Below are 113,215 nucleotides of genomic sequence, written 5' to 3' on the forward strand. Positions count from 1 at the left end.
GCCGTGCCAGCGGTGCATGACCACTTCGCCCGGCTCCAATTGCAGCAGTACCGCTCCACGAGCCGGCACCTCAGGCAGCAATGCTCGCCGTAGCGCGAAGCTGTCTACCTCCACGGCCTCAAGCTGCAATCCGGCCCTGGCGAACACCCGCTCCAGCGGATCGAGCTGGCTTTGCCGGCAAGCCACCACCAGTACCTCGAACTGTCCGGGATCGTCAGCGCATGCACCCTGCACCCAGAAGTCCAGGGCGAGATCCTCCAGCGGAAAAGGGAACAGCTGTTCGGCCTGAACCAGCACGGCGGCCTCGACATCAAGGTCGGTCAGCCCGGCAGCTACCCGGCACACCTTGCAGATCACCTGGGAGGCGGGCAATGCCAGGGCGATCCGGAACTGCCTCGTCCGACATTGATCATGGGCCCGCCGCAATCCCATGACCAACCCCTCTGCCTCGTCGGATGCGGCACTGTCAGGCAGCGCAGGCTCGAAGCGCTCCTGCGCCCAGCCCTGCACACGCCAACCGCCGCGCTGGCGATGCAGATGCAGCATTCGTATGGAGTCGGAGGCAATTTCCACCCCCAGCAGTGAACCGGCGTCCCTACCAAAGCGTCCAAGCATGGCTGTTTCTTCCTGGTCATCGGCAGCCCGCGCCGTTGCGGCGCGAGCGCTCGTCCCGCGTCCCGGGCGGTCACCCGGCGGGACGAAAAATGCTTATAATGGCCAGCGTTTTTCTGTCCGCCGGCCCCGCGCGCAATCCACTCCTCAACCTGGACACCCAAAAGCCTTGATACGTCTGCTGAAGTTCTTCTGGTGGTCTCTCGTCGCCGTCATCTGCGCGCTCGTGCTCGGTGTGAGCGGTGCGTTTCTGTATCTTAGCCCCAGCCTGCCCTCGGTCGACTCGCTCAGAAGCGTCCAGTTGCAAATCCCCCTGAGGGTGTACAGCAGCGACGGCAAGCTGATTGCCGAGTTCGGCGAAATGCGGCGCTCGCCGATCAAGTTCCAGGAAATTCCCCCACAGTTCATCCAGGCGCTTCTGTCCGCCGAAGACGACAATTTCCTCAACCATTACGGGGTCGATCCGAGCAGCCTGATGCGCGCGGCATCGCAGTTGCTCAAGTCCGGGCATATCCAGACCGGCGGCAGCACCATCACCATGCAGGTGGCGAAGAACTTCTTCCTCAGCAGCGAGCGCAGCTTCTCGCGCAAGACCAACGAGATCCTGCTGGCCCTGCAGATCGAACGCGAGCTGACCAAGGACGAGATCCTCGAGCTCTACGTCAACAAGATCTACCTCGGCAACCGCGCCTATGGCATCGATGCCGCAGCGCAGGTGTACTACGGCAAGTCGATCCGCGACGTGAGCCTGGCGCAGATGGCGATGATCGCCGGCCTGCCCAAGGCGCCATCGCGCTTCAACCCGCTGGCCAACCCGGTACGCGCCAAGGAGCGCCGCGACTGGATCCTCGGGCGCATGTACAAGCTCGGCAAGATCGACGAAGCCAGCTACCAGGCGGCCCTGGCCGAACCGCTGAACGCCAGCTACCACGTGCCGACTCCGGAGGTGAACGCCCCCTACGTCGCCGAGATGGCCCGCGCCGAGATGGTCGGCCGCTACGGCAGCGACGCCTATACCGAAGGCTTCCGCGTCACCACCACGGTCCCGAGCGACATGCAGCAGATGGCCAACAGCGCGGTGCTCAACGGCCTCAGCGAGTACGACGAGCGCCACGGTTACCGCGGCCCCGAGGCACGCTTCCCGGGCAAGACGCGCGCGGCCTGGTTGCAGGAGCTGGGCAAGCAGCGCACCCTCGGCGGCCTGGAGCCGGCCATCGTCACCCAGGTCGAGAAGACCGGCCTGAAGGTGATGAGTCGCGGCGGCCTGGAAGAGAATGTGGCCTGGGACACCATGAAATGGGCGCGCCCGTACCTCAACAGCAACTCGCAGGGGCGCTCGCCGCAGTCGCCGGCCGACGTGGCTCAGGTCGGCGACCTGGTACGCCTGCAGCGCCTGGAGGATGGCAAGCTCAAGTTCAGCCAGGTGCCCGGCGCCCAGAGTGCCCTGGTCACCCTCGACCCGTACAACGGCGCCATCCGCGCCCTGGTCGGCGGCTTCTCCTTCGAGCAGAGCAACTACAACCGCGCCATGCAGGCCAAGCGCCAGCCGGGTTCGAGCTTCAAGCCCTTCGTCTACAGCGCCGCGCTGGACAACGGCTACACCGCCGCCAGCCTGGTCAACGACGCGCCGATCGTGTTCGTCGACGAGTACCTGGACAAGGTCTGGCGTCCGAAGAACGACACCAACACCTTCCTTGGCCCGATCCGCATGCGCGAGGCGCTGTACAAGTCGCGCAACCTGGTCTCGATCCGCCTGCTGCAGGCCATGGGCGTGGACCGCACCATCGACTACATCGCCAAGTTCGGTTTCAACAAGCAGGACCTGCCGCGCAACCTGTCGCTGGCACTGGGCACCGCGACCCTGACGCCGATGGAGATCGCCACCGGCTGGAGCACCTTCGCCAACGGCGGCTACAAGATCAGCCCCTACCTGATCGAGCGCGTCGAAAGCCGCAACGGCGAAACCCTGTTCACCGCCAACCCGGCACGGGTGCCCCAGGGCAGCCAGGACCAGGCCGGCCTCGCCGCCCCCGAGCAAGCGATCAGCGTCGCGCCAATGCCGGGTGAAGCACCGTCGGCCCTCGGCCAGGCAGCCCCGGCAGCGCAAGTGCCTGCCGTGGCCGAGCAGATCATCGACGGCCGCACCTCGTACATTCTCACCAGCATGCTGCAGGACGTGATCAAGCGCGGCACCGGCCGTCGCGCCCTGGCCCTCGGCCGTGCGGACCTGGCGGGCAAGACCGGTACCACCAACGAGTCCAAGGACGCCTGGTTCTCCGGCTACAACGCCGACTACGTCACCACCGTCTGGGTCGGCTTCGACCAGCCGGAAACCCTGGGCCGACGCGAGTACGGCGGCACCGTGGCGCTGCCGATCTGGATGAGCTTCATGGGTGCGGCGCTGAAGGACAAGCCTGAGCACGCCCCGGCCGAACCTGAAGGCATTCTCAGCCTGCGCGTCGACCCGGTCAGCGGCCGCGCCGCCACGCCGGGCACGCCGAATGCCTACTTCGAACTGTTCAAGGCCGAGGACTCGCCACCGTCCGTGGACGAGCTAGGCAATGGCGCGGCACCTGGCAGCCCGCTGCCGGCAGATGAAGCGGCGCCGATGGACCTGTTCTGACCAGGTAAACGACAAACCTCAAAGGCAACTTCGATCCTGTGGGAGCGGGTTTACCCCGCGAAGGCTTCAGCGAAGCCAACGATGCTTTCGCGGGTAAACCCGCTCCCACAATGGCTTCGGTGAATCCAAAAGCAAACAAAAAGCCCCGACTCTCACGAGCCGGGGCTTTTTCATGACGCTACGACCGGATCAGCCGTTGAACACGTCATCCACGCTTTTCAGCGGGTAGTGCTTCGGATACGGCAGGGTAGCCACGCCGGATTCGATGGCGGCCTTGGCCACGGCATCGGAAACCACGGTGATCAGGCGAGCATCCAGCGGCTTCGGAATGATGTACTCACGACCGAACTCCAGGGCCTGCACGCCGTAGGCGTCGCAGACTTCCTTCGGTACCGGCAGTTTGGCCAGGTCCTTCAGGGCGACGGCGGCGGCAATTTTCATTTCTTCGTTGATGCGCTTGGCGCGAACGTCCAGGGCACCGCGGAAGATGAACGGGAAGCCCAGTACGTTGTTGACCTGGTTCGGGTAGTCGGAACGACCGGTGGCCATGATCACGTCGCTGCGGGTGGCGTGAGCCAGTTCCGGGGCAATTTCCGGGTCCGGGTTCGAGCAGGCGAACACGATCGGGTTGGCGGCCATCGACTTCAGGCCTTCGGCGCTCAGCAGGTTCGGACCGGACAGACCGACGAACACATCAGCGCCATCCAGGGCATCGGCCAGGGTGCGCTTGTCGGTGGCGTGGGCGAACTGGGCCTTGTACTGGTTCAGGTCGTCGCGGCCAGCGTGGATCACGCCGCTGCGGTCGATCATGAAGATGTTCTCGACCTTGGCACCCATGCTCACCAGCAGCTTCATGCAGGAGATGGCGGCGGCGCCGGCGCCCAGGCAGACGATCTTCGCCTCCTCGAGCTTCTTGCCGGCGATTTCCAGGGCGTTGATCATGCCCGCGGCGGTAACGATGGCGGTACCGTGCTGGTCATCGTGGAACACGGGAATGTCGCACTGCTCGATCAGGGTGCGCTCGATCTCGAAGCACTCAGGTGCCTTGATGTCTTCCAGGTTGATGCCGCCGAAGGTGATGGAGATGCGGCGAACGGTGTCGATGAAGGCCTGTGGGCTCTCCGACTCGACTTCGATATCGAACACGTCGATACCGGCGAAACGTTTGAACAGAACACCTTTGCCTTCCATCACCGGCTTGGAGGCCAGCGGGCCGAGGTCGCCCAGACCGAGGATGGCGGTGCCATCGGAGATCACCGCAACCAGGTTGCCCTTGCCGGTGTACTTGTAGGCCAGCTCCGGATCACGGCCGATCTCGCGCACGGGTTCGGCGACGCCTGGGCTGTAGGCCAGGGCGAGGTCACGGGCGGTGGCGGTGGGCTTGGAGAGCTCGACGCTCAGTTTCCCCGGACGGGGCTGGGCGTGGTATTCGAGAGCGGCGGTTTTCAGGTCTGACATGATGGGCATTCCGCTGTTTACTGTTCTGACGGACCGCCGAGGATACGCAAAGAGCCGGGGGGCGACAAGACTGCCCGGTCACTATGTGTCAAGGCCTTTGGCCTACGACTTTACGCTATAACCCACGGGGCTTACGGAAGCCAGTGTGTACAATCCAGCATAAGAATGTCTACAACTATTTAGCCTGGAACAGTCGCCAGCATGCTCGGATCGGTCAATGGCAACAGCCAGCGTCGCTGCCCGGGCTTGAGCCCGCCCTTGCGGGATCGATCCAGCACCCAGCCACGCGCCTCGACCTGGCGTCCCTTGAGGTTAGCGAAGAAGCTGGCGGGAAAGCGCTGCTGCAGACGAGCGGGGATCTGCAGCACTACCGCATCGTCGAGCTCCAGCCAGATACCGCCGCGGTTGCGCTCGATACCCTTGATCTGGCCGCCGATCACGGCAAAACCGGACTGCCTGACATCCCCCGCACGTACAACCGGCGACTGTCGCCACAACCCGGTTCCGGCGTTGCGCGCCTGCTGCTCGGCCTGTTGCTGACAGGCCGACAAGGCCACGTTGGGGGCGATGGCAACCCGGTAGCCAAGGCCTTCGCTGAGCAGTTGTGCTTCGAGATTGTCGCCAGTACGGCTATAAATGTGCGCCAGGGTACGACCGTACTTGTCCTTGGGCTCTTCGCCCGGAACCAGGCCGACGCGGCCATCGCTGGCCTCGACCAGCGCCTGCAGGCGCCGCTTCGCGGCCTCGGCGTAGGGCTCGCTGGTGCGGCCCTTGCGACCGATCTCGGGCGCATTGATGCCGATCAGCCGCACATTGCGTCCGTCACTCAGGCGCAGGGTATCGCCATCGACCACCTGGCGCACCATCACCTGCTGCGGCTGCTCGGGCAACGGACAGAACGCCAGGGCCGGAAAATGCCAGATCGCGCCCACAAAAAAGGCGCCCACAAGGGGCGCCTTCTTTTGCAGCAACGCGAACCTCGAAAGATTCGCCATGCGCATGATTACTTCTTGGCACCGAACATGCCGAAGCGATCGGCGAACTTCTGTACGCGACCACCGGTGTCCAGGACTTTCTGCTTACCGGTGTAGAACGGGTGGCACAGGTTGCAAACGTCGATCGACAGGACGCTGCCCAGGGTCGAACGGGTTTCAAACTTGTTGCCGCAGCTGCAGGTGACTGCAACTACTTCGTAGTTCGGATGAATATCTGCTTTCATGGTCACTTCCTCGAGCTGCGTGCCGCCACCCAACACCAATTGTTGAATACCGCACGTAATTAGGCGGCGAATAATACCAGAGCGCGGCTGCAGCGCAAGTTGTCGCTTGCACCGACCGTCGTCTGCTAGGCTCGTCTGCTTTGTGAAACGCCCTCCAGAGACTTTCCGCGTGTCCGACGTCATCCTGCGCCTTGCCCTGCCCTCGCCCCTGCGTCGCCTGTTCGACTACCGGGCGCCCGCGAGCATGGCCCGCCAGGCGTTGACTCCAGGCATGCGCATCCGCGTGCCGTTCGGTCGCCGCGAGATGATCGGCGTGCTGGTGGAGGTCGCCACGCACAGCGAAGTCCCCGCCGACAAGCTCAAGCCGGCCAGCGCCCTGCTCGACCCGGTTTCGCCCGTGCCGCCTGCGCTGTTCAAGCTGTGCCTGTGGACAGCCCAGTACTACCAGCACAGCCTGGGCGACACCTTGAGCTGGGCCCTGCCGACCCTGCTGCGCCAGGGCGAGCTGGCCGAGGCGCGCCAGGAGCGCTTCTGGCACGTCGCCCCCGGGGCACGCCTGGAGGACCCGCGCATCGCCCGCGCCCCGCGCCAGCGCGATGCCCTCAAGACCCTGTCGCAGCACCCTCACGGCGTGGCCCACAGCCTGTTGAGCAAGCTCGGCCTGAACAAGGACAGCCTCGACCTGCTGCTGGCCAAGGAACTGGTGACCGTCGAGATCCGCCGTCACCTGCCCGCCGCACGCCACGAGCACTGGCTGGCCCAGCCGGAGCTGCCGCTCAACGAGGAGCAGCGCGCGGCGTTCGAGGCGGTGCGCGCAGGCTTCGGCGCCTTCCACGCCTACCTGCTGGCCGGCGTTACCGGCAGCGGCAAGACCGAGGTCTACCTGCAGCTGATCCGCGAAACCCTCGAAGCCGGCAAGCAGGCGCTGATCCTGATCCCCGAGATCAATCTCGGCCCGCAGACCCTGCAACGCTTCGAGCAGCGCTTCAACGCCCGCATCGCCCTGCTGCACTCGGCGGTGGGCGACCGCGAGCGCCTGGACGCCTGGCTGGCGGCCCGCGACGGCGACGCCGACATCATCATCGGCACCCGCTCGGCGCTGTTCACGCCAATGAAGAACCCGGGCCTGATCATCATCGACGAGGAGCACGACGGCTCCTATAAACAGCAGGAAGGCCTGCGCTACCACGCCCGCGACCTGGCCGTGGTCCGCGCCCATCAGGAGAACATCCCGATCCTGCTGGGCTCGGCCACACCGTCACTGGAAAGCCTGCACAACGCCCATAGTGGCCGCTACGGCCTGCTGCGCATGAACCAACGCGCCGGCGGTGCCAAGGCACCACGCTTCCTGCGCCTGGATGTGCGCAGCCTGCCGCTGGACAGCGGCATCAGCGGCCCGCTGCAACAGGCTATCCGCCAGACCCTGGAGGCTGGGCAGCAGGTGCTGGTGTTCCTCAACCGCCGCGGCTTCGCCCCGACGCTGCTCTGCCATGACTGCGGCTGGCTGTCCGAGTGCCCGCGCTGCGATGCGCGCATGACCGTGCACCAACGCTCTGCCGTGCTGCGCTGCCACCATTGCGGCTACGACGAACGCCTGCCGTTGCAGTGCCCACAGTGCGCCCACGTCGACCTGCGCCCGGTGGGGGCCGGTACCGAGCGCGCCGAAGAGCGGCTCAAGGTGCTGTTCCCCGACTACCCGATCCTGCGCGTGGACCGCGACAGCACCTCGCGCAAGGACGCCATGCACAACCTGTTCGCCACCATCCAGCGCGGCCAGCCGAGCATCCTGGTAGGTACCCAGATGCTGGCCAAGGGGCACCACTTCCCCCGCGTCACCCTGGTGGCGATTCTTGATGCCGACGGCGGACTGTTCTCCGGCGACTTCCGCGCCAGCGAGCGCATGGCCCAGCTGATCGTCCAGGTCGCCGGTCGCGCCGGACGCGCCGAGGAACCGGGCAAGGTCATCGTGCAGACCCACCTGGCCGACCATCCGCTGCTGGTGCAACTGACCGAGCAGGGCTACTTCGCCTTCGCCGAGCAGGCCCTGAGCGAACGTCGCGCCGCCGGCCTGCCGCCGTTCGCCCACCTGGCCCTGCTGCGTGCGGATGCGCACAAGCCGGGCCAGGCCGAGAGCTTCCTCGACGAAGCCTGCGCCGCCGCCGAGCGGGTCATGGCCGAACAGGGCCTGCACGGCATCGAGCTGCTGGGGCCGGTCCCGGCGCCCATGGAACGACGGGCGGGCCGCTTCCGCGCGCAACTATTGCTCCAGGCCAATGCCCGGGCTCAGTTGCATCGACTGATCAGTGCCTGGTTGCTAGTGTTGGAGCAGATGCCATCGGGGCGGCAGGTGCGCTGGTCGCTGGATGTCGATCCGGTGGACCTGTACTGAGAGATTGAACGGTCCGTGGGAGCGGGCTTGCCCCGCGATTGCGCCCATCGCGGGGCAAGCCCGCTCCCACGCCTGACCAGCGATACCGGCCAAAAGGTTGGCAACCCGCCCCCGGCAACGGATAATGCCCAGTTTTTCCACCTGCGCATCGAAGCGCTCCACCGCGCTTGCGGTCGAAAAGAGAATCCCATGAAAGACACCATTCGCCAGCTGATCCAGCAAGCCCTCACCCAACTCGCCACCGACGGTGTGCTGCCTGAAGGGCTGACGCCGGCGATCCAGGTGGAAAACGCCCGGGACAAGACCCACGGCGACTTCGCCAGCAACATCGCCATGATGCTGGCCAAGCCGGCCGGCATGAAGCCGCGCGATCTGGCCGAGAAGCTGATCAACGCCCTGCCGAAAAGCGACGACATCAGCAAGGTCGAGATCGCCGGCCCCGGCTTCCTGAACTTCTTCCAGAACACCGAGGCCCTGGCCAATCGCCTCGACGCCGCCCTGGCCGACGAGCACCTGGGCGTGCGCAAGGCCGGCCCGGCCGAGAAGGTGGTGATCGACATGTCGGCGCCGAACCTGGCCAAGGAAATGCACGTCGGCCACCTGCGCTCGACCATCATCGGCGACAGCGTGGCGCGCGTGCTGGAATTCCTGGGTGATAACGTCATCCGCCAGAACCACGTTGGCGACTGGGGTACCCAGTTCGGCATGTTGATGGCCTACCTGCAGGAAAACCCGATCACCAGCGATGAGCTGTCTGACCTGGAAAACTTCTACCGCGCAGCGAAAAAGCGCTTCGACGAGTCTGAAGAATTCGCCACCCGCGCCCGCGGCCTGGTGGTCAAGCTGCAGGCCGGCGATCCGGACTGCCTGGCGCTGTGGACGCGCTTCAAGGACATCTCGCTGTCGCACTGCCAGAAGACCTACGAACTGCTCAACGTCAAGCTGACCATGGCCGACGTGATGGGCGAGAGCGCCTACAACGCCGACCTGGCCAACGTGGTCGCCGACCTCAAGGCCAAGGGCCTGCTGGTCGAGGACCAGGGTGCCCAGTGCGTGTTCCTCGAGGAATTCAAGAACGCCGAGGGCGAGCCACTGCCGGTGATCGTGCAGAAGGCCGACGGCGGCTACCTGTACGCCACCACCGACCTGGCCGCCGTGCGCTATCGCAGCAACAAGCTGCAGGCCGACCGCGCCCTGTACTTCGTCGACCAGCGTCAGGCCCTGCACTTCAACCAGGTGTTCGAAGTGGCCCGTCGCGCCGGCTTCGTCGGCCATCCGATGAAGATGGAGCACATGGGCTTCGGCACCATGAACGGCGCCGATGGCCGCCCGTTCAAGACCCGTGATGGCGGTACCGTCAAGCTGATCGACCTGCTCACCGAAGCCAAGGACCGCGCCTACGCGCTGGTCAAGGAGAAAAACCCGTCGCTGGCCGAGGACGAACTGCGCCACATCGGCGAGGTGGTCGGCATCGGCGCGGTCAAGTACGCCGACCTGTCCAAGCACCGCACCAGCGACTACAGCTTCAACTTCGAACTGATGCTCAATTTCGAAGGCAACACCGCGCCGTATCTGCTGTACGCCTACACCCGCGTGGCCGGCGTGTTCCGCAAGCTCGGCAAGGGCTTCGCCGAAGTCGACGGCAGCATCGTCCTGCAGGCAGCGCACGAGCAGGACCTGGCCGCGCGCCTGGCGCAGTTTGGCGAGATCCTCAACAACGTCGCCGAAAAAGGCACGCCGCACGTGCTGTGCAGCTACCTGTACGACCTCGCCGGCCTGTTCTCCAGCTTCTACGAGAACTGCCCGATCCTCTCTGCCGAAACCACCGAACAGCAGCAGAGCCGCCTGCGCCTGGCCGCCCTGACCGGCCGCACCCTCAAGCAGGGCCTGGAACTGCTCGGCCTGGAAACCCTGGAGCGCATGTAAGTTGGCTGCAAAGAAGAAACCCGCACCCAAGCGCGGCGCCAGCCGTTCCCAGCCGCCTGCCAGCAAGCAGCCGATCCCGGGCTGGGTGTGGCTGGCGGTTGGCCTGACGGTCGGCGCCTTCATCGTTTTCCTGATGAAGCTCGAGCCGGGCGGTGACGACATCAAACGCACCAAGCCCGAGCAGCACAAGCCGGAGAAAGTCGCCGAGGCGAGCAAGACCACCACGCCGACGCCACAGCAACCGGTGAAGCCGAAGTACGACTTCTATACCCTGCTGCCGGAGTCGGAAGTGATCGTGCCGCCCGAGGCCGTGCCGGAGAAAACCCCGCCGGTACCGGCGCAGCCGCCTGTGCCTAGCACGCCGGTCACGCCAGCGGAAGCGGCGAAGATCGACACCGCCCGCGCCCAGGCCGCGCTGCTGGGGCAGACGCCGCCACCGGCACCTCCGGTGATCAAGCCGGCAGCCACCACCCAGTTCTTCCTGCAGGCCGGCTCGTTCCGCAAGCAGGCAGACGCCGACAAGGTTCGCGCGCAGATCATCCTGCTCGGCCAGGCGGTCAAGGTGGAGTCGGGCACGGTCAAGGAAGAAACCTGGTACCGCGTGATGGTCGGCCCGTTCAGCAACCGCGAACAGCTGACCGTGGCGCAGAAGCAACTGGCCGGGGCAGGCTTCAGCAACCTGCTGCTGCAACAGCGGCGCCAGTAACGAAAAAGGCCTTGCCGCACTCCGCGACAAGGCCTTTTTTCATACCCGGCGACGCTCGGCGTTGACCTGAGAGATCTGGCTGTTGAGCGTCCAGAAGTCATACAGCACCCCCAGCAGGAACAGACCACCGGTGAACAGGTAGATCAAGGCACTGATCCACTTGCCCTGGTACAGCCGGTGCACCCCGAAAATTCCCAGGAAAGTCAGCAGGATCCACGCCAGGTTGTAATCCACACCGCCCGACTCGAAGCGCATGTCCGCCTCGCGGTCCATCGACGGGATCAGGAACAGGTCGATCAGCCAGCCGATGCCCAGCAGCCCGAGGGTGAAGAACCAGATCGTCCCGGTGATCGGCTTGCCGTAGTAGAAACGGTGCGAGCCGGTGAAGCCGAAGATCCACAGCAGATAGCCGAGGACCTTGCTGTGGGTGTCGTGCGAAGGGGCACCCTGTTGATAACCATTCATTCGAAGCCCTCGTGGGATAGCCGAAAATTTTCTAACGAAAAATGTGACTTTTTCGTTTTGACCCGACATATGGTACGTGGCTGAGCGACCAACGGATCAGAATTTGATCAAAAAGCTGTTATAAAGTTGCGCGCCAACACTTATAAAGAGCTTCATCTATGCCACCTTTCTTCAAGACATGGCTGACCCTCTGCCTTTTATTTCCCCTGGCCGCCCACGCCACCAACCGTGAGCAACGTCTTCCAAGCGGATTCACCGGTTACACGACCAACGCCGACGCCACGGTGAAACGCGCCCCGATCCAGTACCGCAGCACCACCAGCCTGCGCGCGCGCCCGGCCAATGCCGCCAAGCAGCACGCCGTGGGCATGCAGGCGGTGGCGATGTCGCCGAAGCAGAGCAGCGAAGTGCTCAGCCGTGCGGTGAACGTGCTCGGCACGCCCTATCGCTGGGGCGGCAGCAGCCCGAAGAAGGGCTTCGACTGCAGCGGCCTGGTCAAGTATGCGTTCAACGATGTGGCGGATGTCGACCTGCCGCGCACCTCCAATGCCATGGCCCAGGGTCAGGGCGTCAAGGTGGCCAAGGGCGACCTCAAGCCAGGCGACCTGATCTTTTTCAACATCAAGAGCCGTCGGGTCAACCACGTCGCCATCTACCTGGGCAACGACCGCTTCATCCACGCGCCGCGCACCGGCAAGCGGGTGAGCATCGACAGCCTGGAGAAGCCTTACTGGCAGAAGCACTACGTGGTAGCCAAGCGCGTGCTGCCCAAGCAGCAGCAACAGGCGCTGAGCCTGGCCAAACGCTGAAACGCCCAGCAGTCCCTGTGGGAGATCGAAGGGAACCATGATTCCGCGCCCAGCGCGAACTCTGTGGGAGAGTATTAGCCGCGAAACAAGCGACGCGGAGGATGGCACCGGCTCTGCCGGTGTTCGCGGCTAAAGCCGCTCCCACAGGGACTGCGGTGCACTTTCAGTCTCTGTGGACGTTCCTAACCCACTATCAAACCCCGCGCCTCCAGCGCCTGCAGCGCCCCCTCCATCGTGCACATCCCCGCCGCCGCACCAGCCTGCATCAGCGAATGGATCTGCGCCAGGCGCCCCTCACGTATCAGGTTGCGCACCGCAGGCGTCGCCACCAGCACCTCCCGCGCCGCGACCCGCCCGCCGCCTGATCGCCGCACCAGCACCTGCGCGACCACCAGCCGCAGGGAGTCAGCCAGCATGCTGCGCACCAGCGGCTTTTCCTCCGGCGCGAACACCTCCACCAGCCGGTCGATGCTGTTCACCGCCGATCGCGTATGCACGGTGGCCAGCACCAGGTGCCCGGTCTCCGCGGCGCGCAACGCCAGGCGAATGCTGTGCAGATCGCGCAGCTCGCCGATCATGATCACGTCCGGGTCCTGACGCAGGGCACTGCGCAGGGCCTGGGCAAAGTCACGGCTATGCAGGCCGATCTCACGCTGATTGACCAGGCTGCGCTGACTGCCGTGGATGAACTCGATCGGGTCCTCGAGCGTGACGATATGCAATGCGTATTCGCGGTTGAGCCGATCGATCAGCGCCGCGAGGGTGCTCGACTTGCCGCTGCCGGTGGCACCACCGACCAGGACCAGGCCATCCCGGTACCGGGAGATGATTTGAAACACATGCACCAGATCAAGTGCCTCCAGACAGGGCACGCTCGCGGGGACCAAACGTACGCTGGCACTCGGACCATTGCGCTGGCGGAACAGGTTCAGCCGAAAACGCCCCAGTCCATCCAGGCTCACCGCCAGGTCCAGCTCATCCCCGGCCGCCCACTGCCGCCGCTGCTCGCTATCAAGCAGACCCGCCATCCCGTCTTCCAGCGCCCCTGTCGTCAGCAGCGCAAGGTCCAGGCGCTGCAACACCCCATCCACACGCAGCAGCGGCTGCTCGCCAGCAGCCAGATGCAGGTCGCTGGCACCGGCAGCCAGGGCCCGGCCCAACAGGTCGGTCACATCCATGAGACTCCCCAACGGCGATCAAGCAGGTAGAATGCCGCTGACCCCAAAGCCGTCGGCGACGAACCATGTCCACCCTAGCAGACAAAATTGGCGCCATTGCCACCCGCATCGACAGCGCGGCCATGGCCGCCGGACGCGACCCGGCCAGCATCCAGCTGCTGGCGGTGAGCAAGACCAAGCCCGCCAGCGCCATCCGCGAGGCCTTTGCGGCCGGGCTGCGCGATGTGGGCGAAAACTACCTTCAGGAAGCCCTGACAAAACAACAGGCGCTTTCCGACCTGCCCTTGATCTGGCACTTCATCGGCCCCATCCAGTCGAACAAGACCAAGGCCATCGCCGAACATTTCGACTGGGTACATTCCGTGGACCGCCTGAAGATCGCCCAACGCCTCTCCGAGCAACGCCCTGCCGGCCTGGCGCCGCTGAACGTCTGCCTGCAGGTCAACGTCAGCGGCGAGGACAGCAAGTCCGGCTGCATGCCCGCCGAGCTGCCGGCCCTGGCCCAGGCGGTGAACGCCCTGCCCGGTCTGCGCCTGCGCGGCCTGATGGCGATTCCGGAGCCGACCGAGGACCGTGCCGAGCAGGAGGCCGCCTTTGCCATCCTGCGCCAGCTCCAGGAGCAACTGAGCCTCGGCCTGGACACCCTGTCGATGGGCATGAGCCACGACCTGGAAGCCGCAATCGCCCAAGGTGCGACCTGGGTCCGCATCGGCACCGCCCTGTTCGGTGCCCGCGACTACGGACAGCCCTGAATCCATGCTTAACTCACTCTTTCCTTCAAGGACCTGACATGAGCAAGACTCGTATTGCCTTTATCGGCGCCGGCAACATGGCCGCCAGCCTGATCGGCGGCCTGCGTGCCCAGGGCCTGGACGCCGCGCAGATCCGCGCCAGCGACCCGGGTGCCGAGACCCGCGCGCGGATCCAGGCCGAGCACGGCATCGAAGCCTTCGAAAGCAACGCCCAGGCCATCGAGGGCGTGGACGTGATCGTGCTGGCGGTGAAACCGCAGGTCATGAAGGCGGTCTGCGAAACGCTGAAACCGAACCTCAAGCCCGGCCAGCTGGTGGTTTCCATCGCCGCCGGCATCACCTGCGCCAGCCTGCAGGCCTGGCTGGGCGCGATCCCGGTGGTGCGCTGCATGCCCAACACCCCGGCGCTGCTGCGCCAGGGCGTCAGCGGCCTGTATGCCACCGGGGAAGTGTCCGCCGAGCAGCGCCAGCAGGCCGAACAGCTGCTGTCGTCGGTCGGCACCGCCTTGTGGCTGGATGAAGAACAGCAGCTGGATGCCGTCACCGCCGTCTCCGGCAGCGGCCCGGCCTACTTCTTCCTGCTGATCGAAGCCATGACCGCCGCCGGCGAGAAACTCGGCCTGCCGCGTGAAACTGCCTCGCAACTCACCTTGCAGACCGCCCTGGGCGCCGCCCGCATGGCGGTTGCCAGCGACGTCGACGCCTCCGAGCTGCGCCGCCGCGTGACCTCGCCGGCCGGCACCACGGAAGCGGCGATCAAGTCGTTCCAGGCCAGCGGGTTCGAGGTGATCGTCGAGCAGGCACTTCAGGCCGCGGCGAAACGTTCCGCCGAACTGGCCGAACAACTGGGCAAATAAGGAGCCATTGATGAATGCATTGTCCGGCGCCGCGATCTTCGTGGTGCAAACCCTGGTCAGCCTGTACCTGGTGATCGTCCTGCTGCGCTTCGTGCTGCAGCTGGTCAAGGCCGACTTCTACAACCCGCTGAGCCAGTTCGCCGTGCGCGCCACCCAGCCGCTGCTCAAGCCGCTGCGCCGGGTGGTTCCCAGCATCGCCGGCCTGGACACCTCCTCGCTGCTGCTGTCGATCCTGATCCAGGCACTGCTGATGGCCTTCGTGCTGATGGTCACCTACGGCACCTTCGGCGACATCCTGCACCTGGTGATGTGGTCGATCCTGGGCATCACCTCGCTGTTCCTGAAGATCTTCTGGGTGGCGATGATCGTCATGGTCATCGTCTCGTGGGTCGCGCCGAACAGCCACAACCCCGCCGCCGAGCTGGCCTACCAGATCAGCGAGCCGGTGCTGGCGCCGTTCCGCCGCCTGGTGCCGAACCTCGGCGGCATGGACATTTCGCCGATCTTCGCCTTCATCGCCATCCAGGTGATCCAGTCGTTCCTGATGCCCCAGCTGGCGGCCTACGCCGGCATGCCGCAAGAGCTGTGGCGGATGATCTGATCCGTACTGCATCCAGCGGCAAGCCTTTGCTTGCCGCTGGGGGTAGCGCTCTTTAGACTTACGCCTCCGTCAAGCGTGAGCAGGGTCGATGTCCACTGTCCTTCCCGAAGATTCCGTCGGTCTGGTAACACCGCAGATTGCCCGGTTCGATGAACCGCTGGCCCTGGCTTGTGGCCGCTCCCTGGCCTCGTACGAGCTCATCTACGAAACCTATGGCACCCTCAACAGCACTGCCAGCAATGCCGTGCTGATCTGCCATGCGTTGTCCGGCCATCACCATGCCGCCGGCTACCATGCCGCCACCGACCGCAAGCCGGGCTGGTGGGACAGCTGCATCGGCCCCGGCAAGCCGATCGACACCAACCGCTTCTTCGTTGTCAGCCTGAACAACCTGGGAGGCTGCAACGGCAGCACCGGCCCCAGCAGCATCAACCCGGCCACCGGTAAGCCCTACGGCGCCGACTTCCCGGTGCTGACCGTGGAGGACTGGGTGCACAGCCAGGCGCGCCTGGCCGACCGCTTAGGTGTACAGACCTGGGCCGCCATCGTCGGCGGCAGCCTCGGCGGCATGCAGGCATTGCAGTGGACCATCACCTACCCGGACCGCGTGCGCCACTGCGTGGACATCGCCTCGGCACCCAAGCTGTCGGCGCAGAACATCGCCTTCAACGAAGTGGCGCGCCAGGCCATCCTCACCGACCCCGAGTTCCACGGCGGCTCGTTCCAGGACCAGGGCGTAATCCCCAAGCGCGGCCTGATGCTGGCGCGCATGGTCGGCCACATCACCTACCTGTCCGACGACTCGATGGGCGAGAAATTCGGCCGCGAGCTCAAGAGCGACAAGCTCAACTACGACTTCCACAGCGTCGAGTTCCAGGTCGAAAGCTACCTGCGCTACCAGGGCGAGGAGTTCTCCGGCCGCTTCGACGCCAACACCTACCTGCTGATGACCAAGGCGCTGGACTACTTCGACCCGGCTGCGGCCCATGGCGGTGACCTGGCGGCTACCCTGGCCCACGTCACGGCGGACTATTGCATCATGTCGTTCACCACCGACTGGCGCTTCTCGCCGGCCCGTTCGCGGGAGATCGTCGACGCCCTGATGGCCGCGCGCAAGAACGTCTGCTACCTGGACATCGACTCGCCCTATGGCCACGACGCCTTCCTCATCCCGACGCCCCGCTACATGCAGGGCTTCGCGAACTACATGAACCGCATCGCCCTCTGAGGACCGCATGAGAGCCGACCTGGAAATCATCCAAGACTGGATCCCCGCCGGCAGCCGGGTCCTCGACCTGGGCTGTGGCAACGGCGAACTGCTGGCCTCCTTGCGCGAGCGCAAGAATGTCACCGGCTATGGCCTGGAGATCGACGCCGACAACATCGCCGCCTGCGTGGCCAAGGGAGTCAACGTCATCGAACAGGACCTGGACAAGGGCCTAGGCAACTTCGCCAGCAACAGTTTCGACGTGGTGGTCATGACCCAGGCCCTGCAGGCCGTGGAATACCCCGACCGGATCCTCGACGAGATGCTGCGGGTGGGGCGCCAGTGCATCATCACCTTCCCCAATTTCGGCCACTGGCGCTGCCGTTGGTACCTGGCGACCAAGGGTCGCATGCCGGTTTCGGACTTCATGCCGTATACCTGGTACAACACCCCGAACATCCACTTCTGCACCTTCGAAGACTTCGAGAACCTGTGCCATGAGCGCCACGCCAAGGTTCTCGACCGCCTGGCCGTCGACCGTCTGCACCGTAACGGGTTGGGCGGGCGGCTATGGCCTAATCTTCTAGGTGAGATCGGTATCTATCGGGTCAGCAGCCCGGGCCTGCAGGAGCATCAGCTCGCGGTCTGACCCTCGCGAACGGAGGAATGGGATCATGCGTCGACTAGCACTGTTTCTGATCAGCCTGTGCCTGGCCTTGCCGGTACTGGCTGCCGATGCCGCCAGGCCTGACCGCAAGGAAGTGTTCGGCGATGTGACGGTCCATTACAGCGCCTTCACCTCGAGCATGCTGCAACCGGACATCGCCGCCGCCACGGGCCTGACCCGCAGCAAGAACCAGGGCGTGCTCAACATCGCCGTGCTCAAGGCCGAGAAGCCTGCAACGGCGGTGGTCAGCGGTACGGTGAAGGACCTGACCGGGCGCAGCAACCCGCTGTCGTTCAAGCAGATCACCGACCAGGGCGCGGTCTACTACATCGCCCAGTTCAAGATCGACCAGGCCGAGACCGTCACTTTCGATATCAACGTCGAAACCGGCGGCGTCAGTCATAAACTCAGCTTCAACCAGGAAGTGTTCCCAGGCGAATGATGAATCTTACGCAACTCGTATTGGCCAGCCACAACGCCGGCAAGCTCAAGGAACTGCAGGCCATGCTCGGCGAATCCGTGCACCTGCGCTCGATCGGCGAATTCAGCCAGGTGGAGCCGGAAGAGACCGGCCTGTCGTTCGTCGAGAACGCCATCCTCAAGGCGCGCAACGCCGCACGCATCTCCGGCCTGCCGGCCCTGGCCGACGATTCGGGCCTGGCAGTGGACTTCCTCGGCGGCGCGCCGGGCATCTACTCGGCGCGCTACGCCGACGGCAAGGGCGACGCGGCGAACAACGCCAAGCTGCTCGAAGCGCTCCAGGACGTGCCTGAAGACCAGCGCGGCGCACAGTTCGTCTGCGTCCTGGCCTTGGTGCGGCATGCCGACGATCCGCTGCCGATCCTCTGCGAAGGCCTGTGGCACGGCAGCATCCTGTTCGAGGCCAGCGGTGAGCACGGCTTCGGCTACGACCCGCTGTTCTGGGTCCCGGAGCGCCAGTGCTCCAGCGCCGACCTCGCCCCGGTCGACAAGAACCAGCTCAGCCACCGCGCTCGCGCCATGGCCCTGCTGCGTCAACGTCTGGGCCTGGCATGACCGAAAAGCTGTTCGTGCAACCGGCGGGCCTGATCCTTCCCGAACTCCCGCCGCTGTCGCTGTACATCCATATTCCCTGGTGCGTGCGCAAATGCCCGTACTGCGACTTCAACTCGCACCAGGCCGGCCCGAAGCTGCCTGAAGCCGAATACATCGATGCCCTGCTGGCCGACCTTGACCAGGAACTGCCTGCCGTCCAGGGCCGCTCCATCAGCACGATCTTCTTCGGCGGCGGCACCCCCAGTCTGTTCAGCGCCGATGCACTGGGTCGCCTGCTGCGCGGAGTCGAGCAACGCATCCCGTTCGCCCCGGACATCGAGATCACCCTCGAGGCCAACCCGGGCACCTTCGAGCAGGAGAAGTTCAAGGCCTACCGGCAGACCGGCATCAACCGCCTGTCCATCGGCGTGCAGAGTTTCCAGCCCGCCAAGCTCGAGAAGCTCGGGCGCATCCACAATGGTGCCGAAGCGGTGCGTGCCGCCGACATGGCCCGGGCGGCAGGCTTCGACAACTTCAACATGGACCTGATGCACGGCCTGCCGGACCAGTCGCTCGACGACGCCCTGGGCGACCTGCGTCAGGCCGTCGAACTGGCGCCGACGCACCTGTCCTGGTACCAGCTGACGGTAGAGCCGAACACGGTGTTCTGGAACCAGCCGCCTGAGCTGCCCGAGGACGACATCCTCTGGGATATCCAGGAAGCCGGCCAGGCGCTGATGGCCGATCACGGTTACCGCCAGTACGAAGTCTCGGCCTACGCCCAGGCCGGTCGTGCCGCGCAGCACAACCTGAACTACTGGCGCTTCGGCGACTTCATCGGCATCGGTGCCGGTGCCCACGGCAAACTGTCGTTCCCCGACGGACGCATCCTGCGCACCTGGAAGACCCGCCTGCCCAAGGACTACCTGAACCCGGCCAAGCCGTTCAAGGCCGGCGAGAAGCTGCTGCCGGCCGATGAGCTACCCTTCGAGTTCCTGATGAACGCCCTGCGCCTCACCGACGGGGTAGAGGCCGAACTGTTCAGCCTGCGCACCGGCCTACCCCTGGCACAACTGGCCGAAGCCCGCCGTGAAGCCGAACAAAAAGGCCTTTTGCAGGTCGAACCGGATCGGCTGGCCGCCACGCCACGTGGTCAGCTGTTCCTCAACGACCTGCTGCAGTACTTCTTGAATTAAGGATGACCCATGGACCTGGTACTTGACCTGCTCTCGACCGTTTCCCGCTGGAGCCGCAGCAACCTGTCAGAAATCTCGCTGGCCCTGGTGGGCTGCCTGCTGGTGCTGTTCGGCACCGATATCAAGGGCTGGGTGGAAGGCCGCCTGGGTGGCCTGGCCGGCGCCCTGCGGGTGCCGTTCATGGCGCTGCTGGTGATGATCGGCAGCGGCGCGGCACTGATCTATGCGACGCCGTGGATCGTGAAGGGGCTGGGGCAGTTCAACAACTATGCGCTGGCACCGGTGCTGCTGGTGGTGCTGGTATTGATTGGCGTGGTGGCCGATCGGCGGGGCTGAGGGTTTGCTAAAAGCCGCCCTGGCGAGCCAGGACGGCTTCTCACCCGACTAACCCTTAGCGGGCATCGTCAAAGTGATCGCGCAGGAAGTCCCTGGCGGTCCTGAAAACCATCAGGATCCGAACCAGCTTCCAGACACGGCTCAGCGTATTCAGCAAACGCTTCATATGCCTTGGCCTCCGTGTTGGCTGGGCCAATCTTCCAGCGTCTGACCGGCACTTCGACGCCTTCGGAGATCATGTGGGGTGGTCTCCAGTGAAGTGGCCGGGTAGATGGCCCTTCGAAACTCTGCCGGCGCGGTTCGTAGGCCGCGTCGAAGGGGCCGAGACAGCAGAACGAATTCGCTTCCCGGCCCGCCACTGGAAATTCCCCCATGAGAGCGGGGCAATCTTACGACAGCGAAAGGTTCAAGGCTGTTACCTGCTCAGTCACACTTGATGCCTGATATTTCCGTGATTGACGCACTCCACGAGTACTCCTAGTATCGCGTTTGTGGGTGGTCTCCAGTGACGCTTGAACTGCGCAGGCTGAGGATTCGTAACCCGAAGCCCGCATAAAAAAACCGCCTTTAGCTAGGCGGTTTTTTTTGGCTGCAGGCAGACCTGGCTGACGCCCTGCCGATGTCTTCCAAGGTGCTGGTGTTGATTGGCGGGGCGGCTGATCGGCGGGGCTGAGCGCTGCTAAAAGCCGCCCTGGCGAGCCAGGACGGCTTCTCACCCGACTAACCCTTAGCGGGCATCGTCAAAGTGATCGCGCAGGAAGTCCCTGACAGACCTGAACACAATCAGGATCCGAACCAGTTTCCAGACGCGGCTCAGCGTATTCAGCAAACGCTTCATATGCCTTGGCCTCCGTGTTGGCTGGGCCAATCTTCCAGCGTCTGACCGGCACTTCGACGCCTTCGGAAATCGTGTGAACCATCTCCAGTGAAGCGGCCAGGTGGATGGCCCTTCGAAAACTCCACCGGCGCGGTTCGTGGGCCGCGTCGAAGGGGCCGAGACAACGGATTGAATTCGTTCCCGGCCCGACACTGGAAAGAATCACATGAGAGCGGCGTGATCTTACGCTTTCTGAAAAGGTGAAGCTGTTACTCGCCCAGTCACACGTAATGCTGGATATTTCCACGATTGACGCAACCTCCAGGCAACCCTAGTATTTGAACCGTGAACTGTCTCCAGTGAAACTGAAACACGCAGGTTGAGGATTCGTGACCCGAAGCCCGCATAAAAAAACCGCCCTTCTCAAGGCGGTTTTTTTGTACCTGCAATTTCGCAGGTCTGAAGGGCTGCTCCGAACGAACCCGGCTCAGCTCACCTTCTCGAATTTCAAGTCCCATACCCCATGCCCAAGGCGCTCTCCGCGACGCTCGAACTTGGTGATCGGACGCTCTTGCGGACGCGGCACGTAGGCGCCATCAGCCGCCTGGTTGCGATAGCCGGGCGCTGCGCTCATCACTTCCAGCATGTACTCGGCATAGGGCTCCCAGTCGGTCGCCATGTGGAATACGCCACCGGGCTTGAGCTTGCGGCGCACCAGCTCGGCGAACTCCAGTTGAACGATCCGGCGCTTGTGATGACGCGCCTTGTGCCACGGATCCGGGAAGAACAACATCAGCCGGTCGAGGCTGTTGTCGGCCACACAGCGGTTGAGCACCTCGATGGCATCACAGTCGTACACTCGCAGGTTCTTCAGGCCCTGGGTCAGCACGCCATTTAGCAACGCGCCGACACCCGGACGGTGCACTTCGACACCGATGAAGTCCAGCTCGGGCGAGGCAGCGGCCATCTCCAGCAGCGAATGGCCCATGCCGAAGCCGATCTCCAAGGTGCGCGGCGCCGAACGGCCGAACACCTGATCGTAGTCTACCGGGCTGTCGGTCAACGGCAGGATGAACAGCGGGCCGCCCTGCTCCAGGCCGCGTTGCTGGCCTTCGGTCATGCGCCCGGCACGCATCACGAAACTCTTGATGCGGCGGTGCGGGCGGGCTTCGCCGTCTTCGGTGATCGGCGTTTCTTGCGATTCAGTCATCTGGGGCTCTTACTTGATCAGACCTTCCAGCGGCGAGGACGCGCTGGCATAGAGTTTCTTCGGCATGCGCCCGGCGAGATACGCCATGCGGCCGGCAAGGATGGCGTGCTTCATGGCCTCGGCCATCAGCACCGGGTGCTGGGCGTGGGCGATGGCCGAGTTCATCAGCACCGCCTCGCAGCCCATCTCCATGGCGATGGTGGCGTCGGAGGCGGTCCCCACGCCGGCATCGACCAGCACCGGCACCTTGGATTCCTCGAGGATGATCTGCAGGTTGTAGGGGTTGCAGATACCCAGGCCGGTGCCGATCAGGCCGGCCAGCGGCATGACGGCGATGCAGCCGGCTTCGGCCAGCTGGCGGGCGATGATCGGGTCATCGCTGGTGTAGACCATCACATCGAAGCCGTCCTTGACCAGCACTTCGGCGGCCTTGAGGGTTTCGATCACGTTGGGGAACAGGGTCTTCTGGTCGGCCAGCACTTCCAGCTTCACCAGCGTCCGCTCCTCGTGGGACTTGTGGCCGTCGAGCAGCTCACGGGCCAGGCGGCAGGTACGCACCGCCTCGACCGCATCGAAGCAGCCCGCGGTGTTCGGCAGGATGGTGTACTTGTCGGGCGACAGCACATCGAGCAGGTTCGGCTCGCCCGCGTTCTGGCCGAGGTTGGTGCGACGCACGGCCACGGTGACGATTTCGGCACCCGAGGCCTCGGTGGCCAGGCGGGTTTCCTCCATGTCACGGTACTTGCCGGTGCCGACCAGCAGGCGCGACTGGAAAGTGCGCCCGGCCAGGACGAAAGGCTTGTCGCTGCGAACGTTGCTCATCGATGTTCCTCTGGAAAGGTTACGGGACTTTGGATGAATCGGCCGGATGAATCGGCGGAACGCGCTCAACCACCGCCAATGGCATGAACCACTTCGACCTGGTCGCCTTCGCTCAATCGCGTGTTCTCGTGCTGGCTGCGCGGCACGATGTCCAGGTTCAGTTCCACCGCCACCCGGCGACCGGCCAGCTCCAGCCGGCCCAGCAGCGCCGCGACGCTCTCGCCCTCGGGCAGTTCGTAAGGTTCACCGTTCAATTGAATGCGCATGCGCACGGCCACCATTGTTCTTTGGGGCCCGCATTCTAGCGCCGATCCACCCCTCAACCCAAGGGCGACGCACGCCATTAGTCGCGATTGTGGACCGTTCGGTCAGCCCAGGCGCCAGGCGGCCAGGCCCAGGCACAACCAACCGGCAAGGAAGCACAGGCCACCCAGCGGGGTGATCATGCCGAGCTTGCCCAGGCCGCTCAGGGTCAGTACGTAGAGGCTACCGGAGAACAGCAGGATACCCACGGCGAACAGACCGCCGGCCCAGCCGACCAGGCGCCCCGGCAGGTGTGCCGAGAGCACCGCCACCGCGAGGATCGCCAGGGCGTGCACCAGCTGGTAGGTCACGCCAGTGTGGAAAATCGCCAGGTAGTCGGCGCTGAGACGGCTCTTCAGGCCATGGGCGGCGAAGGCGCCGAGGGCGACGCCGGTAAAGCCGAAGAACGCGGCGAGCATCAGGAAGCTGCGAAGCATGGGACGACTCCTCGGGAGGGGTCTGTATAATGGCCCGTTCCAACGGTCCGGCCAAGCCATCACCATGCTGTCATCTCTTCTGCGCCGCCTTTCCCGCGCCCTGCTCTGGTTCGCCGCCGGCAGCGCCGCCGTGGTCCTGGTGCTGCGCTGGGTTCCACCGCCCGGCACCGCGCTGATGGTCGAGCGCAAGGTGGAGTCGTGGTTCAGCGGCGAGCCCATCGACCTGCAACGCGACTGGACGCCCTGGGAGGACATCTCCGACGAGCTCAAGGTCGCAGTCATTGCCGGCGAGGACCAGAAGTTCGCCAGCCACTGGGGCTTCGACATCCCAGCCATACAGGCGGCGCTGGCCTACAACGAGCGTGGTGGCAAGGTCCGTGGCGCCAGCACCCTGACCCAGCAGGTGGCCAAGAACCTGTTCCTGTGGTCCGGGCGCAGCTGGTTGCGCAAGGGTTTGGAAGCCTGGTTCACCGCGCTGATTGAGCTGTTCTGGTCAAAGGAGCGGATTCTCGAGGTCTACCTGAACAGCGCCGAGTGGGGCAAGGGCGTGTTCGGTGCCCAGGCCGCGGCACGCTACCACTTTGGCGTGGACGCCAGCCGCCTGACGCGACAACAGGCCGCACAGCTCGCAGCGGTGCTGCCGAGTCCGATCAAGTGGAGTGCCAGCCGGCCAAGCGCCTATGTGGCGAGCCGGGCAGGGTGGATTCGCCGGCAGATGAGCCAGCTGGGTGGGCCGAGCTACCTGATGCAGCTGGATACTTCGCGCAGGCTTTGAGGCCTGGCTTTCGTGGGAGCGGGCTTGCCCCGCGATAGACGATTCATCGCCGCATCGCCATCGCGGGGCAAGCCCGCTCCCACGCGCCACAACACACGAAAAAGCCGCTGTCTCTTGCGAGAACAGCGGCTTTTTCACTCCAGCCAGGCGCCGATCAGATCGCGATCAGTGCCTTGACCTTGTTCATCGCGTTCTTCTCCAGCTGGCGAATACGCTCGGCCGAAACGCTGTACTTCTCCGCCAGCTCATGCAGCGTGGCCTTTTCCTCGGCCAACCAGCGCTGGTAGAGGATATCGCGACTGCGATCGTCCAGACCTTGCAGCGCTTCATGCAGGTTGCTGGTGGAGTTGTCGCTCCAATCGGCGTCCTCCAGCTGCACGGCCGGGTCGTAGCGGTGGTCTTCCAGGTAATGCGCGGGCGACTGGAAGGCGCTGTCGTCGTCGGCTTCGGCCGCCGGGTCGAAGGCCATGTCCTGGCCGCTCAGGCGGCTTTCCATCTCGCGCACTTCACGGGGCTCGACGCCGAGGCTTTCGGCCACGCGATGCACTTCGTCGTTGTTCAGCCAGGCCAGGCGCTTCTTCTGGCTGCGCAGGTTGAAGAACAGCTTGCGCTGGGCCTTGGTGGTGGCCACCTTGACGATGCGCCAGTTGCGCAGGATGAACTCGTGGATCTCGGCCTTGATCCAGTGCACCGCGAAGGACACCAGACGCACGCCCATTTCCGGGTTGAAACGCTTTACCGCCTTCATCAGGCCGACGTTGCCTTCCTGGATCAGGTCGGCCTGGGCCAGTCCGTAGCCTGCGTAGCTACGGGCGATGTGTACGACGAAACGCAGGTGGGCCATCACCATTTGACGAGCGGCCTCGAGATCCTGCTCATAGTAGAGACGCTCGCCCAGATCACGCTCCTGCTCCGGCGACAGCAAGGGGATGCTGTTGACCGTGTGCACGTAGGCTTCCAGGTTTGCACCGGGAACCAGGGCATAGGCAGGTTGCAACGATGTGGTCATTCAAGTACCTCCGGCTTACAGACTCGTGCCTTGTGGGCACTGCCAGCATAGACAAGGAACCGTTGTACAAGTTCCAGGATGAAAAATTTGTCAATACTGGCCATGAAACATTTATCGCGGCGCGAGCTCGTTCAGGTGACGAGCAACGGCGATCCATGCACCGATATACCCTAACAGCACCGCCCCGATCAAGAGTGAAAGGCCATCCGAGGCCGGCACGCCACCCAGGGCGAAATCACTGCCATACAGGCCGGATAGCCCGACCACCGCGTCATTCAGCCAGTTCAGGCCGAACGCCAGGATGCCCCAGGCCAGCACGCCCGCACCCAGGCCGTACAGCGCGCCCATGTACAGGAAAGGCCGGCGCACGTAGCTGTCGGTGCCACCGACGAGCTTGATCACTTCGATCTCGACCCGGCGGTTTTCGATATGTAGACGAATTGTGTTACCGATTACTAACAACAGAGCAGAAATCAGCATCACCGCCAGGCCGAAGACGAACCGGTCACCCAGCTTGAGGATTGCCGCCAGGCGCTCGACCCACACCAGGTCCAGCTGCGCCGCTTCCACCCGCGGCAACTCGGACAGGCGCTGACGCAAGGCCTCCAGGGCGGGCTTGTCGACCTCGGTCGGGGTCACCACCACCACGCCCGGCAGCGGGTTGTCCGGCAACTCGCGCAGCGCCTCGCCCAGGCCCGACTGCTGCTGGAACTCTTCCAGTGCCTGCTCGCGGCTGACGTACTGGGCCTCGGCGACGCCGGGCATGCCCTTGATCTCGTCACGCAGCGCCTCGCCGTCGCGGCTGCTGGCGTCGAGCTTGAGGTACAGCGAGATCTGCGCCGCGCGCTGCCAGGAACCGCCGAGTTTCTCGACGTTCTTCAGCAACAGCGACAGGCCCATGGGCATGCTCAGCGCCACGGCCATCACCAGGCAGGTGAAGAAACTGCCGATCGGCTGCTTGCCCAGTCGGCGCAGGCTGTCGGCCAGGCTGGCGCGGTGGCTTTCCAGCCAGGCGTGCAGCAGGGTGCTGAAGTCCGGGCCATCGTCGTCGTGATCGCCACGCTTTTTCTTCGTCGGTTGTGGGTCGGCGGCTTTCGGCGCCACGCGCTCGGAAACCTTTGGTGTACGTGTGGTGCTCATTGCCCGGCCTCCCCATCGCCGATCAAGCGGCCGCGTTGCAGCGTCAGCATGCGGTGGCGCATGCGCGCGATCAGCGCCAGGTCGTGGCTGGCGATCAATACCGTGGTACCCAGGCGATTGATGTCCTCGAACACGCCCATGATCTCGGCGGCCAGGCGCGGGTCGAGGTTACCGGTGGGCTCGTCCGCCAGCAGCAGGGCCGGCTGGTGGACGATGGCGCGGGCAATGCCCACGCGCTGCTGCTGGCCGGTGGACAGGTCGGCCGGGAACAGCTCGCCCTTGTCGCTCAGCGACACGCGCTCCAGCGCCGAATCCACGCGCTTGGCGATTTCGGCCTTGGACAGCCCGAGGATCTGCAGCGGCAGGGCGATGTTGTTGAACACCGTGCGGTCGAACAGCAGCTGGTGGTTCTGGAACACCACGCCGATCTGACGGCGCAGGAACGGGATCTGCGCGTTGCTGATCTGGCCCAGGTCCTGCCCGGCCAAAAGCAGCTTGCCGCTGGTCGGACGCTCCATGGCCAGCAGCAGGCGCAGCAGGGTGCTCTTGCCGGCGCCGGAGTGGCCGGTGACGAACAGGAACTCGCCACGACGCGCCCGGAAGCTCAGTTCGTGCAGGCCGACGTGGCCGTTGGGATAGCGCTTGGCTACCTGTTCGAATCGGATCATGAAGGTTCCCGCTCGGCGAACAGCGCCTTGACGAAGGGTTCGGCCTCGAAGGTGCGCAGGTCGTCGATACCCTCGCCCACACCGATGAAGCGGATCGGGATATTGAACTGCTTGGCCAGGGCGAAGATGACGCCGCCCTTGGCGGTGCCGTCCAGCTTGGTCAGGGCCAGGCCGGTCAGCTCGACGCTCTGGTTGAAGTACTTGGCCTGGCTGATGGCGTTCTGCCCGGTACCGGCATCGAGCACCAGCAGCACCTCGTGGGGCGCATCGGCGTCGAGCTTGCCGATCACCCGACGGACCTTCTTCAGCTCCTCCATCAGGTTGTCCTTGGTGTGCAGGCGGCCGGCGGTGTCGGCGATCAGCACATCGACGCCCCGGGCCTTGGCGGCCTGCACGGCGTCGAAGATCACCGAGGCCGAGTCGGCTCCGGTGTGCTGGGCGATCACCGGGATCTGGTTGCGCTCGCCCCAGACCTGCAGCTGCTCCACCGCCGCGGCGCGGAAGGTGTCGCCGGCGGCGAGCATGACCTTCTTGCCTTCGAGCTGCAGCTTCTTGGCCAGCTTACCGATGGTGGTGGTCTTGCCGGCGCCGTTCACGCCGACCACCAGGATCACATAGGGCTTGTTCTGCGCCTCGATCTTCAGCGGTTGCTCGACCGGGCGCAGCAAAGCGGCCAGTTCGTCCTGCAGCGACTTGTACAGGGCATCGGCGTCGGCCAACTGTTTGCGGGCGACCTTCTGCGTCAGGTTCTGGACGATGGTCGAGGTGGCCTCGACGCCGACGTCGGCGGTCAGCAGGCGGGTCTCGATCTCGTCGAGCAGGTCGTCGTCAATGACCTTCTTGCCCAGGAACAGGCTGGCCATGCCCTCGCCGATGCTGGCGCTGGTCTTCGACAGGCCCTGCTTGAGGCGGGCGAAGAAGCCTGTTTTGGCGGGTTCGGCTGCGACTGGAGCGGGTTCCACGGCAGCCGGAGCGGGGGCGACAGGCGCTTCTGGCTCAGGCTCGACCACAGGGGCAATCACCACCGGTGCTGGCTCGGGCACCACCACCTCAGGGGGCTGGCGCTCAGGGATAGCCGGCGGGACCTTGGGTTCCAGGTCAGGCACCAGCGCCACCGGCTCTTCCGCGACCGGCAGCACCAGGTTGCTTACAGGCGCAGGCGGTGTTGGCTCGGGCACAACCGTTGACAGGTCCGACGCATTCGCGGGCAAGCCCGCTCCCACAGGAGGCTGTGGCGTCTGAGGCACCGCGGCAGGCTCGGCCGGGACTTCTGCCGGCACAGACTGGGGTGCTTCGAGCACTACAGCGGGCTGCGGCGCCTGAGGCGCAGCGGCAGGCTCAGGTTCGGCCGTCTGGACAGGCTCGACCGGGACTTCCACCGGCACAGGCTGAGGTGTTTCGACCACCGGTGCGGTCAGCGGCGCAGCGGCGGGCTCCGGCTCGGCCGGCGCGCTTACCGGCGCAGGCTGGGGTGCCTCGGCCAGCGGAGCGGGCTGCTCGGCGGGAGGCGGCTGTACCACCGGCGCCTCAGCGGGCGGTTGGGGGGCTTGCGGCTGTTCGGCGACAGGTTGCTCCGGCTTCTTGCGGAACCAGCTGAACAGGCCTTTCTTCTCGCCAGCCGCGGCCGGCGCTTTTTTGTCGTCGTTGGAACCAAACATGGAAGACGGCTATCTCAGGGTAGCGATGCGCCAGCAGTGGTGCATCGGGAATTCTTGGGTCACGCAGAACAGACTACTGTGAAGCCAGCGGGTTCATGCGCAACGTTTTGTCGTAAGGGCCTGCGGGCCAGAACGGCGACAGGCATGGTCGCCAGGCAACCGGATCAGTATCCTAGCACCTCCTGGCCCGCCGACGCTAAACCCAAGCGGGCCGCCGAACAGGTTGAACACCGTATGAATGCTCTAGCCCGCCGCGCCGCTGGCCTGTTGCTCGGCACGTTGTGCCTGCCGCTGGCGGCCTTCGCCGCCGATGTGCAACCCACCCACGAATTCATCCTCGACAACGGCCTGAAGGTGGTCGTGCGCGAGGACCACCGTGCGCCGGTGGTGGTTTCGCAGATCTGGTACAAGGTCGGCTCCAGCTACGAGACGCCGGGCCAGACCGGCCTGTCCCACGCCCTGGAGCACATGATGTTCAAGGGCAGCGCCAAGCTCGGCCCCGGCGAGGCCTCGCGCATCCTGCGCGATCTCGGTGCCGAGGAGAACGCCTTCACCAGCGACGACTACACCGCCTACTATCAGGTGCTGGCCCGTGACCGCCTGCCGGTTGCCTTCGAGCTGGAGGCCGACCGCCTGGCCAGCCTGCGCCTGCCGGCCGACGAGTTCAGCCGCGAAATCGAGGTGATCAAGGAAGAACGCCGCCTGCGCACCGACGACCAGCCCAACGCCAAGGCCTTCGAGCTGTTCCGCGCCATGGCCTACCCGGCCAGCGGCTACCACACCCCGACCATCGGCTGGATGGCCGACCTCGAGCGCATGAAGGTCGATGAACTGCGCCACTGGTACGAGTCCTGGTACGCACCGAACAATGCCACCCTGGTGGTGGTCGGCGACGTCAAGCCCGACGAGGTGAAAGCCCTCGCGCAGAAGTACTTCGGCCCCATCCCCAAGCGCGCCGTGCCGCCAAGCAAGTTGCCGCTGGAGCTGGCCGAGCCGGGCCTGCGCCAGCTCACCCTGCACCTGCGCACGCAACTGCCCAGCCTGGTCTACGGCTTCAACGTACCGGCCCTGGCCACGGCCAAGGACCCGCGCAGCGTCAACGCCCTGCGCCTGATCTCGGCCCTGCTCGACGGCGGCTACAGCGCCCGCATGCCGGCGCGCCTGGAGCGCGGCCAGGAACTGGTGGCCGGCGCCTCGTCCAGCTACAACGCCTTCACCCGCGGTGACAGCCTGTTCATGATCTCGGCCACGCCCAACGTGCAGAAGCACAAGACCCTGGCCGAAGTGGAGAAAGGCATCTGGCAGCTGCTCGACGAACTCAAGACCACGCCACCGACCGCGGAAGAACTCGAACGCGTGCGCGCCCAGGTGATCGCCGGCCTGGTCTATGACCGCGACTCCATCAGCAGCCAGGCCACCACCATCGGCCAGCTGGAGACCGTCGGCCTGTCGTGGAAGCTGATAGACAGCGAGCTCGACGACCTCAAGCGCGTGACCCCGGAGGACATCCAGGCCGCCGCCCGCACCTATTTCACCCGCGAACGCCTGAGCGTTGCCCATGTACTGCCCGAGGAGTCCGCTCATGAGTGATCGCAGCGCACCGCGCTACACCCTGTTCGGCCTGGCGATCATCGTGCTGGTGGTGGCCGTCGCCGTGCTGTTGGCGCGCCCGGCCCAGTCCGACAGCCAAGGCAAGGCGGACACCGCGGCCCGCCCATCCAACACCCTGCAATCGCTGGCCGAACTGGACGGCAAGGCCCCCAGCCGGCGTCAGTTGAACATCCAGCACTGGACCACCGCCGAAGGCGCCCGCGTGCTGTTCGTCGAGGCCCGCGAGCTGCCGATGTTCGACCTGCGCGTGACCTTCGCCGCCGGCAGCAGCCAGGACGGCGGCACCCCGGGCCTGGCCACCCTGACCAACGCCATGCTCAACGAAGGCGTGGCCGGCAAGGACGTTACCGCCATCGCCGAGGGCTTCGAAGGCCTGGGCGCCGACTTCGGCAACGGTTCGTACCGCGACATGGCCGTGGCGTCGCTGCGCAGCCTCAGCGCCAGCGACAAGCGCGAGCCGGCGCTGAGGCTGTTCACCGAGGTGGTGGGCCAGCCGACCTTCCCCGAGGATGCCCTCAAGCGCATCAAGAACCAGCTGCTGGCCGGTTTCGAGTACGAGAAGCAGAACCCGGGCAAGATCGCCGGCAAGACCCTGTTCGCCAACCTCTACGGCAAACACCCTTACGCCAGCCCCAGCGACGGCACCGCCGAAACCATCCCGGGCATTACCCTGGAACAGCTGCGCGGCTTCCACGCCAAGGCCTACGCGGCCGGTAACGCGGTGATCGCCCTGGTCGGCGACCTCAGCCGCGGCGAAGCCGAAGCCATTGCCGCCCAGGTCTCCGCCGGGCTGCCAAAAGGCCCGGCCCTGGCCAAGCCCGAGCAACCGGTCGAGCCCAAGCCGGGTGCGACCCACATCGATTTCCCGTCCAAGCAGACCCACCTGATGCTGGCCGAGCTGGGCATCGACCGTAACGATCCGGACTGGCCGGCCCTGTCGCTGGGCAACCAGATCCTCGGTGGCGGCGCCTTCGGTACCCGCCTGATGAGCGAAGTCCGCGAAAAACGCGGCCTGACCTACGGCGTGTACTCGGTGTTCAGCCCGATGCAGGTACGCGGCCCGTTCATGATCAACCTGCAGACCCGCGCCGAACTCAGCGAGGGCACGCTCAAGCTTGTGCAGGACATCCTTGCCGACTACCTCAAGAGCGGCCCGACCCAGCAGGAGCTGGACGATGCCAAGCGCGAACTGGCCGGCAGCTTCCCGCTGTCCAACGCCAGCAATGCCAGCATCGTCGGCCAACTGGGCGCGATCGGCTTCTACAACCTGCCGCTGAGCTGGCTGGAAGATTTCATGCAGCAATCCCAGGCGCTGACCGTCGAGCAGGTCAAGGCCGCCATGAACAAGCATCTGGCGGCGGACAAGCTGGTGATCGTCACCGTCGGCCCGAAGGTGGCCCAGCAGCCCCTGCCGGCCCCCACTGACAAACCCGCCGAGCAACCGCTCGGCGTACCGGAGCACTAATGGCAAGACCCAACACCCCAGCGCGCCCGGCACCGGGCGCCAGCAAGGGCCCCGGCCAGCTGCGCATCATCGCTGGCGAGTGGCGCAGCCGCCGCCTGGCCGTGCCGGAAGGCGAAGGCCTGCGACCGACGCCTGACCGTGTGCGCGAGACCCTGTTCAACTGGCTGGCGCCACATATCGAAGGCGCCCTGGTGCTCGATGCCTTCACCGGCAGCGGCGCGCTGGTGCTCGAGGCGCTGTCCCGCGGCGCCGAAAACGCCGTGGCGCTGGACAGCAACCCAACGGCCATCGCCAATCTCAAGAACAACCTTGAGCTGCTGCGCTGCCCGCGCGGGCAGATCCTGCAGACCGACGCCCTGCGCTACCTTCAAGGCCCGGCCAAGCAACAGTTCGACGTGGTGTTCCTCGACCCGCCGTTCCACCAGGAGCTGCTGGCCAACACCTGCAACCTGCTGGAGCAGGGCCAGTGGCTGCGCGAGCAGGCGTGGATCTACACCGAAAGCGAAGCCGTGCCCTCTTCGCTGCCGATGCCAGGCAACTGGCGCCTGCACCGCGAGAAGAAGACCGGTCAGGTGCACTACGCGTTGTGGCAACGAGCGGGCACAGACCAATAGCGCAGGTACAGCGGCGGTGTTTCATGGCACTCTAGGCAGGCACACCACGAGTCGCCCAGCATGCCCAGCCTCACCGCCACCTTCCGCCCGGCCACCGGCCTGTCCAACCCCCACCTGCAGACACTGTGGGGGCCTCTGTGGCGCAAGCTCCCGGACCTGCCGCGCAACCGCGAGCGCCTGTGGCTGGCCGACGGCGACTTCCTCGACCTCGACTGGCACGGGCCACACCAACCCGACGCGCCGTTGGTGCTGGTGCTCCACGGCCTCACCGGCTCGTCCAACTCGCCCTACGTCAAAGGCCTGCAACTGGCCTTGCAGGGGCGTGGCTGGGCCAGCGTCGCGGTGAACTGGCGCGGCTGCTCGGGCGAGCCCAACCTGCTGGCGCGCAGCTACCACTCCGGGGCCAGCGAAGACCTGGCCGAGATCATCCGTCACCTGCGGGCGCAGCGGCCACTGGCACCGTTGTATGCCGTGGGCTACTCGCTGGGCGGCAATGTGCTGCTCAAATACCTGGGGGAAAGCGGCTCGGCCAGCCAGCTGGAAGCGGCGGTGGCGGTTTCGGTGCCGTTTCGCCTGGACCAGTGCGCCGACCGCATCGGCCTGGGCTTCTCGAAGATCTACCAGGCGCATTTCATGCGCGCGATGCTGGCGTATGTGCAGGACAAGCAACGGCACTTTCGCGACAAGGGCCACCATGAAGGACTGGCGACCCTCGACCGCCTGGGGCCATTGCATGACCTGCGCACCTTCTGGGACTTCGATGGCAAGGTGACCGCGCCACTCAATGGCTTCAGCGATGCCCACGACTACTACCGCCGGGCATCCAGCCGCTATTACCTGGGAGAGAACCGTACGCCGACGCTGATCATCCATGCCAGCGATGATCCGTTCGTATTCGGTCATAGCCTGCCGGCTGCGAATGAACTGGCGCCCCTGACGCAGTTCGAACTGCACAAGCGCGGTGGCCATGTGGGATTCGTCGAGGGCAGCCTGCGCAATCCGGGGTACTACCTGGAACGGCGTATTCCGCAATGGCTGATGGACGGGCGCTAGCCCTCATCCAGGAGCAGGGCTGAGAGAGGACTTCGTGGGAGCGGGCTTGCCCCGCGATGGCATCACCGGCCCATCGCGGGGCAAGCCCGCTCCCACGTTACGAATTACTCGCCAGTCGCCACGCCACGCTGCGGATCGTTGATCCATTCACTCCACGACCCGGCATACAGCCGCCCCAGCGGATACCCCGCGAGCGCCAGGGCAAACAGGTTGTGGCAGGCCGTCACGCCAGAGCCGCAATAGGCCACCAGATCCTCCGGCGAACGACCGGCCAGCTTTTCGGCAAAACGCTGCTTCAGCTTGTCGGTCGGCAGGAAGCGCCCGTCGGCGCCAAGATTGTCGGTGAACGCCGCACATTGGGCGCCCGGAATGTGCCCGGCCACCGGGTCGATCGGTTCCACCTCGCCACGGAAACGCGGCAGCCCGCGGGCATCGATAAGGGTCAGCGCCGGATCGTCCAGGCGCTTGACCAGGTGTGTGGCGTCGATCTGCAGCTTCATGTCCGGCTCGCCGCTGAACGTCCCCTCGCGACGCACGGGCGGGTCCAGGCTCAACGGCAGGTGGGCGGCGTGCCAGGCCTTGAGGCCGCCGTCGAGGATGAACACCGCCTCGCGCTTGCCCAGCCAGGCCAGCAGCCACCAGGCGCGGGCGGCGAAGGCGCCGGGGCCATCGTCGTAGAGCACCACCTGGCTGTCGTTGTCCACACCCCACTCGCGCAGGCGTTCCACCAGCCGCTGCGGATCGGGCAACGGGTGACGCCCCGTGCGGCCCTTGACCACCGGCCCGCTCAGGTCACGCTCAAGGTCGGCGAAATGCGCCCCGGCGATATGCCCCTCGGCATAGCTGCGTTGGCCGTAGTCGACGTCCTCCAGGGCAAAGCGGCAATCGAGGATCACCAGGCCGGGCGCGTCCAGGCATTCGGCCAGCTGTTGCGGGGTGATCAGTTGCGCAAGGGGCATGACAATCTCCTGATGAATGGCTCGAAGACCCCGGTTCACTGCTCCAGGGCCTGGTTGAACGGAACGTGGAACTCATCGCACAACGCCTGCACCGCGGCACGCGAGCCTGGGGTGACATACCCCAGTTCCAGCACCACCACCTGATAGACGCCGCGCATGAACGCTTCTTCACCCAGGTGCGCGCAATGCTCGCGGGTGGTGCTGAGAAAACGCACCCAGGAGGTCAGCACGATCCACGCGTTGATGGTCAGCGACTCGATCTGCGGGCCGTCCATGCTCAGGATGCCAGCCTCGACAAAGCCCCGGTAGATCGCCTGCCCCTGCAGCAGGCAGCGCCGCGAGAAACGCCGGTAACGGGCGGCCAGCTCCGGGTCGCTGTCGAGCAGGTGCTCCAGGTCACGGTGCAGGAAACGGTAGTTCCACATCGCCGCCAGCAGCGCCTTGAGGTAGAAGCGCTTGTCCTCGACGGTGGCGATGCGGCCCTGGGGCGGGCGCAGGAAGCTGTCGACCAGTTCTTCGTACTGGTTGAACAGCACGGCGATGATCGCCTGCTTGTTGGGGAAGTGGTAGTACAGGTTGCCGGGCGAGATTTCCATGTGCGCGGCAATGTGGTTGGTGCTGACGCAACGCTCGCCCTGCTGGTTGAACAGCTCCAGGCTGCTCTGCACGATGCGCTCTCGGGTCTTCATGCGCGGGGCCATGCTCAGCTCCAGTCTCCAGCTTGATTGATCGGACCCATCTTACGGCTTCCCGTAGGTCGGGTGCACCGCCGGCCAGGTGAAAAAGAGTGCACCATCGTACCAATTAGAGTATATGCTCTATTCACTTGTCACCCCCCGGAGCCGCCATGACCTCGCCTGCCGTCCTCCCCCCTGTGCAATCCGACCTCGACCTGCAAGCGACGTTCGACGCCCTGCGTCGGGCCTTCGCCGACAACCCGATGCCCCCGGCCGCGCAACGCCGGCAGTGGCTGAAAAGCCTGCGTGAGGCGCTGCTGGCCGAGCAGGAGACGCTGATCGCGACCATCGACGCCGACTTCAGCGGCCGCAGCCGCGACGAGACCCTGATCGCCGAGCTGATGCCGTCGGTCCTCGGCCTGCGCGATGCGGAAAAACAGCTGGGCCACTGGATGCGCGCCTCGCGGCGCAAGGTCGGCCTGGCCTTCCAGCCCGCCAGCGCGCGGATCGAGTACCAGCCACTGGGGGTGGTGGGGATCATCGTGCCGTGGAACTACCCGCTGTTCCTCGCCATCGGCCCGCTGACCGGCGCCCTGGCCGCCGGCAACCGGGTGATGCTCAAGCTCAGCGAGTCCACGCCTGCCAGTGGGCAGGCCATCAAGGACCTGCTCGGGCGTGTGTTCCCCAGCGATCTGGTCAGTGTAGTACTGGGCGAGGTGGAGGTCGGCCAGGCCTTCGCCCGCCTGCCTTTCGACCACCTGCTGTTCACCGGTGCCACCAGCGTCGGCCGCCATGTGATGCTGGCCGCCGCGCAGAACCTCACCCCGGTGACCCTGGAGCTGGGCGGCAAGTCGCCGGCCATCGTCTCGGCCGATGTGCCGCTGGACACCGCCGCCGAACGCATCGCCTTCGGCAAGACCCTCAATGCCGGGCAGACCTGCGTCGCCCCCGACTACGTGCTGGTGCCCCGCGAACGCCTGGACGCCTTCGCCGATGCCTACCGCCGCGCCGTGCATCGCTTCTATCCGCGCCTGACCGACAACCCCGACTACAGCGCGATCATCAACGAGCGGCAGCTCGGTCGCCTCAATCGCCTGCTCGACGATGCCCTTGAGCAAGGCGCCCAGGTGCTCGACCTCTACCCCGACGAGCCCCGCCAGGGCCGCCATCTGCCGCCACACCTGCTGCTGCAGGTGCACGACGGCATGCAGGTGATGCAGGACGAGATCTTCGGCCCTTTGCTGCCGCTGGTGCCCTACGACCGCCTGGACGACGCCCTGGCCTACATCAACCAGCGCCCCCGGCCCCTGGCGCTCTACTATTTCGGCTATGACAAAGGTGAGCAGGCACGGGTACTGCGCGACACCCACTCAGGCGGCGTCTGCCTCAACGACACCCTGCTGCATGTGGCCCAGGACGACCTGCCGTTCGGCGGCGTCGGCCCGTCCGGCATGGGCCACTACCATGGCCACGAGGGTTTCCTGACCTTCAGCAAGGCCAAGGCCGTGCTGGCCAAGCAGCGCATCAATGCCGCCAAGACGATCTACCCGCCCTATGGCAAAGCCTTGCAGCGCTTGGTCTACAAGCTGTTCATCCGCTGAGCGCAGGCGCCTCATGCATCGTCGCGACCTGCTCAGGTTCAGCTTCGGCGCCAGCCTGTTCCTGGGTGCAACCAGCCTGGTCGGCTGTACGCCGCAGGCGGCCTCGCCCGGTTATCAGGTCCTGCGTGATGACGACCTGCCGCTGCTGCAGGCCCTGATACCCGTCGTGCTGGCGGGTACCCTGGCTTCCACCGAATTGGTGCTGCACAGCCTCGACCACAAGCTGGCGGCGCTGTCGCCCGCCATGCTCAAGCTGACCCGGCAACTGTTCGACGTGCTCACCCTGCCGCTGACTCGAGGGCCGCTGACCGGCATCTGGGGCGGCTGGGCCGGCGCCACGGATACAGAGCTGGACCGCTTTCTCGAACGCTGGCGGGACAGTTCGCTGAACCTGCTGCGCCAGGGCCATGCCTCGCTGCTGCAACTGCTGCTCATGGCCTGGTACGAACGCCCCGAGGCCTGGGCAGCCTGCGGCTATCCAGGGCCGCCGAAGGTCTGACCTGTCACATACTCCTGTAGGAGCGGGCTTGCCCCGCGAACACCGGCAAAGCCGGTGCCAGGCACAACGCTGCCTGCTTCGCGGGGCAAGCCCGCTCCCACGAACCGCCGACTCGCAAAATAAAAAGGGAAGCCAATGCCCGTCCCCGACCCCTTTCGCCAAGGCCTCGCTCGAGGCTGGATCACCCACGATGGCTCGCGCCTGGCGCAGGACCTGAGCCTCGAAGCCGACGTCGCCGTGATCGGCAGCGGTGCGGGCGGCGCCACTACCGCCGAACGGCTGAGCGCGGCCGGCCTCAAGGTACTGCTGATCGAGGAGGGCCCACTGAAGACCAGCAGCGACTTCCACCTGCTGGAACACGAAGCCTATGCCGACCTCTACCAGGAAGGCCTGGGCCGCCTGAGCAAGGACGGCGCCATCACCATCCTGCAGGGCCGGGCGGTGGGCGGCACCACCCTGGTCAACTGGACCTCGAGTTTCCGCACACCGCCACAGACCCTGGAGCACTGGGCCCGCGAACATGGCGTCAAGGGCTTGGACAGCGACAGCCTGAAGCCCTGGTTCGAACGCATGGAGCAGCACCTGGGCATCAGCCCCTGGATGATGCCGCCCAATGCCAACAACGACGTGTTGCGACGCGGCTGCGAGGCGCTCGGCCTGCGCTGGGCGGTGATCCCGCGCAACGTGCGCGGCTGCTGGAACCTGGGCTACTGCGGCATGGGCTGCCCGGTCAACGCCAAGCAGTCGATGCTGGTCACCAGCATTCCGGCCACCCTCGAGCAAGGCGGCGAACTGCTCTACCTGGCCCGCGCCAAACGCTTCAGCCACGACGGCCAACGCATCGACCACCTGCAATGCCAGGCCCTGGACGCCCAGGGGATCCAGCCCACGGGCCGCCAGGTTCGGGTGCGCGCCCGTCACTACGTACTGGCCGGCGGCGGCATCAACAGCCCGGCCCTGCTGCTGCGCTCCGACGCACCCGACCCTCACCAGCGCCTGGGCAAGCGCACCTTCCTGCACCTGGTCAACTTCAGCGCCGCGCAGTTCGAGGAGAAGATCGACCCGTACTACGGCGCGCCGCAGTCGATCTACAGCGACCAGTTCCAGTGGCAGGACGGCGTCACCGGCCCGGTCGGCTACAAGCTCGAAGTCCCGCCGCTGCACCCGGCCCTGGCCAGCACCCTGCTCGGCGGCCATGGCCAGGACAATGCCCTGCGCATGGCCGAGCTGCCCCATACCCATGTGATGCTGGCGCTGCTGCGCGACGGTTTTCACCCGGACAGCCCCGGCGGCCAGGTGGAATTGCGTAGCGATGGGTCGCCGGTGCTCGACTACCCGGTCACCGACTACCTGCGCGACGGGCTGCGCCGGGCCTGGCACAGCATGGCGCAGATCCAGTTCGCCGCCGGTGCTCGCCGGGTGCTGCCGGTGCATGGCGATGCCCGGTATGTCGATAACCCGGAACAGGCCAAGGCGTTGATCGACAGCCTGCCCCTGGAACTCCACTGCATGCGCCTGGGCAGCGCCCACGTCATGGGCGGCTGCGCCCTGGGCGAGGATCCTCGGCAGGCAGTGTGCGACAGCCTGGGCCGGCATCACCAGCTGGAAAACCTGTCGATCCACGACGGTTCGCTGTTCCCCACCAGCATCGGCGCCAACCCGCAGCTGTCGGTCTATGCCCTGACCGCCCTGCTCAGCGAGGCGCTGGTCGGCCGCCTGGCATCCGGCGCATGACAGCCAATAGCCATGCTGTCTATAGTGCCATCGACCAGCCACGCGACTTGGCCGAGCTCAATCGCTGCGCTACCATCCGACTCCCCAACGCACTCCAGCCAGGATGACGCGATGAACCGAGTGTTGTACCCGGGTACTTTCGACCCCATTACCAAAGGCCATGGCGACCTCGTCGAGCGCGCTTCGCGCCTGTTCGACCACGTGATCATCGCCGTGGCGGCCAGCCCCAAGAAAAACCCCCTGTTCCCCCTGGAACAGCGGGTAGCGCTGGCCCGCGAGGTCACCAAGCACCTGCCCAATGTCGAGGTCATCGGCTTCTCCTCGCTACTGGCGCATTTTGCCAAGGAACAGAACGCCAATGTGTTCCTGCGCGGCCTGCGCGCGGTGTCCGACTTCGAATACGAGTTCCAGCTGGCCAACATGAACCGCCAACTGGCGCCGGACGTCGAGAGCCTGTTCCTTACGCCATCCGAGCGCTATTCGTTCATTTCCTCGACGTTGGTCCGGGAAATCGCCGCGTTGGGCGGTGATATCAGCAAGTTCGTCCACCCCGCCGTGGCCGATGCGCTGACTGAGCGCTTTCGCAAGTAAGCCGCGCGGTCACGATGTCGCGCCCGCGTGCACTGCGGGCGCGAATCCGGCACAATTGTGCCCATCGCTTTGAAACATGCCCGGGCCCAACGCCCCGGCCGGAGTCTCCATGTCCCTGATCATCACCGACGATTGCATCAACTGCGACGTCTGCGAACCCGAGTGCCCGAACGCCGCCATCTCGCAAGGCGAGGAGATCTACGTGATCGACCCGAACCTGTGCACCCAGTGCGTCGGCCACTACGACGAGCCCCAGTGCCAGCAGGTCTGCCCGGTGGACTGCATCCCCCTGGATGAAGCCCACCCGGAAACCGAAGACGAGCTGATGGCCAAGTACCGCCGGATCACCGGCAAGGCCTGATGCCGTTCGTCGCCGCACTCCGCCACGCAGCCCTCGGCGCCCTCCTGGCGCTACTGGCCCATGGCGCCCTGGCCGCCGGGCCAGGCCAGGCGGCGATCGCCAGCCCGCACGGTGAAGCCACCGCGGCGGCAAGGCAGATCCTGCAGCAGGGCGGCAACGCCTTCGATGCCGCCGTGGCCATCGGCGCCACGCTGGCCGTTGTCGAGCCCTACGGCTCCGGCCTTGGCGGTGGCGGGTTCTTCCTTCTGCGCGAGAGCGCCGACAGCCCACGCTATGCCTTCCTCGACGCCCGCGAGCGCGCCCCGGCCGCCGCCCGGGCCGACATGTATCTAAAGGACGGCAAGGTACAGCCGGGCCTGTCGGTCAATGGCCCACTGGCCGCGGCGATCCCGGGCCTGCCCCAGGCGCTGGCCGACCTGGCCGCGACCCACGGCAGGCTGCCGCTCAAGGACAGCCTGGCCCCGGCCATTCGCCTGGCCAACCAGGGCTTTGCCGTCGACCGCATCTACCGTGACCGCGCGACCATGCGCCTGAGTGCCCTGCGCGACAATGCCGAAAGCGCCCGGTTGTTCCTTGCCGACAATGACGTACCGGCGCTAGGCACGGTGATTCGCCAGCCGGAACTGGCCGCCACCCTGCAGGCCATGGCCGAACACGGCCGCGACGGTTTCTATCAAGGCCCGACGGCCCACCGCCTGGTCGAAGGCGTGCGCCAGGCCGGCGGTGTCTGGACCCTCGATGACCTCGCCGGCTACCGCACCGCCTGGCGCGAGCCACTGCGTTATCCACTGGCCGACCAGCGCGAGCTGATCAGCAGCCCGCCGCCCTCGGCTGGTGGCGTGGCCCTGGCCCAGAGCCTGGCCATGCTCCAGCGCCTGCCCTGGCAGAGCGCCGAACCGGTGCAGCGCAGCCATTATGTGATCGAAGTACTGCGCCGGGCCTACCGCGACCGCGGGCTGCTGGGTGACCCGGACTACGTGGCGAACCCCATCAACCGCCTGCTGGGGCGCCAGTACCTGACCGGCCTGGCCGACAGCATCGACGTGCACCAAGCCACCCCCAGCAGCGCCCTGCCCCCCTCACCGGCCTGGCGCGAGGGCGACCACACCACCCACTTCACGGTGATCGACGCCGACGGTAATGCGGTTTCCGCCACGCTCTCGGTCAACCTGCCGTTCGGCGCGGCGTTCAGCGTGCCCGGCACCGGCGTGGTGCTGAACAACGAGATGGACGACTTTGCCGCCGATCCCACCGGCAGCAACAGCTATGGACTGGCCGGCAGCCAGGCCAACGCAGTGGCGGCGGGCAAGCGGCCCTTGTCGAGCATGAGCCCGACCTTCATCGAAAGCCCAAGCCAGTTCGCCAGCTTCGGCACGCCCGGCGGCAGCCGGATTCCGAGCATGGTGCTGCTGTCGGTGATGGGGTTCCTCGAAGGGCGGCCGGTGGCCGAGTGGCCGGCGACGCCGCGCTATCACCATCAGTACCTGCCGGATGTGGTGGAGCATGAGCCGGGGACGTTCAGCGCCGCACAAAAAGCAGAGCTGCAGGCGCGCGGGTATAGGTTGAAGGATGTGGGGCGTAACTATGGCAACCAGCAGGTGCTGTATTGGGACAAGGCTGCCGGGACCGTGGAGGCGGCCAGTGACCCCAGGGGTGTAGGGCAGGCGGCGGTAGTCGACTGATCCGGCCCTATCGCGGGGCAAGCCCGCTCCCACGACTGGCTTGGCTCGCTTTCGTGGGAGCGGGCTTGCCCCGCGATAGGGCCTGAGGCATCAGCGCTGGCATTTCGGGCAGAACACGCTCGCCCGCTGCCCCAGCTTCACTTCACGCAGTTCGGTGCCACACACCTTGCACGGCTGCCCACCGCGCCCATAGACGAACAACTCCTGCTGGAAGTACCCCGGCTGACCATCGCCACCAATAAAGTCGCGCAAGGTGGTCCCGCCCTGCTCGATGGCCGCCGCCAGCACCCGCTTGATCTCGATCGCCAGCTTCAGGTAACGCGCCCGGGATATCCCGCCCGCCTCGCGGCGCGGGTCGATTCCGGCGGCGAACAGTGCTTCGGTGGCGTAGATGTTGCCGACCCCCACCACCACCGCGTTATCCATGATAAACGGCTTGACCGCCATCGACCGACCCCGCGACAGCTGGAACAGCCGCTCGCCGTCGAACAGGTCGGTCAGCGGCTCCGGCCCCAGCCGTATCAGCAATTCGTGGTTGAGCGGGTCGAGGCTCCAGAGCATGGCCCCGAAGCGGCGCGGGTCGGTGTAACGCAGCATCAACCCCGACTCGAGCTCGATATCCACATGTTCGTGCTTGGCCGCTGGCAAGCCCAGTTCGACCAGGCGCAGGTTGCCCGACATGCCCAGGTGGCTGATCAAGGTGCCGACCTCGGCGTTGATCAGCAGGTACTTGGCGCGGCGCTCGACGCTGACGATGCGCTGCCCCGACAGACGCACGTCGAGGTCTTCCGGGATCGGCCAGCGCAGGCGCCGGTCGCGCACCACCACGCGGCTGACCCGTTGGCCTTCCAGATGGGGCGCGATGCCGCGCCGCGTCGTCTCGACCTCTGGCAGTTCCGGCATGGCTCAGTGCCCGCCCGATTCGCGGATGTCCTGCTTGAGCTGCTCGAAGTCGTATTCGGTCAGGCCGATGTATTCCAGCACCAGCGGTCCGACCATCTCCCACTCGTGGTCCACGGTCTGGTTGCCCAGCACGCGGTAGGACGCACAGATATGCTCGGACATCTTCAGCACCGCCAGCAGGTTCTTCAGCTGGGTCTGGGTATTGCGCGAGGACTCGTCACGGAACACCGCCAGGGCGTTGTGGTGGTTGGCGATGGCGGCGCTGATGTGCTCCGGCAGGCGCCAGGACTTGGCGGTGAAATAGCCGACCACCGAGTGGTTGGTGTTGAACACGCGGTTCTCGGTGTCCACCACGCGAATCTCGTCATTGGCCTTGGCGTAGGACTCTTCCAGCACTTCCATGTAGTTGGGGAAGCGCTTGTGCATCAGCGGCACGCCGCAGTCGTGGAACAGGCCCAGGGTGTAGGCCTCGTCCACCGCCTGGATACCGGTGCGCTTGGCCAGGGTCAGGCAGGTCATGGCCACGTCCTGGGCGGTGTCCCAGAACGGGTTGAGGGTGACGATGGTCTCGTCGCTCATCTCGCCCCTGATCGACTGGGCGTTGATCAGGTTGATGATCGAGCGGCTGCCCAGCAGGTTCACCGCGCGCTGGATCGAGCCGATCTTGTTCGCCAGGCCGAACTGCGCCGAATTGACCAGTTTCAGCAGGGCGCCAGACAAGCCCGGATCCTGGCTGATCAGCTTGGCGATGGTCTCGAGGTCCGGGTCGGGCATGTACTGCTCGAACTGCAGGTCGACCATGATCTGCGGCTGCGGCGGGATGGTGATGCCCTGCAGGGCTTGCTGGATCTGTTCGGCGGTAAGTTCCTGGGACATTCGTGCATTCTCGCTGGGGACGGGGGATTCTAACCCTGTACGCCGGCAGGGTAACTATCAGTGGATCGTTGGATCCAAGAATTTCTTTAGCCCCGCGATGATGCCAACGTTTGGTCGCGCCCCACAGCGAAGCCTTGGCCAACACGGTATACTCCCGCTCTTTTTTCCCGGAGCGACGTCATGTCCCTGCCCAGCCTTCGCCTCAAAGCCAATGCCGACCGCCGCCTGCGCGCCGGCCATCTGTGGGTCTACAGCAATGAAGTCGACGTCGCCGCGACCCCGCTGCAAGGCCTGAAGGCGGGCCAGCAGGCCATCCTCGAAGCCGCCAACGGCAAGCCCCTGGGTGTGGTGGCGATGAGCCCGAACAACCTGATCTGCGCCCGCCTGCTGTCGCGCGACATCAAGCTGCCGCTGGACAAGTCGCTGCTGGTGCACCGCCTGAACGTCGCCCTGTCGCTGCGCGAGCGTCTGTTCGACAAGCCGTGCTACCGCCTGGTCTACGGCGACTCCGACCTGCTCCCGGGCCTGGTGGTCGACCGCTTCTTCGACATCCTCGTGGTGCAACTGGCCTCGGCCACCATGGACGCGCACAAGGACGACGTCATCGCCGCCCTGGTCCAGGTCCTGAAACCAAGCGGCATCCTGTTCAAGAACGATTCCGCCGCCCGCGACGCCGAAGGCCTCGGCCGCTATGTCGAGACCGTCTACGGCGAAGTGCCAGACTGGGTCGCGCTGGAAGAAAACGGCGTGAAGTTCGAGGCCCCGGTGCGCGAAGGCCAGAAGACCGGCTGGTTCTACGACCACCGCATGAACCGCGCCCGCCTGGCCCCCTACGTCAAGGGCAAGCGCGTGCTGGACCTGTTCAGCTACATCGGTGGCTGGGGCGTGCAGGCCGGCGCATTCGGCGCCAGCGAAGTATTCTGCGTGGATGCCTCCGGCTTCGCTCTCGACGGTGTCGAGCGCAACGCCGCGCTGAACGGCATCAGCGAGAAGCTGACCTGCATCGAAGGCGACGTGTTCGAGGCCCTGCGCGAGCTGAAGGCCGCCGAAGAGCGTTTCGACGTGATCATTGCCGACCCGCCCGCCTTCATCAAGCGCAAGAAGGACCTGAAGAACGGCGAGGCCGCCTACCGCCGCCTCAATGAACAGGCCATGCGCATGCTGAACAAGGACGGCATCCTGGTCAGCGCCTCGTGCTCGATGCACCTGCCCGAGGACGACCTGAACAACATCCTGCTGACCAGCGCCCGCCACCTGGACCGCAACCTGCAGCTGCTCGAGCGCGGCGGCCAGGGCCCGGACCACCCGGTGCACCCGGCGATCGCCGAGACCCGCTACATCAAGAGCATCACCTGCCGGTTGCTGCCCAACAGCTAAGCGGCGTTTGTTTGAGGCTGCCACGCAGCCTTTCGCGGCACGAGGCCGCTCCTACAGTGGTTGATTACCCGGTCACTGTAGGAGCGGCCTTGCCGAGGCGTCGGACCGGCCGGAAAGGGCCGCAGAGCGGCCCCGGCTCCCTCAAACGCTCATGCTCATGCCCGCCAACCACTATCGCCTGAAGTCCGGCACCAGTTCCTGCCCATCAATACTGAGCGTCTTGTAACGCGGAGCCACCAGTTTCACCGCGCCCTCGCGAATCCCCTTGGCCAGGCCCTCGAGGTTTTCCATTCTGCCGCTCAGGCTGCCCACCTCACGCCACTCGCGCTCCTCCCAGGTGAACACGAACACACTCGATGCATAGGTGTGCCGGGGGATCATCAGCACTTCATTGTGCCCATCACCATCCAGATCGACCGCCCACAAATAGCATCCCTTGCCGCCGCACTGGCTTTGCCCAAGGGTCGAGTCGGCCAGTGATTCGCTGGTGGATTGCACGGGCCCCAGCCACTCGAACTTCGGACCATGGGTTTCGACCACCTCCGGCCGACGCACCTGCGCCATCAACCCCAGCAATTGCTCGCGGCGACCCGCATCGAACAGTTCATCGGTTTCCAGCCGCTTCTCCAGTTGCTCGAAGGCTGCACGCCCAGGCTGACCAAGGTCGCGGTACAAGGTCCCGGCATCGAACTCGGTAATCGGCGTGCGTCCACCGAGCAGGCGCTCGACCTGACTCTTCGCACTCAACACCTGCGGGTCGAGCAACGGTGTGTAGAACAGCACTATCAGCACCGCGCTGAGCAAGGCGATCAACGGGTTGCTCAGCCGCAGGCTATTCAGCCAGGCCTGCCGTGAGCTCACCACCGCCCACACCGCCGCCAGGCTGTGCGCCAGCATCACACCCACCAACAGCATGGCCATGATGCGCGATGGGGTCAGGCCGTACTGGTCGATGCGCATCCAGCTGGCATAAGCCGCCAGGCCCACCAGTACCGGCAGGCAGAACAGGCTGGCTTCGACCAAGCGTTTGAGCGGCGCAGGATAGGCATTGCCCTGATGGCCGTCCTGAAACACGCCATTGGCCAGGAACAGATTGATACCTGCCAGCACCAACAGCAGAGCGGTCGAATAACCCGTGTCCCACACCGGCTGCAGGCCGCTGAAGGGCAGTGTCAGGGTGAACACCACGGCGATCAGCGCACTCAACGGCAACAGGAAGCGACAGAGTGTCAACAGAATGCCGCGCAACAACCCGATGACCTTCTCGTTGTCCCGCCCCATGCGCATCCCCAGGGAGAACACCACCGGCAGCACCAGCCAGAGAAACACCGGGGACTCCACTACATCCGTGACCTGCGGTATGCCGAGCATGCCGAACAGCAACGCACACAACCACAGCAACTGCCAGAACAGGCCGGTCAACAGTTGCGCCAGGAAAAGAATGAACACGTTGTTCCAGGCATGCCGGAACAGGTCCTCATAGCGCGGCCGCCCATTTTCTCGGGTCGGCCAGGCAAGAATGAACGCGGTGCCGATATAGCCCAGCACGATGGCGGCCAGGAACCAGGTCTGCTGCAGCCAGCCCATGCGCCCGCTATCCAGGACCCAGGCACTGATCCCGCTGATCAGCAGGGTCAGGCCCAGCACCAGCCAGCCGGTGCCACGCTGGCGCACCGCGCTGCCGAGCAGTTGCAGGTTCACGCCGGCCACCACCACCGCGGCGCACAGGGCGACCGACAGGTTGAAACCGAGCAGCTCGCCCTGCCCCTTCACGGTGGCGAGCAACACCAGGCCCTGGATCAGGCCGATGACGACATAGAACAATAAGGAGCGGCTAGGCGCTGGCATTGCAAATCCTTTTGGCCAGTGGGACAGGAAGCGCGCAAGTCTACCCAAACCCGCCCGAACCACGCCAAGGCCTTTACCTTGCGGGCTGCCGACAGCCAATTATCACAACGCCATTCCCTCGCGGGCGCGGCGGTGTAGAATCGATCCATTCATCGCCAGACATCCCCGGCGGGTTTATGAGCTCTGGTCGAGCCTGCGGCGATCCCGCGCGGTCTTCGGCCCCCATCCTTGCCAGCGGCAACCGGCCTTCGGCGTTTCAGGACAAGAGAAGCTCACTCCCTATTTACGTGACGTGATTTAGCCGCCAGGAGCGCTCCATGCCTGATTATCGTTCCAAGACTTCCACCCAAGGCCGCAACATGGCGGGTGCCCGTGCCCTGTGGCGCGCCACCGGGATGAAGGACGAAGACTTCAAGAAACCGATCATCGCCATCGCCAACTCGTTCACCCAGTTCGTCCCGGGGCATGTGCACCTGAAGGACCTGGGCCAGCTGGTCGCCCGCGAGATCGAACGCGCCGGTGGCGTGGCGAAAGAGTTCAACACCATCGCCGTGGATGACGGCATCGCCATGGGCCACGACGGCATGCTCTACTCGCTGCCCAGCCGCGAGATCATCGCCGACGCCGTCGAGTACATGGTCAACGCCCACTGCGCCGACGCCATCGTCTGCATCTCCAACTGCGACAAGATCACCCCCGGTATGCTGATGGCCGCCCTGCGCCTGAACATCCCGGTGATCTTCGTCTCCGGCGGCCCGATGGAAGCTGGCAAGACCAAGCTGGCCAGCCACGGCCTGGACCTGGTCGACGCCATGGTCATCGCCGCCGACTCCACCGCCAGCGACGAGAAAGTCGCCGAGTACGAGCGCAGCGCCTGCCCGACCTGCGGTTCGTGCTCCGGCATGTTCACCGCCAACTCGATGAACTGCCTGACCGAAGCCCTGGGACTGGCCCTGCCGGGCAACGGCTCGACCCTGGCCACCCACTCCGACCGCGAGCAGCTGTTCCTCACCGCCGGTCGCACCATCGTCGAGCTGTGCAAGCGCTACTACGGCGAGAACGATGAGTCGGTACTGCCGCGCAGCATCGCCAACTTCAAGGCGTTCGAAAACGCCATGATGCTCGACATCGCCATGGGCGGTTCGACCAATACCATCCTGCACCTGCTGGCCGCGGCCCAGGAGGGCGAGGTGGACTTCGACCTGCGCGACATCGATCGCCTGTCGCGCAAGGTGCCGCAGCTGTGCAAGGTGGCGCCGAACATCCAGAAGTACCACATGGAAGACGTGCACCGCGCCGGTGGCATCTTCAGCATCCTCGGCTCGCTGGCCCGTGGCGGCCTGCTGCACACCGACCTGCCGACCGTGCACAGCGCCAGCATGGAAGAGGCCATCGCCAAGTGGGACATCACCCAGACCGATGACGAAGCCGTACACACCTTCTTCAAGGCAGGCCCGGCGGGCATCCCGACGCAGACCGCGTTCAGCCAGTCGACCCGCTGGGAAACCCTCGACGATGACCGCGAGAACGGCTGCATCCGCAGCTTCGAGCACGCCTACTCGCAGGAAGGCGGCCTGGCCGTGCTGTACGGCAACATTGCCCTGGACGGCTGCGTGGTGAAGACCGCAGGTGTCGATGAGTCGATCCACGTGTTCGAAGGCACCGCGAAGATCTTCGAGAGCCAGGACAGCGCCGTGCGCGGCATCCTCGCCGACGAAGTGCAGGCCGGCGACATCGTCATCATCCGCTACGAAGGCCCGAAAGGCGGCCCGGGCATGCAGGAGATGCTGTACCCGACCTCGTACCTGAAGTCCAAAGGCCTGGGCAAGGCCTGCGCCCTGCTCACCGACGGCCGCTTCTCCGGCGGTACCTCGGGCCTGTCGATCGGCCACGCCTCGCCGGAAGCGGCAGCGGGCGGCGCCATCGGCCTGGTGCGCGATGGCGACAAGGTGCTGATCGACATCCCCAACCGTTCGATCAACCTGCTGGTCAGCGACGAAGAGCTGGCTGAGCGTCGCGTCGAGCAGGACAAGAAGGGCTGGAAGCCGGCCGAGGTGCGTCCACGCAAGGTGACCACCGCGCTCAAGGCTTACGCCCTGCTGGCCACCAGCGCCGACAAGGGCGCGGTGCGCAACAAGGCAATGCTCGAAGGGCTGTGAGGCTCTGACGGCATAAAAAAACCGGCGCCTGGTGCGCCGGTTTTTTCATGCCTGTGGCCCCTGCATTGCCCATGCTGGCCCTTTGGGCTGCGTTGCCGCGCTGGGAACTGTCCCCTGTGGGAGCGGGTTCACCCGCGAACACCGGCGCAGCCGGTGCCATACACCGCGCTGGATTCTTCGCGGGTAAACCCGCTCCCACAGGGTCGAGCTAAATCAATAGGTTACGTGTTGTTCCATAGGAGCGGGTTTACCCGCCAATGAGGCCGACGCGTTATTGCTGCGCGACCTTTTCCGACTTGCCGTCATAGCGCTTGCGCCACTCGCTGAGGATCTGGTCGCGGTTCTTCGAGGCCCAGGCGAAGTCGTTCTTGATCAGGCGCTGCTCGTAGTCCGCCGGCAACTCGGTCTGCGGCTTGGCGATGCCGGGCGCGGCGAGCACGGCGAAGTTCTCCTTGTACAGCTCCATGGCCGCGGGGCTGGCGGAGAAGTCGGCCAGGCGCCTGGCGGCATCGGCCTTCGGCGAGCCCTTGATCACTGCGGTGGCTTCGATCTCCCAGCCCAGGCCTTCCTTGGGCAGCACGATATCCAGCGGCGCGCCCTGGCGCTTGAGCTGCACGGCCGGGTATTCGAACGAGATGCCGATCGGGAATTCACCGGCGGCGGCCAGCTTGCACGGCTTGGAGCCGGAATGAACGTACTGGCCGATGTTCTGGTGCAGCGCATCCATGTAGGCCCAGCCCTGCGGCTCGCCGAAGGTCTGCAGCCAGGCGCTCACATCCAGGAAGCCGGTGCCGGACGAGGCCGGGTTGGGCATGACGATCTTGCCCTTGTATTCAGGCTTGGTCAGGTCCTGCCAGCTCACCGGCTTGCTCAGGCCCTGCTTATCGGCCTCGACGGTGTTGAAGCAGAGGGTCGCGGCCCACACGTCCATGCCCACCCAGGCCGGCGGGTTGGCGGCGTCGCGGTAGTTGGGCGAGATCTTGCCCAGGTCCTTGGGCGCATAGGCTTCGAGCATGCCGTTCTGGTCGAGGATGGCCAGGCTGGAAGCGGCCAGGCCCCACACCGCGTCGGCCTGCGGACGTTCCTTCTCGGCCAGCAGTTTGGCAGTGATGATGCCAGTGGAGTCACGCACCCACTTGATCTCGATGTCGGGGTTGGCCTTTTCGAAGGCCTGCTTGTAGCTCTTGAGCTGCTCGGCCTCGAGGGCGGTGTAGACGGTCAGCTGGGTCGCGGCCGAGGCCTGCAGGCTGAAGACGGCGGATACGGCAGCGGCAAGTGCGAGGGGCTTGAACATGATGCGGTTCCTATCAGTGTGGGCAGTCGGTCAATGGCCTGGCGCGCGCTGGCGCCAGGCCTGGGAGCGGCGCAGCAGGCCGCGTGAGGCAGCGGCCAGCAGCAAGGATGCGGCAGCGCTGGTAAGCAGGATCAGGGTCGACATGGCGGCGGCACCGCCAACGTTGCCGGCGTCGTCCATGTTCAGCACGGCGACGGCGGCGAGGATGGTGTCGGGGCTGTACAGGAAGATCGCCGCCGACACGGTGGTCATGGCCGAGACGAACAGGTAGCGGATGATGTCCAGCAGCGCCGGCAGGCAGATCGGCACGGTGACCCGCATGAAGTGCCTGTACAGCGGCGCCTTGAGCGACAGCGCGGCGGCCTCGAACTCGCCGTCGAGCTGGCGCAGGGCGGTGGTGGCGGTCATCTGCGCGGTGGTCAGGTAGTGGGCGATGGTGCACACCACCAGCAGCGCCATGCTGCCGTAGAACACATGCAGTGGGTTGCCATTGAGGTTGAAGAAGAACACGTAGCCCAGGCCCAGCACCAGGCCAGGCACCGCCATCGGGATGAAGCTCAGCAAGCGCAGCAGCTGGTTGAGCAGGCGCTGCCCCTGGGTCTTCTCCATCAGGTAGGCGCCGGTGAAAATCACCACGCTGCCGATCAGCGCGGTGCCGATGGCCATGGTCACGCTGTTGCGGTAGGCCAGCCAGCCGCCACCGGCGGTGTCCTCGAACATGTAGTGCTTGAGCGACAGCGACAGGTTGTATGGCCAGAACTTGACCAGCGACGAGTACACCGCCATGCCGATCACCGCCAGCAGTGCCGCGCACACCAGCAGCACGATGGCCAGGAAGCAGCCATCGCGCAGCCTGGAAGGCTTGGGCTCGAACACCTGGGCGCGACCGCTCATGGCCTCGCCCTGACGGCGACGCAACCAGGCATCGACGGCGAAGCTGAGCAGCGCTGGTACCAGCAGCACCATGCCGATCAGCGCGCCGCGACCGAACTGCTGCTGGCCGACCACGGCCTTGTAGGCTTCCAGGGCCAGCACCTGGTAATCCCCACCCACCACGACCGGCACGCCGAAGTCGGTGATGGTCAGGGTGAACACCAGGCAGAACGCGGCGAACACCGCCTGGCGCGTGGCCGGCCAGGTGATGCTGAAGAACGCCCGCGTCGGCCCCGCCCCCATGCTCGAGGCCGCATCGAACAGCCTTGCGTCGGCCAGCGACAGCGCCGAGAGCAGGATCATCAGGGCGTGGGGGAAGGTGTAGATGACCTCGCCGAGGACGATGCCCCAGAAGCCGTAGATATTGTCGCTGAGCAGCCCGCGCAGCAGGCCCTGGTTGCCGAACAGGTAGACCAGCGCGATGGCCGGCAGCATCGACGGCGCCAGCAGCGGCAGCAGCGAGATGCCGCGCCACAGGCCCTTGGCCGGGATCAGCGTGCGTTGCAGGGCATAGGCGAACAGGTAGGCCAGCGGCACGACGATGGCGGCGACGGTGAAGGCCACCGACAGGCTGTTGCCGAGCAGCCAATGGAAGTTCTCGCTGGCGAACAGTTCACGGGCAGCTGGCAGGCCGCCGCCCTGCCCGGCTTCAGCGCTGAAGCCGCGCCAGAAGATCGCCAGCAACGGCATCAGCACCGCCAGCACCAGCAGGATCAGCAGCAGGCTCTTGCCACCGATCACGAACAGACGGTCCCCCAGGGCAACACCACTGCGAGGTGCGGCATTGGTTGAGGTGAGCGGCAGGGTCATCGGCGCGGCCATCTCAGGCAAACACCTGCAGGCTCTGCGGCGGCAGGGCCACCCAGATGTCCTGCGAACCCAGGCGCGGCATCGCCTCCGGCGCCAGCTCCGCGAGCAACGCATGGCCCGGGAAGGCCTTGAACTCGAAGCTCATGCGGCAGCGGTTGCCGAGGAAGGTGATCTCGCGAACCTTGGCCGGGAACAGGTTTTCCTCGTGTACCACCGGGTTGACGGTGATCGCCTCGGGTCGGCAGAACAGCCGGCCGCTGCTGGCGCCAGCGGCGTTGGCTGCCAGGCGCATGTGCAGGCCGCCGACCTGGGCATGGCTGTCGCCGCTGCGCTGGAACGGCAGCCAGTTGCCCTGACCGACGAATTCGGCGACGAACGGCGTGGCCGGCTGGTCGTAGATTTCCTGGGGCGTGGCGTACTGCTCGACCTGGCCGTTGTTCATCACGGCAATGCGGTCGGCCATCAACATGGCCTCGTCCTGGTTGTGGGTGACCATCAGCGTGGTGATGCCCAGCTGGCGCTGCAGTTGGCGCAGCTCGGTGCACAGGTGCTCGCGCACGCGAGCGTCCAGTGCCGACATCGGCTCGTCGAGCAGCAGCAGCGACGGTGAGGGCGCCAGGGCGCGGGCCAGGGCCACGCGCTGTTGCTGGCCGCCGGATAGCTGGCCGGGGTATTTCTTTTCGCTGCCCGTCAGGCCGACCAGTTCGAGCATTTCACCGACCCGCTGGCGCGAGGCCTCACGATTGCTGCCGGTCAGGCCGTAGGCGATGTTGGCTTCGACGGTGAGGTTGGGGAACAACGCGTAGGACTGGAACAGGATGCCGTAGTCGCGGGCCTGGGGTGGCAGCTCGGAGATATCGCGGTCGCCAATGTACAGCGTGCCACGATCCTGGCGCTCGAGCCCGGCGATGCAGCGCAGCAGGGTGGTCTTGCCACAGCCCGACGGGCCGAGCAGGCACACCAGCTCGCCGGCGGCGATGTCGAGGGAGACGTCGTTGAGTGCGGTGAAGGCGCCGAAGCGCTTGTGGATACCGCGCACTTTCATCTGTGCGCCTGGAGTGGCGTTGTTCATGGCAAGGCCTCATCGAAGAGATGGGGCCATGCTAGGAGGGCTGTGAGACGGTTGTGTGGCGAGGGGGCAAAAACGAGTGATAGTGGTATTGGTGGATTTTTGTAGCGACCATCCGGTTTTCAGGCGTTAGCTGATAAAAAAAGGGAGGCCACCAGGGCCTCCCTTTTTCTTGACGCAGTGAAACTCAGAACAGTACGCGCGAGCGGATGGTGCCCTTCACGTGCTGCAGTTTCTCCTGGGCCAGGTCCGAGTACTCGGCGTCGACGTCGATGACCACGTAACCCACTTTCTCGTTGGTCTGCAGGAACTGACCGGAGATGTTGATGGCGTTCTCGGCGAACACTTTGTTGATCTCGCTGAGCACGCCCGGGATGTTTTCGTGGATGTGCAGCAGGCGGTGCTTGCCTGGGTGGGCCGGCAGGGCCACTTCCGGGAAGTTGACCGACGACACGGAGGTGCCGTTGTCGCTGTACTTGACCAGCTTCTCGGCCACTTCCAGGCCGATGTTGGCCTGGGCCTCGGCGGTGGAACCACCGATGTGCGGGGTCAGGATCACGTTGTCCAGGCCACGCAGCGGGCTTTCGAACTCTTCGTCGTTGGAGCGCGGCTCGACCGGGAACACGTCGATGGCGGCGCCGATCAGGTGCTTGTCCTTGATCGCGGCGGCCAGGTGGTCCAGCTCGACCACGGTGCCACGGGCGGCGTTGATCAGGATCGAGCCCTTCTTCATCGCGCGGATTTCCTTCTCGCCGATCATCCACTGGGTGGACGGCAGCTCAGGCACGTGCAGCGAGACGATGTCGGCCAGGCCCAGCAGCTCGTGCAGGCTGGTGACCTGTACCGCGTTGCCCAGCGGCAGCTTGGTCAGCGGGTCGAAGAAGTACACCTGCATGCCCAGGCTCTCGGCCAGGACCGACAGCTGGGTGCCGATCGAGCCGTAGCCGACGATGCCCAGTTTCTTGCCACGGATCTCGAAGGAGTTGGCCGCGCTCTTGATCCAGCCGCCACGGTGGCAGGAAGCGTTCTTCTCGGGGATGCCGCGCAGCAGCAGGATGGCTTCGGCCAGCACCAGCTCGGCCACCGAACGGGTGTTCGAGTAGGGGGCGTTGAACACGGCGATACCGCGCTCGCGGGCCGCTGCCAGGTCGACCTGGTTGGTGCCGATGCAGAAGCAGCCGACCGCGACCAGTTTCTTCGCGCAGTCGAAGATCTCTTCGGTCAGTTGGGTGCGCGAACGGATGCCGATGAAGTGGGCATCAGCGATCTTTTCCTTCAGCTCGGCTTCCGGCAGCGAACCAGTGAGGTATTCGATGTTGGTGTAGCCGGCGGCCTTGAGGGTATCGACCGCGTTCTGGTGCACACCTTCAAGAAGAAGGAACCTGATCTTGCTCTTGTCGAGAGAAGTCTTGCTCATCTGCGTAAACCTGTATCCCGGAGAAAAATGGCGAGGAGAGTGGAGCGGCGCGGCGTCGGCCTTAGCACGAACGGCGGGAGGGCTATGCTAGCATACGCGACACAACCTGAGCTTATCCCGACAGGTGAAGCGTGCTCAGGGTGACTATGAATAAGTCGAGAGTTCCGGCGATGACCCAGTCCGTGGTAATTGATGAGCTGATGACCCTGGTCGACCCTGGCAAGGTCCTCACCGACCCGGCCTCGCTCGAGGCCTACGGCAAGGACTGGACCAAGCACTACCCGCCGGCGCCGAGCGCCATCGTCTTCCCCAAGTCCGTCGAGCAGGTGCAGGCCATCGTGCGCTGGGCCAACCGGCACAAGGTCGCCCTGGTGCCGTCGGGCGGGCGTACCGGGCTGTCGGGCGCCGCCGTGGCCGCCCATGGCGAGGTGGTGGTGGCCTTCGACTACATGAACCAAATCCTCGCCTTCAACGAATTCGACCGTACCGTGGTCTGCCAGCCGGGGGTCGTCACCCGCCAGTTGCAACAGTTCGCCGAGGACCAGGGCCTCTACTACCCGGTGGACTTCGCCTCGAGCGGCTCCAGCCAGATCGGCGGCAATATCGGTACCAACGCCGGCGGGATCAAGGTGATTCGCTACGGCATGACCCGCAACTGGGTGGCCGGGCTGAAGGTGGTCACCGGCAAGGGTGAGCTGCTCGAGCTGAACAAGGACCTGATCAAGAACGCCACCGGCTACGACCTGCGCCAGCTGTTCATCGGCGCCGAAGGCACCCTGGGCTTCGTAGTCGAGGCGACCATGCGCCTGGACCGCGCGCCGCGCAACCTCACCGCCATGGTGCTGGGCACGCCCGATTTCGACGCGATCATGCCGGTGCTGCACGCCTTCCAGGGCAAGCTTGACCTGACGGCCTTCGAGTTCTTCTCCGACAAGGGCCTGGCCAGGATCCTCGCCCGGGGCGATGTGCCCGCACCGTTCGAGACCGACTGCCCGTTCTATGCGCTGCTGGAGTTCGAAGCCAGCACCGAGGAGGTGGCCAACGAAGCCCTGGCCACCTTCGAGCACTGCGTCGAGCAGGGCTGGGTACTGGACGGGGTGATGAGCCAGAGCGAGACCCAGCTGAAGAACCTGTGGAAGCTGCGCGAGTACCTGTCCGAGACCATCTCCCACTGGACGCCTTACAAGAACGACATCTCGGTCACCGTATCGAAGGTGCCGGCGTTCCTGCGCGATATCGACGCCACCGTCGGCGAGCACTACCCGGACTACGAAGTGGTCTGGTATGGCCACATCGGCGACGGCAACCTGCACCTGAACATCCTCAAGCCCGACCACATGACCAAGGACGACTTCTTCGCCTCCTGCGCCAAGGTCAACAAGTGGGTGTTCGAGATCGTCGAACGCTACAACGGCTCGATCTCCGCCGAGCATGGCGTGGGCATGACCAAGCGCGACTACCTGGGCTACAGCCGCTCGCCGGAGGAAATCGCCTGCATGAGGGCGATCAAGGCAGTGTTCGACCCGAACGGCATCATGAATCCGGGTAAGATCTTCGCTCCCGAATAAAAAGCAGTATTCACAGGAGTCGGCCATGAGTTACCAGCACCAGTACGTAGACGGCACGCGCATCCACTTCCCGCTGGGCAAGGTGGTATGCATCGGCCGCAACTACGCCGAGCATGCCAAGGAACTGGACAACCCCATCCCCAGCGAGCCGCTGCTGTTCATCAAGCCCGGCAGCTGCGTGGTGCCCCTGGAAGGCGGCTTCAAGATTCCGACCGAGCGTGGCTCGGTACATTACGAGGCGGAGATTGCCGTGCTGCTGGGCAAGCCCCTGTCCACCCACCCTTCCGAGGAAGAGGTGCTCGACGCCATCTCCGGCTTTGCCCCGGCGCTGGACCTCACTCTGCGCGATGTGCAGGCGAAGCTGAAGGAAAAGGGCCTGCCCTGGGAACTGGCCAAGTGCTTCGATGGTGCCTGCGTGCTGCCGCCGTTCGTGTCAGCCGATACCTTCGAGGACCTGACCGATATCGGCATTCGCCTGACCATCAACGGCGAGGTGCGCCAGGACGGCAACAGCGCGCTAATGCTCAACCCGATCGTGCCGATGATCCAGCACATCGCGGCGCACTTCTCCCTGCAGGCAGGCGATGTCATCCTCACTGGCACCCCGGCGGGCGTGGGGCCGTTCAATGTCGGCGATGAGCTGGTGCTGGAACTTCCCGGTGCAAGCCGGTTCGAAGGCCGGGTGCTTTGACTCCGGGCGACGACGGTGCAATGCCGTCGTCGCTGCTTGTGCCGGTGGGATTTGTCGTTTTTTTCACAATTGATCCGGATAATTCGTCTATTAACCTTCATTTGCCGACAGTGGCGACCACGCTGCCGCCTACTTTCAGGATCTCCATTCGATGACCAATCCTTCCAGCGCATCCCTTCCGCCAAAGCGACGCCTGATCACCCGCTGGTCGCTGTGGCTGCTTGCGCTGGCGATCATCGCCTATGGCCTGGTGGTAGCCATGCACTGGGATGACCGTGGCCTGCTGTGGATAAAGGAAGGCTTCGAAAGCCAGACCGAGCGCCAGGAAAGCATCTGGCTGCCGGATTACGTGGCCGACATCGATGCCAAACCGTTGCCGGGGATGGAGCGTGACGAGGCGTCGGACCTGGCGTTCAATCCGCACACCCGTACCTTGTTCGCGGTCATGGGCAAGCACCCGTTCCTGGTCGAACTCAACCTCGACGGTGACGTGCTGCGCAAGATCCCGCTGCTGGGCTGGTCCAATCCGGAAGGCGTGGCGGTACTCGAGAACGGCCAGATCGCCATTGTCGACGAGCGCAACCATGACCTGACACTGGTCAAGGTGGATGCCGCCACGACATCGCTGAACCGCGCCGACTACCAGCCCTACGACCTGGGCGATACGGAGGATGGCAACAAGGGCTTCGAGGCCATTGCCTGGGACCTGATCCGGCAGCGACTGATCATTGGTGCCGAGCGGTCACCGAAGATGTTCATCTGGAGCACCGATGGCCACGGCCCGCTCAAGGGCGACAAGCAACCGCTGCCCAGTGACGAACTGGACCTGCGCAACCTGTCCGCGCTGGGCATCGACCCGCGCACCGGGCACCTGCTGGCTTTGTCGGCGGACTCCAACATGCTGCTCGAGCTGGACGAGAAGGGTGAGCAGGTCAGTTTCATGACCTTGCTGGGCGGCTTCAATGGCCTGGCTGACACCATTCCCCGGGCAGAAGGGGTGGCAATGGATGACCAGGGCAACCTGTACATCGTCAGCGAGCCCAACCTGTTCTATCGCTTCAAAAAGCACTGATCGATCAGATATTTCTGATGGTGGCATTAAGCTTTGCTTCAGTTGATAGTGGTTAGATACGTGCTCCTTTCGCCGAGTCCGACCGCATGCGCCGCCACCTTCGCCTGATCTTCGCCTTCATCGTGCTTGTCGCCCTGCTTGTCCTGGGCGCCGCCGGGCATGAGTTCCGCCTGTTCGAGCGCGGCTGGTTCAACCTCAAGACCTGGTGGCAGCCGGCCGAGCAGAGCATCGGCCTGGATCGCTACCAGGTGGCGATCGAAGCGCAGCCCATCGTCGGGCTGGACGATGACATCTCGGCGCTGACCTACGATCCCGACCGCAAGAGCCTGTTCACCGTCACCAATGCCCGCTCGGAGCTGATCGAGCTGTCGCTGGACGGCCGCATCCTGCGCCGTGTTCCACTGACCGGCTTCGGCGACCCCGAGGCGGTGGAGTATGTAGGGCCCAACAGCTACGTGATCACCGACGAGCGCCAGCAGCGGCTGATTCGCGTGCGTCTTGACGATGACACCCTGTTCCTCGACGCCAGCGATGCCGAGCAGCTGTCCCTGGGCATCGGCCTCAATGGCAACAAGGGTTTCGAGGGGCTGGCCTACGACTCGGCGGGCAAGCGCCTGTTCGTGGCCAAGGAACGGGACCCGATGATGATCTACGAGGTGCATGGTTTTCCCCATGACAACCCCGACAAACCCTATGCCGTGCATGTGGTGCAGGATCGCAAGCGTGACCGGCGGCTGTTCGTGAGGGACTTGTCGAGCCTGCAGTTCGATGAGCGCAGCGGGCACCTGCTGGCGCTGTCGGACGAGTCGCGGCTGGTGCTGGAGCTGGATGTGAAGGGCAAACCGCTGAGTACGCTGTCGCTGCGCAAGGGGTCTCAGGGTTTGAAGCAGACAGTGCCGCAGGCGGAGGGGATTGCGATGGATGACGCCGGGACCATCTACCTGGTCAGCGAGCCGAACCTGTTCTATGTGTTCAAGCAGCCGGCTGATTGATTGCCTGGGCTGGCGCTATCGCGGGGCAAGCCCGCTCCCACCGTGGGAGCGGGCTTGCCCCGCGATGAGGCTTACTCGGCCTTGAGGGTCTTCACGCCTTCAGCGGTCCCCAGCAGCAGCACATCCGCCGGACGCGCCGCGAACAGGCCATTGGTGACCACGCCGACGATGGCGTTGATCTGGCTCTCCAGCTCCACCGGGTTGGTGATCTGCAGGTTGTGCACATCCAGGATGACGTTGCCGTTGTCGGTCACCACGCCTTCACGGTAGACCGGGTCGCCGCCCAGCTTGACCAGCTGGCGCGCGACATGGCTGCGGGCCATCGGAATCACCTCGACCGGCAGCGGGAAGGCGCCCAGTACCGGCACCAGCTTGCTGGCGTCGGCGATGCAGATGAAGGTCTTGGCCACCGCCGCGACGATCTTCTCGCGGGTCAGGGCCGCGCCGCCGCCCTTGATCAGGTTGAGGTGGGCGTCGCTCTCGTCGGCGCCGTCGACGTAGAACTCCAGCTCGCTGACGCTGTTCAGCTCGTAGACCGGGATGCCATGGCCCTTCAGGCGCTGGGCGGTGGCCTCGGAGCTGGCGACGGCGCCGTCGAAGGCGGTCTTGTGCTGGGCCAGGGCGTCGATGAAGAAGTTGGCGGTCGAACCGGTACCGACGCCGACGACGCTTTTCTCATCCAGTTTCGGCAGGATGAGATCGACGGCGGCCTGGGCGACGGCCTGTTTGAGTTGGTCCTGGGTCATGCGGGCTCCGGGAGGGGCTGGGCGGATTTCAAAGTTGCCTAGTATAACGGCTCCCACGGCTTTGCTGTGGTCGCCCGACGTGACGCTGCGGTAGACTCCCAGCCCTTGTCCCGCGGCCCAGTGATGCTTTCCGATGCTCGAACAGTACGTCAAGAAGATCCTCACCTCGCGCGTCTACGACGTTGCCGTCGAAACCCCGCTGCACAGCGCCGGGCAGTTGAGCAAGCGCCTGGGCAACACGGTGCTGCTCAAGCGCGAGGACCTGCAGCCGGTGTTCTCGTTCAAGATTCGCGGGGCCTACAACAAGCTGGCGCAACTGAGCGCCGAAGAACTGGCCCGCGGCGTGGTCACCGCCTCCGCCGGCAACCACGCCCAGGGCCTGGCCCTGGCAGCGCGGGAGCTGGGGATCAAGGCGACCATCGTCATGCCCAAGACCACCCCGGAGATCAAGATCGAAGGCGTGCGCTCCCGGGGCGGCAAGGTGGTGCTGCACGGTGACACCTTCCCCGAGGCGCTGGCCTACTCGCTGAAGCTGGTGGAGGAAAAGGGCTTCGTCTACATCCATCCCTACGACGATCCGCACACCATTGCCGGGCAAGGCACGGTGGCCATGGAAATCCTGCGCCAGCACCCGGGCCAGCTGGACGCGATCTTCGTGCCGGTCGGCGGCGGCGGGCTGATCGCTGGCATCGCCGCGTACGTGAAATACCTGCGCCCCGAGATCAAGGTGATCGGCGTCGAGCCGGACGACTCCAACTGCCTGCAGGCGGCCATGGCCGCGGGTGAGCGCGTGGTGCTGCCACAGGTCGGGCTGTTCGCCGATGGCGTGGCGGTGGCGCAGATCGGCCAGCATACCTTCGACATCTGCCGTCACCATGTGGACGAGGTGATCACCGTCAGCACCGACGAAATCTGTGCAGCGATCAAGGATATCTACGACGATACCCGCTCGATCACCGAACCTGCCGGCGCGCTGGGCGTAGCCGGCATCAAGAAGTACGTCGAGCTCAAGGGCGTCGCCGGGCAGACCCTGGTGGCCATCGACTCGGGCGCCAACGTCAATTTCGACCGCCTGCGCCATGTGGCCGAGCGCGCTGAACTGGGCGAGAAGCGCGAGGCGATCATCGCCGTGACCATCCCGGAGCGTCCGGGCAGCTTCAAGGCCTTCTGCGAAGCCATCGGCAAGCGCCAGATCACCGAATTCAACTACCGCAAGCACACCTCGGACGAGGCGCATATCTTCGTCGGCGTGCAGACCCACCCGGAAACCGACCCGCGCGCGGTGTTGGTCCAGCAGTTGATCGAGCAAGGCTTCCCGGTTACCGACCTGACCGACAACGAACTGGCCAAGCTGCACATCCGCCACATGGTCGGCGGCCACTCGGCCGGGGCCAGCGACGAGATGGTGCTGCGCTTCGAGTTCCCCGAGCGGCCGGGTGCGCTGTTCAACTTCCTCAACAAGCTGGGTGGGCGCTGGAACATCTCGATGTTCCACTACCGCAACCACGGCGCCGCCGATGGCCGGGTGGTCGCGGGCCTGCAGGTGCCGGAGGACGAGCGCCACCTGGTGCCGGCGGCGCTGGCCAAGATCGGCTATCCGTACTGGGACGAGACCGAGAACCCGGCTTACCGGCTGTTCTTGGGTTAACTGACTAAGCTGGGCGTATGGTCCTTCGCGGGTAAACCCGCTCCCACAAGGTTGGCGCGTCACCTGTGGGAGCGGGTTTACCCGCGAAGAGACGGGCGCGAATTACCCTGCTGAAGGACGATGAAGACATGGAACACCTGACCACCCTCAAGACCCTGCACATCCTCGCCACTGCCCTGTTGCTGCTGGGCGGCCTGGGCCTGGCGACCTGGACTGTCCGCGCCCGCCGCCAGGGCGATGCCGAGGCCTACGGCAAACTGTTGCGCCGACCGCTGGTGTTCGTCTGGCTGCTGATGGGGCTGTGCCTGGTGAGCATGCCGTTCACCGGCTGGTGGCTGGTGCACCTGGTCGGCTGGCCGCTGGGGCAGACCTGGGTACTGGCGTCCAGCGTCATCTATACGCTTGGCGCGCTTGCCGTGTGGTGGCTGGTGGTACGCCTGAACCGGCTGCGCAAGGCTGAAACCGTGGGTTTGAAGTTCACCTTGGCATTGGCGGTGTTCAGTGGCGTCTGCTTCCTGTCCATCGCGGGCCTGATGGGCGCCAAGCCGGTCTGAAGCATCGCGGGGCAAGCCCGCTCCCACGCCAGATCAAGTTGCACCCAAGATATTGGACATTGATCCAACACCCGGAAGCAATTCAGATCGTGGGAGCGGGCTTGCCCCGCGATCAGGCCTTCAATCGCGCAACGAAACGACCGGCCACCCCCGCCGCTCGGCCTCCGCCCGCAGCCTCGGATCCGGATCCACCGCCACCGGGTTCGCCACCACCTCCAGCAACGGCACATCGTTCAGCGAATCGCTATAGAAGTAGCTGTCCTCCAGGTCAAAGCCGTTCTCCAGCATCCAGCGGTTCAGCCGCGTCACCTTGCCTTCACGGAAACAGGGTATATCGGTACTGCGCCCGGTATAGCGCCCGTCCTGCGCTTCGCATTCGGTCGCCAGCAGCACGCGCACGCCCAGGCGGCGGGCGATCGGCGCGGTGACGAAGCGGTTGGTGGCGGTGATGATCACCAGCTGGTCGCCCGCCTCGCGGTGCTGCTGCAGCAACGCCAGGGCCCTGGGCAGGATGATCGGCTCGATGCAGTCGCGCATGAACTCTCGGTGCCATTGCTCCAGCTGCGCAGGTTCGCTGGACGCGAGGATCTCCATGGAGAAGGCCAGGTAGGCCTGCATGTCCAGGGTGCCGTTGAGGTAGTCCTGGTAGAAGGCGTCGTTGCGTTGCTTGTAGGCGACCGGGTCGAGAATGCCCCGCTCGCACAGGTAGTCACCCCAGGCGTGGTCGCTGTCGCCACCGAGGAGGGTATTGTCCAGGTCGAATAAAGCCAGGCGCATCGCGGTCACTCGCATCAGCCACGGAAGAGCCCCGCAGAATACGGAGTTTTCACCTCGCTGCACATAAGCTTGGCGGGCGCGTTGCTGCGCGCTCAGGCTTTGTGGAACAATGCGGTGACATGCGTTTGCGAGGTTGCTGCCGTGATCGACCCGGATGGTTTTCGCCCCAATGTCGGGATCATTCTCACGAATGATGCCGGGCAGGTGCTATGGGCTCGGCGGATCAACCAGGATGCCTGGCAGTTCCCCCAGGGTGGCATCAACCCTGACGAGACGCCGGAAGATGCCCTGTACCGCGAGCTGAACGAAGAAGTGGGCCTGGAACGCCAGGACGTGGAAATTCTTGCCTGCACCCGTGGCTGGTTGCGTTATCGTTTACCCCAGCGCCTGGTGCGCACCCACAGCCAGCCGCTGTGCATCGGCCAGAAACAGAAGTGGTTCCTGCTGCGCCTGGTGAGCAATGAGCAACGGGTGCGCATGGACCTCACCGGCAAACCGGAATTCGATGGCTGGCGCTGGGTCAGCTACTGGTATCCGCTGGGCCAGGTGGTGACATTCAAGCGCGAGGTATACCGTCGCGCCCTGAAAGAGCTAGCCCCGCGCCTGCTGACGCGCGACTGACGACGGAGTCCGACCCCGAGCCATGCTCAATACGCTGCGCAAGATCGTCCAGGAAGTGAACTCCGCCAAAGATCTCAAGACGGCGTTGGGTATCATTGTCTTGCGCGTCAAGGAGGCGATGGGCAGCCAGGTCTGCTCGGTCTACCTGCTCGACCCGGACAGCAACCGCTTCGTGCTGATGGCCTCCGAGGGCCTGAACAAGCGCTCCATCGGCAAGGTCAGCATGGCCCCCAACGAGGGCCTGGTCGGCCTGGTCGGCACCCGCGAGGAGCCGTTGAACCTCGAGAACGCCGCCGACCACCCCCGCTACCGCTACTTCGCCGAGACCGGCGAAGAGAAATTCGCCTCCTTCCTTGGTGCGCCGATCATCCACCACCGTCGCGTGGTGGGGGTACTGGTCATCCAGCAGAAGGAGCGCCGCCAGTTCGACGAAGGCGAAGAAGCTTTCCTGGTCACCATGAGCGCCCAGCTCGCCGGGGTTATCGCCCACGCCGAGGCCACCGGCTCGATCCGCGGCCTGGGCCGCCAGGGCAAGGGTATCCAGGAAGCCCGCTTCGTCGGCGTGCCGGGCTCCCCGGGCGCTGCCGTCGGCCGCTCGGTGGTGATGCTGCCGCCCGCCGACCTCGAGGTGGTGCCGGATCGCACCGTCGAAGACATAGACACCGAACTCAAGCTGTTCAACAACGCCCTCGAAGGCGTGCGCGAGGACATGCGCAAGCTGTCGGCCAAGCTCGCCACCCAGCTGCGCCCCGAAGAGCGCGCATTGTTCGACGTCTACCTGATGATGCTCGAGGACGCCGCCCTCGGTGGCGAGGTGGTCGAGGTCATCAAGACCGGCCAGTGGGCCCAGGGTGCCCTGCGCCAGGTGGTCGGCGAGCACGTCAACCGCTTCGAGCTGATGGACGACGACTACCTGCGCGAGCGTGCCTCGGACGTCAAGGACCTGGGCCGGCGCCTGCTGGCGTATCTCCAGGAGGCCCGCTCGCAGTCGCTGGTCTATGAGGACAACACCATCCTGGTCAGCGAGGAGCTGACCCCCGCCATGCTCGGCGAGGTGCCGGAAGGCAAGCTGGTGGGCCTGGTCTCGGTACTCGGCTCGGGCAACTCCCACGTGGCGATCCTCGCCCGGGCGATGGGTATCCCCACCGTCATGGGTGTGGTCGACCTGCCGTATTCGAAGGCCGACGGCATCGAGATGATCGTCGACGGCTACAAGGGCGAGGTGTTCACCAACCCGGGTGAAGTGCTGCGCAAGCAATACAGCGATGTGGTCGAGGAGGAGCGCGAACTGGCCAAGGGCCTCGACGCCCTGCGCGAACTGCCGTGCGTCACCCCGGACGGCCACCGCATGCCGCTGTGGGTCAACACCGGCCTGCTCGCCGACGTGGCCCGCGCCCAGCAGCGCGGCGCCGAGGGCGTCGGCCTGTACCGCACCGAAGTGCCGTTCATGATCAACCAGCGCTTCCCCAGCGAGAAGGAACAGCTGGCGATCTACCGCGAGCAGCTGCAGGCGTTCCACCCGCTGCCGGTAACCATGCGCAGCCTCGACATCGGCGGCGACAAGTCGCTGTCGTACTTCCCGATCAAGGAAGAGAACCCGTTCCTCGGTTGGCGCGGCATCCGCGTCACCCTCGATCACCCGGAAATCTTCCTGGTGCAGACCCGCGCCATGCTCAAGGCCAGCGAGGGCCTGAACAACCTGCGCATCCTGCTGCCGATGATTTCCGGCATCCACGAACTGGAAGAAGCCCAGCACCTGATCCACCGCGCCTGGGGCGAGGTGCGCGACGAAGGCACCGACGTGCCGATGCCGCCGGTGGGGGTGATGGTGGAAATTCCCGCCGCCGTGTACCAGACCCGCGAGCTGGCGCGCCAGGTCGACTTCCTCTCGGTCGGCTCCAACGACCTGACCCAGTACCTGCTGGCGGTCGACCGCAACAACCCGCGGGTCGCCGACCTGTACGACTACCTGCACCCGGCGGTGCTGCAGGCGTTGCAGACCGTGGTCAGCGTCGCCCACGAGGAAGGCAAGCCGGTGAGCATCTGCGGTGAGATGGCCGGCGACCCGGCCGCGGCGATCCTGCTGATGGCCATGGGCTTCGACAGCCTGTCGATGAACGCCACCAACCTGCCGAAGGTGAAGTGGATGCTGCGCCAGATCAACCTGAGCAAGGCCAGGGAACTGCTGGCCGACGCCATGAGCCATGACAACCCGCAGGTTATCCACAGCTCGCTGCAACTGGCGCTGAAGAACCTTGGCCTGGCGCGGATGATCGGGCCGAACAAGACCCTCTGAGATCCTGGGCCCGCTTTGCGGGCCTTATGTCGCGAAAGGGGCGCAGAGCGCCCCGGCGATCTCGAATACCTGCTTGGGTTTCCCTGGCAACTACGCTTCAATACGCGCCTTTACCAGTCGTCCAAGGATCCGCCCCCATGGCCACCAACACCAAACAACAGAAACGCGCCAAGCGCGCCGCCACCAAGGCCAAGCAGAACCGCATGGTGCGCAGCGGCCAGGCAGTCAAGGCCAGTGCCGGCGACAGCGCCAGCGTCGAGCAGGTGTTCAACAAGGCCATGGAGTCGGGCAGCTACGACAGCCTGTTCGTGAAAATGAAGGAAGCCCAGGAAGGCGGCCTGGTGCCGATGATCTCGGTATTCCTGGTCGACCCACTGCTGGCGCTGGTGCTCAAGGGCCACAAGGAAGAACACGCCACCGACTACATCGTCCTGGTGTTCACCGCCTACCGCGCGTGGCTCGACGGCATCGACGAGGATGCGACCATGGCCTGGCTGGAGAGCGACGAGTTCCAGGACGCCTATGTCACCGCCTCGGAGGTCGTGGCCAGGCAGCAGCAACAGCAGAAGCAGTTCGGCTGATAGTGACGCTCAACTTGCGCCGGCCTCTTCGCGGGTAAACCCGCCCCCACAGGTTCCCTATCGCCTTTCAGGCTTGTGCGATCCTTGTGGGAGCGGGCCTCACAGGCAAACAAAAAGGCCGCGCCCCTCACAGGACGCGGCCTTTGCATTTCACACCAGCGGATCAGCTATCCAGCGCCACCCGCGCAGCAGCGCCACGCTTGCGGTGCAGCAGCAGGCCAGCCGCCACCACACCAATGCTCAGGATGGCCGTGGCGATGATCTCGGCACGGTGGTCTTCACGCAGCGCCATCACCACCAGGATGGCAATGATGAAGGCGATGGTCGCCCAGGTCAGGCCCGGGAACATCCACATCTTGAACGAGATCTTCTCGCCCTTGGCTTCACGCTGGGCACGCATGCGCAGTTGCGACACGGCGATCACCAGGTACACCAGCAGGGCGATGGCGCCGGAGCTGGCCAGCAGGAACTCGAACACCGCGGCCGGGGCCAGGAAGTTGGCGAACACGCACAGGAAGGCCGCGGCGGTGGAGAGCAGCACGGCCCAGTGCGGGGTGCCCGCCTTGGTGGTGCGCTGGGCGATGGCCGGGGCGTCGCCACGCTTGCTCAGGGAGAACAGCATGCGCGAAGAGGTGTACAGCGCCGAGTTCAGGCAGCTGGTCACGGCGATCAGCACGACGATGTCGACGATCAGCTTGGCATTCGGCACGCCGATCAGGCTGAGGACGGTCTGGTAGGAACCTTTCTCGGCGAGGGTCGGATCGTTCCAAGGCACCATGGCCACGACCAGGAAGATCGACACCAGGTAGAACAGGCAGATACGCCAGATCACCGAGTTGGTGGCCTTGCTGATCTGGCGACCCGGGTCTTTCGACTCGGCGGCGGCGATGGTAACGATCTCGGTACCCATGAACGAGAACATGGTGGTCAGCATCGCGGCCAGCACCGCGCCCAGGCCGTTGGGCATGAAGCCCTGGGTATCGAACAGGTGGCTGATGCCGCTGACCTGGCTGCTCGGCACCATGCCGAACATGGCCGCGCAACCGACGACGATGAAGCCGATGATCGCCAGCACCTTGAGCAGGGCGAACCAGAACTCGAACTCACCGTAGTTCTTCACGCTGAACAGGTTGGTGACGGTCAGCGCCAGGGTAATGATCAGGGAGAACGCCCACAGGTCCACCGACGGGAACCAGGCATGCAGGATAGCGGCGGCGGCGTTGGCCTCCAGCGGGATCACCAGGACCCAGAACCACCAGTACAGCCAACCGATGGTGAAACCGGCCCAGCGCCCGATGGCGCGATCGGCGTAGGTGGAGAAGGAACCGGTGTCAGGCGAGGCGACCGCCATTTCGCCGAGCATGCGCATTACCAGCACCACCAGGGTACCGGCGGCGGCGTAGGCCAACAGCACGGCAGGGCCGGCGGCAGCGATGGCATGGCCGGAGCCGACGAACAGGCCGGCGCCGATCACGCCGGCAATCGACAGCATGGTCACATGCCGTTGCTTGAGCCCCTGAGCGAGGTCATTGGAATTGTTACCGCTCATAAAACTACCTTTGTAAGGAGGTGGACTACACGAATGACTGGCCAGCGCGCCGGGGTGTGAGTGGGCGTCGCTGCATTCAGTGGTTTCGGGATGGCAATAAGCGGGCCAGCTGAGAATGGCTTTCGTCTGAAATGTTTCTGTAACCAAGAACGACGCGGCTTGCAGGGCATTGTGCCAAGCTTTGACCGAAAGGTCGTCAAATCCCCATGCCAGGTTGGGATTACTGAAATACCCACTTACAAACGCACCAAAGGTGCCCCTCGGTAACACCTTGGCACAAATTCAGGACACGGCAAAGCGCAACCTCAAGGCGCAACCTCGAACCCGCATAACCCGCGACACAGTGCCACCCGGCCAAAAACGGCTTCCCAGATAGGAACAAAGCTGGCACCATCGCGCCTTTTTTCATCAAAGCTCCGGTGCTGGGCAGAACGCCAATGCGGATATCCTGGCGACAGTCCACTGCAGCGATGCGACAAACTGTCCCACCAGCGACCCGAGCCCCCCGCGACCCGGTTGGCCGCCGTTGCGCCGCTATGCTAGCGTGGCGCTCGCCAGGAAGGCCGCCAACAGCTGGGAACGCACCCGAACACATGAGGACCGCACATGGCCCAGGCCACGCCCGCGCTGGAAATCCGCAACCTGCACAAACGCTATGGCGAGCAGGAAATTCTCAAGGGCATTTCGCTGACCGCGCGCGACGGTGACGTGATCTCCATCCTCGGCTCATCCGGCTCTGGCAAGTCCACCCTGCTGCGCTGCATCAACCTGCTGGAGAACCCGCACCAGGGCGAAATCATCGTCGCCGGCGAGTCCCTCAAGCTCAAGGCGCAGAAAAACGGCGAACTGATCGCCGCCGACAACCGCCAGATCAACCGCCTGCGCAGCGAGATCGGCTTCGTCTTCCAGAATTTCAACCTGTGGCCGCACATGTCGATCCTCGACAACATCATCGAGGCGCCGCGCCGCGTGCTCGGCCAGAGCAAGGCCGAGGCCACCGAGCACGCCGAGGCGCTGCTGAACAAGGTCGGCATCTTCGACAAGCGCCACAGCTACCCCGCCCAGCTTTCCGGTGGCCAGCAACAGCGTGCCGCCATCGCCCGTACCCTGGCCATGAAGCCCAAGGTCATCCTGTTCGACGAGCCGACCTCGGCGCTCGATCCGGAAATGGTCCAGGAAGTGCTTAACGTCATCCGCGCATTGGCCGAAGAAGGCCGTACCATGCTGCTGGTGACGCACGAGATGAACTTTGCCCGCCAGGTGTCCAGTGAAGTGGTCTTCCTGCACCAGGGCCTGGTCGAAGAGCAGGGATCGCCGCAGCAGGTCTTCGAGAACCCGACCTCGGCGCGTTGCAAGCAATTCATGTCCAGCCACCGCTAACGGAGCAACACGAATGCAGACCTACAAGAAATTCCTCCTGGCCGCTGCCGCCACCCTGGTGTTCTCGGCCAATGCCATGGCAGCCGAGAAACTGAAAATGGGCATCGAGGCGGCCTACCCGCCCTTCAACAACAAGGATGCCAGCGGCCAGGTGGTCGGCTTCGACAAGGATATCGGTGACGCCCTGTGCGCCAAGATGAAGGTCGAATGCGAAGTGGCCGTCTCCGACTGGGACGGCATCATCCCGGCGCTGAACGCCAAGAAGTCCGACTTCATCATCTCCTCGCTGTCGATCACCGACGAACGCAAGCAGGCCGTCGACTTCACCGACCCCTACTACTCGAACAAGCAGCAGTTCATCGCACCGAAAAACGTCGACTTCAAGACCGACCGCGCTTCGCTCAAGGGCAAGACCATCGGCACCCAGCGCGCCACCCAGGCGGCTACCTGGCTGGACGATAACGGCGGCATGGACGGCGAGTTCAAGGTCAACCTGTATGATGGCCAGGAAAATGCCTACCTCGACCTCACCTCCGGCCGCGTCGATGCCATCCTCGCCGACAAGTACGCCAACTACGACTGGCTGAAATCCGAAGCCGGCAAGAACTACGAGTTCAAAGGCGACCCGGTGAACGAAAGCGATAAGGTCGGCATTGCCGTGCGCAAAGGCGACAATGAGCTGCGCAACAAGCTCAACGCCGCACTGAAGGAAATTGTCGCCGACGGCACCTACAAGAAGATCAACGACAAGTACTTCCCGTTCAGCATCTATTGATTCGCCCCGACAGGCATCGCCGCCCTGGCGATGCCTGTCCCTTGAACAAACTTACCCATGAATATCGACCTGCACGGATTCGGCCCGGCCATGATGGCCGGTACCCTGATGACCGTAAAACTGGCGCTCTGCGCCTTGCTGCTGGGGCTGGTCCTGGGCCTGCTCGGCGCCCTGGCCAAGACCTCGCCGGTCAAGCCCTTGCAATGGCTTGGCGGCACTTATTCCACACTGGTGCGCGGCGTACCCGAACTGCTCTGGGTGCTGCTCATCTACTTCGGCACCGTCGGACTGATGAACAGCCTGGGCGAGCTGCTGAACATGCCGGGCCTGGAGCTCAGCGCCTTCACCGCCGGGGTGATCGCCCTCGGCCTGTGCTTCGGCGCCTACGCCACGGAAGTGTTCCGCGGCGCGATCCTGGCCATCCCCAAGGGACACCGTGAAGCGGGCCTGGCACTGGGCCTGTCCAAGGGTCGCATCCTCTCGCGGATCATCCTCCCGCAGATGTGGCGCATCGCCCTGCCGGGCCTGGGCAACCTGTTCATGATCCTGATGAAGGACACCGCGCTGGTGTCGGTGATCGGCCTTGAAGAAATCATGCGCCACGCGCAGATCGGCGTGACCGTGAGCAAGGAGCCGTTCACCTTCTACGCGGTCGCCGCCTGCATCTACCTGGGCCTGACCATCATCGCGATGATCGGCATGCACTTCCTGGAAAAGCGCGCCGCTCGCGGCTTCATGAGGGCCGAGTAAATGAACTGGGAAGTCATCATCAAGTGGCTGCCACGCCTGGCCCAGGGCGCGACCCTGACCCTGGAGCTGGTGGCCATCGCCGTCATCGCCGGCCTGATCCTGGCCATTCCGCTGGGTGTGGCGCGCTCTTCGCGGCACTGGTACGTGCGCGCCCTGCCCTACGGCTACATCTTCTTCTTCCGCGGCACGCCGCTGCTGGTGCAGTTGTTCCTGGTCTACTACGGCCTGGCCCAGTTCGACGCAGTGCGCAACAGTTCGCTGTGGCCGTACCTGCGCGATCCGTTCTGGTGCACGGTGCTGACCATGACCCTGCACACCGCCGCCTATATCGCCGAGATCCTGCGCGGCGCCCTGCAGGCGATCCCCAAGGGCGAGATCGAGGCGGCCCGGGCACTGGGCATGTCGCGGGGCAAGACGCTGCTGTACATCATGCTGCCGCGCGCCACGCGCATCGGCCTGCCGGCCTACAGCAACGAAGTGATCCTGATGCTCAAGGCCAGCGCCCTGGCCAGTACCGTGACGCTGCTGGAACTGACCGGCATGGCGCGGACCATCATTGCCCGGACCTACCTGCCGGTGGAGATCTTCTTTGCCGCCGGGGTGTTCTACCTGCTGATCTCGTTCGTGCTGGTGCAGGGCTTCAAGGTGCTGGAGCGCTGGCTGCGCGTGGATGCCTGCCAGGGACGTTGAACCCGGGGCCGCACGTGGCCCCCTCTCTGTAGGAGCGGCCTTGTGCCGCGATGGGCTGCGCAGCAGCCCCTCTCGCTAGCGCCCCGGTGCTCGAATGACCACACCCCCCATCCTGCAAACCGACCAGCTCTTCGAGCGCTTCCAGGCCCTCGACCGCTTCCTCACCCAGCACCAGCCCCTGTGGCACCCACGCCCGTTCACCCACCTGCGCCTGGCGTGGGAAGACCAGCACCCGGTACTGTCCCATTGGCTGCGCCAGCGCACGCTCGAGCAAGCCGAATCCCCCGACGACACACCTGAGGCCCCAGCCCCCTTCCCACAACTGGCCGCCGAAGCCGAGCAGCTGTCCGCCGTCGGCGAACTGCCCGATGCCGGCCTGCATCCCGCCGGCCACCGCCTCGATGTCGGTGTCCCCGGCCGCAAGTGGCAGCAGATCGAAGCCTTCAGCCGTCGCCTGGCGTTCAGTCAACCCGCCCGGCACTGGCTCGACTGGTGTTCCGGCAAAGGCCACCTGGGCCGTCGCCTGTTGCAGACCGACCAGCAACTGACCTGCCTGGAGTACGACGCTGAACTGGTCAGCGCCGGCAAGGCCCTGAGCGAGCACCATCACCTGCCCGCCACCCACGTGCACCAGGATGTCATGGCCACCGACAGCGCCCGCCATCTGGACGGCGACAAGAGCGCGGTCGCCCTGCACGCCTGCGGCGACCTGCATGTCCGGCTCATAGAGCTGGCAAGCCAGCAGGGTTGCCGGCAGATCGCCGTTGCGCCCTGCTGCTACAACCGCATCCAGGGCAAGGCCTATCAGCCACTCTCCGGCGCCGCCCGGGCCTCGGCGCTAGCCTTGACCCAGGAAGACCTGGGCCTGCCGCTGAGCGAGGCGGTCACCTCCAGCCTGCGCACCCGCCGCCAGCGCGACACCTCAATGGCCCGCCGCCTTGGTTTCGACCTGCTGCAACGCCAGCAACGTGGCATCGACGACTACCTGCCCACGCCATCGCTGCCGGTCAGCTGGCTGGTAAAGCCCTTCGAGCAATACTGCCGCGACCTGGCCGAGCTCAAGCAGGTCACGATCCACGGCAACCCCGACTGGGCCACCCTGGAAGCCGCCGGCCAGCGGCGCCTGGCCGAGGTGCGTAACCTCGAGCTGGTTCGCAATCTGTTCCGCCGCCCCCTGGAAATGTGGCTGGTGCTCGACCGCGCCCTGTTCCTTCAGGAGCAAGGCTACGTGGTGCGTGTCGGGGTGTTCTGCGATTACCCGCTGACGCCCCGCAACCTGCTGCTGCTAGGCGAGCGTGACACAGCGCCGCAGCACGGTTGACAGCCTGTGGATAACTCTGTGAACAAGCTTGTGATGAAAATCACCAAATCTTGGATCCAGAGGCTATTTGCGCTGCTTTGCTTATTCCACCATGGGCGTCAAAGCCAGTAAAAACAGGACTTTGCGCAAAGACCGATGGTAGCGCCGGCCGGCATGCCTTTCGCGCAAGCGGCCAATGCCCATTGTGCATAAACCATTCGGCCAAGCGCTTTGGCGGGGGTGTTGTCAAGCCAGTTTGAGCAAGCTCATGCCTACCAGCAGCAGCACCAGGCCGAGCCAGCCGCGCCCGGCCAGGCGCTGACCGAACAGGGCCCACCCCATGGCCACGGTGGCGAGAATGCCGAAGCCACCCCAGATCGCGTAGGCCAGCGACAGGTCGATGTCTTTCACCGCCTGGGCCAGCGCGGTGAACGCCGCCAGCACGCAGAGGATCGAGGCCACGCCCAGGCCCTTGCGACGGAAACCGTCGGAATACTTGAGCAGCAGGTTGGCCAGGACTTCCAGCACAATGGCCAGGCCCAGCCAGGCAAATGGCATCAGCATGGCACGGCCTCCCCTTCACGTTCGACAGCCTTGGCCCGGGTGCCGGCCTTGACCAGCAAGATGCCGGCGATCATCACCGCCAGGCCCAGGGCCTTGGTCCAGCCCAGGCTTTCGCCGAGCCAGAGCACGCTGATCAAGGTGATCAGCACGATACCGAACCCCTCCCACAGCGCGTAGGCGACACCCACCGGCACACGCTTGACCGCCAGGGCCAGGAAGAAATACGACAGACAGATCATGACGTACATGACGACATGCCCCAGCACGGGGAAATGGGTGGCGGCGAGTTTCATCGACGCCGTGCCGATCACCTCGAAGGTGATGGCGACGATCAGGTAGATCCAGGAACGCATGATGCCCTCCCATGGGCGACAGCAGCCGAGCGCACAGGCATCGGCACCAGACAGAGACGTTTACGGCTGTAGAGGGAGGGTGGCGCTAGAGGTCGCCGGTCCAGTGACGCTCACGGGAAACCAGGCGGGAGGAAGAGAGGAGCTTGAAAGCTTTACTGTTCAACATAATGAACACAAGATTAGCTGAGCTGATCGATTAAGTCAAAACGATAGGCTAAGACTAAATATTTCTCGCGAAAAATTGCGTGCCTCCAGATTTATCCCCTTAAAGCCTGCTGAAAGCTTCGTAAATTATATTCCCCACAGCCGTTCCTATAGGGATGACCCTGCGACTGCTCTATAGCGTAGGCAAGCTTCCTCAGCGTGGGAGCGGGCTAGCCCCGCGATCACCGGCAAGGCCGGTGCCATGCCTACTCCCTCCTCCTGCGACAAACCGTCGCCACAGGCCAAATAACAAAATTAATTATTGTTTTACGATAATTATTCAAGAATAATCCGCTCCGTTCATCACTGTACGGAGGCACCCCATGAACAGTAGATCCGTGGCCTATGCGCGTTCGCGCCTACGCACCATCGGCGCATTCGCCGCCTACCTGGCGTGGACAACCGCGATCGTCGAGCTGACGATCACCCCGTTGCTTTTTATTTTCGATTTCCCCGACATGCTCAACGGCTACCTGCAAGCCTACGGCGACCAGATGCCCCTGCTGCTGGAACCCGGCTACCAGGCATCCCCCCTGGCCATCGGCCTGGTATTGGTGGTGGACATGATCCCGACGATGATTTCCGTCATCGCCCTCTGCCTGACCGGCCTGTTCTTCCATCGGCTGTCCCGTGGCCAGACCTGGACCTCGGACAATATCAAGCTGCTCTGGTGGGTCGGCCTGCTGTGCATCTTCACCCCGTTGCTGTGGCCGGTGACCTATACCTTGCAGGGCCTGGCCCTGGCCATCGACCTGCCGGCCGGCGAAAGGAGCTTCAGCTTCTCGATCGGTGTATCATCGCAGGCTGTCTACGAGATCATGAAAGGCATCCTGCTGTGTGCCTTCTCGCTGCTCATGCGTGACGCCAAGACCATCAGCGATGAACACAACTGTTATGTCTGACTGCTTCCTATGCCGATAATCATCCGCCTCGACGTCGTCATGGCCCGGAACAAGATGCGTTCCAAGGACCTGGCGGAAATCATCGGTATCACGGAAGCGAACCTGTCGCTGCTGAAAAACGGCAAGATCAAGGGTTTCAAGATCGAGACCCTGGAGAAGCTGTGTCGCGCCCTGAACTGCCAGCCCGGCGATCTGCTGGAGTTCAGCGACGAATGATCAAGGACTGCAACACCCATGGCACTTTTCCACAACAGTTTGGCCGCCCTCGTGCTGGCCTGCCTGGCCTTGGCCCTGGCCGGCTGCGGCCCGAGCTACACCTATAGATACTCGCCACCGCCCAGCGCGCATGGCATGAATTGCATCAACAGCTGTTCGACGGAGCGCAACCACTGCCAGCAGATGGCGCGCCTGCAGGAGAACAGCGAACGTGCGCTGTACCAGGCCGAGATGAGGGCCTACCAGTACTGCCAGAACGGCAAGAGCAAGAAGGAAGCGCGTCACAGTTGCCACTACCCGAGCTACCCCTTCCACACGGGGAGCAGCTACAGTTGCGGCAATGACTACGACTCCTGCTACATGGCCTGCGGCGGCACCATCCAGCGCATCCTGAACAAAGACTGATCCCGGAACGGACTCGAACATCGTGAAACACACCAAGCCTTTCGCCCTGCTGACCCTCGCCCTGGCCATGACCGGCTGCGCCAGCGGCACGCCTTCGAGCAAGCCCGCCCCGCTGAACTGGAACATGCCCGGCATGCAACTGGGCGGCGACCGCGGCCTGCCCCTGCACAACGCCGACGGCAGCTGCCGCAAGCGCGGCTGCGACAATGGCAAGCTGTTCTTCAACCCGGGCCAGCCCGAGCCAAGCGTCAACTCCATCCACCGCGGATGGTAGGAAAATTCTCCTTTGTGCGCGGTGACTTAGGGGAATGTGCGATGGATGCAACGAAGTGGTTTACAGCGGCAAATCCATCGCTATAATGACGCCCCTGTGCCGGTATAGCTCAGATGGTAGAGCAACTGACTTGTAATCAGTAGGTCCCGGGTTCGATTCCTGGTGCCGGCACCATTCGTAGTACTCAAAAGGCTCACCGAAAGGTGGGCCTTTTTTGTTTTGCCTACGAGAGGTGACTCAGATGGTGAATTTACCCAGCCTTAAGCAAGGCGTTGTGCATTCGGCCATGGCGTTCTCAAAAGCGTTCCGGAAACCCCCTCCCCAATGGTTTGCCTTCCGCCTGTTCTCAATGTTCCCCACAGGCTGCTGTGAATACGCAAGCTTGCTGGTGGCGTGGTTTCTATCTGAGGAATACGAGGGCATTACCGTCGACGTGGTAATGGGCGAGCTGAAGGAAGATCCGGAGCAACGGCATATCTGACTGAGGCTCGAAGGGCACAATCTGGATATCACCGCTGACCAGTTCGATGCAGCTCTCCCCCACACCCTCATCACCCAAGCCGGGGGATGGCATGAGAGATTCACCGAGATTCGCGTGGCGCCATTCCAAATGGGTTTCCACGAGAACTACGGGGATGACTGCAGGCAAGACTTCATCGACGACTACAGGGCCTTGGCACACAAGGCACGGGCGCAGCTCGGACCGTAGGCACAGAGCTAGCTCATGTTTCGGAGCTGCGATGTCGCGCCGAGAATCAGGTTCGCAAGCGCACCGCGTCTTCTGTAGGAGCGGCCTTGTGCCGCGATGGGCCGCAAAGCGGCCCCGGCAATCGCGGATCACAACAGGGAAACCTCAAGCCCCCACCGACAGGACTCAAAACACCCGATCAGGCGGCCTTCTGCTCCAAACTCTCCCACCCCAAGCATGCCAGTGCCAAAGTGCGCGGAACCGCTTCACGCCCACTGCTATAGCGACTGATGCTTCGGGCGCTGACGCCCAGCGCTTCGGCAGCCTGGTCAAGCGTCATCCGATGCCGCAAACGCCAACAAATAAAAACGCGGGTATTTTCATCAGGGGCATTCTGGGCAAGCGCATCCAGCAGCAGGGTATCCGCACCAATCTGAATATCCAGCGCCGGCCACTCCACCGACCATCCCCCGTCGCCCAATACGACACCTTCGAACGCTTTACGATTGGACAGCGGCGCCAATCCCGGATAGGTCTTGAGCGCATCACTCATATCCAGGGTGAAATGCTGACCATTGGTAAAAGTAAGCTCAAGGCTGGCACCCAATCGAGGCTGCACACCCTTGAGACGGGGACGTTTCATCGATGCCATTTCATCCACTCCTCCAACAAATCGGCCTGATTGGCCGCGACCCAAGCCAGGGCTTCTTGCACCACTTTGGCAGGTGCTCTGCCTTGGGTAACCGTCACAGACTCCAGACTGATCACCACATCCACTCCACCTCCCGTAAGGTGGACATGGGGTGGGAGATGATCTCTTTCCCTTAGCTCGATTCGGTACTTGTCGCGAAATCGATGTTTGGTAGACATGGCTTAATCGTATCGCCAATTTGGCGATACATCAACCGGTACGAACCGGCTGCTAGGGTATCCACAGCATCGGGGAGGCACATCTGAGCGGGCGCGTTCTTGCGGGGGTTGTAAAGCCGCACCTTTGATGAGGACCAACCAGCAAAAAACTACAACTCATGTCTGCGGCAAACCACTGATGCCATTAAATAAATCTGCCCCCTTTTTTGTCACCTTTTTTGTCACACCATTCAAGGTTCCATAGAAAGCTTTCACTATCTCTGGAACCCCCGAAAGACCCGCCTTATGGCGGTTTTTTTCGTTTTGGCGTTCCGTCGGATTCCGAGGGTAGCCAGCGCTAATAAGCAACCTGCAGCGCGACATAAGATCGTGTCCCGGGAAGTGGTGTAACTCATCATGGCCTTGACCACTGAGTTTGCCGTTTAGTTGATCACGGCCGACAGCTTGGCCTGTGGATTATCGCTGACCGCCTCGAAGGCCTCCAACTGCATATACCGCCGTTGCAGGCACCACTCGTCGTTCTGCTCCAGCAGCATCGCGCCTACCAGCCGTGTGATTGCAGGGTCGTTGGGAAAGATGCCCACGACGTCGGTGCGACGTTTGATTTCAGCGTTGAGCCGTTCCAGTGGATTGGTGCTGTGCAACTGCTGACGGTGCGCTTTTGGAAACGCCATGTGCGCCAGCACTTCATCCTCGCAGCCGTCCATGAGCGTCGCGATCTTGGGGTACTTTTCGCGCAACTGATCGGCGACCAGGCGCCACTGCTGATGACATTCGGCACGGCTGTCCTGGGCGAAAACCGTGCGCAGAAGCGCTGCCACCATGGTGCGCTGGCCCTTGCCGACATGGGCCATGGCGTTACGCATGAAATGCACGCGGCAGCGCTGCCAAGTCGCGTTGAAGACCTTGGAGACAGCCGCCTTGAGCCCCTCGTGGGCATCGGAGATGACCAACTTCACTCCACGTAAGCCACGCCGCATCAGGCTTCGCAGGAAGTCCGTCCAGAACGGCTCGGCTTCTGATGGGCCAACACGCATGCCCAGGACTTCACGGCCACCATCGGTGTTCACGGCCACAGCGATTATTACGGCGACCGAGACGATGCGCCCGGCCTCCCGCACTTTGACGTAGGTGGCATCTATCCAGAGATAAGGCCAGTCGCCTTCAAGCGGTCGGTCAAGGAAGGCGTGAACGCGCTCATCGATCTCACCAGCCAGCCGTGACACTTGGCTTTTGGAGATGCCGGTCATGCCCATGGCCTTGACCAGCTCGTCCACCGAACACGTTGAAACGCCCTGAATGTAAGCTTCCTGGATCACCGCTGCCATGGCCTTCTCGGCGGTACGTCGAGGCTCGAGAAAGCCAGGAAAGTAGCTGCCCTGGCGCAGCTTCGGGATCTTCAGGTCAACGTCACCGGCGCGGGTTTGCCAGAGGCGATCACGGTAGCCATTGCGGCTGTTTGTCCGTTCTGGGCTTTTGACATCGAAGCCGGCGCCCGCACAGGCCTTCGACATCGAACTCCATCATGCGCTGGGCAACGAACTGGATCATTTGCTTGAGCAGATCAGCGTCTGCCCCTTTCTCAACCAACTCGGTCAATGCGATAGTGGGCTTGGTCATCGTGGTTTCTCTGGTGAAGGTTAAGTCCGCAAACTCAACGTTAGCCAAGAACCACGATGACCATCCTCTTTCGCCCGCAGGGCGCCTTCGGCTGGTTCAGTTACACCACTTCCTGGGACACGATCCGACATAAAGACGGGCCAATGATGGATGTCTTTGTCTTGAGCGTGTCGGTTGTTAGCCCTTCACGTTATTGACTGGCGGCAGGTTCATGTGAATGGTGCATGATCCCATTTCGTTCACTTTATTCGTGCCTGGTTCATCCACAAGCTGTACCGAAATTCTGCCCATATGGACAGGTCCGGTGAGCGTTTTCAGCCTGACCCGCCTGTAGTTTCCAAACTTCTCCAGCGCGCCAAATGGCGTCGACCCAAGAATCTCATACTCGCAGAACCCGACTTCCGGATTCTCGGCCACGGCAAATCGACTGGCATAGATGTAAATCGAGGGCACGTCTGGGTGCCTCGAAACGTACTCGATACCCATGTTCAATTCATTGAGATTCGGATTCATTAGCTACCCCATGATTATCTATCCACAGAGACTCTACCGCTGACGAACCGAGGAAACCATCTCCAACCCTTCGTAGAATGAGCCGACATGGCAGCCTGAACGTCGGCTTCCCACCTGCGACACATCGCCCACCCCACCCACTTCTTGTTCTCCCTCAATAAACCCTACATTCAAAGCGGCTATTCCTGTGCCCGACGGCTTTCGTCGACTTAAGGAGAAGTCCCATGAATGAGCAAGAAGGCGTGTCCCTGACCCGGCGTGGCATGCTGGCCGGTACTGTGTTGCTGGGCGTCGGCGCCTCGGCGCTTGGCAGTGGCCTGGCACAGGCCGCGACCGCCGTACCGGGCCAGGACCCGGCGGTTGACCTGGCAAAACTGGAGCGCGTCAGCGTCGAACTGGTGGCGCCGCCGCAAGTCCACGCTCACACCCAGCGCGCCGAGGGCAAGCCGCGGATCGTCGAGTTCCGCATGGTCATCGAAGAGAAGGAGCTGGCCATCGACACCGCCGGCGCCTACATCCACGCCATGACCTTCAACGGCTCGGTACCCGGCCCGCTGATGGTGGTGCACGAGGGTGACTACGTGGAACTCACCCTGGTCAACCCGGCCAGCAACAGCATGATGCACAACATCGACTTCCACGCCTCCACCGGCGCCCTCGGCGGCGGCGAGCTGACCCACGTGAAGCCCGGCGAGCAAGTGATATTGCGCTTCAAGGCCGACCGTGCCGGGGTGTTCGTGTATCACTGCGCACCGGGCGGGGCGATGATTCCCTGGCATGTGGTGTGCGGCATGAACGGCGCGATCATGGTCCTGCCCCGCGACGGCCTGAAAGACCCAGAGGGCCAGCCGTTGCGCTACGACAAGGTCTGGTACATCGGCGAGCAGGACTACTACATCCCCCGCGACAAGGACGGCAAGTACAAGCGCTACGCCAACCCCATGGCCAGCTTCGGCGACATGAGCCAGCTGATGAAGGGGCTGGTGCCCAGCCATGTGGTGTTCAACGGCAGCGTCGGCGCCCTGACCGGCAAGCAGGCGCTCACCGCCAAGGTCGGCGAGACCGTGTTGATCGTTCATTCCCAGGCCAACCGCGACACTCGCCCGCACCTGATCGGCGGCCATGGCGACTATGTCTGGGCCTCGGGCAAGTTCGCCAACCCGCCGCAGCGCAACCTGGAGACCTGGTTCATCCCAGGCGGCGCGGCAGGCGCGGCGTTGTACACCTTCCGTCAGCCCGGGCTGTACACCTACCTCAACCACAACCTGATCGAAGCGGTGATGCTCGGCGCCGCCGCGCATGTGCAGGTCGAGGGCCGCTGGAACGACGACCTGATGAAACAGGTGCAGGCGCCCGGGCCGATCAGCTAGCGGCATTGACCCCGATCAAGCCCCTTGGCCATGCGCGGCATAGCCTGAGCGCAGGCATTCACTTCATGGAGGGAGACATGGCCAAGCGATTTCCCAACAACCCCAGCCATCCCGAACGGATCTGCTGGGGCTGCGACCTGTACTGCCCGGCCAAGGCGCTGGCGTGCGGCAACGGCGCGGACCGGACCATGCATCCGGTGGAGTTGTTCGGGGAGGATTGGCAGCACTTCGACAATTCCCTGAAGGCTCCCCCAGCCAAAGATCAGGTCAACCGAACGTCTGAATGAAGGGTGCCGCACTCGCCTTGATGGCGGCAACTACCTGAGGCGCCTGTTCGCACAACACAGACTCTCGGGCCAGCGTCTTTTCCAGGGCCTCGAGCTGGTTACGAATGAGCTCGGCAGGGTTGTTCACTTCGCACAGCGGAGCGAAATCCAGCAATCCTTGCCGTGACGCGAACAAGGATTTGTTGCCGCACAGCGATAGCGCCAGCACGTCCTCGGGTATGTATGCCGTGGTGTTGACGATATCGTAAGCCGGGGCCAGGCGCGCATCACGTCGAAGCGGCTCGGAGTAGAGCAGGCCGAAATTCTTCAGATGGGCATCCCCGTTGCCGACGATACAACTGAGCGCGACCATCTCGAACAGCTGTCGAAGCGACTGGCGCAGATGCTCGGGGGCACAAAACAAGCGAATGGCCTTGGCAATGGCCGCGTAGCTCTTGCTGTACTTCTGCTCGGCCGCAAGCCCCATCAAGGCTGCCATGTCTTCGAAGCCGATGGCCTTGTTCTGTTCGTCACGGTCAAAACGCCGCATGACGAACAATTTGCCGTTATCGGACAAGAAGAACTGTGGCACAGCCAGACCTGCAGCCTGCGCGACCGACATGCACAGGTATTCGTTGACCGCCAGGCCTGGGTACTCGTCACGCCCACTCTTGATGATCAGTTCGGAGGTTTTCGAGGTGAAGCGCTGGGACTGTGGATCGATCTGCTCCGGGACCAGCACCTTGGGCTGCACACCGGATATGCCAGCACGCAGAATGTAGCGATCCACCAGATCGGCAAAGATGTCCTGCGCCCCGTCCCATGAAAGGATGTCCGCCAATCGCTCGCCCGGGAACTTCTGCCGCAGCAACAGCGCATCCACAGCAGGCGAACTGACATGCACACGACCAATGGGCGAGCTGCTACCGGACAACGCCAGCAAAAGCATGGGATCCACCTGAACGATCTTCGCCAGCCGGTTGCGTAGTTGCTCCAGGACATAGCCTTCGGGCAGGTTCATCTGAAACACCGGATGCAGGTCCCGATGCCTGTACTCCTCGACGCGTACCGGCATCAACAGGCTGATCGCCGTACGTGGGTCGGCGTGTGGGGCATAGCGGAACAGGTAGTCGCCTGCATTGCTCAGTAATGTTCCACTGTTACCCTCAGGGGTCATGACGCTCAACGGCATCATTCGAACATTCCCTCAATCTCGTCCAGCGTCGGCATCACCGCCGGGACGACCTGCAATTCGCAATCGACCGCAGCCAATGCCCTTGCATAAGCGCCAATGGACACTGACAGGCTTCCCTTTTCCATGGCAATAACCTTCTGCCTCGTCAGGCCAGACAGGGTTGCAAGCGCCTGCTGGGTCAATCCACGATTGAGCCTACGCACGCGAATCTGCTCGCCCAGACGCTCGATAATCAATGAAGGAGTCATGTTCCGTATACGAGACAATTCATATTATTTGTAACGTATATAGGACATGATCAAAAATCAAACAAATTTCCACGGATTCCTCTCCCACAGCACGCTGGACACGATTGCCTGGTCACTTGCAATCCCCCTGCAGGATCCTGAGCGCCGCCTCGGCCAGGAAACCCGAGCGACTCTTGTGCTCCGGATGGTTCTGCACGTACGAGTCGATGCGGGTGAGCAGGTACGCCGGCAGCGTGATGTTGAGCTTCTCGGCCTTGCCCAGGTAACGGGTGATGTCGATGTCGATCAGCGCCCAGGTACAGCCAACATAAGCCGGATTGGCCGCGTGCACGCTGACCAGGCTGGCCTTGGGGATCTCCTGCTGGTCCTGGGCCAGCAGTTCGAGGTGGCCTTCGATGGCTTCGCGGGCCATGGCGATGGCGTTGTCGAGGTCTTCGCCGGCCGAGAAACAGCCCGGGATATCAGGGACTTCAACACCCCAGGCGTGTTGATCGTCACCGGGGAGAATCGCAATGGGGAACAACATGGTGATGGGTCTCCTCGTCAACTGGCATAGCCGATCCGCGCCTGGCGCAGGATGCTGGCCGCAGTGGCCGGCAGCAGGTCTTTCTTTGGGTGCGGGATGGTGACCAGGCCTGGCTTTTCGGGATGCTTGAAGTGATGGTGGCTGCCTTTCGAACGCACCAGATACCAGCCATCCGCCTCGATCACTGAAATCATTTCACGGCTGTTCATGAACCCATTTCTTGGGCTGGCCGCTCGGTGGTTAGTATAACCACCGAACGGCGTTTATCAACACCATACCCACTATTGCGACGAGTGGGCTGCCAGGAAGGGAAGTATGGTAAGAGGCACAGCATGAGCATCTGGAGAAGTGATGCGGGATCTTGCGGCCAAGCCTTTCAGGGTCTTTGACCGAGCGAGGGCCTTCAGGTGTCCGCCGTTACCCTTGCAGCGCCTATCAGATCGAGCGCCGCCCGCGCGGCGCATCGCGGCACAAGGCCGCTCCTACAATTGTTGCAACGTACCGAACCTGTCAGGCCATGGTTGCCTGCCTTGGTGCATGTCTTGAGACAGGTGGGGTGTCCACGCTGAGACCGCGTCGGAGCAACAAGGCGGACCAGGTAATGGCACAGGATTGACTGGCCCGAAACAGATGTAGGAGCGGCCTTGTGCCGCGATGCGCCGCGCGGGCGGCGCTCGATCTGATAGGCGCTGCAACTCTAACGCCGAACACCTTGAAAACAACGAATCGATCAAAGCACCGCCAGCGCCTTTTTCTTCAGCACCTCCAGATCCATCACCGGCACCCCGGTCAGCTTCGCCATCTCGTCCCACTCGCGCAGGCGCAGACTCACCCGGAATAGAGGATCGGCCTCGAAAGCATCGGCTTCGCTGTCTCTCATCACCCCGCCCTGGTACGCCAGCGTGCGCCGGCTGGCCTCGCTCAGGCGATCGTAGTAACCGGGCTGGCGCAAGGTCAGGTAGCGCTTGGCCTCGACGTGATACTGCACCAGCCGCGCCAGTCGCTCGCTGAAGCCGCAGCGGCGCAGGTACTCGGCACCGATACGTTCATGGCTGACGATGCCATAGCCGCCCATGTCCTCGCCCTCGCACAGGTGGCCGATGTCGTGGAAGAAGGCGGCGAGGACCACTTCGTCGTCGTAGCCCTCCTGCATGGCCAACTGGGCGGCCTGGGACATGTGCTCGATCTGGGTGATGGCTTCGCCGATGTAATCGGCACTGCCGTGGCGCTCGTAGAGGGCGAAGGTGTCGCTGATGATCTGGGTGGGTGTGGGCATTGTGCCTAATCCTGACTGACCTGGTCTGTCGCTATCGCGGGGCAAGCCCCGCGACAGGGCCATGACGACTTGTTACTGAATCTGCTCCGGCGTCACGATCACCCAGTTCTTGTCCGCAGTCACCGGCAACCCTTCCCTGGCCTGGGCCGCCGCGTTCTTGGCGATCATGCCGTTCAACTGGTCCATGTACTTGGCCTTGCGATTTATCCACAGGTGGATGCCGCCTTTGCCCACATCCACACCATGGAATTGCATGTAACCATCGCTGGTCGGGGTATCGCCGCCCACCAGCACCGGCTTCTTCCACTCATCGATGTAAGTGAGGATGGCCGCCTGCTTGCCGGCCATCCAGGTGGCCGGGGTCCACAGGTACGGGGTCAGTTCCAGGCCTTCATTGGCCTTGGGATCGTACTGCCCCGCAGTGATCTGCTTGCGCGCCGTGGTCAGCTGGCCACTGGCGCGGTCCTTGAGCAGCAGGCTCACGCCGATCACGTTCTGCGGTTTGACGTTGTAGCCGTACTTGGGATCGGCGGCGACCATGCGCACCAGCTCTTCGGAGGCCGCGGAAATCACATAGACCTCGATGCCGTTCTCCATCAGCTTGTTGTACAGCTCGGCCTGGCCGGTGAACACCTTGGGCGGTTGCACCTCGATGGTCTTGACCTGATCCCCCTCGAAATAGGTGCTGGGGATCGGCTTGCCCGAGGCCATCAGCTCGTCGACCTGCTGCTTCAGCTCCTTGAGGGTGAAGCCCGAGAACACCTGGGCCACCCAGGGGTAGCAGACCATGTCGTCGAGCTCGCACAGGCGGTAGTAGTAGCTGAACAGGCTCTCCTTGTGCTCGGCGGTGTCCTTGAACGGGATCAACTTGAGCGAGGGGTCGAGCTTGTCGCGGCTCAGCAGGCCCTTGTTCTCCATGAACGGCAGCAGCGCTTCCTCGAGGTCGAAGCGGTAGCTGGTGTTGTCCATGTCGAACACCGCGTAGTTACCCTTGTTGGCGTTGGCGGCAATCATCGCGTCGAGCTTCTGCGCGGCCTCGGCCGGCCAATGCTTGAGCTCGGTGGCCGCCCAGCTGCTGGCGCTCAGCAACAGGGCCAGGCCGCCGGCAAGGATTCTCGGAGCAGACATCATGTGCGGTTCTCCAAAAGACGTGGCCGCTCAACCCTAGACCTGATTTGTGACAAACAGGCATGCGTGAGCGACCCCGAGACAACCGCAAACGTCATGTTCATTGCCAAAAACGACCAGACGTTATTCCATAAACGACTATGCAAATTACTTTTAGGTATAAATTCGTTTGTTTTCAGGCTGTTAGCATTTCCGTTCGTAATCGCTCACAGAGGCGATGCCTCTTCCGCCTTTTCCTGGAGCTTCAATGAACCTGCCGCTGTCACTCAACCTGCTGGCGTTCCTGGCCCTGCTGCTGGGCCTGGCGCAAACCCGCCGCACCGACTGGAGCCTGGCCAAGAAAGTACTGCTGGGCCTGGTGCTGGGCGTGGTGTTCGGCCTGGTCCTGCACACGATCTATGGCGCCGGCCACCCGGTGCTCAAGGCTACCCTCGGCTGGCTCGACCTGGTCGGTAACGGCTATGTCGGCCTGCTGCAGATGATCGTCATGCCGCTGATCTTCGCCTCGATCCTCAGCGCCGTGGCGCGCCTGCACAACGCCTCGAGCCTGGGCCGGATCAGCGTGCTGAGCATTGGCGCCCTGCTGCTGACCACCGCCATCGCCGCGCTGATCGGCATCGTCCTGACCAACCTGTTCGGCCTCAATGCCGAAGGGCTGGTGGCCGGTGCCCAGGAAAGCGCCCGCCTGCAAGCCATCCACAACGACTACGCGGGCAAGGTCGCCGACCTCAACATCCCGCAGCTGCTGCTGTCGTTCATCCCGACCAACCCGGTGGGCGACCTGGCCCGAGCCAAGCCGACCTCGATCATCAGCGTGGTGATCTTCGCCGTGTTCCTGGGCCTGGCCGCGCTGCAGCTGATCAAGGACGACAAGGACAAGGGCGAGCGCGCCCTGTCGGCCATCGACGTGCTGCAGGCCTGGGTGATGCGCCTGGTGCGCCTGGTGATGAAACTCACCCCTTATGGCGTGCTGGCCTTGATGACCAAGGTGGTGGCCAGCTCCAACCTCGAGGACATCCTCAAGTTGGGCAGCTTCGTGGTGGTGTCGTACATCGGCCTGGGCCTGATGTTCGTGGTCCACGGGGTGATCTTGGCGCTGACCGGCGTCAGCCCGCTGCGCTTCCTGCGCAAGGTGTGGCCGGTGCTGACCTTCGCCTTCACCAGCCGCTCGAGCGCCGCCAGCATTCCGCTGAACATCGAGGCGCAGACGCAACGCCTGGGTGTGCCGCAGTCGATCGCCAGCTTCAGCGCCTCGTTCGGCGCGACCATTGGCCAGAACGGCTGCGCCGGGCTGTACCCGGCGATGCTCGCGGTGATGGTTGCCCCGGCCGTGGGTATCGATACTTTCGACCCGCTGTGGATCGCCACACTGGTGGCCATCGTCACCCTCAGCTCGGCCGGTGTGGCCGGCGTGGGTGGCGGGGCGACCTTTGCCGCGCTGATCGTGCTGCCGGCCATGGGCTTGCCGGTGGAGCTGGTGGCCTTGCTGATCTCGGTGGAGCCGCTGATCGACATGGGGCGTACGGCGCTGAACGTGAATGGTTCGATGATGGCGGGAGTGGTTACCAGCCAGTTGCTCAAGCAGACTGATCAGCAGGTGCTGGGCGGCGACGAGCATGCGGAACTGAGTCACTCCTGAGATATTGTCGGGGGCGCTTTGCGCCCCTTTCCGGCCGGTCCGACGCCTCGGCGAGGCCGCTCCTACAGGGGGTATGCGATCCCTGTAGGAGCGGCCTCGCCGAGGCGTCGGACCGGCCGGAAAGGGCTGCAAAGCAGCCCCGGCGATTCAGGCTCAGTACGCCGCCCGCAACGACAACGTGAAGTTGCGCGGCTCGCCATAGAAGTTCGAGCCCCACGCACTGTCCACGCGCTCGTAGTACACCCGGTCGAACAGGTTGTTGGCGGTCAGCGTCGCCGACAGATGCTTGTTGAAGCGATACCCCACCTGCGCCGTGGCCACGCTGTAGCCGCCCTGGACGAAGTCCACGCCATTGCGCGTGTAGTAGGTGGAACTGACCACCCGCACGCCGCCACCGACACTGAACCCTTCCAGCGGCCCATCGGCGAACGCATAGCGCGTCCACACGTTGAAGTTGTGCTTGGGCGTGATGCTGATGCCCTGATAGTCGGCCTGGCGCCCCGACTCCAGGCGGGTGAAGGCGTAGCCGGTGCTGACGCTCCAGTTGTCGGTCAGGTTGCCGGACAGCTCGGTTTCCCAACCCTGGCTGCGCACCTTGGCCTGGGCCTCGTAGAACGGCGTCTGGCCGATCTGCTGGGCGCGATTCTCGTCGTAGATGCGAAACACCGACACACTGCCGTTCAGGCGACCGTCGAAGAACTCGCGCTTCAGGCCCAGCTCGTACTGTTTGCCCTCGCGCGGCTCCACCGTGCTGTTGCCGCCGGCCATCTGCGTCTGCGGCTTGTAGACGGTCGTGTAGCTGGCATACGCCGACAGCTCTGGGGTGAGCTTGGCGACCAGCGCACCGTAGGGGATCACCTTGCGCCGAACGCTGCTGTGTGGGTCGGAGAATTCGTTGAAGAACGGGTTGGCGTTGTGGCCATCGCTGTCGAACCAGATCACCCGGCTGCCGAGGATCACGTCCAGCCAGTCGTTGGCACTGACCTTGGTACGAGCATACAGCCCGTACTGGTTCGACTTGGACGAGTTGCCGTTGTCCATCACGTAATCGATCCTGGGGATATCGATGCTGCCCGGGTCGAACACGTTGATGTCGAACCACTCCCGGCCACCGTAGCGGAAATCCTTGTCCACATGCTGGTAGTCGGCGCCCACCGTCAGCTCGTGGGTGCGCCCGAACGCCTCGAACGGCCGCGTCACGAAGCTGTCCAGGCTCAGGGTCTTGATATGGGTGTAGTAGTTGTAGGCCACCGCCGAGCTGGCGCCGGTCTCGGGGTTCACCGAACCATCGGTCCAGGTGAAGTCGCGTGTCGGCGTCTCGGCGTCGCGGTAGGTCAGCGAGGTCTTGAACTGGCCACCATCGTCCAGCGCATGATCGACCTCGAAGAAGCTTTCCCAGACCCGCTCGTCCAGTTCGTTCCACTTGGCGTCGACGAAGGTCGAGCGCTTGACGTCGAGCAGCTTGCCGCTGTCGTAGGCTGGCAGGCCGAACGCGGGCACCGACTTGTTGCGCTGGTAGGCGCCGCCCAGGGTCAGGGTGGTGGCCGGTGACAGGTCGTATTCCAGGCGCCCGTACATCATCGGGCGCTCGTTCTGGGCGTAGTCGACGAAGGCCTGGTTGTTCTCGTAGGCGGTGATGAAGCGCCCGCGCAGGCTGCCGTCGCTGTTCAGCGGCCCGGTGACATCCACCGTGGAGTGGTAGCGGTCATAGGTGCCCGCCGACAGCTCGCCGGACAGGGCGAACTGCCCCAGCGCGCGCTTGCGCACCAGGTTGATGGTGCCGCCGGGCTCGCCCGCGCCCTGATACAGGCCGGACGGCCCGCGCAGCACTTCGACGCGGTCGTACATCGCCAGGTCGAAGGCCGTGGCCATGTCGCCCTGCCCGGTGGGCTGGGTGACGCCATCGACCTGCACCATGTCGACCGGGAAGCCGCGCATGTACACGTCATTGAGGTTGGAGCCGGTGTTGTAGCTCTTGATCGTGGTGCCGGTCACCTGCCGCATGGCATCTTGCAGGCTGTTCATGTTCTGGTCGTCCAGGCGTTGGCGGGTCATCACCGAGACCGACTGCGGGATATCCTTGAGCTTCTGCTCGCCCTTGCCGATGGTCAGCGCACCCGTGGTGTAGGAACCCGAACCTTCGGTGGTGGCGCCCAGCTGGCTGCTGTCGATCTTCACCGCACCCAGTTGCAGTGGGTTGTCGCCCGAGGTGCGCTGGCGCTCCAGGGTGACGCTGTCACCGTCGATGTAGGCGGCGCTCAGGCCGGTGCCCTGAAGCAGGCGGGCCAGCGCCTGGTCCTGTGGATAACTGCCGCTCAGCCCCGATGAGCGCAGACCCTGGGTGAATTCGCCCGGTACCAGGACCTGGATCCGTGTGACCGCACTGAAGGCCGCCAGGGCCGAGTCCAGCGACTGCGCCGGAATGTCGAAACGGTAGACCTGCGCCTGGGCGGCGGCCTGGGCCTGTCCAGGTCCGGGCAGCGCGGTGCTGCCAAGCGCGATGGCCAGGCCGAGCACGGCCCGAGTGGCGGTGGTTTTCATCAGTGAGGCTCCCCGAGATCGTTCAAGTCATCGACTGGCGCGGCACTGTCTGAGAGTGCTTATTATTTGCGCCTACGAAATCAAGGACGTCGGTCGAGCGGGAATCCCCGAAAATATTTTCAGTCAGCCTTCACGAAGGATGCGCAGGTAGGCCGTGTACTGTTCGGCGCGCACGCCCAAGGTGTGGGTCAGGGCCTTGAGCACGGCATCCGGCTTGTCGATGTCGAACACCCCGGAAACCTTGCGCTGGCGCAGGCCGTCGCCCAGCACCAGGGTCTGCCCGGGCCAGTAGCGGTTGAGCTCGGCAACCACTGCGCCCAAAGGCTGCTGGCTGAACACCAGTTGCCGCTCACGCCAGGCGAAAGCCCGTCCAGGCTCGAAGCCATGCACCACACCCGGCCCGCTGGCCGTGTACTCCACCGCCTGCCCGGGCTCGAGGAACACGCCCTGGCCGGCGCCGGCACGGACCTCGACCTTGCCCTGGGCCAGTTGCACACGGGTCTGTCCATCCGCCTCGGCGACGCTGAAACGCGTGCCGACCACCCGCACCCAGCCCTCGCCGGCCCGCACCACGAACGGCCGGGCCGGGTCGCGGGTCACCTCGAACCAGGCCTCGCCGCGCAACAAACGGACACGCCGCTCGTCCGCAGCCAGCTCGACCTGCAGGGCGCTGTCGGTGTTGAGCTGGATCCGCGAGCCGTCCTCCAGCTGCAAGCTGCGCGTCTCGCCAGTGGTGGTGGCGTAATCGGCGCGCCAGCGGTCTGGCCAGGGTGTTTGGACGACCAGAACTCCCAGCAGCAGCACGGCCGCGGCAGCACTCGCCAGCTTGGGCCAAGTGCGCCGCCGGGGAGCACGCCAGGCGGTCTGCTGCTGCTCGCGCAGGCGCCTGGCCGGGGCTTGCAGGGCGCCCAGCAGGTCGAGCACTTCCTCCCAGGCCTTGGCATGAGCCTGCCCCTGCGCCCGCCAGACGGCGAACGCCTGGCGTTCGGCCAGGGTGACGTCCTCGGCGTGCAGGCGGTAATACCAGGCCGTGGCTTCGGCGAACAGGCGCTCGCTTTCGGGCAGGTCGCTCATGGGATCGGTCGCACTCTCGGGATGACGGCTCATGGACGTTGCCCCCTCGCGTCACCGGCCAGCCGAGCCTGGATGAAGGCACGGCAGTCGAGCAACGCCCGCCGCAGCTGGTACTCGACGCTGCGTGGCGTGACCTGCAGGCGCTCGCCGATCTCGCGGTAGGTGCAACCGTCAACATGATAGAGCAGGAAGATGTGCCGGGTCGCCTCGGGCAGTGCCTGGATCGCCGCCTGCATCAGCGCCTGTTCCTGCTGCGCGGCCAGCTGGTCTTCGGCACCGGGTGTGTCACTGGCCAGCTCCTCGCTGGGCTCGCCGCCATCCAGGCGCTCGCGGCGAATGGCCTGGCGCTGATGATCGCGCACCAGGTTGCTGGCAATCGTGAAGAGGAAGGCCGGCAGGTTGTCGATCTGCTTGTCGGCGGGCAGCCGCGCCAGACGCAGGAAGGACTCCTGGGTCAGGTCGGCGGCCACCTGGGTGCTGCCGGTGCGCCGTGCAACGAACGCCTCGAGGGCCTTCTTGTGCTCGGTGAACAACCGGGCGATCTGCTTGTTCCACGAAGACACGGCACATCCTGGCTCTGAGTCTCAAGAGGAGCGAACGCTAGCAGAAGATGATATTTGTTCGCAATTGTAACTACCGCGCTTCACCACGGCCGCCCAGCGCAAACCTGTAGGAGCGGGCTTGCCCCGCGATGGGCTGCGCAGCAGCCCCAGGTTTTCAGACCTTGTCCCAGACTTCGAAGTGATAAACCGGCCCCTGCCCCTCGGCAGGTTGCGGCTCACTCGAGCTCAGTTGCCACTGTCCGCGATCGAACGCTGGGAACCAGGCATCGCCCTCCGGCGACAGCTCCACCCGGGTCAGGTACATCCGGCTCACCAGCCCTTTATCCAGCGCCTGCCCATACAGCTGCGCGCCACCGATCAGCATCAGCTCGCCGACGCCCTGCTCCCGCGCCCACTGCTCGGCGCGCACCAGTGCCTCTTCCAGCGAAGCGAACACCTCGGCACCTTCCAGTTGCAGCCCGGACTGACGGCTGACGACGATATTCAACCGCCCCGGCAGCGGCCGGCCCAGCGAATCCCAGGTCTTGCGCCCCATGATGATCGGCTTGCCCAGGGTGGTGGCCTTGAAGTACTTGAAATCCCCCGGCAGGTGCCAGGGCATGGAGTTGTCGATGCCGATCACACGGTTCTCGGCGAGCGCCGCGATCAGGCTGAGGGGGAGTGATGTGTTCATGCCGGCGAGGATAGCACCGGGCGCGTGGGTTATGCTTCTCCCCTGACCTGTGCAATGGAAGAGCTTGTGACGGCACCGACTCCACTCGACAAGCGCTGGCTAACCGAAGCAATACGCCTGCGCGAGGAACACGCCGGTCCCCTGGAGGACCAGGAAGCCAACCGTCGCGCCCGCCAGCAAGGCGGCGACCTCGCTACCCGCATCGAGGCCCGCGCCCTGTGGCTGGCCGAACGCGACGGCATGGACACGGCACTGCGCCACTGGAAGCAGGGCGCGCGCCTGGCGTTGCTGGCGCTGATGGTCCTGGCCGTGCTCAGCGGCGCCGGCCTGGGCCTGGCGGCCCTGGGCGACGGGCAGCGCCCGGTGAACGTATTCTGGGCCCTGGGCAGCTTGCTTGGGCTTAACCTCATACTGCTCTTCGGCTGGGCCGTGGGCTTCTTTTTCGCCGGCGAGCAAGGCGCAGCGCTGGGCCGCCTGTGGCTGTGGCTGAGCGAGCGCCTGGCCCGTGACGCCAAGGCCGCGCAACTGGCCCCGGCGCTGCTGGTGCTGTTGCAGCGCCAGCGCCTGAACCGCTGGTTGCTCGGCCTGCTGGTGCATGGCCTGTGGCTGCTGGCGATGCTCGCCGCGCTGGGCATGCTCCTGGCCCTGCTGGCGACCCGACGCTACGGGTTCGTCTGGGAAACCACGCTGCTCGCCGCAGAACCCTTCATCAGCCTGACCCAGGCCCTTGGCGCCCTGCCCTCGCTGCTCGGCTTTGCCGTGCCGGACGAAACCATGATCCGCGCCAGCGGCGACACCCTGCCGGCACTTGATCTGGCACGCCAGGCCTGGGCCAGCTGGCTACTTGGCGTGGTCCTGGTCTACGGCCTGCTGCCGCGCCTGGCGCTGGCCGCGCTGTGCCTGTGGCGCTGGCGCCAGGGCCGCGAGCGGCTGGCGCTGGACCTCGACCTGCCCGGCTACGCCCAACTGCGCGACGCGCTGATGCCGCGCAGCGAACGCATCGGCGTGCAGGACCCCGCCCCCGACGCCCTGCCGCGCTTCGAAGCAGGCCAGCTGGAAAGCGGCAGCAGCGGCGCCTTGCTGGTCGGCCTGGAGCTGGACGACCAGCGCCCATGGCCACCCACCCTGCCTCGGTCGGTCACCCACGCCGGCGTGCTCGACAGCCGCGAATCGCGCAACAAGCTGCTCGAGCAACTGGGCCGCTTCCCTCCGGCGCGCCTGGCCATCGCCTGCGACCCACGCCGCTCGCCGGATCGCGGCAGCCTGGCGTTGCTCGCCGAGCTGGCGCGCAATGCCGGTGCCACCCGTATCTGGCTGCTGCAGGCGCAACCGGGCCAGGCCCTGGACGCGGCACGCCTGGGCGACTGGCACGAGGCCCTCGACCGCCTGGGCCTGACCCACGCCGACACCTCGCCCGTGACCTGGCTGGAGCATGGCCATGACTGAGCCGCTGAAACTGGCCGTGGTCGGCCACACCAACGTCGGCAAGACCTCGCTGCTGCGCACCCTCACCCGCGACGTCGGCTTCGGCGAGGTCTCGCACCGCCCCAGCACCACCCGGCATGTGGAAGGCGCACGCCTGTCGGTGGACGGCGAGCCGCTGCTGGAGCTGTACGACACCCCTGGCCTGGAAGACGCCATCGCCCTGCTCGACTACCTGGAGCGCCTCGAACGCCCGGGCGAGCGCCTGGACGGCCCAGCCCGCCTGGAGCGTTTCCTCCAGGGCAGCGAGGCGCGCCAGCGCTTCGAACAGGAAGCCAAGGTGCTGCGCCAGCTACTGGCGAGCAACGCCGGCCTCTATGTGATCGACGCCCGCGAACCAGTGCTGGCCAAGTACCGCGACGAACTGGAAGTGCTGGCCGGTTGCGGCAAGCCGCTGCTGCCGGTGCTCAACTTCGTCGCCAGCAGCCAGCACCGCGAGCCCGAATGGCGCGAGGCCTTGGCGCGCCTGGGCCTGCATGCGCTGGTGCGTTTCGACAGCGTGGCCCCACCCGAGGACGGCGAGCGCCGCCTCTACGAAAGCCTGGCACTGCTGCTGGAAGATGCCCGCCCGGCGCTGCAACGGCTGATCGACGACCAACAGGCCCAACGCCTGGCCCGCCGCCACAGCAGCAAGCGCCTGGTCGCCGAGCTGCTGCTCGATTGCGCCGCCTGCCGGCGCAGCGTCGAGGCGGAGCCTGCCGCCGAGGCGCGGGCCATCGAAGCCCTGCGCCAGGATGTGCGCCAGCACGAACAGCGCTGTGTCGAGGCGCTGCTCAAGCTCTATGCGTTCCGCCGCGAGGACGCCAATGCCGGTGACCTGCCGCTGCTTGACGGCCGCTGGGGCGACGACCTGTTCAACCCGGAGACCCTGAAGCTGCTCGGCGTGCGCCTGGGCAGCGGCGTGGCGGCCGGTGCCGCGGCGGGCGCGGGCGTGGACCTGTTGGTGGGCGGCCTGACCCTGGGCGCCGCCGCGCTCGCGGGCGCCATCGCCGGCGGCGCCTTGCAGACCGCGCGCAACTACGGCTCGCGCCTGATGGGCAAGCTCAAGGGCCAGCGTGAGTTGACGGTGGATGACGCCGTGCTGCGCCTGCTGGCGTTGCGTCAGCAGCAGTTGATCACCGCCCTGGAAGGGCGAGGCCACGCGGCGCAGGACAGCATTCGCCTGGCCCCTGCGGCCGACAAGGGCTGGCGCGAGGGCAAGCTGCCCGAGGCATTGCGCAAGGCGCGGGCGCATCCGCAGTGGTCCACGCTCAATACCGGGGCGCGGGTCAGCCAGGCCGAGCGACAGGAGCAACTGGAAGCCCTGGTGGCGGACTTGTAGTCCGATCACAGGGCCAGCCCGCTCCCATCAGATCAGCACAGGACCGTCCTTGTAGGAGATTACCCAGCCCTTCAAGCTGTGCTGTCGCGCAGGGAACAACGTTATAAGCATCACCCGCGATAGCTAGCGCCGCGCCATGCGCAACGCCACCAATTGCCGCCGCATCTCCCGGTGCCGCTGGCTGTTGAACACCAGCAGCGCGAGTAATGGCAGCGCCAGCAGGATTGCCAGCAAGACAGCATTCACACCACTACCGAGCAAGCTCAACGCCATCAGCAAAGCCACAGTCGGCACAGGGAGCACCACCCATAAGGCCCAAGTGAAGCCCCGGACCATCGCGAAATGCCCGGCGCACAGCAGCAAGATCAGCACTGCACTGGATATCATGGTGAACGACGGATTGTCCGGATGATTGCGCCAGTGACTGTCAATCCACAGGGTCGCTGACAACGCCGCCGACATGAGGCAAATGAAAAAGCCCAGCAAGAACGTCGGAAAGTAACGTCGCATGAAGGTCTGGAACGCTGCAGGCTTCATCGTTACTCGACCTCCTCGTAAAGCCCCACGGCGATGCTCTGTACCGTGGCACTGCCAGCCAGGCCGAAGGTAGCGCCGAGGGAGTCACGCATCAGGGTCTTCGTGGCGTGGCTGATCTCGGTCGGGGTGTAGCGCTTGGTCATGGTCCCTGCCGCCTGCCGCAACTTGATCTGCTTGGCCGTCAGGCTCGGATGCCTGATAGACAGCAGCTCGTCTGTCAGCGCCTTGCGCTGCTGACGGCTGAGACTCCTGGACAACTCCAGCCAGCTACGCCCGGTCGCGGCCTTGTGCACCTGCAGGTACTTCAACGTGCTCAGGCCCGACGCGCCGACACCCAGCAGCGAGACGCCATCAAGCACCTTCGAGGCGGCCTGGTACCACTCGCTCTCATCGAGGGCATCGTTGGCCGCCGGATTGGTCACTTCGCGTACCGTGCGTATCACACCGATACCGCACTGGATGCTGCTGGCGGTGGCTGCGGCGCCACCGATGTAGGTCAGCACCAGGCTGGTGCCGCCGGAAAAGGGCGCGGCAATGGTGCCACTGAACACCACGAACCAGCCGATCACCGCGCCTGCACAAGAGAGGGTGGTATTGACCGCCTCCTTGACCACCCGCGACTCGCGCGGATTGTGCTGCAATTGCTGGGTGTACTGGTCAGGGGTCTGGTACTTCTTGATCTCGCGCAAGATCACGCGCTTGGGACGGATGCTGCAGATCGGTTGGAACTCACGCAGGGTGACGACGTTGTAGTCGGCGTCGATGTACACCACACCAGCACCGACGATACGCGGATCAGCGTCGATGGCCGCGAACATCTGCGGAAGGTTGATCCGCCCCTGGATGCGCTGGCGTGCGAGGAACTGGGAGTTGTTGGCCAGGGAGTTGACCAGAAGATCTGTCACGGGGTGGTTTCCTTGCACAAATAGCGGCTGTATCGCACCCTTGTGGGAGCGGGCTTGCCCGCGATTGCGCCGATAGATTCACCATCGCAATCGCGGGGCAAGCCCGCTCCTACACAGGTCGGCGAGCGGCCTTAACGGATCACACGTTCGGGCACGGCACCGGCGCCCAGTCACCCATGTCCGGGTTGCGGCACATGGCGTTAACCTGGTCGGTACCGGCCTTGGCCACCTGCTGGGCCTCGGCTTTCTTGCCGTTGGCGTTCTGCAGGGTCTTCTCGGTGGCCACGGCTTCCTGCGGCACGTCCTTGGTCACCTTCTTGGCCGGCTGGACCTTCTTCACGTCCTTCTTCTTGCCGGTGGTCGCCACTTTCGGCGGCTCGGCCACGGCAACCACGTCGGTGCGCGCGACGCCAACCTGCTTGAGGTCCTGCTCGTAGGCCTGGGTGTAGTTGTTCAGGTTTTCACCCAGACGCCCGTTCACAGTGGTCAGCAGGTTGTTCGACTCCTGCAGGCCGGCGACGATCTCGGCCAGGCGCTTGCGCCCCTCGGTGTCGTTGATGCGGCCAGACTTGCGGTTCTGGATCAGGCTGGCGAACTCGCGCTGGTAGCAGGACTGCGACGACTTGGCGTAGGCCGTGGTGCGGTCCAGGTCAGCGGCGCTCTTGTCGATATCGGTGGCGTACGAGGCGATGCGCTGCTTGTCGTCGCTGATCTGCTTCTGACGCTCGGTGTAATAACCGGCCGCGCCACCGACCAGGGCGCCACCGGCGGCACCGATGGCGGCGTTGCGACCACGGTTTTCCTTGTCGACCAGGGCGCCGGTCAGGGCACCGCCGACCGCGCCGAGCAGCGCGCCGGTGGCGACCGAGCGGGTCATGTCACCGTCGGTGGAGCGCAGGTGCTGCACGGGCTCGTAGCAGTTGGGGTAGTACTCGACCTTGGTCGTGGCGCCGACCTTGGACACGGGCGAGCTGGCGCAACCGCTCAACAGCACGGTGCTGAAACCGGCTGCCAGCAGCAGCGCGGTACGGGCCTGGGATGCAGTGATCAGGGGTTTGCGGGTGAACATGGTCTGGTTTCTCTTCTTGGGTTTCTCGGTATCCGGGGGCTTCGTGCCACCCGGGAGTCCTTTCTGTCGAAGCTGTCCTTAGGGTCGCGGGGCGGCCGATGCCAGCAGCTCCTTGAGGATCGTCGCCGGATCGGCCCGCCGGTTCTGGCGGTACTCCCCGACGTGGCGGACGAACAGGGTGGCGCGGGTCACCAGGCTGTTGCCCAGGACCGGCTTGCGATTGAGCTCTTCCCTGACCCGCTGGAACTGCGCCTGGATCACCGCGTCGGTGTAGCGCGTGCCGCTGGCCAGGTTGTCGATGTAGATCGCCACGGCGCCGTCGAGGGCGGCGCGGCCATTGGCGATGGCGGCGCCGTACATGCGCGCGCTGGTCTGGTCGCCCGAGGCCTCGGCCTTGGCCTGGGTGTTCTGCAGGTTGGTCAGGCGGATGTTGTAGTTGTTGACGGTCTCGGCCACCAGGGCGGCGGACTGGATCAGGTTGCCGGCGGCCTCTTCACGCTGACGGGCGATCAGCGAGACGTTGCGCTTGAGCTCTTCGTTGACCAGGCCGAGCTCGGCCTGCTGGCGCGGGTCGGTGGCGGCGGCGATGATACTGTCCAGGCGTTTGGTCGGGTCCTGGGCGGCGTCGATGTCGTCGGTCAGGCCGGCCAGCCGGCCTTCCTTCTGCCACTGCTCGAACAGCTCCTGGTAGCGCGAACGCGGCGCCGACAGGGCGCCGATGGCTACGCGAAAGCCAGTAGTCTCGTTGCGCTGCTCGGTGCCGTCGGCGCCGAACAGCGGGTATTCGCGGCGCATGCCGGTGAACAGGGTGCCCTCGCCCTCGAGGTAGTTGCCGCCCTTGACCACGAAACCACCGTAGGCACCCTGCAGACGCCCGGCGTTGACCAGCTGGAACGACTCCTGGACCATCTCGGCGGCGTTGCCGATCACATCGAACAAGCCCAGCGGGTTGGGCTGCTTGGTACCAATCGGCATCAGCCGCGCCGCCTGCCCGGTGCCACCGGCGACCTGGTTGAACACCGCGAAGTCGGCCAGCGGCCCTTCACTGTCGGCACCTTCGACCTTGCGCGGGAACAACCGCCCTTCCAGCTCCTGGCGGCTGACCGCCGAACCGCCACGGGCGGCGAACTCCCACTCCACTTCGGTGGGCAGGCGCACGAAACCGGTGCCACCGTCCTCGGCCTTGCTGCCACGGCCACTGACCGGCAGCAGGTCGCGATGGTGCTTCATCAGCCAGGCACTGTAGACGGCGGCGAAACGCTCGGCCTCGAAGCGCGACAGCTTGACCTTGGGCAGGCGCCCCGCCGCGTCGTTGTTCGCCTCACAGGCCGGCGCCGCGTCGCCGCCGGCCAGCGACGGCGCCTGGGCCATCACCTGGGCGTACTGGCGGGCGGTCACTTCGTACTTGCCGATGAAGTACATCATCGGCGTGAGCGGGCTGCCTTTGTCGACCTTCGGCAGGCTCGGGCCGACCGCCTTCTGCCACTGCGGCGCCAGGTCCTGCAGGCTGAACTGGCCGTTGATGAAGTCGCGCCGGTAACCAGAAATGAATGACTGCTTGTAGCCGGCCTCGCCTTCGCTGAACGGGTAGCCGAGGTTGACCTCGCGGTCGTCGAGGCTGCCCTGGGCCAATACGTAGACGCTGCGCAGCACCAGCTCACCGCCACAGGGCAGCGGCAGGCTGATATCGCCCGGCAACGGCTTGGGGTTGTCGAACTTGATGTCGGCCCCGGCCTGGGGCTGCACGGCCGGCTTGGCCTTGTCGTCGCCATCGGCCTGGGAGCAGGCCCCCAGGCTCAGTGCGGTGAGGATCAGGGCGGCAGCCCCGAGACGGCGATCAGACATCACGTATTCCTTGGCAGGCCTCGATGCGCGCCACCCGCCAGCCGCCCAGGGCGGCGGCGGCAGTGCTGGCCAGCAGCACGGCACACAACGCAACGAGGTAGTGCATGGGCAGCAGGTGGCTGGCGAACTCGCCGGGCACCTGCATGAAAAGTCGGTTCAGGCCGTGTTCGGCCAGCAGGTACAACAGCCCCGCCACGGCGGCGGCCAGCAGGCCGCTGTAGAGCGCCTGGAGCACCACGAACAACAGCAGCGCGGCGGTGCCGAAGCCCAGCAGGCGCAGCACCGCCAGCTCGCGCTGCTTGCGCTCCACCGCCGCCACCGCGCCCGCGGCGATGGCCGCCACGGCGCCGGCCACGGCCAGGCTGGCGATGATCCAGAACACCAGGTCGAGGTTGCGGCTGAGCGACTGCACCTGGGCGATCTGTGCGGCCTGGGTCGAGACCAGCAGCTTGCGTTCGGCGAAGAACTGGCGCAGCGGCTCGACGTCGGTCAGTTCGCGGGCATACAGGCGGAACGCCGGGTACACCCGCTGCGCCACGGAGCCCTGCGCCTCGCCCTGCCACTCCAGTGCCGGCACCGCGCGGCCATCGCGGTAGTCCTCGACAGCCTCGAGCAACTGCAACGATGCGAACAGGCCATCGCGCTCGAACGCGGCCAGGGGCAACACGCTGGTGACCTGCAGGCGCGTCTGGCGCCATTGCATCTGCCCGGCCTGCTGGCGACTGAAGCTGGCCTGCAGCTCGTCTCCGGCCCTGGCGCCGAGCTTTTCCGCGGCGGTAAAGCTCAGCACCACCTGTTGCAACCCCGTAGGGGGAACGGCCTGCGCCAGCAAGGGGTCGCCATCTGCGGTGGGCAGCATTTCAACCGTCAGGCCACGCCCGTGGGCGGGCAACAGCAGTTCGGCGGTGGCGGCGATCTGTCGGGTACGCGGGATGGCGAAGGCCACTCCCGGACGCTGTGCCAGTTCGTCGATGAACTCGGCGCGAAAGCGTCCACCGCCCAGGGGAATGATCTCGCGCACGCCCGGGTCGCGCTGCAGGCGCTCGGTCAGACTGCCGACCAGGCCGAACTTCAGGCCGAACAGCACCAGCAGCGGCGCAATCACCGCCACCAGCGCCAGCACGCCGCACGCCGACAGCCGCGCATCGTTGCGGTAGTCGTGCCAGGCCAGCCCGGCGATCAGCAGCGGGCGCATCAGGCGGCCCTCTCCAGGGTTGCCGTGACGCCGCCGTCGGCCTCGCGCCGGCAGGCCATGCGCAGCACCGTCAGCCCGGCCTGGCGGGCCAGGGCTTCGTCGTGGGTGGCGACCACGCAGGTCACCTGGCGCGCTTCGGCCTCGCGCAGCAACAGCTGCATCACCCGCTCGGCGTTGACCGGGTCAAGCGCGGCGGTCGGCTCGTCGGCCAGCAGCAGCGTCGGGGCATGGACCAGGGCACGGGCGCAGCTGACCCGCTGGCGCTGGCCAAGGGACAGGGCGGCGGGTTTCTTGCCCAGTTGATCGTGCACATCCAGCGCTTCGGCCAGGCGCTCGACGCTGCCGTCATCGTCGAGCCCCAGCAATTGGCGCGGCAGACGGATGTTGCCGCGCACATCGAGAAAGCCCAGCAGCCCGCCCGCCTGCAGCACGTAGCCGAGGTGCCGACTACGCCAGCTGGCCAGGCGGTCGAGCTGTCGGCCGCGCCACAGCCCGGCGACATCCTCGCCGCCGAGGACGAAACCCTCTGCCGCATCCGGCGCCAGCACCAGCGCCAGCAGGTCGAGCAAGGTACTCTTGCCGCAGCCACTGGGGCCGACCAGCGCCACCCGTGCGCCCACGGCCAGGTGCAGCCGGTCGACCTGCAGGCTGTAACGCTGGGCACCCTGCCCGCGCGTCTTGCGCACCCCGTCCAGGCGGATCATCACGGCAACGTCGACAGCGGGACACGGTACAGGGCGTCACCCGGCTCGGCTTTTCCGAAGCGCACCCAGTTGGCCATGTCGTTGTGGAAGGTCTCGTACAGGCGGATCTTCGAGTCCAACTCGTCGATGAAGTCCTCCTGCTCGGCCACCGACAGCGACAGCCACAGGTCCTGGGTCATGCTCAGGGACTTGCTGCGGTACGGCAGGCCATCGAGGTACTCGCCGAGCACCCCGCCCTGGGCCAGGTTGGCGCCCTTGCGCAGGGCGCCGGGGTCGCGGCTCATGTAGGCGCTGGCGCTGGCGATCTCGTTGAAGAAATCGCCCGGCGAACTGCGGGTCTTGCGCGCGGCATCGACGATCAGCTTGAGCGACTGCTGCAGGTCGTTGAGCTGCAGCTTGGTGAGCATCACGCACACCTGCAGGGTCGGCAGCGTCGGGTTGGTCAGGTCGCGGTCGGCGGTCCAGGCGCTGACCAGCTGCGGCGCCTGGCTGGCGCCATGACGGCCAAGGAAGTCCATGTGCATGGCGTAGCCGATGGCCTGGGACTTGGCCGCCAGCCCCGAGGCCGAGGTCAGCAGCGGCACCGGCTGTGGTTGCCGGTTGCGCACCTGGTGCACCAGCTCGGCGAAGGTCGAGCCAATCTCGCGCACGCGCTCGCCGAACGCGCCGACCTCGCCCCCCGGCACGCCGACGTAGAGATCGCCGATCTGCGGATTGCTGTCGGCCGTGAGCACGCGGTACTGGCTTTCGGCCGAGCCGTGGTTCTTCACCCCGGACGGAGTGCGCAGGTGCAGGGCGTAGATCTTGATCTGCTTGCTCAGCGCCGCCTGGCGCACTTCGGCCTCGTTCATCTGGGTGCTGCTGAACGGGTCGTTCTTGCGCAGTGCGCCGGCATCACTGACCAGCAGGATGAGGCGCCCGCCGTAGCCGGACCAGTCCATGCCCTCGACGGCCTGCATCACCCCGGCGAAAGCGTCCTCGTTGAACGAATGGCTGGAAACGCTGGTGGCCCTGACCTGAGAGGCGGCCTTGAGGAAGCGCGCCGGATCCCGGCCCTCCTCCAGGCTGACCAGGGTCTTGCTCAGGTACTCGAGGCCCGGGGTGCGCTTGACGCTGTTGCGAAACCCCACCAGGCCGAAGCTGACGCTGTCCAGCTCGCCCCGGGCCGCCAGTTGCTGCTGCAGCTCGCTGACCACCTGGCGCACACGGTCGATATAGGGCTGCATGGACACCGAGGTGTCCACCACCAGGACGATGCCGGTGCGGAAGCTGTTGTCGCCGACCGCCGCCACGCCGGCCGCCTTGGGCGCGCTGTCGCGGGCACTGGCGCCGGGGTCGATCGAGGCGATGTTGAGCAACTGCACCGGCTGGCCGCCGACGTCGAAGCTTTCGCGGTAGTCGAAGATCGGCATCAGGTAGAACTGGTTCTGCGGCACGGCGCTGGCCGTCGGCTCCAGGGCCACCACCTGCGGCACCTGGTCGGGGTGGTTCTGTGCCTTGAGCAGGCTGTCGCGGGCCTGGGCGGTGTCGTCGAGCAGGTGCTGCACATCGTCCACCTGGCGCATGAACATCACCGGCGAGCGGCCCGAGCGCTCGGTGAACTTGAGCACCAGGCTCTGTTTCCAGTCGCTGGTCTGCGCGGCCGGCAGCCAGCCATCGCGCTGGCCGTCGCTGGCGGCGCCGACCTGGACCCAGGCCTGGCCGCCGACATCCTTGCGCTGGTAGACGTAGAGCACGGAGAAGGCCGGCAGTTTCTCGCCCGCGGCATCGCCGGGCTCGGCCACCAGCTGGGCGTCGGGCTTGGTCAGCACACGCTGGAACAGGGTCTTCTTGCCGGGCATCAGCAATGGACGGCCATCGTCCGAAGCGGCAACAGGCGTGATCTTGGGTTCGGCGGGGGCCACGCTGGTGGCGGGCGTCTGCGCCACCGGCGTTTCAGGCGCGGGCGCGTCACTGCCGCCGAGCAGCCAGAAGAAAGCGCCCCCCAAACCCAGCGCCGCCGCGATCGCCACCGCCAGCACGGCCTTGGCCGGTTTGTTCGATCCGGACTTCACGGCGGGAGCGGCCTTGGGTTCGGGCCGCCGGGCGGGCTCGCTCACGGGAGCGGCAACGGCCTGCGGAATGTCGATGGACACCGGTTGCGGGGTGGCCGGCGGCGGGAGCGGCAGCGGGCGGACCAATGTGCTGTCGTTGTCCTCGACCGGTACCTGCACCGTCAGGCGGTCCAGCGCGGCCAGCAACGCCGCCGCGTCGGCAAAGCGCTCGTTGGGATCCTTGGCCAGCAGGCCACGCAGGATGTCCTGGTAGCGGCCGTGCTCGATGGGCAGTTCCGGCAGCGGCTCGGTCAGGTGCGCCAGCGCCGTGGACAGCGCGTCGGTGCCGCTGTACGGCAGCTTGCCGACCAGGATCTCGTAGAGCACCACGCCCAGCGCATACAGGTCGGCGCGGCCGTCGATCTCCATGCCGCGCGCCTGTTCCGGGCTCATGTAGCTCGGCGTGCCGACGGCGAAGCCGGCCTGGGTGAACTGGGTGCGGTCATCCAGTGACTTGGCGATGCCGAAGTCCGACAGCACCGCGGTGCCGTCGGCGCGGAACAGGATGTTGGCCGGCTTGACGTCGCGGTGCACCAGGCCCTGGGCATGGGCATAACCCAGAGCCAGGGCGATCTGGCGCACGTAGGCCAGGCCCTGCTCGGGCGTCAGGCCATCGGCAATGCGCTCCTTGAGCGTGCCGCTGGGCAGGTACTCCATGGCCATGTAGTACAGCTCGCCGACATTGCCGATGTCGTGGATGGTGGCGATGTTCGGGTGTGCCAGCCGCGCCAGGGTGCGCCCTTCGCGCAGGAAGCGCTCGCAGAAGGTCGGGTCGGCGGCCAGGCTCGCCGCCATGATCTTCAGCGCCACCTTGCGCTCCAGGGAACGCTGGGTGGCGAGGTACACGCTGGCCATGGCGCCCTGGCCAAGCTCGCGATCGATGTCGAATCCGGGGATCTGCATGTCCATGTTGTCTTCAGTTCACCTTGACGACCACAGCGGTGATGTTGTCCGGCGCGCCACGGGTCAGCCCCAGGTGCACTAGGCTGCGGACCACCTCGTAAGGGTCGGCGTGGCCGAGCACTTCGGCGATCTCGTGGTCCTCGGCGGTCTTGTTCAGGCCATCGCTGCACAGCAGGTAGGTGTCGCCGGGCCGCACCTGCAGGGCCACGGCCTGCAGGTCGAGGTCGTCCTCGACGCCGATGGCGCGGGTGACGATGTTGCCGCGCGGGTGCACCCGCGCCTCGGCCTCGTTGAGCAGGCCGCTGTCCTGCAGCTCCTGGACGTAGCTGTGGTCATGGCTGAGGCGCTCGATGCGGCCATCGCGCAGGCGGTACAGGCGACTGTCGCCGGCCCACAGGCCAATGGCCTGGTCGCCACGCGCCGCCAGCACCACCACCGTGCTGCCCATCATTGCCACGCCGCGGCGCACGGTTTCCTCGCGCACGATGCCGTTGACCCAGGCCAGGCCATCGCGCACCTCGCCGCTGAAGTCGTCGAGCGAGTCGAGCATCGGCAGGCTGCGCAGGCTGTCCATGGCCAGGCTGCTGACATAGTCGCCCGCCGCATGGCCGCCCATGCCGTCGGCCACCGCCCACAGGCCAGCCCAGGTCAACTCCAGGCAAGCGTCCTCGTTGATCTTGCGCACCATGCCGACATGGCTGTAGCTGGCCGCTGTGTACTGCATGTCGGTCATTCGGTCCGCGCCTCGCTACCCAGTAGAAACCCGGCGAAATCCTCGCTGCGGGGCAGACCCGCGCAGCGCATCAACCCCGGGGCGATACGTTCGGAACCCCTGCCCCACCAAAGGCTCATGCCCTCACAGGCGCATTCGGCCAACGCCAGCGCACGCCCCTGCGGCGTGGTCGCATCCAACCGCTGCACCCCACCGACAGTCACACGCGGTCCCTGTAGGAGCGGCCTCGCGCCGCGAAAAGGCTGCAAAGCAGCCTCAAAACCCTCAAAGGCCGCCCCAGGCTCAAGCGTCGCCAGCAATGCCACCTCGACCGCCTCAAACCACTCCTCGGCCCCGGCCACCACAGGCGCCAACGGCTGCTCCGGCTCCAGCACCTGGGCCACGGTCAGCGGAAAATACCGCCCGACCCGGTCGATGCTCGGCATCAGCACACCAATGACCGCCTCGGGCCCGCACAACCCCGGCGCCAGGGCGAATCGCCACAAGGGGCTGACCAGGTAGGCCTCGAGCCAACGCTCGCCCAGCGCCTGCTGGCTGGCCTGCATCCCCGCCGCCAGCCACTGGTCCCAGGGCTGGATGAAGCTGTTTGGAAGGCCGCGGCTGACGAAGTCGCCGCGGCTGGCCAGTTTTCCGTAGAAACCCACGTCGTTCACAAGTGCTCCGGCAGGCTGAAACCGCTGAGCACTCGGCTGCGGAACGGGTTGAAGGCGCTGCTGGCGCGCAGCTCGTAGGACACGCTGGCGCCATCGACGCGCAGGCGCAGGTTGAAGCGTTCCGGCGAGCTGCCGGCCACCAGGTCGGACTGGTCGAGCAGGCGGAACCAGGCCCAGGGGCCTTCCACGGTCAGGCCGGAACGTCCGGTGGCCGAGGGCGGCGAGATCGACAGGCGCACCACGCCGATGCTGTTGGGGTTCGGCCACTGCAACGCCACCGGCCGGCTCGGTCCGTGGTCGTAGCTGACCTGCTGGCCATCGAGGTCAAGTAGGAACTGGGTGATGGTCGCATCCATCGCCACCGGCTTGAGCTCGAAACGCACGCCCGGCTGCACACCGTTGCTGTTGCGGAAGAACGCATCGCGGATGCTCGCCGCGCGCTGGAAGGTGTACAGCACGTTGCTGTTGATCCCCAGTTTCTGCGCCGCGCCCGGTTGCCAGCTCCACGGCGTGCTCGAGGTGTTGACGTAGGGTTGCAGGTACTTGCGGAAGTAGTTGTCCATCACCCCGCCGACGCCGAAGAACAGGCCGAAGTCCTCCAGGGTGGCGTCCCGCGCGCTGCCAGCCACCAGCGGATAACGGCCGCTGAGGGACTGGCGGTAGACGTTCACCACTTCGCTGGTCCAGGCGGCGTTGAGCTGGTTGCGCACGCCGCCCATGACGATGTTGTGGGTCGAGCCGAGCACCGAGCCCACCAGGTTCTGCACCACCTTGGGCTGGCGCGCGGCGCCCAGGGCGACACGCTGCGCGGCGGCCTGGGCCTGGTTCTTGGCCTCGCCCAGCAGCGCGTCGCCGCTGGCGCCGACCATGGCACTGACCTGCACGTACAGGGCGTTGAGGTCGGTGAGCAGGCCGTCGATGGCCGCAGGCTGCCCTTCGCCGGTTTCCACCAGCGCAGCCAGTTCGGCGAAGTGCGCGGTCACCGGGTCGACCTCACGGGCAGCCGGGTTGTCGCTGGGCAGCGGCGCATCGCCGAGCAGGCCGCCGAGGCGCTGGCGCAGCTGGTCGACACCGGCCTGCTCGGCCTTGGCCTGGACCTTGTCGAGGGTGGTCGGCTGCGCCAGGTTGGTCTCCTTGGCGACCGCCTGCAGCAGTTTCTTCATCGGCGAGGTCGGCCCGGACAGCACCCGCAGCACGTCGGCGGCTTGGCCGACGCTGGTGATCGGCACGAAGTCCAGGTCCGCCAACAGCGCATCCCAATGACGGATATAGTCCTGGTAGTACAGCTGCAGCACATCGTCGGCCAGGCGCTTGGCATCGCCCGATTCGCTGGCCTCACGGCCCAGCACCCAGCGCTCCTCGGCCAGGGTCTCACTGTGGGCCAGGCTGGCGGCGAGGAACGCCTTGCGGTAGCCCTCGACGGTGAAGATACCCGGCAGCGGCTCGCTCAGCGGCTTGCCGTTCTTGAAGCGGAACACCAGCGCGGCGTCGCGACCGGCGGCGTCGCTGACCCGGAAGTCGCCGACCCCGGCCGGCAGCTTCTGGCGCTTGACCCGATCGTAGACGCGCTGGGCCACCGGCAGCTGCTGCAGCTGGCGACGGGTGTCGTCGATCAGGCGCTGGTCAAGACGGGCATTGGGCGGGCGCTTGTCGAACAGCGCCGCCAGGTGCTGCTCCAGGGCCTGGCGCAGGTCCGGAGCGAGGTCGCGGGGCAGGCTGCGCTCCCAGTCGAGGGTGACCCAGGCCTTGATGAACTCGGCGTCGTAGTGTTCGCCGTCGGCCAGCATCAGGTAGGCCTTGAGCCCCTCGTAGAGATAGTCGGACGGGCCGCCGGCGTACAGCTGCTCCTCGATGCGGGTAACCAGGCGCGGGGCGAAGATGGCGATCAGCAGCTTGCGGTAGACGCTGTCCGACTCGCCTTCGAGCATGTCGCCCTGGTACAACCCCAGGCCCTCGGCCCAGCCGGGCGGATCCTCGGCCAGGCGGCGCACGCCGTTGAGCAACGGCAATACGTCGACCACGTTGCGCTGGGCCGGGCTCAGCTCCTGGACACTCTTGCCCAGTGGTTTGAGACGGCCATCGACTTCAGCGATGTACTGCTGGTTGGCGCGATAGCTCAGGGTCCACAAGGTGCCGACCACCAGCACCAGGGCCACGCTCAGGGCCAAGGCGCCGCGGGCGATCCACTTGCGCCGCTGCTCGACCTTGGGGTTGCTGCCGACCAGCCCACGCTCGGCGAAGGCCACGGCGCTGAACAGCTTCTCGATGAAATAGCTGCGCCCGGTGCCGTTCTGCCGCGCCAGGTGGGCACGGTCCAGGCCCATGCTCTGGGCCATGCTGCCGATCAGGCGGTCGATGGGGCTGCCTTCCTGGGTGCCGCTGGTGAAGTACACGCCGCGCAGCAGGGCGCGCGCTTCGAAGGCGTTGGGCTTGAAGATGCCATCAAGGAAGGTCTTGAGGTTGCCGCGCAAGGCGGCGAACTGCTGGACGAAACCGTAGACCAGGTCGCGCCGCGCCGGGTCGCGTTCCTGCTGCAGGCGTTCGACCAGACGCTGGTTGAGGCGCTGCTCGAGCAAGGCGAACTCGCTGCCGAACTGGGCCAGCGGGCCATCGCCGTGCTGGCCGTCATCCAGGGGGAAGGTCATGCCCCACACCTGGGCCCGCTCTTCCTTGCTCAGGTTGTCGAAGAACTCCATGAAGCCCGGCACCAGGTCGAGCTTGGTCAGCATCAGGTAGATCGGGAAACGCACGCCCAGCTGGCTGTACAGCTCCTGGATGCGGGTGCGGATCGCCGCCGCGTGGGCGGCGCGCTCGGCGTCGCTGCCCAGCAGCAGGTCGGACAGGCTGATGGCGATGAAGGCGCCGTCGATGGGCCGGCGCGAACGCTGGGTCTTGAGCAGGTCGAGAAAGCCCAGCCAGGCCGCCTTGTCCACCTGGGCATGGCTGTCCTGGGTGGTGTAGCGGCCGGCGGTGTCCAGCAGCACGGCCTGGTCGGTGAACCACCAGTCGCAGTTGCGTGTGCCGCCCACGCCACGAATGGCGCCCTCGCCCAGTTGCGCCGCCAACGGGAAGTGCAGGCCGGAGTTGACCAGCGCGGTAGTCTTGCCCGAGCCGGGCGGGCCGATGATCACGTACCACGGCAGCTCGTACAGGTTGCGTCGCTCGTCACCGCCCAGACGCGCCTTCTTCAGCAGCACCAAGGCCTCGTCCATGCGCTGGCGCAGGGTCGCCAGCTCTTCGGCGGTGGCAACGCCGGCAGGGTCAGGCGCGGTCTCGGCAGCCAGGCTCTGCATCACCTTGGCCGCCTGGCGCCGGGCCTGGACGATGCGCCACACGCGGTAGGCAATCCACACCGCGAACAGCAGGACGATCAGCACCAGGCGCGGCGCGACCGGCACCAGCGCATCGAGCAGCGGACCAAGGAACCAGATGATCAGGCTGAGGGCGAGCAGGCCCAGCACCGGGACCACCCAGCGAATGACAAAACTGAAAAACGCCTTCACTCGACGCCCTCCGCCAGAACGGTGATTTCAACCCGGCGATTCTTCGCCCGGCCCTGCGCGCTGTCGTTCGACGCCAGCGGCTCGGTGTCGCTCAGGCCCTGGGCGCTGAAACGCCCGGGCTGGCCGGTGCGGGCGGCGAGCAGGTTCTTCACCTCCTCGGCACGGGCCTGGGACAACGCCCAGTTGGACGGGAAGCGCAGCGTGGCGATGCGCTGGTTGTCGCTGTGGCCGGTGACCTTGACGTTGCCCTTGACCTTGGCGACGGCTTCGGCAATGCGCAGCATGAGCGGTTCGAAGTCACCCTTGATGCTGGCGCTGGCCGAGGCGAACAGCTCGTCGCCGCGGATGGTCACCACCGAGCGGTCCACCGCATCCTCCACGGCGACCCGGCCGGCCTTGATGTCCTCGGCCAGGAAACCGGCCAGACGCGGGCGCTCGACAGGCTTTGGCTGCACCACCGGGCGGTCCATGGCCTGCACCGGGATCTCGCCCAGGGCATGGATGCCACGGAACACCGGTTCGGCGTCAGCGGCCAGCTTCAGGCGCAGACCGAACAGCACCAGCAACAGCAGCGCGAGGGCCAGGGCCAGGCCGACCCAGGGCGGCACGAACTGCGCCAGGCGGTCACGGGTCACGGTGACGCCACGCCAGTGCGGCGAAAGCTCGCGCTCGATGTCGCCACGGGCGCTGCGGATGGTCGCGGCGGTGCGCTCGCGCAGGGCCTCGAGCTGGGCTCGGCCACCGTTCATCACCCGGTAGCGGCCTTCGAAACCGAGGCTGGTGCACAGGTACAACAGCTCCAGCAGGTGCAGGCGCTCACGCGGACTCTGCAGGCAGTGCTCCATCAGCTGGAACACCTTCTCGCCGCCCCAGGCCTCGTTGTGCACGGTGATCAGCAGGCTCTGCTTGCCCCAGTCGCTGGCGCTGCCCCATGGCGTGCTGAGCACTGCTTCATCGAGCGCGGTGCACAGCGCGTAGCGCGCCAGCAGCACCTCGTTGCGCGCGACCCCGGCGGCCTCGGCGCGCTCCTCGAACTGGCGCAGGTAGGCCAGCAGCTGCGCTCGCAGGCTGGCCGGCGCCGGGTGGGCGATGGTGTTGCGCAGGCGGGTGAGCAGCGCCAGCAGCGGGCCGGCAGCCTGCTCCAGCGGGTTCAGGCCCGCCGCCTGGCCCGGCGCCAGTGGTTCGGCCGGCACGTTCAGCGGTGGCGGCGGCGCCGCCTGCGCAGGTCCGGGCGCGGCCGGTTGCGGGCCTCGGCCACCGGGGCGCGGCATGAACTGGGTGCGGTCATTGGCCAACGGATCGTCCGATTGCATCGCGGCTTAGTCTCCGGTCCTTGGATAGCGGGTAGGTTCAGCGTGGGAGCGAGCTTGCCTCGCGATCACCGGCGCAGCCGGTGCCAGGCAATGCGTCGCTTGCATCGCGGGGCAAGCCCGCTCCCACGAGGTTGCGACATGATCGAACGCCATCGCGTTATCCCCGAATCGCCCAGAAGGCCAGGTTCAGGCCGGGGAACTCGCCGGCGACGTAAAAGGCGAAACCACCGGAATGCTGCAGCTGCTTCCAGTGCTCGCTCCCCCGGTCGAGTTCGAAGTAGGTGGAACCGGCATGGAACGGAATCTGCCGTGGCGCCACCGGCAACGGCAGCAGGCCGATGCCTGGCAGCTGCAGGTTGACCAGGTCGCGGATGTGCTCCACCGCGCCGATTTTGCTCTGCTGGCCGAAGCGGCTGCGCAGGGTCTCGCTGGGCACGTCGGCGCGCACCACCAGGACGAAGCTGGCGCTGTCGAGCAGGCTGCGGTCGGCCAGCATGCCGACATGGATGCCGTAGGCCTTCTCGACCAGCGGGATGGCCACGGCCTTGCTGTCGATCAGCATCGACAGGGCCTCGCGCAGGGCGGCCAGCACCGGGGCGAAGGTGGCCGCCAGGTCGTCGTGCTGGTACACCGGGTAGGCCTCGGGGCGGCGACCTTCACGGGTGAAGGTGGCGAACTCGCCGGCCAGGGCCACCAGCTCGCTGTACAGCCGCTCGGGGTGCAGCGGCGTCAGCTGGTTGAGGTGCTCGACCAGCGGCTGGGCGCGGTTGACCAGTTGCAGCAGCATGAAGTCGGCGATCTCCGAGGCACCGCCGTTGGCCGAAGCCACCACGCGCCCGGCCAAAGCCTCGCCGCGCTGGTGCAGCAGGCCAAGCAGTTCGCCACGGAACCCCGACAGCAGGTTGCTGGCGGTCACATCGAGCAGCGGCGGGATGTAACCGTCATCCAGCACCAGGGCGCGGTCGGCGCGCTTCTCCCGGATGCGCACCACGCCCAGCGCGGCATAGTCGCTCAGGCCGTCCTCGGCGCGCAGCAGGCGCAGGGCGCGGCTGCCCAGGGCCAACGGCGCGCGGTTCTCGAACGGGGCGTTGTCGTCGCGGACTTCGCTGATACGGCTGACATAGCGCGCACCATCAGGTATTTCACCGTCGTCGACGGTATCGCGGGCACCGGCGCGCTTGAGCGGCAGGCCCAGGTAGATCACGCCGTTGCGCAGGTCGTCGGGAATCTCCAGCGGCGCAGGCGGCAGGTCGTCACGCGGGATATCGAACGGCGTGCCGTCCGGCAACAGGCCACGGGCGCTGAGGATCGCCAGCTTGCCCTGGGCCAGCAGGCCCTGGTCGACCAACAGCTCGGAAAAACCCCAGGCGGCGGCGCTGAGGGGCCGGTTGCGGGCGTCGACGAAATTTTCCAGGTAGCGGTCGTGCTGCTGGAAGTGCTGGGTGGTGATGAACATCCCTTCCGACCAGACCACGCGATTGTTCCAGGACATGGGTTCTCCGATTGCCTAGCGGGCAGGCTCAGGTTGTGGGGTGGCCACGGCGCTGCGCACGGCGCGCACATCGAGGCTGATCTGATAGTCACGAGGCGGCACCGGCAGCACGCTGCGCCACTGGGCCTGGTCGACCTCGCGGTAGCCGACCACCAGGCCGACCTGGCGCGTGGCCGGGTCGAGCGGACGCTCAAGGCGCAGTTGCTCGCCGGGCTGGAGCAGGACCTCGTCCTGGTCGATCAGGTCGGCGGCCAGGGTGGCCTGGGCACGCTCGGCCAGGGCGAAATAGTCGGCGCGGGCGAAGGCGGCGCTGTTCTTCAACTCGTAGATGCGTACCCGCACCGGCGCGGGCGTGCCACCAGCGCCCGGGTTGAGCCCGGCCGCGGCACTGAAGTACAGGGTGATACCCGTGGCCGCCGGCGCCGCGTCGGTAACGGCGGGCTCGACCGGGCTGTCCTTGCTGCAGGCACTGAGCAGCACCATGGCCAGGGCTGCGATCAGTCTCGTTGCACTCATCCTCGTCCTCATGACGTCCTGTGTTCTTCCTGTGCTCCGGGCGTTGGCCTCAGGAGCGTTGAATGCGTTGACTATGGGCCTCGTAGGCGCGACTGAACTCGCGACCGAACAGGTCCTGGAAGTCGTCTTCGGCTTCCCGGGAAATCTGGCTGTAGAGCTCGGTGAACTGCTGCCAGCAGTGGGCCTGGCGCGAACCGCCGAACAGCTTGGCCAGCCCGGCGGCGGGCGCCAGGCGCTGCTCCAGGCGGGCCGGCTCGAAGCGCTCGAGCAGGTGTTTGATGGCCGCCTCGACCCCCGCCATCACCGCCAGCTGGTGGGCGCGCAGGTCGTCGAAACTGTCGCGCACCGCCTGGTCCGGGGCCATGAACGCCTGGTTGCCCTCGCGCAGTAGCAGCAACAGCGCTTCGTCGGCGTTGGGGGCGAACTTCAGCGGGTTGTTGCGCACCGGGGCGATGGTGGTCTGCTGCATGCGGAACTCGCCCTTCAGGCTGCTGCGTGCGCGCAGCACGTCGATCAGACCCTCGACCATCAGGCGGTAGCTGCGCCCGACCGCCTCCATCTGCGCGGCGGCATCGGCCGCGTCGATGCGCAGGTGCTCGATGCCCGCGCCACGCAGGAAGGCCTGCAGCAAGGCATCGCCGGCGCCAACCGGGTCGGGCGCAGGCACAGCGACTGGCGGTGCCGGGGGCATGGCGACGGGTGCAGCCGGTATCACCGGCTCTGGCAGGGGCGGCGCGATGACAGGCGCAGGCTGGGGGGCAACGACGGGGGTTTCGTCGAGCAGGTTCCAGTCATCGGGGATCATGCCCGGCGCGGCGGGCATGGCGGCCGGCACTGGCGCAGGCGGCGGCGCCACTGGCGTGGGCGGACGGAAGTCATGCTGCTGGGCGGGGACATGATCCGGCTGGCTGACCGGAGGCACAGTGGATGGGCCAAGAAAGTCGAACAGGTCCGGCAGGGTATCGTGGCTCGACGCCCCCTGCAGGAATGCGGCCGGCGCGCCGACGATGGGCGCGCTCGGGGCGGCCACCTGGTTGGCCATCAGGGCTTCGAAACTGTGGGCTTGCGGCTGCCCGGCGAGCGGAATCGACAGGCCTGCGTCGATGCGCGCCTGGATTTCGTAATCGCCAATTCGAATAACTTCGCCATCCATCAGCGGCTCGCTGTTACCGCGACGCAGGCGAATACCGGCATGCACCAGTTCCACGCCGTTGGTGCTGTTATCGGTCAAGTAATAGCGGCCATCCTTGAACTGGATCACACAATGTTTCGAAGAAACAAGGCGTTCCGGATCGGGAAGTACCCAGTCATTATCCGCCGCACGACCTACGCTGATGGCACCGTTTTCCAGCAACTTCTCCGGGCATTGCCCAGGGGTGATCTTGTGATAACTGGTAATGGTCAGGCAAAGTGCCATCACGCCTCCTTGCATATATATGAAACACTCACACATCCATTTGAGTGGA

The 113,215-nt window shown here is 65.2% G+C and carries 106 protein-coding genes, 1 tRNA gene and 1 pseudogene (1 of these 108 running past the window's edge); 52 read left to right on the plus strand and 56 right to left on the minus strand.

Features of this window, described 5'->3' with window-relative positions; all coding sequences use genetic code 11:
- On the minus strand, positions 1-615 hold the 5' portion of the coding sequence (gene pilM, locus ACZ899_RS17680) for a type IV pilus biogenesis protein PilM (protein ID WP_234561581.1). The gene continues 282 nt to the left of window position 1, outside the view; the window shows 615 of its 897 coding nt (coding positions 1-615); its start codon is at positions 613-615; its stop codon lies beyond the left edge, outside the window.
- A gap of 169 nt (positions 616-784) precedes the next feature.
- Between pilM and ACZ899_RS17685 the strand changes: the two genes are divergently transcribed.
- A complete protein-coding gene (locus ACZ899_RS17685) occupies positions 785-3,235 on the plus strand; it encodes a penicillin-binding protein 1A (protein ID WP_442799981.1) in 2,451 nt (816 codons plus the stop codon).
- Positions 3,236-3,424: 189 nt separating this feature from the next.
- On the opposite strand, the gene ACZ899_RS17690 is transcribed toward ACZ899_RS17685, so the two are convergent.
- The 3 genes from ACZ899_RS17690 to rpmE all read right to left on the minus strand — a co-directional run bounded on the left by ACZ899_RS17690 (position 3,425) and on the right by rpmE (position 5,912).
- The gene (locus tag ACZ899_RS17690) at positions 3,425-4,693 is read right to left on the minus strand and encodes a malic enzyme-like NAD(P)-binding protein (RefSeq protein ID WP_234561580.1); all 1,269 of its coding nucleotides are present in this window, start codon (positions 4,691-4,693) and stop codon (positions 3,425-3,427) included.
- Between the two features lie 179 nt (positions 4,694-4,872).
- Positions 4,873-5,694, minus strand: a complete 822-nt coding sequence (locus ACZ899_RS17695; protein ID WP_234561579.1) for a thermonuclease family protein — start codon at positions 5,692-5,694, stop codon at positions 4,873-4,875.
- A 2-nt stretch (positions 5,695-5,696) separates the two neighbouring features.
- The gene (gene rpmE, locus ACZ899_RS17700) at positions 5,697-5,912 is read right to left on the minus strand and encodes a 50S ribosomal protein L31 (RefSeq protein ID WP_234561578.1); all 216 of its coding nucleotides are present in this window, start codon (positions 5,910-5,912) and stop codon (positions 5,697-5,699) included.
- Between the two features lie 169 nt (positions 5,913-6,081).
- Here rpmE and ACZ899_RS17705 point away from each other — a divergent pair, with 169 nt between their 5' ends.
- The 3 genes from ACZ899_RS17705 (at position 6,082) to ACZ899_RS17715 (ending at position 10,933) form a co-directional block, all read left to right on the plus strand.
- Positions 6,082-8,301 (plus strand): primosomal protein N', encoded by a 2,220-nt coding sequence (locus ACZ899_RS17705; protein ID WP_232854905.1) that lies wholly within the window; start codon positions 6,082-6,084, stop codon positions 8,299-8,301.
- Positions 8,302-8,490: 189 nt separating this feature from the next.
- Positions 8,491-10,227 carry an arginine--tRNA ligase gene (gene argS, locus ACZ899_RS17710; protein WP_234562127.1) on the plus strand — a complete coding sequence of 579 codons (1,737 nt, stop codon included), beginning with the start codon at positions 8,491-8,493 and terminating at the stop codon, positions 10,225-10,227.
- A gap of 1 nt (position 10,228) precedes the next feature.
- Positions 10,229-10,933, plus strand: coding sequence for an SPOR domain-containing protein (locus ACZ899_RS17715; RefSeq protein WP_096049169.1), 705 nt, complete (start codon positions 10,229-10,231; stop codon positions 10,931-10,933).
- A gap of 39 nt (positions 10,934-10,972) precedes the next feature.
- Here the strand turns inward: ACZ899_RS17715 and ACZ899_RS17720 are convergent, their stop codons facing one another.
- Entirely contained in the window at positions 10,973-11,398 is a 426-nt protein-coding gene (locus ACZ899_RS17720) for an NINE protein (protein WP_023630210.1), read from the minus strand.
- A gap of 158 nt (positions 11,399-11,556) precedes the next feature.
- Between ACZ899_RS17720 and ACZ899_RS17725 the strand changes: the two genes are divergently transcribed.
- Positions 11,557-12,207 (plus strand): C40 family peptidase, encoded by a 651-nt coding sequence (locus ACZ899_RS17725; RefSeq protein ID WP_234562125.1) that lies wholly within the window; start codon positions 11,557-11,559, stop codon positions 12,205-12,207.
- 182 nt (positions 12,208-12,389) lie between these two features.
- Here the strand turns inward: ACZ899_RS17725 and ACZ899_RS17730 are convergent, their stop codons facing one another.
- The gene (locus tag ACZ899_RS17730) at positions 12,390-13,385 is read right to left on the minus strand and encodes a type IV pilus twitching motility protein PilT (protein ID WP_234562122.1); all 996 of its coding nucleotides are present in this window, start codon (positions 13,383-13,385) and stop codon (positions 12,390-12,392) included.
- 65 nt (positions 13,386-13,450) lie between these two features.
- Between ACZ899_RS17730 and ACZ899_RS17735 the strand changes: the two genes are divergently transcribed.
- The 9 genes from ACZ899_RS17735 to ACZ899_RS17775 all read left to right on the plus strand — a co-directional run bounded on the left by ACZ899_RS17735 (position 13,451) and on the right by ACZ899_RS17775 (position 20,015).
- Positions 13,451-14,137, plus strand: a complete 687-nt coding sequence (locus tag ACZ899_RS17735) for a YggS family pyridoxal phosphate-dependent enzyme (RefSeq protein ID WP_234562120.1) — start codon at positions 13,451-13,453, stop codon at positions 14,135-14,137.
- Between the two features lie 38 nt (positions 14,138-14,175).
- On the plus strand, positions 14,176-14,994 hold the full coding sequence (gene proC / locus ACZ899_RS17740) for a pyrroline-5-carboxylate reductase (RefSeq protein WP_234562118.1): 819 nt from the start codon (positions 14,176-14,178) through the stop codon (positions 14,992-14,994).
- A 10-nt stretch (positions 14,995-15,004) separates the two neighbouring features.
- Positions 15,005-15,595 (plus strand): YggT family protein, encoded by a 591-nt coding sequence (locus ACZ899_RS17745; protein ID WP_203648514.1) that lies wholly within the window; start codon positions 15,005-15,007, stop codon positions 15,593-15,595.
- Positions 15,596-15,683: 88 nt separating this feature from the next.
- Positions 15,684-16,823: a homoserine O-succinyltransferase MetX gene (metX, locus tag ACZ899_RS17750; protein WP_234562116.1), complete on the plus strand. Its 1,140-nt coding sequence runs from the start codon at positions 15,684-15,686 to the stop codon at positions 16,821-16,823.
- Positions 16,824-16,830: 7 nt separating this feature from the next.
- On the plus strand, positions 16,831-17,451 hold the full coding sequence (gene metW, locus ACZ899_RS17755) for a methionine biosynthesis protein MetW (RefSeq protein ID WP_011531735.1): 621 nt from the start codon (positions 16,831-16,833) through the stop codon (positions 17,449-17,451).
- Between the two features lie 25 nt (positions 17,452-17,476).
- Positions 17,477-17,911, plus strand: a complete 435-nt coding sequence (locus ACZ899_RS17760; protein ID WP_234562114.1) for a DUF4426 domain-containing protein — start codon at positions 17,477-17,479, stop codon at positions 17,909-17,911.
- On the plus strand, positions 17,908-18,504 hold the full coding sequence (gene rdgB, locus ACZ899_RS17765; RefSeq protein WP_203648526.1) for an RdgB/HAM1 family non-canonical purine NTP pyrophosphatase: 597 nt from the start codon (positions 17,908-17,910) through the stop codon (positions 18,502-18,504). Before ACZ899_RS17760 ends, rdgB begins: the two co-directional genes overlap by 4 nt.
- The gene (gene hemW, locus ACZ899_RS17770; protein ID WP_234562112.1) at positions 18,501-19,679 is read left to right on the plus strand and encodes a radical SAM family heme chaperone HemW; all 1,179 of its coding nucleotides are present in this window, start codon (positions 18,501-18,503) and stop codon (positions 19,677-19,679) included. Before rdgB ends, hemW begins: the two co-directional genes overlap by 4 nt.
- Positions 19,680-19,688: 9 nt before the next feature.
- Positions 19,689-20,015, plus strand: coding sequence for a DUF3392 family protein (locus ACZ899_RS17775; RefSeq protein ID WP_011531731.1), 327 nt, complete (start codon positions 19,689-19,691; stop codon positions 20,013-20,015).
- 1,304 nt (positions 20,016-21,319) lie between these two features.
- Here the strand turns inward: ACZ899_RS17775 and trmB are convergent.
- The 4 genes from trmB to ACZ899_RS17795 all read right to left on the minus strand — a co-directional run bounded on the left by trmB (position 21,320) and on the right by ACZ899_RS17795 (position 23,604).
- Positions 21,320-22,042 carry a tRNA (guanosine(46)-N7)-methyltransferase TrmB gene (gene trmB / locus ACZ899_RS17780; protein ID WP_234562109.1) on the minus strand — a complete coding sequence of 241 codons (723 nt, stop codon included), beginning with the start codon at positions 22,040-22,042 and terminating at the stop codon, positions 21,320-21,322.
- Between the two features lie 9 nt (positions 22,043-22,051).
- Positions 22,052-22,864: a thiazole synthase gene (locus ACZ899_RS17785; protein WP_232854895.1), complete on the minus strand. Its 813-nt coding sequence runs from the start codon at positions 22,862-22,864 to the stop codon at positions 22,052-22,054.
- Positions 22,865-22,929: 65 nt separating this feature from the next.
- A complete protein-coding gene (thiS, locus tag ACZ899_RS17790; RefSeq protein ID WP_232854894.1) occupies positions 22,930-23,130 on the minus strand; it encodes a sulfur carrier protein ThiS in 201 nt (66 codons plus the stop codon).
- A gap of 102 nt (positions 23,131-23,232) precedes the next feature.
- Positions 23,233-23,604, minus strand: coding sequence for a DUF423 domain-containing protein (locus ACZ899_RS17795; RefSeq protein WP_232854893.1), 372 nt, complete (start codon positions 23,602-23,604; stop codon positions 23,233-23,235).
- Positions 23,605-23,668: 64 nt separating this feature from the next.
- Between ACZ899_RS17795 and mtgA the strand changes: the two genes are divergently transcribed.
- Positions 23,669-24,379: a monofunctional biosynthetic peptidoglycan transglycosylase gene (mtgA, locus tag ACZ899_RS17800; RefSeq protein ID WP_028689133.1), complete on the plus strand. Its 711-nt coding sequence runs from the start codon at positions 23,669-23,671 to the stop codon at positions 24,377-24,379.
- Between the two features lie 154 nt (positions 24,380-24,533).
- On the opposite strand, the gene rpoH is transcribed toward mtgA, so the two are convergent.
- The 4 genes from rpoH to ftsY all read right to left on the minus strand — a co-directional run bounded on the left by rpoH (position 24,534) and on the right by ftsY (position 28,854).
- Positions 24,534-25,388: an RNA polymerase sigma factor RpoH gene (gene rpoH, locus ACZ899_RS17805; protein WP_050707365.1), complete on the minus strand. Its 855-nt coding sequence runs from the start codon at positions 25,386-25,388 to the stop codon at positions 24,534-24,536.
- Between the two features lie 111 nt (positions 25,389-25,499).
- Entirely contained in the window at positions 25,500-26,528 is a 1,029-nt protein-coding gene (gene ftsX / locus ACZ899_RS17810) for a permease-like cell division protein FtsX (protein ID WP_232854892.1), read from the minus strand.
- Positions 26,525-27,196 carry a cell division ATP-binding protein FtsE gene (ftsE, locus tag ACZ899_RS17815; protein ID WP_011531723.1) on the minus strand — a complete coding sequence of 224 codons (672 nt, stop codon included), beginning with the start codon at positions 27,194-27,196 and terminating at the stop codon, positions 26,525-26,527. The genes ftsX and ftsE overlap by 4 nt, the downstream gene beginning before the upstream one ends.
- Positions 27,193-28,854 carry a signal recognition particle-docking protein FtsY gene (gene ftsY, locus ACZ899_RS17820; RefSeq protein ID WP_203648543.1) on the minus strand — a complete coding sequence of 554 codons (1,662 nt, stop codon included), beginning with the start codon at positions 28,852-28,854 and terminating at the stop codon, positions 27,193-27,195. Before ftsY ends, ftsE begins: the two co-directional genes overlap by 4 nt.
- 234 nt (positions 28,855-29,088) lie before the next feature.
- Here ftsY and ACZ899_RS17825 point away from each other — a divergent pair, with 234 nt between their 5' ends.
- From ACZ899_RS17825 to ACZ899_RS17840, 4 genes are read left to right on the plus strand one after another with little or no spacing between them, the layout of a single operon-like run.
- The gene (locus tag ACZ899_RS17825) at positions 29,089-30,444 is read left to right on the plus strand and encodes a M16 family metallopeptidase (protein WP_234562107.1); all 1,356 of its coding nucleotides are present in this window, start codon (positions 29,089-29,091) and stop codon (positions 30,442-30,444) included.
- Positions 30,437-31,930, plus strand: coding sequence for a M16 family metallopeptidase (locus tag ACZ899_RS17830; protein ID WP_234562105.1), 1,494 nt, complete (start codon positions 30,437-30,439; stop codon positions 31,928-31,930). The genes ACZ899_RS17825 and ACZ899_RS17830 overlap by 8 nt, the downstream gene beginning before the upstream one ends.
- Positions 31,930-32,544 carry a 16S rRNA (guanine(966)-N(2))-methyltransferase RsmD gene (gene rsmD, locus ACZ899_RS17835; protein ID WP_203648556.1) on the plus strand — a complete coding sequence of 205 codons (615 nt, stop codon included), beginning with the start codon at positions 31,930-31,932 and terminating at the stop codon, positions 32,542-32,544. Before ACZ899_RS17830 ends, rsmD begins: the two co-directional genes overlap by 1 nt.
- 60 nt (positions 32,545-32,604) lie before the next feature.
- Entirely contained in the window at positions 32,605-33,597 is a 993-nt protein-coding gene (locus tag ACZ899_RS17840) for a hydrolase (RefSeq protein ID WP_203648558.1), read from the plus strand.
- Positions 33,598-33,701: 104 nt separating this feature from the next.
- Here ACZ899_RS17840 and ACZ899_RS17845 read toward each other — a convergent pair whose 3' ends face one another.
- Together ACZ899_RS17845 and ACZ899_RS17850 are read right to left on the minus strand one after the other, a co-directional pair.
- A complete protein-coding gene (locus tag ACZ899_RS17845) occupies positions 33,702-34,556 on the minus strand; it encodes a sulfurtransferase (RefSeq protein ID WP_234562332.1) in 855 nt (284 codons plus the stop codon).
- A gap of 35 nt (positions 34,557-34,591) precedes the next feature.
- Positions 34,592-35,257 carry a TetR/AcrR family transcriptional regulator gene (locus ACZ899_RS17850; RefSeq protein WP_050707373.1) on the minus strand — a complete coding sequence of 222 codons (666 nt, stop codon included), beginning with the start codon at positions 35,255-35,257 and terminating at the stop codon, positions 34,592-34,594.
- Positions 35,258-35,403: 146 nt separating this feature from the next.
- On the opposite strand from ACZ899_RS17850, the gene ACZ899_RS17855 reads away from it, so the two are divergent.
- From ACZ899_RS17855 to ggt, 6 genes are all read left to right on the plus strand, one after another.
- The gene (locus ACZ899_RS17855) at positions 35,404-36,834 is read left to right on the plus strand and encodes a coniferyl aldehyde dehydrogenase (RefSeq protein ID WP_234562333.1); all 1,431 of its coding nucleotides are present in this window, start codon (positions 35,404-35,406) and stop codon (positions 36,832-36,834) included.
- Positions 36,835-36,847: 13 nt separating this feature from the next.
- Positions 36,848-37,333: a twin-arginine translocation pathway signal protein gene (locus ACZ899_RS17860; RefSeq protein ID WP_203648564.1), complete on the plus strand. Its 486-nt coding sequence runs from the start codon at positions 36,848-36,850 to the stop codon at positions 37,331-37,333.
- A gap of 135 nt (positions 37,334-37,468) precedes the next feature.
- Positions 37,469-39,067: a GMC family oxidoreductase gene (locus ACZ899_RS17865; RefSeq protein ID WP_234562334.1), complete on the plus strand. Its 1,599-nt coding sequence runs from the start codon at positions 37,469-37,471 to the stop codon at positions 39,065-39,067.
- 111 nt (positions 39,068-39,178) lie between these two features.
- Positions 39,179-39,658 carry a pantetheine-phosphate adenylyltransferase gene (coaD, locus tag ACZ899_RS17870; RefSeq protein WP_028689146.1) on the plus strand — a complete coding sequence of 160 codons (480 nt, stop codon included), beginning with the start codon at positions 39,179-39,181 and terminating at the stop codon, positions 39,656-39,658.
- 109 nt (positions 39,659-39,767) lie between these two features.
- Entirely contained in the window at positions 39,768-40,019 is a 252-nt protein-coding gene (locus ACZ899_RS17875) for a YfhL family 4Fe-4S dicluster ferredoxin (protein ID WP_011531711.1), read from the plus strand.
- The gene (gene ggt / locus ACZ899_RS17880) at positions 40,019-41,701 is read left to right on the plus strand and encodes a gamma-glutamyltransferase (protein ID WP_234562335.1); all 1,683 of its coding nucleotides are present in this window, start codon (positions 40,019-40,021) and stop codon (positions 41,699-41,701) included. The genes ACZ899_RS17875 and ggt overlap by 1 nt, the downstream gene beginning before the upstream one ends.
- Before the next feature lie 90 nt (positions 41,702-41,791).
- Here ggt and mutM read toward each other — a convergent pair whose 3' ends face one another.
- Together mutM and ACZ899_RS17890 are read right to left on the minus strand one after the other, a co-directional pair.
- Positions 41,792-42,604 (minus strand): bifunctional DNA-formamidopyrimidine glycosylase/DNA-(apurinic or apyrimidinic site) lyase, encoded by an 813-nt coding sequence (gene mutM, locus ACZ899_RS17885; RefSeq protein ID WP_234562336.1) that lies wholly within the window; start codon positions 42,602-42,604, stop codon positions 41,792-41,794.
- 3 nt (positions 42,605-42,607) lie between these two features.
- The gene (locus ACZ899_RS17890; RefSeq protein WP_203652721.1) at positions 42,608-43,426 is read right to left on the minus strand and encodes an HDOD domain-containing protein; all 819 of its coding nucleotides are present in this window, start codon (positions 43,424-43,426) and stop codon (positions 42,608-42,610) included.
- Between the two features lie 234 nt (positions 43,427-43,660).
- On the opposite strand from ACZ899_RS17890, the gene ACZ899_RS17895 reads away from it, so the two are divergent.
- Positions 43,661-44,857, plus strand: a complete 1,197-nt coding sequence (locus ACZ899_RS17895; RefSeq protein ID WP_232854885.1) for a class I SAM-dependent rRNA methyltransferase — start codon at positions 43,661-43,663, stop codon at positions 44,855-44,857.
- A gap of 171 nt (positions 44,858-45,028) precedes the next feature.
- Here ACZ899_RS17895 and ACZ899_RS17900 read toward each other — a convergent pair whose 3' ends face one another.
- Positions 45,029-46,705 carry a DUF4153 domain-containing protein gene (locus ACZ899_RS17900; protein ID WP_234562337.1) on the minus strand — a complete coding sequence of 559 codons (1,677 nt, stop codon included), beginning with the start codon at positions 46,703-46,705 and terminating at the stop codon, positions 45,029-45,031.
- Between the two features lie 317 nt (positions 46,706-47,022).
- On the opposite strand from ACZ899_RS17900, the gene ilvD reads away from it, so the two are divergent.
- Complete coding sequence (gene ilvD, locus ACZ899_RS17905) at positions 47,023-48,864, plus strand: dihydroxy-acid dehydratase (RefSeq protein WP_203648582.1); 1,842 nt, start codon at positions 47,023-47,025, stop codon at positions 48,862-48,864.
- 271 nt (positions 48,865-49,135) lie between these two features.
- Here the strand turns inward: ilvD and ACZ899_RS17910 are convergent, their stop codons facing one another.
- The 4 genes from ACZ899_RS17910 to serA all read right to left on the minus strand — a co-directional run bounded on the left by ACZ899_RS17910 (position 49,136) and on the right by serA (position 54,387).
- A complete protein-coding gene (locus tag ACZ899_RS17910; protein ID WP_234562338.1) occupies positions 49,136-50,158 on the minus strand; it encodes a putative 2-aminoethylphosphonate ABC transporter substrate-binding protein in 1,023 nt (340 codons plus the stop codon).
- A 30-nt stretch (positions 50,159-50,188) separates the two neighbouring features.
- On the minus strand, positions 50,189-51,913 hold the full coding sequence (locus tag ACZ899_RS17915; RefSeq protein ID WP_234562339.1) for a putative 2-aminoethylphosphonate ABC transporter permease subunit: 1,725 nt from the start codon (positions 51,911-51,913) through the stop codon (positions 50,189-50,191).
- Between the two features lies 1 nt (position 51,914).
- A complete protein-coding gene (locus ACZ899_RS17920; RefSeq protein ID WP_203648586.1) occupies positions 51,915-52,973 on the minus strand; it encodes a putative 2-aminoethylphosphonate ABC transporter ATP-binding protein in 1,059 nt (352 codons plus the stop codon).
- A gap of 184 nt (positions 52,974-53,157) precedes the next feature.
- Entirely contained in the window at positions 53,158-54,387 is a 1,230-nt protein-coding gene (gene serA, locus ACZ899_RS17925; RefSeq protein ID WP_203648588.1) for a phosphoglycerate dehydrogenase, read from the minus strand.
- 170 nt (positions 54,388-54,557) lie between these two features.
- Here serA and ACZ899_RS17930 point away from each other — a divergent pair, with 170 nt between their 5' ends.
- The 4 genes from ACZ899_RS17930 to ACZ899_RS17945 all read left to right on the plus strand — a co-directional run bounded on the left by ACZ899_RS17930 (position 54,558) and on the right by ACZ899_RS17945 (position 58,710).
- Positions 54,558-55,955, plus strand: coding sequence for an FAD-binding oxidoreductase (locus ACZ899_RS17930; protein ID WP_232854880.1), 1,398 nt, complete (start codon positions 54,558-54,560; stop codon positions 55,953-55,955).
- 25 nt (positions 55,956-55,980) lie between these two features.
- Positions 55,981-56,646 (plus strand): fumarylacetoacetate hydrolase family protein, encoded by a 666-nt coding sequence (locus ACZ899_RS17935; RefSeq protein WP_203648592.1) that lies wholly within the window; start codon positions 55,981-55,983, stop codon positions 56,644-56,646.
- 151 nt (positions 56,647-56,797) lie between these two features.
- Entirely contained in the window at positions 56,798-57,718 is a 921-nt protein-coding gene (locus tag ACZ899_RS17940; RefSeq protein ID WP_234562340.1) for an SdiA-regulated domain-containing protein, read from the plus strand.
- A gap of 86 nt (positions 57,719-57,804) precedes the next feature.
- On the plus strand, positions 57,805-58,710 hold the full coding sequence (locus ACZ899_RS17945) for an SdiA-regulated domain-containing protein (RefSeq protein WP_234562341.1): 906 nt from the start codon (positions 57,805-57,807) through the stop codon (positions 58,708-58,710).
- A 71-nt stretch (positions 58,711-58,781) separates the two neighbouring features.
- Here the strand turns inward: ACZ899_RS17945 and rpiA are convergent, their stop codons facing one another.
- The gene (rpiA, locus tag ACZ899_RS17950) at positions 58,782-59,456 is read right to left on the minus strand and encodes a ribose-5-phosphate isomerase RpiA (protein WP_011536226.1); all 675 of its coding nucleotides are present in this window, start codon (positions 59,454-59,456) and stop codon (positions 58,782-58,784) included.
- Positions 59,457-59,589: 133 nt separating this feature from the next.
- Here rpiA and ilvA point away from each other — a divergent pair, with 133 nt between their 5' ends.
- Positions 59,590-61,104, plus strand: a complete 1,515-nt coding sequence (ilvA, locus tag ACZ899_RS17955; RefSeq protein ID WP_203648598.1) for a threonine ammonia-lyase, biosynthetic — start codon at positions 59,590-59,592, stop codon at positions 61,102-61,104.
- Positions 61,105-61,232: 128 nt separating this feature from the next.
- On the plus strand, positions 61,233-61,658 hold the full coding sequence (locus ACZ899_RS17960) for a DUF2269 family protein (RefSeq protein WP_234562342.1): 426 nt from the start codon (positions 61,233-61,235) through the stop codon (positions 61,656-61,658).
- 120 nt (positions 61,659-61,778) lie between these two features.
- On the opposite strand, the gene ACZ899_RS17965 is transcribed toward ACZ899_RS17960, so the two are convergent.
- Positions 61,779-62,435 (minus strand): histidinol-phosphatase, encoded by a 657-nt coding sequence (locus ACZ899_RS17965; protein ID WP_234562343.1) that lies wholly within the window; start codon positions 62,433-62,435, stop codon positions 61,779-61,781.
- A 141-nt stretch (positions 62,436-62,576) separates the two neighbouring features.
- Here ACZ899_RS17965 and ACZ899_RS17970 point away from each other — a divergent pair, with 141 nt between their 5' ends.
- The 3 genes from ACZ899_RS17970 (at position 62,577) to ACZ899_RS17980 (ending at position 65,933) form a co-directional block, all read left to right on the plus strand.
- Positions 62,577-63,056 (plus strand): RNA pyrophosphohydrolase, encoded by a 480-nt coding sequence (locus ACZ899_RS17970; protein WP_028688498.1) that lies wholly within the window; start codon positions 62,577-62,579, stop codon positions 63,054-63,056.
- Positions 63,057-63,078: 22 nt separating this feature from the next.
- Positions 63,079-65,352 (plus strand): phosphoenolpyruvate--protein phosphotransferase, encoded by a 2,274-nt coding sequence (gene ptsP / locus ACZ899_RS17975; protein WP_232854875.1) that lies wholly within the window; start codon positions 63,079-63,081, stop codon positions 65,350-65,352.
- A gap of 137 nt (positions 65,353-65,489) precedes the next feature.
- A complete protein-coding gene (locus ACZ899_RS17980) occupies positions 65,490-65,933 on the plus strand; it encodes a hypothetical protein (RefSeq protein WP_203648604.1) in 444 nt (147 codons plus the stop codon).
- Between the two features lie 163 nt (positions 65,934-66,096).
- Here the strand turns inward: ACZ899_RS17980 and gabP are convergent, their stop codons facing one another.
- Positions 66,097-67,482: a GABA permease gene (gene gabP / locus ACZ899_RS17985; RefSeq protein WP_203648614.1), complete on the minus strand. Its 1,386-nt coding sequence runs from the start codon at positions 67,480-67,482 to the stop codon at positions 66,097-66,099.
- Between the two features lie 606 nt (positions 67,483-68,088).
- On the opposite strand from gabP, the gene ACZ899_RS17990 reads away from it, so the two are divergent.
- From ACZ899_RS17990 to ACZ899_RS18010, 5 genes are all read left to right on the plus strand, one after another.
- Entirely contained in the window at positions 68,089-68,862 is a 774-nt protein-coding gene (locus ACZ899_RS17990; RefSeq protein ID WP_234562344.1) for an ABC transporter ATP-binding protein, read from the plus strand.
- Between the two features lie 13 nt (positions 68,863-68,875).
- Positions 68,876-69,637 (plus strand): ABC transporter substrate-binding protein, encoded by a 762-nt coding sequence (locus ACZ899_RS17995; protein ID WP_110734354.1) that lies wholly within the window; start codon positions 68,876-68,878, stop codon positions 69,635-69,637.
- Positions 69,638-69,694: 57 nt separating this feature from the next.
- Positions 69,695-70,387, plus strand: a complete 693-nt coding sequence (locus tag ACZ899_RS18000; protein WP_203648618.1) for an ABC transporter permease — start codon at positions 69,695-69,697, stop codon at positions 70,385-70,387.
- Complete coding sequence (locus ACZ899_RS18005; protein WP_232854873.1) at positions 70,388-71,077, plus strand: ABC transporter permease; 690 nt, start codon at positions 70,388-70,390, stop codon at positions 71,075-71,077.
- A 94-nt stretch (positions 71,078-71,171) separates the two neighbouring features.
- Positions 71,172-72,398, plus strand: coding sequence for a methyltransferase (locus tag ACZ899_RS18010; protein ID WP_234562345.1), 1,227 nt, complete (start codon positions 71,172-71,174; stop codon positions 72,396-72,398).
- A 225-nt stretch (positions 72,399-72,623) separates the two neighbouring features.
- Here the strand turns inward: ACZ899_RS18010 and mdtI are convergent, their stop codons facing one another.
- Both mdtI and ACZ899_RS18020 read right to left on the minus strand, forming a co-directional pair.
- Positions 72,624-72,941, minus strand: coding sequence for a multidrug/spermidine efflux SMR transporter subunit MdtI (mdtI, locus tag ACZ899_RS18015; RefSeq protein ID WP_050703396.1), 318 nt, complete (start codon positions 72,939-72,941; stop codon positions 72,624-72,626).
- The gene (locus ACZ899_RS18020; RefSeq protein ID WP_234562346.1) at positions 72,935-73,294 is read right to left on the minus strand and encodes an SMR family transporter; all 360 of its coding nucleotides are present in this window, start codon (positions 73,292-73,294) and stop codon (positions 72,935-72,937) included. The genes mdtI and ACZ899_RS18020 overlap by 7 nt, the downstream gene beginning before the upstream one ends.
- Before the next feature lie 527 nt (positions 73,295-73,821).
- Between ACZ899_RS18020 and ACZ899_RS18025 the strand changes: the two genes are divergently transcribed.
- From ACZ899_RS18025 to ACZ899_RS18050, 6 genes are all read left to right on the plus strand, one after another.
- The gene (locus ACZ899_RS18025) at positions 73,822-74,400 is read left to right on the plus strand and encodes a hypothetical protein (protein WP_203648623.1); all 579 of its coding nucleotides are present in this window, start codon (positions 73,822-73,824) and stop codon (positions 74,398-74,400) included.
- Between the two features lie 9 nt (positions 74,401-74,409).
- A complete protein-coding gene (locus ACZ899_RS18030) occupies positions 74,410-74,616 on the plus strand; it encodes a helix-turn-helix domain-containing protein (protein ID WP_023629980.1) in 207 nt (68 codons plus the stop codon).
- A gap of 18 nt (positions 74,617-74,634) precedes the next feature.
- Entirely contained in the window at positions 74,635-75,021 is a 387-nt protein-coding gene (locus ACZ899_RS18035; protein ID WP_203648624.1) for a hypothetical protein, read from the plus strand.
- A gap of 22 nt (positions 75,022-75,043) precedes the next feature.
- Positions 75,044-75,295, plus strand: a complete 252-nt coding sequence (locus tag ACZ899_RS18040) for a hypothetical protein (RefSeq protein ID WP_028688480.1) — start codon at positions 75,044-75,046, stop codon at positions 75,293-75,295.
- A gap of 98 nt (positions 75,296-75,393) precedes the next feature.
- Positions 75,394-75,469 (plus strand) — tRNA-Thr (locus ACZ899_RS18045).
- Between the two features lie 67 nt (positions 75,470-75,536).
- On the plus strand, positions 75,537-75,776 hold the full coding sequence (locus ACZ899_RS18050) for a hypothetical protein (RefSeq protein ID WP_234562347.1): 240 nt from the start codon (positions 75,537-75,539) through the stop codon (positions 75,774-75,776).
- A gap of 406 nt (positions 75,777-76,182) precedes the next feature.
- On the opposite strand, the gene ACZ899_RS18055 is transcribed toward ACZ899_RS18050, so the two are convergent.
- From ACZ899_RS18055 to ACZ899_RS18070, 4 genes and pseudogenes are all read right to left on the minus strand, one after another.
- Positions 76,183-76,635 carry a DUF2442 domain-containing protein gene (locus ACZ899_RS18055; RefSeq protein ID WP_234562348.1) on the minus strand — a complete coding sequence of 151 codons (453 nt, stop codon included), beginning with the start codon at positions 76,633-76,635 and terminating at the stop codon, positions 76,183-76,185.
- A complete protein-coding gene (locus ACZ899_RS18060) occupies positions 76,623-76,853 on the minus strand; it encodes a DUF4160 domain-containing protein (protein ID WP_234562349.1) in 231 nt (76 codons plus the stop codon). The genes ACZ899_RS18055 and ACZ899_RS18060 overlap by 13 nt, the downstream gene beginning before the upstream one ends.
- Positions 76,854-77,275: 422 nt before the next feature.
- Positions 77,276-78,473, minus strand: a pseudogene (locus ACZ899_RS18065) (IS256 family transposase).
- Between the two features lie 177 nt (positions 78,474-78,650).
- Complete coding sequence (locus tag ACZ899_RS18070; RefSeq protein WP_234563084.1) at positions 78,651-78,986, minus strand: hypothetical protein; 336 nt, start codon at positions 78,984-78,986, stop codon at positions 78,651-78,653.
- A 224-nt stretch (positions 78,987-79,210) separates the two neighbouring features.
- Between ACZ899_RS18070 and nirK the strand changes: the two genes are divergently transcribed.
- Complete coding sequence (gene nirK, locus ACZ899_RS18075) at positions 79,211-80,356, plus strand: copper-containing nitrite reductase (protein WP_234563085.1); 1,146 nt, start codon at positions 79,211-79,213, stop codon at positions 80,354-80,356.
- 77 nt (positions 80,357-80,433) lie between these two features.
- The gene (locus ACZ899_RS18080) at positions 80,434-80,643 is read left to right on the plus strand and encodes a DUF3079 domain-containing protein (RefSeq protein ID WP_234563086.1); all 210 of its coding nucleotides are present in this window, start codon (positions 80,434-80,436) and stop codon (positions 80,641-80,643) included.
- Here ACZ899_RS18080 and ACZ899_RS18085 read toward each other — a convergent pair.
- From ACZ899_RS18085 to ACZ899_RS18110, 6 genes are all read right to left on the minus strand, one after another.
- Positions 80,624-81,817 carry a type II toxin-antitoxin system HipA family toxin gene (locus tag ACZ899_RS18085; protein WP_442800148.1) on the minus strand — a complete coding sequence of 398 codons (1,194 nt, stop codon included), beginning with the start codon at positions 81,815-81,817 and terminating at the stop codon, positions 80,624-80,626. The genes ACZ899_RS18080 and ACZ899_RS18085 overlap by 20 nt on opposite strands.
- A complete protein-coding gene (locus ACZ899_RS18090; RefSeq protein WP_234563087.1) occupies positions 81,814-82,065 on the minus strand; it encodes a helix-turn-helix transcriptional regulator in 252 nt (83 codons plus the stop codon). The genes ACZ899_RS18085 and ACZ899_RS18090 overlap by 4 nt, the downstream gene beginning before the upstream one ends.
- A gap of 112 nt (positions 82,066-82,177) precedes the next feature.
- A complete protein-coding gene (locus tag ACZ899_RS18095) occupies positions 82,178-82,591 on the minus strand; it encodes a type II toxin-antitoxin system HicB family antitoxin (protein ID WP_232854869.1) in 414 nt (137 codons plus the stop codon).
- A gap of 17 nt (positions 82,592-82,608) precedes the next feature.
- A complete protein-coding gene (locus tag ACZ899_RS18100; RefSeq protein ID WP_050703388.1) occupies positions 82,609-82,800 on the minus strand; it encodes a type II toxin-antitoxin system HicA family toxin in 192 nt (63 codons plus the stop codon).
- Between the two features lie 521 nt (positions 82,801-83,321).
- Positions 83,322-83,867, minus strand: coding sequence for a phosphonate degradation HD-domain oxygenase (locus tag ACZ899_RS18105; RefSeq protein WP_234563088.1), 546 nt, complete (start codon positions 83,865-83,867; stop codon positions 83,322-83,324).
- Positions 83,868-83,939: 72 nt separating this feature from the next.
- Positions 83,940-84,995: an HAD family hydrolase gene (locus ACZ899_RS18110; RefSeq protein WP_232854867.1), complete on the minus strand. Its 1,056-nt coding sequence runs from the start codon at positions 84,993-84,995 to the stop codon at positions 83,940-83,942.
- A 247-nt stretch (positions 84,996-85,242) separates the two neighbouring features.
- Between ACZ899_RS18110 and ACZ899_RS18115 the strand changes: the two genes are divergently transcribed.
- Positions 85,243-86,634 carry an L-cystine transporter gene (locus ACZ899_RS18115; protein WP_234563089.1) on the plus strand — a complete coding sequence of 464 codons (1,392 nt, stop codon included), beginning with the start codon at positions 85,243-85,245 and terminating at the stop codon, positions 86,632-86,634.
- A gap of 153 nt (positions 86,635-86,787) precedes the next feature.
- Here the strand turns inward: ACZ899_RS18115 and ACZ899_RS18120 are convergent, their stop codons facing one another.
- From ACZ899_RS18120 to ACZ899_RS18135, 4 genes are all read right to left on the minus strand, one after another.
- Entirely contained in the window at positions 86,788-89,178 is a 2,391-nt protein-coding gene (locus ACZ899_RS18120; RefSeq protein ID WP_442799953.1) for a TonB-dependent siderophore receptor, read from the minus strand.
- A gap of 120 nt (positions 89,179-89,298) precedes the next feature.
- Complete coding sequence (locus ACZ899_RS18125; protein ID WP_232854865.1) at positions 89,299-90,282, minus strand: FecR family protein; 984 nt, start codon at positions 90,280-90,282, stop codon at positions 89,299-89,301.
- Positions 90,279-90,812, minus strand: coding sequence for an RNA polymerase sigma factor (locus ACZ899_RS18130; RefSeq protein WP_232854864.1), 534 nt, complete (start codon positions 90,810-90,812; stop codon positions 90,279-90,281). Before ACZ899_RS18130 ends, ACZ899_RS18125 begins: the two co-directional genes overlap by 4 nt.
- 154 nt (positions 90,813-90,966) lie before the next feature.
- A complete protein-coding gene (locus tag ACZ899_RS18135; RefSeq protein WP_110735414.1) occupies positions 90,967-91,485 on the minus strand; it encodes a dihydrofolate reductase in 519 nt (172 codons plus the stop codon).
- A gap of 54 nt (positions 91,486-91,539) precedes the next feature.
- Here ACZ899_RS18135 and ACZ899_RS18140 point away from each other — a divergent pair, with 54 nt between their 5' ends.
- Both ACZ899_RS18140 and ACZ899_RS18145 read left to right on the plus strand, forming a co-directional pair.
- Positions 91,540-92,931, plus strand: coding sequence for a DUF2868 domain-containing protein (locus ACZ899_RS18140; RefSeq protein ID WP_234561205.1), 1,392 nt, complete (start codon positions 91,540-91,542; stop codon positions 92,929-92,931).
- Positions 92,924-94,288 (plus strand): GTPase/DUF3482 domain-containing protein, encoded by a 1,365-nt coding sequence (locus ACZ899_RS18145; protein ID WP_234561206.1) that lies wholly within the window; start codon positions 92,924-92,926, stop codon positions 94,286-94,288. Before ACZ899_RS18140 ends, ACZ899_RS18145 begins: the two co-directional genes overlap by 8 nt.
- 123 nt (positions 94,289-94,411) lie before the next feature.
- Here ACZ899_RS18145 and ACZ899_RS18150 read toward each other — a convergent pair whose 3' ends face one another.
- From ACZ899_RS18150 to tagH, 14 genes are all read right to left on the minus strand, one after another.
- Complete coding sequence (locus ACZ899_RS18150; protein WP_234561207.1) at positions 94,412-94,825, minus strand: hypothetical protein; 414 nt, start codon at positions 94,823-94,825, stop codon at positions 94,412-94,414.
- A 2-nt stretch (positions 94,826-94,827) separates the two neighbouring features.
- Positions 94,828-95,730 (minus strand): Ssp4 family T6SS effector, encoded by a 903-nt coding sequence (gene ssp4, locus ACZ899_RS18155; RefSeq protein WP_232854861.1) that lies wholly within the window; start codon positions 95,728-95,730, stop codon positions 94,828-94,830.
- Positions 95,731-95,869: 139 nt separating this feature from the next.
- A complete protein-coding gene (tagQ, locus tag ACZ899_RS18160; RefSeq protein WP_198742332.1) occupies positions 95,870-96,799 on the minus strand; it encodes a type VI secretion system-associated lipoprotein TagQ in 930 nt (309 codons plus the stop codon).
- A 78-nt stretch (positions 96,800-96,877) separates the two neighbouring features.
- On the minus strand, positions 96,878-98,644 hold the full coding sequence (locus ACZ899_RS18165) for a formylglycine-generating enzyme family protein (RefSeq protein WP_234561208.1): 1,767 nt from the start codon (positions 98,642-98,644) through the stop codon (positions 96,878-96,880).
- Positions 98,637-99,839, minus strand: a complete 1,203-nt coding sequence (locus tag ACZ899_RS18170) for an FtsX-like permease family protein (RefSeq protein ID WP_234561209.1) — start codon at positions 99,837-99,839, stop codon at positions 98,637-98,639. The genes ACZ899_RS18165 and ACZ899_RS18170 overlap by 8 nt, the downstream gene beginning before the upstream one ends.
- Positions 99,839-100,543 (minus strand): ABC transporter ATP-binding protein, encoded by a 705-nt coding sequence (locus ACZ899_RS18175; protein ID WP_234561210.1) that lies wholly within the window; start codon positions 100,541-100,543, stop codon positions 99,839-99,841. Before ACZ899_RS18175 ends, ACZ899_RS18170 begins: the two co-directional genes overlap by 1 nt.
- A complete protein-coding gene (locus tag ACZ899_RS18180; RefSeq protein WP_234561211.1) occupies positions 100,543-103,545 on the minus strand; it encodes a serine/threonine-protein kinase in 3,003 nt (1,000 codons plus the stop codon). The genes ACZ899_RS18175 and ACZ899_RS18180 overlap by 1 nt, the downstream gene beginning before the upstream one ends.
- 7 nt (positions 103,546-103,552) lie before the next feature.
- Positions 103,553-104,272: a PP2C family protein-serine/threonine phosphatase gene (locus tag ACZ899_RS18185; protein ID WP_050703375.1), complete on the minus strand. Its 720-nt coding sequence runs from the start codon at positions 104,270-104,272 to the stop codon at positions 103,553-103,555.
- Positions 104,269-104,925 (minus strand): type VI secretion system-associated protein TagF, encoded by a 657-nt coding sequence (tagF, locus tag ACZ899_RS18190; RefSeq protein ID WP_232854856.1) that lies wholly within the window; start codon positions 104,923-104,925, stop codon positions 104,269-104,271. Before tagF ends, ACZ899_RS18185 begins: the two co-directional genes overlap by 4 nt.
- Positions 104,922-108,428, minus strand: coding sequence for a type VI secretion system membrane subunit TssM (tssM, locus tag ACZ899_RS18195; protein WP_234561212.1), 3,507 nt, complete (start codon positions 108,426-108,428; stop codon positions 104,922-104,924). The genes tagF and tssM overlap by 4 nt, the downstream gene beginning before the upstream one ends.
- Complete coding sequence (locus ACZ899_RS18200; protein ID WP_050703372.1) at positions 108,425-109,741, minus strand: DotU family type VI secretion system protein; 1,317 nt, start codon at positions 109,739-109,741, stop codon at positions 108,425-108,427. The genes tssM and ACZ899_RS18200 overlap by 4 nt, the downstream gene beginning before the upstream one ends.
- A gap of 157 nt (positions 109,742-109,898) precedes the next feature.
- The gene (gene tssK, locus ACZ899_RS18205; protein ID WP_234561213.1) at positions 109,899-111,233 is read right to left on the minus strand and encodes a type VI secretion system baseplate subunit TssK; all 1,335 of its coding nucleotides are present in this window, start codon (positions 111,231-111,233) and stop codon (positions 109,899-109,901) included.
- A gap of 15 nt (positions 111,234-111,248) precedes the next feature.
- The gene (gene tssJ, locus ACZ899_RS18210) at positions 111,249-111,749 is read right to left on the minus strand and encodes a type VI secretion system lipoprotein TssJ (protein ID WP_186712079.1); all 501 of its coding nucleotides are present in this window, start codon (positions 111,747-111,749) and stop codon (positions 111,249-111,251) included.
- A gap of 49 nt (positions 111,750-111,798) precedes the next feature.
- Positions 111,799-113,166, minus strand: a complete 1,368-nt coding sequence (tagH, locus tag ACZ899_RS18215; RefSeq protein ID WP_234561214.1) for a type VI secretion system-associated FHA domain protein TagH — start codon at positions 113,164-113,166, stop codon at positions 111,799-111,801.
- Between the last annotated feature and the right edge of the window lie 49 nt (positions 113,167-113,215).

This window comes from Pseudomonas sp. TE31087, assembly GCF_057284075.1.

Coding starts and splice junctions, on each gene's coding strand:
- proC (WP_234562118.1), top strand. CDS start 14,176: ATGAGCAAGACTCGTATTGCCTTTATCGGCGCCGGCAACATGGCCGCC.
- ACZ899_RS18025 (WP_203648623.1), top strand. CDS start 73,822: ATGAACAGTAGATCCGTGGCCTATGCGCGTTCGCGCCTACGCACCATC.
- mtgA (WP_028689133.1), top strand. CDS start 23,669: ATGCTGTCATCTCTTCTGCGCCGCCTTTCCCGCGCCCTGCTCTGGTTC.
- ACZ899_RS18030 (WP_023629980.1), top strand. CDS start 74,410: ATGCCGATAATCATCCGCCTCGACGTCGTCATGGCCCGGAACAAGATG.
- ACZ899_RS17850 (WP_050707373.1), bottom strand. CDS start 35,257: ATGGCCCCGCGCATGAAGACCCGAGAGCGCATCGTGCAGAGCAGCCTG.
- ACZ899_RS18080 (WP_234563086.1), top strand. CDS start 80,434: ATGGCCAAGCGATTTCCCAACAACCCCAGCCATCCCGAACGGATCTGC.
- ACZ899_RS18165 (WP_234561208.1), bottom strand. CDS start 98,644: ATGTCTGATCGCCGTCTCGGGGCTGCCGCCCTGATCCTCACCGCACTG.
- thiS (WP_232854894.1), bottom strand. CDS start 23,130: ATGCGCATTCAATTGAACGGTGAACCTTACGAACTGCCCGAGGGCGAG.
- ftsY (WP_203648543.1), bottom strand. CDS start 28,854: ATGTTTGGTTCCAACGACGACAAAAAAGCGCCGGCCGCGGCTGGCGAG.
- ACZ899_RS17775 (WP_011531731.1), top strand. CDS start 19,689: ATGGACCTGGTACTTGACCTGCTCTCGACCGTTTCCCGCTGGAGCCGC.
- ACZ899_RS17875 (WP_011531711.1), top strand. CDS start 39,768: ATGTCCCTGATCATCACCGACGATTGCATCAACTGCGACGTCTGCGAA.
- ACZ899_RS18005 (WP_232854873.1), top strand. CDS start 70,388: ATGAACTGGGAAGTCATCATCAAGTGGCTGCCACGCCTGGCCCAGGGC.
- ACZ899_RS17945 (WP_234562341.1), top strand. CDS start 57,805: ATGCGCCGCCACCTTCGCCTGATCTTCGCCTTCATCGTGCTTGTCGCC.
- ACZ899_RS17725 (WP_234562125.1), top strand. CDS start 11,557: ATGCCACCTTTCTTCAAGACATGGCTGACCCTCTGCCTTTTATTTCCC.
- ACZ899_RS17735 (WP_234562120.1), top strand. CDS start 13,451: ATGTCCACCCTAGCAGACAAAATTGGCGCCATTGCCACCCGCATCGAC.
- ACZ899_RS17695 (WP_234561579.1), bottom strand. CDS start 5,694: ATGCGCATGGCGAATCTTTCGAGGTTCGCGTTGCTGCAAAAGAAGGCG.
- ACZ899_RS17855 (WP_234562333.1), top strand. CDS start 35,404: ATGACCTCGCCTGCCGTCCTCCCCCCTGTGCAATCCGACCTCGACCTG.
- ACZ899_RS18090 (WP_234563087.1), bottom strand. CDS start 82,065: ATGACTCCTTCATTGATTATCGAGCGTCTGGGCGAGCAGATTCGCGTG.
- gabP (WP_203648614.1), bottom strand. CDS start 67,482: ATGAGCGGTAACAATTCCAATGACCTCGCTCAGGGGCTCAAGCAACGG.
- ACZ899_RS18180 (WP_234561211.1), bottom strand. CDS start 103,545: ATGGACATGCAGATCCCCGGATTCGACATCGATCGCGAGCTTGGCCAG.
- ACZ899_RS18125 (WP_232854865.1), bottom strand. CDS start 90,282: ATGAGCCGTCATCCCGAGAGTGCGACCGATCCCATGAGCGACCTGCCC.
- ACZ899_RS18070 (WP_234563084.1), bottom strand. CDS start 78,986: ATGAATCCGAATCTCAATGAATTGAACATGGGTATCGAGTACGTTTCG.
- ACZ899_RS17690 (WP_234561580.1), bottom strand. CDS start 4,693: ATGTCAGACCTGAAAACCGCCGCTCTCGAATACCACGCCCAGCCCCGT.
- ACZ899_RS17860 (WP_203648564.1), top strand. CDS start 36,848: ATGCATCGTCGCGACCTGCTCAGGTTCAGCTTCGGCGCCAGCCTGTTC.
- ACZ899_RS18095 (WP_232854869.1), bottom strand. CDS start 82,591: ATGTTGTTCCCCATTGCGATTCTCCCCGGTGACGATCAACACGCCTGG.
- ACZ899_RS18115 (WP_234563089.1), top strand. CDS start 85,243: ATGAACCTGCCGCTGTCACTCAACCTGCTGGCGTTCCTGGCCCTGCTG.
- ACZ899_RS17785 (WP_232854895.1), bottom strand. CDS start 22,864: ATGAGCAACGTTCGCAGCGACAAGCCTTTCGTCCTGGCCGGGCGCACT.
- ACZ899_RS18170 (WP_234561209.1), bottom strand. CDS start 99,839: ATGCGCCCGCTGCTGATCGCCGGGCTGGCCTGGCACGACTACCGCAAC.
- ACZ899_RS17930 (WP_232854880.1), top strand. CDS start 54,558: ATGACCCAGTCCGTGGTAATTGATGAGCTGATGACCCTGGTCGACCCT.
- ACZ899_RS18110 (WP_232854867.1), bottom strand. CDS start 84,995: ATGTCTGCTCCGAGAATCCTTGCCGGCGGCCTGGCCCTGTTGCTGAGC.
- ACZ899_RS17745 (WP_203648514.1), top strand. CDS start 15,005: ATGAATGCATTGTCCGGCGCCGCGATCTTCGTGGTGCAAACCCTGGTC.
- ACZ899_RS17920 (WP_203648586.1), bottom strand. CDS start 52,973: ATGAACAACGCCACTCCAGGCGCACAGATGAAAGTGCGCGGTATCCAC.
- trmB (WP_234562109.1), bottom strand. CDS start 22,042: ATGACTGAATCGCAAGAAACGCCGATCACCGAAGACGGCGAAGCCCGC.
- ACZ899_RS18035 (WP_203648624.1), top strand. CDS start 74,635: ATGGCACTTTTCCACAACAGTTTGGCCGCCCTCGTGCTGGCCTGCCTG.
- ACZ899_RS18020 (WP_234562346.1), bottom strand. CDS start 73,294: ATGCGTTCCTGGATCTACCTGATCGTCGCCATCACCTTCGAGGTGATC.
- metW (WP_011531735.1), top strand. CDS start 16,831: ATGAGAGCCGACCTGGAAATCATCCAAGACTGGATCCCCGCCGGCAGC.
- ACZ899_RS17795 (WP_232854893.1), bottom strand. CDS start 23,604: ATGCTTCGCAGCTTCCTGATGCTCGCCGCGTTCTTCGGCTTTACCGGC.
- ACZ899_RS18135 (WP_110735414.1), bottom strand. CDS start 91,485: ATGAACACATCACTCCCCCTCAGCCTGATCGCGGCGCTCGCCGAGAAC.
- ACZ899_RS17760 (WP_234562114.1), top strand. CDS start 17,477: ATGCGTCGACTAGCACTGTTTCTGATCAGCCTGTGCCTGGCCTTGCCG.
- tssK (WP_234561213.1), bottom strand. CDS start 111,233: ATGTCCTGGAACAATCGCGTGGTCTGGTCGGAAGGGATGTTCATCACC.
- rdgB (WP_203648526.1), top strand. CDS start 17,908: ATGATGAATCTTACGCAACTCGTATTGGCCAGCCACAACGCCGGCAAG.
- serA (WP_203648588.1), bottom strand. CDS start 54,387: ATGAGCAAGACTTCTCTCGACAAGAGCAAGATCAGGTTCCTTCTTCTT.
- ACZ899_RS17915 (WP_234562339.1), bottom strand. CDS start 51,913: ATGGCCGCGCCGATGACCCTGCCGCTCACCTCAACCAATGCCGCACCT.
- ACZ899_RS17865 (WP_234562334.1), top strand. CDS start 37,469: ATGCCCGTCCCCGACCCCTTTCGCCAAGGCCTCGCTCGAGGCTGGATC.
- ACZ899_RS17995 (WP_110734354.1), top strand. CDS start 68,876: ATGCAGACCTACAAGAAATTCCTCCTGGCCGCTGCCGCCACCCTGGTG.
- ACZ899_RS17825 (WP_234562107.1), top strand. CDS start 29,089: ATGAATGCTCTAGCCCGCCGCGCCGCTGGCCTGTTGCTCGGCACGTTG.
- ACZ899_RS17730 (WP_234562122.1), bottom strand. CDS start 13,385: ATGGATGTGACCGACCTGTTGGGCCGGGCCCTGGCTGCCGGTGCCAGC.
- tagQ (WP_198742332.1), bottom strand. CDS start 96,799: ATGTTCACCCGCAAACCCCTGATCACTGCATCCCAGGCCCGTACCGCG.
- ACZ899_RS17935 (WP_203648592.1), top strand. CDS start 55,981: ATGAGTTACCAGCACCAGTACGTAGACGGCACGCGCATCCACTTCCCG.
- ACZ899_RS18145 (WP_234561206.1), top strand. CDS start 92,924: ATGACTGAGCCGCTGAAACTGGCCGTGGTCGGCCACACCAACGTCGGC.
- ggt (WP_234562335.1), top strand. CDS start 40,019: ATGCCGTTCGTCGCCGCACTCCGCCACGCAGCCCTCGGCGCCCTCCTG.
- ACZ899_RS18010 (WP_234562345.1), top strand. CDS start 71,172: ATGACCACACCCCCCATCCTGCAAACCGACCAGCTCTTCGAGCGCTTC.
- ftsE (WP_011531723.1), bottom strand. CDS start 27,196: ATGATCCGATTCGAACAGGTAGCCAAGCGCTATCCCAACGGCCACGTC.
- ACZ899_RS17895 (WP_232854885.1), top strand. CDS start 43,661: ATGTCCCTGCCCAGCCTTCGCCTCAAAGCCAATGCCGACCGCCGCCTG.
- mdtI (WP_050703396.1), bottom strand. CDS start 72,941: ATGCTGATGCCATTTGCCTGGCTGGGCCTGGCCATTGTGCTGGAAGTC.
- ACZ899_RS18105 (WP_234563088.1), bottom strand. CDS start 83,867: ATGCCCACACCCACCCAGATCATCAGCGACACCTTCGCCCTCTACGAG.
- ACZ899_RS17910 (WP_234562338.1), bottom strand. CDS start 50,158: ATGTTCAAGCCCCTCGCACTTGCCGCTGCCGTATCCGCCGTCTTCAGC.
- ACZ899_RS18175 (WP_234561210.1), bottom strand. CDS start 100,543: ATGATCCGCCTGGACGGGGTGCGCAAGACGCGCGGGCAGGGTGCCCAG.
- rpmE (WP_234561578.1), bottom strand. CDS start 5,912: ATGAAAGCAGATATTCATCCGAACTACGAAGTAGTTGCAGTCACCTGC.
- ACZ899_RS18050 (WP_234562347.1), top strand. CDS start 75,537: ATGGTGAATTTACCCAGCCTTAAGCAAGGCGTTGTGCATTCGGCCATG.
- ACZ899_RS18185 (WP_050703375.1), bottom strand. CDS start 104,272: ATGACCGACATGCAGTACACAGCGGCCAGCTACAGCCATGTCGGCATG.
- argS (WP_234562127.1), top strand. CDS start 8,491: ATGAAAGACACCATTCGCCAGCTGATCCAGCAAGCCCTCACCCAACTC.
- ACZ899_RS18140 (WP_234561205.1), top strand. CDS start 91,540: ATGGAAGAGCTTGTGACGGCACCGACTCCACTCGACAAGCGCTGGCTA.
- ACZ899_RS18060 (WP_234562349.1), bottom strand. CDS start 76,853: ATGTCTACCAAACATCGATTTCGCGACAAGTACCGAATCGAGCTAAGG.
- ilvA (WP_203648598.1), top strand. CDS start 59,590: ATGCTCGAACAGTACGTCAAGAAGATCCTCACCTCGCGCGTCTACGAC.
- tagH (WP_234561214.1), bottom strand. CDS start 113,166: ATGGCACTTTGCCTGACCATTACCAGTTATCACAAGATCACCCCTGGG.
- tssJ (WP_186712079.1), bottom strand. CDS start 111,749: ATGAGTGCAACGAGACTGATCGCAGCCCTGGCCATGGTGCTGCTCAGT.
- ACZ899_RS18100 (WP_050703388.1), bottom strand. CDS start 82,800: ATGAACAGCCGTGAAATGATTTCAGTGATCGAGGCGGATGGCTGGTAT.
- hemW (WP_234562112.1), top strand. CDS start 18,501: ATGACCGAAAAGCTGTTCGTGCAACCGGCGGGCCTGATCCTTCCCGAA.
- ilvD (WP_203648582.1), top strand. CDS start 47,023: ATGCCTGATTATCGTTCCAAGACTTCCACCCAAGGCCGCAACATGGCG.
- ACZ899_RS17965 (WP_234562343.1), bottom strand. CDS start 62,435: ATGCGCCTGGCTTTATTCGACCTGGACAATACCCTCCTCGGTGGCGAC.
- ACZ899_RS18000 (WP_203648618.1), top strand. CDS start 69,695: ATGAATATCGACCTGCACGGATTCGGCCCGGCCATGATGGCCGGTACC.
- rpoH (WP_050707365.1), bottom strand. CDS start 25,388: ATGACCACATCGTTGCAACCTGCCTATGCCCTGGTTCCCGGTGCAAAC.
- ACZ899_RS18085 (WP_442800148.1), bottom strand. CDS start 81,817: ATGATGCCGTTGAGCGTCATGACCCCTGAGGGTAACAGTGGAACATTA.
- ACZ899_RS17980 (WP_203648604.1), top strand. CDS start 65,490: ATGGCCACCAACACCAAACAACAGAAACGCGCCAAGCGCGCCGCCACC.
- ACZ899_RS17960 (WP_234562342.1), top strand. CDS start 61,233: ATGGAACACCTGACCACCCTCAAGACCCTGCACATCCTCGCCACTGCC.
- rpiA (WP_011536226.1), bottom strand. CDS start 59,456: ATGACCCAGGACCAACTCAAACAGGCCGTCGCCCAGGCCGCCGTCGAT.
- ACZ899_RS18055 (WP_234562348.1), bottom strand. CDS start 76,635: ATGGCATCGATGAAACGTCCCCGTCTCAAGGGTGTGCAGCCTCGATTG.
- rsmD (WP_203648556.1), top strand. CDS start 31,930: ATGGCAAGACCCAACACCCCAGCGCGCCCGGCACCGGGCGCCAGCAAG.
- ptsP (WP_232854875.1), top strand. CDS start 63,079: ATGCTCAATACGCTGCGCAAGATCGTCCAGGAAGTGAACTCCGCCAAA.
- metX (WP_234562116.1), top strand. CDS start 15,684: ATGTCCACTGTCCTTCCCGAAGATTCCGTCGGTCTGGTAACACCGCAG.
- ACZ899_RS17940 (WP_234562340.1), top strand. CDS start 56,798: ATGACCAATCCTTCCAGCGCATCCCTTCCGCCAAAGCGACGCCTGATC.
- mutM (WP_234562336.1), bottom strand. CDS start 42,604: ATGCCGGAACTGCCAGAGGTCGAGACGACGCGGCGCGGCATCGCGCCC.
- ACZ899_RS17720 (WP_023630210.1), bottom strand. CDS start 11,398: ATGAATGGTTATCAACAGGGTGCCCCTTCGCACGACACCCACAGCAAG.
- ACZ899_RS17845 (WP_234562332.1), bottom strand. CDS start 34,556: ATGCCCCTTGCGCAACTGATCACCCCGCAACAGCTGGCCGAATGCCTG.
- ACZ899_RS17900 (WP_234562337.1), bottom strand. CDS start 46,705: ATGCCAGCGCCTAGCCGCTCCTTATTGTTCTATGTCGTCATCGGCCTG.
- ACZ899_RS17990 (WP_234562344.1), top strand. CDS start 68,089: ATGGCCCAGGCCACGCCCGCGCTGGAAATCCGCAACCTGCACAAACGC.
- nirK (WP_234563085.1), top strand. CDS start 79,211: ATGAATGAGCAAGAAGGCGTGTCCCTGACCCGGCGTGGCATGCTGGCC.
- ACZ899_RS17830 (WP_234562105.1), top strand. CDS start 30,437: ATGAGTGATCGCAGCGCACCGCGCTACACCCTGTTCGGCCTGGCGATC.
- ACZ899_RS18200 (WP_050703372.1), bottom strand. CDS start 109,741: ATGCAATCGGACGATCCGTTGGCCAATGACCGCACCCAGTTCATGCCG.
- ftsX (WP_232854892.1), bottom strand. CDS start 26,528: ATGAGCACCACACGTACACCAAAGGTTTCCGAGCGCGTGGCGCCGAAA.
- coaD (WP_028689146.1), top strand. CDS start 39,179: ATGAACCGAGTGTTGTACCCGGGTACTTTCGACCCCATTACCAAAGGC.
- ACZ899_RS18150 (WP_234561207.1), bottom strand. CDS start 94,825: ATGAAGCCTGCAGCGTTCCAGACCTTCATGCGACGTTACTTTCCGACG.
- ACZ899_RS17840 (WP_203648558.1), top strand. CDS start 32,605: ATGCCCAGCCTCACCGCCACCTTCCGCCCGGCCACCGGCCTGTCCAAC.